Source organism: Streptomyces sp. ITFR-6, from assembly GCF_031844725.1.
Classification (GTDB): Bacteria; Actinomycetota; Actinomycetes; order Streptomycetales; family Streptomycetaceae; genus Streptomyces.
Genome location: NZ_CP134614.1, coordinates 1 through 115,343 on the forward strand (window position 1 = coordinate 1; position 115,343 = coordinate 115,343).

The 115,343-nt window shown below is 70.9% G+C and carries 64 protein-coding genes and 10 pseudogenes (1 of these 74 running past the window's edge); 35 read left to right on the plus strand and 39 right to left on the minus strand.

Translation table 11 applies throughout. The features are described 5' to 3' along the window. Positions 1–673 precede the first annotated feature (673 nt). The 3 genes from RLT59_RS38320 (at position 674) to RLT59_RS38330 (ending at position 4,271) form a co-directional block, all read left to right on the plus strand. Positions 674–3,055, plus strand: coding sequence for a DEAD/DEAH box helicase (locus RLT59_RS38320; RefSeq protein ID WP_311308110.1), 2,382 nt, complete (start codon positions 674–676; stop codon positions 3,053–3,055). A gap of 136 nt (positions 3,056–3,191) precedes the next feature. Then, complete coding sequence (locus RLT59_RS38325; protein ID WP_311308111.1) at positions 3,192–3,635, plus strand: DUF5677 domain-containing protein; 444 nt, start codon at positions 3,192–3,194, stop codon at positions 3,633–3,635. An 87-nt stretch (positions 3,636–3,722) separates the two neighbouring features. Further along, positions 3,723–4,271 (plus strand): hypothetical protein, encoded by a 549-nt coding sequence (locus tag RLT59_RS38330; protein WP_311304304.1) that lies wholly within the window; start codon positions 3,723–3,725, stop codon positions 4,269–4,271. Here RLT59_RS38330 and RLT59_RS38335 read toward each other — a convergent pair. Together RLT59_RS38335 and RLT59_RS38340 are read right to left on the minus strand one after the other, a co-directional pair. Then, complete coding sequence (locus RLT59_RS38335; RefSeq protein ID WP_311308209.1) at positions 4,228–4,746, minus strand: transposase; 519 nt, start codon at positions 4,744–4,746, stop codon at positions 4,228–4,230. The two genes, RLT59_RS38330 and RLT59_RS38335, sit on opposite strands and share 44 nt — an antisense overlap. 103 nt (positions 4,747–4,849) lie before the next feature. After that, positions 4,850–5,020: pseudogene (locus RLT59_RS38340) on the minus strand (transposase); the annotation flags it as partial. A gap of 311 nt (positions 5,021–5,331) precedes the next feature. Between RLT59_RS38340 and RLT59_RS38345 the strand changes: the two are divergent. Next, positions 5,332–5,694, plus strand: coding sequence for a LysR family transcriptional regulator (locus RLT59_RS38345; RefSeq protein WP_311308112.1), 363 nt, complete (start codon positions 5,332–5,334; stop codon positions 5,692–5,694). Positions 5,695–5,811: 117 nt separating this feature from the next. Here the strand turns inward: RLT59_RS38345 and RLT59_RS38350 are convergent, their stop codons facing one another. Beyond that, positions 5,812–6,465: an NADPH-dependent F420 reductase gene (locus tag RLT59_RS38350; RefSeq protein ID WP_311308113.1), complete on the minus strand. Its 654-nt coding sequence runs from the start codon at positions 6,463–6,465 to the stop codon at positions 5,812–5,814. A 99-nt stretch (positions 6,466–6,564) separates the two neighbouring features. Here RLT59_RS38350 and RLT59_RS38355 point away from each other — a divergent pair, with 99 nt between their 5' ends. Together RLT59_RS38355 and RLT59_RS38360 are read left to right on the plus strand one after the other, a co-directional pair. Then, positions 6,565–6,936 (plus strand): winged helix-turn-helix transcriptional regulator, encoded by a 372-nt coding sequence (locus RLT59_RS38355; protein ID WP_311308210.1) that lies wholly within the window; start codon positions 6,565–6,567, stop codon positions 6,934–6,936. A 34-nt stretch (positions 6,937–6,970) separates the two neighbouring features. Continuing rightward, positions 6,971–7,684 carry a DUF4037 domain-containing protein gene (locus RLT59_RS38360; RefSeq protein ID WP_311308114.1) on the plus strand — a complete coding sequence of 238 codons (714 nt, stop codon included), beginning with the start codon at positions 6,971–6,973 and terminating at the stop codon, positions 7,682–7,684. Here RLT59_RS38360 and RLT59_RS38365 read toward each other — a convergent pair whose 3' ends face one another. From RLT59_RS38365 to RLT59_RS38375, 3 genes are read right to left on the minus strand one after another with little or no spacing between them, the layout of a single operon-like run. Beyond that, the gene (locus tag RLT59_RS38365; RefSeq protein WP_311308211.1) at positions 7,685–8,332 is read right to left on the minus strand and encodes an IS3 family transposase; all 648 of its coding nucleotides are present in this window, start codon (positions 8,330–8,332) and stop codon (positions 7,685–7,687) included. 1 nt (position 8,333) lies between these two features. Continuing rightward, positions 8,334–8,606: an IS3 family transposase gene (locus RLT59_RS38370; protein WP_311308115.1), complete on the minus strand. Its 273-nt coding sequence runs from the start codon at positions 8,604–8,606 to the stop codon at positions 8,334–8,336. After that, entirely contained in the window at positions 8,603–8,965 is a 363-nt protein-coding gene (locus RLT59_RS38375) for a transposase (RefSeq protein ID WP_311301868.1), read from the minus strand. Before RLT59_RS38375 ends, RLT59_RS38370 begins: the two co-directional genes overlap by 4 nt. Before the next feature lie 281 nt (positions 8,966–9,246). Here RLT59_RS38375 and RLT59_RS38380 point away from each other — a divergent pair, with 281 nt between their 5' ends. Then, positions 9,247–10,038, plus strand: a complete 792-nt coding sequence (locus RLT59_RS38380; RefSeq protein WP_311304303.1) for an IS5 family transposase — start codon at positions 9,247–9,249, stop codon at positions 10,036–10,038. Here RLT59_RS38380 and RLT59_RS38385 read toward each other — a convergent pair. Together RLT59_RS38385 and RLT59_RS38390 are read right to left on the minus strand one after the other, a co-directional pair. Further along, a complete protein-coding gene (locus RLT59_RS38385; RefSeq protein WP_311304304.1) occupies positions 9,995–10,543 on the minus strand; it encodes a hypothetical protein in 549 nt (182 codons plus the stop codon). The two genes, RLT59_RS38380 and RLT59_RS38385, sit on opposite strands and share 44 nt — an antisense overlap. Before the next feature lie 59 nt (positions 10,544–10,602). Next, the gene (locus tag RLT59_RS38390; RefSeq protein ID WP_311308116.1) at positions 10,603–10,902 is read right to left on the minus strand and encodes a hypothetical protein; all 300 of its coding nucleotides are present in this window, start codon (positions 10,900–10,902) and stop codon (positions 10,603–10,605) included. Positions 10,903–11,387: 485 nt separating this feature from the next. Here RLT59_RS38390 and RLT59_RS38400 point away from each other — a divergent pair. The 3 genes and pseudogenes from RLT59_RS38400 (at position 11,388) to RLT59_RS38410 (ending at position 14,707) form a co-directional block, all read left to right on the plus strand. Further along, positions 11,388–12,910: pseudogene (locus tag RLT59_RS38400) on the plus strand (DDE-type integrase/transposase/recombinase). Then, a complete protein-coding gene (locus RLT59_RS38405) occupies positions 12,900–13,676 on the plus strand; it encodes an AAA family ATPase (RefSeq protein ID WP_311308119.1) in 777 nt (258 codons plus the stop codon). The pseudogene RLT59_RS38400 and the gene RLT59_RS38405 overlap by 11 nt, the downstream one beginning before the upstream one ends. After that, the gene (locus RLT59_RS38410; RefSeq protein ID WP_311308120.1) at positions 13,676–14,707 is read left to right on the plus strand and encodes a hypothetical protein; all 1,032 of its coding nucleotides are present in this window, start codon (positions 13,676–13,678) and stop codon (positions 14,705–14,707) included. Before RLT59_RS38405 ends, RLT59_RS38410 begins: the two co-directional genes overlap by 1 nt. Before the next feature lie 257 nt (positions 14,708–14,964). On the opposite strand, the pseudogene RLT59_RS38415 reads toward RLT59_RS38410, so the two are convergent. Further along, positions 14,965–15,198, minus strand: a pseudogene (locus RLT59_RS38415) (transposase); the annotation flags it as partial. A gap of 170 nt (positions 15,199–15,368) precedes the next feature. Here RLT59_RS38415 and RLT59_RS38420 point away from each other — a divergent pair. From RLT59_RS38420 to RLT59_RS38435, 4 genes are all read left to right on the plus strand, one after another. Then, positions 15,369–15,575, plus strand: coding sequence for a transposase (locus tag RLT59_RS38420; RefSeq protein ID WP_399127112.1), 207 nt, complete (start codon positions 15,369–15,371; stop codon positions 15,573–15,575). A gap of 298 nt (positions 15,576–15,873) precedes the next feature. Then, positions 15,874–16,278 (plus strand): GlcG/HbpS family heme-binding protein, encoded by a 405-nt coding sequence (locus RLT59_RS38425; protein ID WP_311308121.1) that lies wholly within the window; start codon positions 15,874–15,876, stop codon positions 16,276–16,278. After that, entirely contained in the window at positions 16,232–17,077 is an 846-nt protein-coding gene (locus RLT59_RS38430) for an SDR family oxidoreductase (RefSeq protein ID WP_311308122.1), read from the plus strand. Before RLT59_RS38425 ends, RLT59_RS38430 begins: the two co-directional genes overlap by 47 nt. Before the next feature lie 1,234 nt (positions 17,078–18,311). Then, on the plus strand, positions 18,312–20,057 hold the full coding sequence (locus RLT59_RS38435) for a transposase (RefSeq protein WP_311308123.1): 1,746 nt from the start codon (positions 18,312–18,314) through the stop codon (positions 20,055–20,057). Between the two features lie 23 nt (positions 20,058–20,080). On the opposite strand, the pseudogene RLT59_RS38440 reads toward RLT59_RS38435, so the two are convergent. Next, positions 20,081–20,620, minus strand: a pseudogene (locus tag RLT59_RS38440) (patatin-like phospholipase family protein); the annotation flags it as partial. A 46-nt stretch (positions 20,621–20,666) separates the two neighbouring features. After that, positions 20,667–21,611, minus strand: coding sequence for an amidohydrolase family protein (locus RLT59_RS38445; protein ID WP_399127159.1), 945 nt, complete (start codon positions 21,609–21,611; stop codon positions 20,667–20,669). On the opposite strand from RLT59_RS38445, the gene RLT59_RS38450 reads away from it, so the two are divergent. The 5 genes from RLT59_RS38450 (at position 21,504) to RLT59_RS38470 (ending at position 25,386) form a co-directional block, all read left to right on the plus strand. Beyond that, positions 21,504–21,812, plus strand: coding sequence for a transposase (locus RLT59_RS38450; protein ID WP_311308124.1), 309 nt, complete (start codon positions 21,504–21,506; stop codon positions 21,810–21,812). The two genes, RLT59_RS38445 and RLT59_RS38450, sit on opposite strands and share 108 nt — an antisense overlap. Further along, positions 21,809–22,072, plus strand: coding sequence for an IS3 family transposase (locus RLT59_RS38455; RefSeq protein ID WP_311302304.1), 264 nt, complete (start codon positions 21,809–21,811; stop codon positions 22,070–22,072). The genes RLT59_RS38450 and RLT59_RS38455 overlap by 4 nt, the downstream gene beginning before the upstream one ends. Further along, positions 22,072–22,677 carry an IS3 family transposase gene (locus RLT59_RS38460; RefSeq protein WP_311308125.1) on the plus strand — a complete coding sequence of 202 codons (606 nt, stop codon included), beginning with the start codon at positions 22,072–22,074 and terminating at the stop codon, positions 22,675–22,677. Before RLT59_RS38455 ends, RLT59_RS38460 begins: the two co-directional genes overlap by 1 nt. 256 nt (positions 22,678–22,933) lie before the next feature. Then, positions 22,934–24,094 carry a carbohydrate ABC transporter substrate-binding protein gene (locus RLT59_RS38465; protein WP_311308126.1) on the plus strand — a complete coding sequence of 387 codons (1,161 nt, stop codon included), beginning with the start codon at positions 22,934–22,936 and terminating at the stop codon, positions 24,092–24,094. 89 nt (positions 24,095–24,183) lie between these two features. Continuing rightward, positions 24,184–25,386, plus strand: a complete 1,203-nt coding sequence (locus RLT59_RS38470) for a fumarylacetoacetate hydrolase family protein (RefSeq protein WP_311308127.1) — start codon at positions 24,184–24,186, stop codon at positions 25,384–25,386. Between the two features lie 41 nt (positions 25,387–25,427). Here RLT59_RS38470 and RLT59_RS38475 read toward each other — a convergent pair whose 3' ends face one another. Then, positions 25,428–26,483, minus strand: a complete 1,056-nt coding sequence (locus RLT59_RS38475; protein ID WP_311308128.1) for a LacI family DNA-binding transcriptional regulator — start codon at positions 26,481–26,483, stop codon at positions 25,428–25,430. A gap of 254 nt (positions 26,484–26,737) precedes the next feature. Between RLT59_RS38475 and RLT59_RS38480 the strand changes: the two genes are divergently transcribed. From RLT59_RS38480 to RLT59_RS38490, 3 genes are all read left to right on the plus strand, one after another. Further along, positions 26,738–27,940: a CaiB/BaiF CoA transferase family protein gene (locus tag RLT59_RS38480; RefSeq protein ID WP_311308129.1), complete on the plus strand. Its 1,203-nt coding sequence runs from the start codon at positions 26,738–26,740 to the stop codon at positions 27,938–27,940. Between the two features lie 151 nt (positions 27,941–28,091). Then, positions 28,092–29,495 carry an MFS transporter gene (locus tag RLT59_RS38485; RefSeq protein ID WP_311308130.1) on the plus strand — a complete coding sequence of 468 codons (1,404 nt, stop codon included), beginning with the start codon at positions 28,092–28,094 and terminating at the stop codon, positions 29,493–29,495. Next, on the plus strand, positions 29,492–29,932 hold the full coding sequence (locus RLT59_RS38490; RefSeq protein WP_311308131.1) for a MaoC family dehydratase: 441 nt from the start codon (positions 29,492–29,494) through the stop codon (positions 29,930–29,932). The genes RLT59_RS38485 and RLT59_RS38490 overlap by 4 nt, the downstream gene beginning before the upstream one ends. 105 nt (positions 29,933–30,037) lie before the next feature. On the opposite strand, the pseudogene RLT59_RS38495 reads toward RLT59_RS38490, so the two are convergent. Continuing rightward, a pseudogene (locus RLT59_RS38495) lies at positions 30,038–31,171 on the minus strand (IS110 family transposase). A gap of 228 nt (positions 31,172–31,399) precedes the next feature. On the opposite strand from RLT59_RS38495, the gene RLT59_RS38500 reads away from it, so the two are divergent. Beyond that, a complete protein-coding gene (locus RLT59_RS38500; protein WP_311308132.1) occupies positions 31,400–32,980 on the plus strand; it encodes an aldehyde dehydrogenase (NADP(+)) in 1,581 nt (526 codons plus the stop codon). A gap of 100 nt (positions 32,981–33,080) precedes the next feature. On the opposite strand, the pseudogene RLT59_RS38505 reads toward RLT59_RS38500, so the two are convergent. From RLT59_RS38505 to RLT59_RS38520, 3 genes and pseudogenes are all read right to left on the minus strand, one after another. Continuing rightward, positions 33,081–34,676 (minus strand): annotated as a pseudogene (locus tag RLT59_RS38505) (IS4 family transposase). A gap of 128 nt (positions 34,677–34,804) precedes the next feature. Next, positions 34,805–35,323: an HAD-IA family hydrolase gene (locus tag RLT59_RS38515; protein WP_311308212.1), complete on the minus strand. Its 519-nt coding sequence runs from the start codon at positions 35,321–35,323 to the stop codon at positions 34,805–34,807. Between the two features lie 381 nt (positions 35,324–35,704). Then, entirely contained in the window at positions 35,705–37,174 is a 1,470-nt protein-coding gene (locus RLT59_RS38520; protein WP_311308134.1) for an MFS transporter, read from the minus strand. 145 nt (positions 37,175–37,319) lie between these two features. Here RLT59_RS38520 and RLT59_RS38525 point away from each other — a divergent pair, with 145 nt between their 5' ends. Further along, positions 37,320–37,892 (plus strand): TetR/AcrR family transcriptional regulator, encoded by a 573-nt coding sequence (locus RLT59_RS38525; RefSeq protein WP_311308135.1) that lies wholly within the window; start codon positions 37,320–37,322, stop codon positions 37,890–37,892. Positions 37,893–37,931: 39 nt separating this feature from the next. Here the strand turns inward: RLT59_RS38525 and RLT59_RS38530 are convergent, their stop codons facing one another. The 3 genes from RLT59_RS38530 to RLT59_RS38540 form a co-directional block, all read right to left on the minus strand. Continuing rightward, entirely contained in the window at positions 37,932–39,959 is a 2,028-nt protein-coding gene (locus RLT59_RS38530) for a HelD family protein (protein ID WP_311308136.1), read from the minus strand. Positions 39,960–40,223: 264 nt separating this feature from the next. After that, entirely contained in the window at positions 40,224–41,873 is a 1,650-nt protein-coding gene (locus RLT59_RS38535; protein ID WP_311308213.1) for a TlrC/CarA/OleB/SrmB family ABC-F type ribosomal protection protein, read from the minus strand. Positions 41,874–42,282: 409 nt separating this feature from the next. Further along, positions 42,283–42,900 carry a TetR-like C-terminal domain-containing protein gene (locus RLT59_RS38540; protein WP_311308137.1) on the minus strand — a complete coding sequence of 206 codons (618 nt, stop codon included), beginning with the start codon at positions 42,898–42,900 and terminating at the stop codon, positions 42,283–42,285. Positions 42,901–42,916: 16 nt separating this feature from the next. Between RLT59_RS38540 and RLT59_RS38545 the strand changes: the two genes are divergently transcribed. Then, positions 42,917–44,302, plus strand: coding sequence for an alpha/beta hydrolase (locus RLT59_RS38545; protein WP_399127119.1), 1,386 nt, complete (start codon positions 42,917–42,919; stop codon positions 44,300–44,302). Positions 44,303–44,348: 46 nt separating this feature from the next. On the opposite strand, the gene RLT59_RS38550 is transcribed toward RLT59_RS38545, so the two are convergent. Next, positions 44,349–44,708 carry an ArsR/SmtB family transcription factor gene (locus RLT59_RS38550; RefSeq protein ID WP_311308139.1) on the minus strand — a complete coding sequence of 120 codons (360 nt, stop codon included), beginning with the start codon at positions 44,706–44,708 and terminating at the stop codon, positions 44,349–44,351. 188 nt (positions 44,709–44,896) lie between these two features. On the opposite strand from RLT59_RS38550, the pseudogene RLT59_RS38555 reads away from it, so the two are divergent. Continuing rightward, positions 44,897–46,085, plus strand: a pseudogene (locus RLT59_RS38555) (MFS transporter). Here RLT59_RS38555 and RLT59_RS38560 read toward each other — a convergent pair. Further along, positions 46,082–46,864, minus strand: coding sequence for a phytanoyl-CoA dioxygenase family protein (locus RLT59_RS38560; RefSeq protein WP_311308140.1), 783 nt, complete (start codon positions 46,862–46,864; stop codon positions 46,082–46,084). The pseudogene RLT59_RS38555 and the gene RLT59_RS38560 overlap by 4 nt on opposite strands. A 119-nt stretch (positions 46,865–46,983) precedes the next feature. On the opposite strand from RLT59_RS38560, the gene RLT59_RS38565 reads away from it, so the two are divergent. Next, positions 46,984–47,847, plus strand: coding sequence for an AraC family transcriptional regulator (locus tag RLT59_RS38565; RefSeq protein WP_311308214.1), 864 nt, complete (start codon positions 46,984–46,986; stop codon positions 47,845–47,847). A 52-nt stretch (positions 47,848–47,899) separates the two neighbouring features. Here RLT59_RS38565 and tpg read toward each other — a convergent pair whose 3' ends face one another. The 3 genes from tpg to RLT59_RS38580 all read right to left on the minus strand — a co-directional run bounded on the left by tpg (position 47,900) and on the right by RLT59_RS38580 (position 52,007). Next, complete coding sequence (gene tpg / locus RLT59_RS38570) at positions 47,900–48,454, minus strand: telomere-protecting terminal protein Tpg (RefSeq protein ID WP_073737806.1); 555 nt, start codon at positions 48,452–48,454, stop codon at positions 47,900–47,902. Between the two features lie 4 nt (positions 48,455–48,458). Further along, positions 48,459–50,588, minus strand: coding sequence for a telomere-associated protein Tap (tap, locus tag RLT59_RS38575; protein ID WP_311308141.1), 2,130 nt, complete (start codon positions 50,586–50,588; stop codon positions 48,459–48,461). A gap of 249 nt (positions 50,589–50,837) precedes the next feature. Then, a complete protein-coding gene (locus tag RLT59_RS38580) occupies positions 50,838–52,007 on the minus strand; it encodes an alpha/beta hydrolase (RefSeq protein ID WP_311308142.1) in 1,170 nt (389 codons plus the stop codon). Positions 52,008–52,109: 102 nt separating this feature from the next. Between RLT59_RS38580 and RLT59_RS38585 the strand changes: the two genes are divergently transcribed. Next, positions 52,110–53,072 carry an ACP S-malonyltransferase gene (locus RLT59_RS38585; protein WP_242436820.1) on the plus strand — a complete coding sequence of 321 codons (963 nt, stop codon included), beginning with the start codon at positions 52,110–52,112 and terminating at the stop codon, positions 53,070–53,072. A 22-nt stretch (positions 53,073–53,094) separates the two neighbouring features. Here the strand turns inward: RLT59_RS38585 and RLT59_RS38590 are convergent, their stop codons facing one another. The 3 genes from RLT59_RS38590 to RLT59_RS38600 form a co-directional block, all read right to left on the minus strand. Next, positions 53,095–53,223, minus strand: a complete 129-nt coding sequence (locus RLT59_RS38590) for a 3-oxoacyl-[acyl-carrier-protein] synthase III C-terminal domain-containing protein (protein ID WP_311308143.1) — start codon at positions 53,221–53,223, stop codon at positions 53,095–53,097. A 109-nt stretch (positions 53,224–53,332) separates the two neighbouring features. Further along, positions 53,333–61,357, minus strand: coding sequence for a type I polyketide synthase (locus RLT59_RS38595; protein ID WP_311308144.1), 8,025 nt, complete (start codon positions 61,355–61,357; stop codon positions 53,333–53,335). A 46-nt stretch (positions 61,358–61,403) separates the two neighbouring features. Then, entirely contained in the window at positions 61,404–62,489 is a 1,086-nt protein-coding gene (locus tag RLT59_RS38600) for an arylcarboxylate reductase (protein WP_311308145.1), read from the minus strand. A gap of 283 nt (positions 62,490–62,772) precedes the next feature. Here RLT59_RS38600 and RLT59_RS38605 point away from each other — a divergent pair, with 283 nt between their 5' ends. From RLT59_RS38605 to RLT59_RS38620, 4 genes are all read left to right on the plus strand, one after another. Beyond that, positions 62,773–64,371 carry an FAD-dependent monooxygenase gene (locus tag RLT59_RS38605; protein WP_311308146.1) on the plus strand — a complete coding sequence of 533 codons (1,599 nt, stop codon included), beginning with the start codon at positions 62,773–62,775 and terminating at the stop codon, positions 64,369–64,371. A 137-nt stretch (positions 64,372–64,508) separates the two neighbouring features. Further along, on the plus strand, positions 64,509–65,447 hold the full coding sequence (locus RLT59_RS38610; RefSeq protein ID WP_311308147.1) for a glycoside hydrolase family 113 protein: 939 nt from the start codon (positions 64,509–64,511) through the stop codon (positions 65,445–65,447). 127 nt (positions 65,448–65,574) lie between these two features. Further along, complete coding sequence (locus RLT59_RS38615; protein ID WP_311308148.1) at positions 65,575–67,155, plus strand: bifunctional 3-(3-hydroxy-phenyl)propionate/3-hydroxycinnamic acid hydroxylase; 1,581 nt, start codon at positions 65,575–65,577, stop codon at positions 67,153–67,155. Positions 67,156–67,320: 165 nt separating this feature from the next. Further along, positions 67,321–68,142 (plus strand): helix-turn-helix transcriptional regulator, encoded by an 822-nt coding sequence (locus RLT59_RS38620; protein WP_311308149.1) that lies wholly within the window; start codon positions 67,321–67,323, stop codon positions 68,140–68,142. A 75-nt stretch (positions 68,143–68,217) separates the two neighbouring features. Here the strand turns inward: RLT59_RS38620 and RLT59_RS38625 are convergent, their stop codons facing one another. Continuing rightward, positions 68,218–69,429, minus strand: coding sequence for a macrolide family glycosyltransferase (locus RLT59_RS38625; RefSeq protein ID WP_311308150.1), 1,212 nt, complete (start codon positions 69,427–69,429; stop codon positions 68,218–68,220). Positions 69,430–69,623: 194 nt separating this feature from the next. Between RLT59_RS38625 and RLT59_RS38630 the strand changes: the two genes are divergently transcribed. Together RLT59_RS38630 and RLT59_RS38635 are read left to right on the plus strand one after the other, a co-directional pair. Continuing rightward, entirely contained in the window at positions 69,624–70,268 is a 645-nt protein-coding gene (locus RLT59_RS38630; protein WP_311308151.1) for a class I SAM-dependent methyltransferase, read from the plus strand. Between the two features lie 28 nt (positions 70,269–70,296). After that, a complete protein-coding gene (locus tag RLT59_RS38635; protein ID WP_311308152.1) occupies positions 70,297–71,169 on the plus strand; it encodes a 1,4-dihydroxy-6-naphtoate synthase in 873 nt (290 codons plus the stop codon). 54 nt (positions 71,170–71,223) lie between these two features. On the opposite strand, the gene RLT59_RS38640 is transcribed toward RLT59_RS38635, so the two are convergent. From RLT59_RS38640 to RLT59_RS38655, 4 genes are all read right to left on the minus strand, one after another. Continuing rightward, complete coding sequence (locus RLT59_RS38640; RefSeq protein WP_311308153.1) at positions 71,224–72,483, minus strand: macrolide family glycosyltransferase; 1,260 nt, start codon at positions 72,481–72,483, stop codon at positions 71,224–71,226. Next, the gene (locus RLT59_RS38645) at positions 72,470–73,510 is read right to left on the minus strand and encodes a Gfo/Idh/MocA family protein (protein ID WP_311308154.1); all 1,041 of its coding nucleotides are present in this window, start codon (positions 73,508–73,510) and stop codon (positions 72,470–72,472) included. Before RLT59_RS38645 ends, RLT59_RS38640 begins: the two co-directional genes overlap by 14 nt. A 171-nt stretch (positions 73,511–73,681) precedes the next feature. After that, the gene (rfbH, locus tag RLT59_RS38650; RefSeq protein WP_311308155.1) at positions 73,682–74,992 is read right to left on the minus strand and encodes a lipopolysaccharide biosynthesis protein RfbH; all 1,311 of its coding nucleotides are present in this window, start codon (positions 74,990–74,992) and stop codon (positions 73,682–73,684) included. A 27-nt stretch (positions 74,993–75,019) separates the two neighbouring features. Next, positions 75,020–75,988 (minus strand): NAD-dependent epimerase/dehydratase family protein, encoded by a 969-nt coding sequence (locus RLT59_RS38655; protein ID WP_311308156.1) that lies wholly within the window; start codon positions 75,986–75,988, stop codon positions 75,020–75,022. A 224-nt stretch (positions 75,989–76,212) separates the two neighbouring features. Between RLT59_RS38655 and RLT59_RS38660 the strand changes: the two genes are divergently transcribed. Next, on the plus strand, positions 76,213–77,481 hold the full coding sequence (locus RLT59_RS38660) for an activator-dependent family glycosyltransferase (RefSeq protein WP_024494586.1): 1,269 nt from the start codon (positions 76,213–76,215) through the stop codon (positions 77,479–77,481). Between the two features lie 156 nt (positions 77,482–77,637). Here RLT59_RS38660 and RLT59_RS38665 read toward each other — a convergent pair whose 3' ends face one another. From RLT59_RS38665 to RLT59_RS38680, 7 genes and pseudogenes are all read right to left on the minus strand, one after another. After that, a complete protein-coding gene (locus RLT59_RS38665; RefSeq protein WP_399127162.1) occupies positions 77,638–89,028 on the minus strand; it encodes an SDR family NAD(P)-dependent oxidoreductase in 11,391 nt (3,796 codons plus the stop codon). A gap of 2 nt (positions 89,029–89,030) precedes the next feature. Then, positions 89,031–90,638 (minus strand): type I polyketide synthase, encoded by a 1,608-nt coding sequence (locus tag RLT59_RS38670; RefSeq protein WP_311308158.1) that lies wholly within the window; start codon positions 90,636–90,638, stop codon positions 89,031–89,033. Beyond that, positions 90,613–98,181, minus strand: coding sequence for a type I polyketide synthase (locus RLT59_RS38675; protein ID WP_399127164.1), 7,569 nt, complete (start codon positions 98,179–98,181; stop codon positions 90,613–90,615). The genes RLT59_RS38670 and RLT59_RS38675 overlap by 26 nt, the downstream gene beginning before the upstream one ends. A gap of 14 nt (positions 98,182–98,195) precedes the next feature. Then, complete coding sequence (locus RLT59_RS39565; RefSeq protein WP_399127166.1) at positions 98,196–99,017, minus strand: phosphopantetheine-binding protein; 822 nt, start codon at positions 99,015–99,017, stop codon at positions 98,196–98,198. 75 nt (positions 99,018–99,092) lie between these two features. Continuing rightward, positions 99,093–99,659, minus strand: a pseudogene (locus RLT59_RS39570) (SDR family NAD(P)-dependent oxidoreductase); the annotation flags it as partial. After that, positions 99,654–100,364 (minus strand): annotated as a pseudogene (locus tag RLT59_RS39575) (zinc-binding dehydrogenase); the annotation flags it as partial. The pseudogenes RLT59_RS39570 and RLT59_RS39575, both read right to left, overlap by 6 nt. Beyond that, positions 100,347–115,343, minus strand: a pseudogene (locus RLT59_RS38680) (type I polyketide synthase); its annotated part runs 3,885 nt beyond the window's last position; the annotation flags it as partial. The pseudogenes RLT59_RS38680 and RLT59_RS39575, both read right to left, overlap by 18 nt.

Here is a 115,343-nt window from a genome sequence, read left to right on the forward strand (position 1 = left end):
CGGCAAGCCGCAGCAGAGCGCACGAATTGCGCAAGCGCAATTCGAATTCCGGCGCAAGCGCCGGAATGGAATTCCGCAAGCGGAATTCCCGAAGGGAGTCCAATTCGCGCAAGCGCGAATTGGAGGTGGCCGCGCAAGCGCGGTCACCGGGGCTGGCTACAGGGCGGGGTGCGTCACGCTGGGGCCTGTGTAGGGCTTGGGGTTCCTGACCACTGCCCCTGCAAGGGATGTGACGGGCCGTCGGCCCGATCGAGTGCCGGCCCCACCGCAGTGACGGGCTCCGCTGCGCTCCACCCTGCCCCCTCCACCCTCGAAACCGGCCGCTCACGTTCATCAATGCCCCGCCAGCATACCGCATGAACTGCGCGTGTGGGGTGAGATTCGGCCAAGAATCAGTCTATGGGGGCAAACCTGTCGCGCGGGTGATGCATCACGGACCTTGCCTGTGTAGAGTCTGGAATCAGACACCCTATCCCGGCCCCGACATGCTGCGCCGGACTTTCTTTCTCACTGTGCGAATTGAGGAGAGTGTAAAAGAATGGCGAGCGTGAGTTTCTACGGGTCCGGATATTGCGGCGACTGCGACACCACATGGGACTTCGGTCCGGTAGACGACGGAACGATTCTTGAATCTGATCATGAGTGTGCAACCGAGCAGGACGGCGAGTAGACAATGGCCGTGAAACTGCGTGACCACCAGATCGAGGCCGTTGCTGCCATTGTGCGGGGTCTCGATATCCCGCCGGGCGGTATTCCCGTCAACGGCCTGCGCGGACAGGTACACGCCGCGTGCGGAACGGGGAAGACCATCATCGCGGCGGCGTCGGCCAAGCGGCTCGTACCCAAGGGCCGCATTCTCGTTCTGGTGCCGACGCTGGATCTTCTGACGCAGACCGTCCAGGCGTGGCGAGAGGTCGGGCACACGGGGCCGGCGGTCGCGGTGTGCGGCCTCACCGACGACCCGGAGCTGTGGAACCTGAAGGTGCGCTCCACCACCAACCCGGTGCAGTTGGCGCTGTGGCACGGCGAGGGGCCCGTCACCATCTTCGGGACGTACGCGTCGCTGGGGGTGCTGGCGGAGGCGTTCGAGGGTGTCTACGGGCAGCAGCTCGCCCCGCTGGACCTGGCCGTGGTCGATGAGGCGCACCGGACGTCGGGCTCGATGGGTAAGGCGTGGGCCGACATTCACAACCAGCACGTCATCCCGGCGCACCGTCGGCTGTACCTGACGGCGACGCCGCGGATCTGGCAGGAGCGGCCGAACCGCGAGGCGGAGGGAGTGCGCGACCCGCTGCCGCGTGAGATGGCGGCCTCCATGGACGACGAGCGCGTCTTCGGGCCGGTCCTGTACAAGCTCTCGCTGGCGTCGGCGGTGTCACGCGGTCTTCTTGCGCGGTACCAGATCATCGTGCTGGAGCTCCAGGACCCGGTCGTCACCCCGGAACGGCTGATGGGCGAAGAGCGGCACAGCGAGAAGGTGCGTGGTGAGCGGCTCGGGGCACTCCAGGCCGCGCTGCTGCACACCATGGAGCAGCACAACCTCCAGACCTGCATCACCTTCCACCACCGGACGATAGAGGCACAGGCTTGCTCGGAGGGGCTTCAGCGGGTGGCGGCGAAGCTGCACGCGGACCGGCCCGAGAAGTACCCCGCGCGGATCTGGGCGGACTGGCTGTGTGGTGAGCACGTCCCGGAACGCCGGCGCGACGTCCTGCGCGGCTTCGGGTCCACGGCGCTGCGGGCCGTCCTGTCGAACTGCCGGGTCCTGGGTGAGGGCGTCGACATCCGCGCGGTGGACTCGGTGGCGCTCCTGGACCCGAAGGGTGCGCCGCACGACATCGTCCAGGCCATCGGCCGGGCGCTCCGGCAGAAGCCCGGACAAGGGAAACTTGCCTCTCTGATCGTGCCGGTTTTTCTCCAGCCCGGTGAAAAGCCGGAGGATATGTTCACCTCGGGTTCGTATCGGCCTCTGGTGAAGGTGCTGGAAGGTCTGCGCGCTCACGATGAAGAGACAATCGAATTGCTCGCGATTCCGCAAGAGCCTCAGAAGGACGTCGCGCGGCCGTCCGAGTACATCGGTCCGCCGCCCGAGGAAGGTGAGGAAGAATCCCGTCTCCTGTTGCGTTTTGCGGCTCCACGTGACCCGGTGATGGTCGCGGACTGGGTGAGCTTCAACGTGATCGACACGGAGAAGCAGGACTGGGCACGCGGCTGGGCGTCGCTCAAGAAGTTCACCGAGCGTGAGCTGCACGCCCGGGTTCCGTACGGGCACAAGGAAGGTGCGTACCCGCTGGGGCAGTGGGTCGCTGAACAGCGACGGGCGTACGGGGCCGGGCAGATGACCGGCCGGCGCGCCCAGCGGCTGGAGAAGCTCGGCATGGTCTGGAACCCCGCCGATGAGCGGTTCCAGGAGAACCTTCAGGCTGCGAAGGCGTACTACGACCAGCACTGGACCCTCTGCGCGCCCCGGTCCGCGACGATGCTGGATCGGCCGGTGGGGCAGTGGCTGTCCAACCTCCGCCGCCCCGGCGCGCTGGACGGGCACTCCGAGTGGAAGACGGCGCTGGAGGCCGTGGACGAGGACTGGAACCCGTCCTGGCCACCGGAATGGCAGCGGCACTACGCCGTGGTCCGCGAGATGCTCGCGGAGGAGAGCATCCTTGCGTACATCGAACCCGGGGTCACCGTCCACGGCATGGACATCGGAAAGTGGCTCGACAAGCAGCGGATCCCGGCGGTCTGGGAAGCCCTGACCAGCGGGCAGCGCGAGCGCCTGGAGACTATCGGCGTCGTACCGATGGCGGCGGAGCTCGAAGCGCCGGCCAAGCCGTCCACGGCGCCGGTGAGCGCCTTCGAGAAGGGCATTGCGGCCCTGGCGCAGTACAAGGCCCGCACGGGCTCTGTGAAGGTCCCCAGGGCCCACGTGGAGCAGTTGGAGGACGGGAGCGAGGTGAAGCTCGGGGTGTTCCTCAGCAACAGCAAGAGCCGCCGGGCCAAGCTGACCCCCGACAAGCTCGCCGCGCTCGCCGGCCTCGGGCTGGAGTGGGCAGCTTGAGAACCGTTGTCCAGGCCGCCGACGGCGCAGTAATACTTTCCGAGCGCTGCGTAGCGATCGAACGGCACCGCAGGACAACACTGCGGAAGGCCCGTGTCGCGACGCGCAGGCAAACGGCAGAATAAGCTTGCTCGTTGTGGTCTACAAGTTCGGGTCTAACGAGCAGTGCTTGCGGCGCTGTCGGGCAGTAGTGCCGGTGATCCTGCGTGCGGCAGATCAGGTGACTAGCCAGGGCGTACGCGTGCTCTACGAGCATCAGAATGTCGTCCGGCCGCTCATGGGCTGGTGGCAGTTCACCAATCGAACAGCCCAGGCCTTGATGTCGCTGTACGAGCAGGGGTACACCGTGGAGGCGGCCCCCCTCATGCGAAATCTGCTGGGGCACGCCTACGCAATGAACTGGTTGGCCGACAGCGGTGAGCCAGCCGTCGTGGCACTCACCGACTACTGGAACGATCACCGACGGAAGCTCGCCCGGAACGTGAACGAGACCTGGAACCTTCCGAAGCCGGCTGCCTTGCCCCCAGCGAAACCGATCCCGTTCGCCAACCCTGAGACGCTGTTGTCTTTCCGAGTCTGACGACTGTGTTTTCGCTGGTCAGGGGTAGGGGCGGCGTCGGTGTGGGAGTGATGGGGTGTCGTTTCGTCGCTCTCGTGGAGGCCGTGGATGCCGTCGGTTGTCGGACTGCTGGAACAGCACGAGCTTGCCGCTCGTCGTCGTGTGGACGGGCTGCGTGAGGAAGCGGACCGCATCCAGGCCGAGCTCGCGGTGGCCGAGCAGGAGTGGTCGGAGTGGACGATCGCCCGCGAGCGTGTCGGTGCGGTGCTGTCCGCGCCGGGCGGTGACTCAGCCGGCGTGGGCGCCATTGACGTGCCGGAGGGTGTTGTGACGGGAACCGAGGTGGAGGCGTCTGCACCTCTGGTGGTGAAGGCGAGGTCGCAGGTTCCGATGTGGCGCGAGGGGCTGGCCGGGACGGCACTGTCGGTGGACTACCAGCGCATCCTGGCCGCGATCGAGGATCGGGGCCGTCTCGGTCAAGGGCCGCTGACCTGTCAGGAGATGGCCACTGCGTTCGGCCTGGACGTGGTGCCTGCCAAGGTGGAGGGGCTGCGGTCGAAGGCGAAACGCCTGGTCGCGCGGGGCTGGCTGGCCGAGTCGGCACCGGGCCGGTTCACCCTCGCGCGGAGCGTGAGCGGGCCAGGCGGCGGGTCATGATCATGGTCATCGACCAGTAGATCATCGCCTCGGCGCTGCTAATGGATCGTTCGAAGTCACGCACCAGACGGCGGCTTCGCATCAGGTGGGCGAAGAGCCGCTCGACGATCCACCGCTTGGGCAGCACCACGAAGCCGCGCATGTCGTCGCTCCGCTTGACGATCGCCAGGACCAGCGCGAGCGCGGCCAGGCAGTGCTTGACGAGGCTGCCGGTGTAGCCGCCGTCGGCCCAGACGAGTTCCAGCCGGTGGTGAGCGTCGGTCACCCGCTCAAGCAGCACCTTCGCGGCGGCGCGGTCGCCGATGTCCGCCGCGGTGACCATCACGCCCAGCAGCAGGCCGAGGGTGTCGACCACCACGTGCCGTTTGCGGCCGTTGATCAGCTTGCCGCCGTCGAAGCCGCGGCTGTCGGCGCCGACGACGGCGTCCGCCTTGACGGACTGCGAGTCGATCACGCTCGGCCGTCGGTTCCGCATCTCGCCCCGACTCCTCGCGGACCCGGCCGCGCAGCCGGTCGTGGAACTCTCTGACCAGCGCGTGGTCGCGCCAGCGGCGGAAGAACGCATAGACCCGGTCCCACGGCGGGAAGTCGGCCGGCATGGCCCGCCACTTGATCCCGTTGTCGACCAGATAGCGGATCGCGTCCAGCATCGCCCGGTGGCAGTACGCCTCCGGCTGCCCGCCCCGACCTCGCAGCCAGCCCGGCACCGGCAGCAGCGGCCGGACCACGGCCCACTCCGCGTCCGTCATGTCCGAGGGATACCGCCGAACACGCTCCGGATGGTCGGCCGCATTCCCGAACCGGTGAGCGACACAATCACACGACAGAGCAGCCGAGTTGAACTCCACCGGCGCGAGCACGTACAACTGCGGCAACAGGGTCTCCTGGATCTCGGTTGGCTTCGCAACCCCGAGCTACCAAGAGGCCCTGCCTTCATGCCCGCAGCCGGCCACGGTCACCCGATCGAGACTCCCGTTCGACGCCCACCCCGCACGATCGGAACGACAACAGCTACTCACCCGACATCGCCCGCGCACTGGGCGTTCGCAAAGACGACGTGATGCGACTCGTGAGCAAATGGGGCATCCCTCGACACCCCACAAGTCAGTTCAACAACCCCTTTGCGTCACTCGACACCGATCTGTCCCCCGCGATGCGCGCTGTCAGCCGGACCAAGAACTCCGTCCAGCGCCTACATCACCTGACCGTGGCCTCCAGACACCGCACTCTTCAAGACGCCGCTGCCGAGCTCGGAGTTACCTGGGGAACCCTCAACTACCAACTGAAACGGATCGAGGAGACCGTGGGCGTCACCATCATCGGCGTCGGACGGTCCCGGCCCCTCGCCATCACGGAAGACGGACAACGCTTTCTCGACGAAGCCACTCGCCTCCTCTCCCTGCTCGATGACCGCGCACCCTGACCGCTGCACAAGGCCAGAAGCAGGCGGATACTCAATCCCGGACGACTCGATCAGTGCGCGCTGACCTCGGTCCACGAAGGTCTGGACTGGTTCTCCCTGTCGGATGCGGACAACGGGTCAGTCCGTCACCGGCGATGAGGGCACGCGAGGCACTGCGGAGTTGGGGTCGAAGCCTGCGAACGCCAGTCCGATGACGAAACCCGCCACCTCCTCCAGCTGGCGGGCGCGATCCAGGCCCCCAAGAATCGCCGGCGTCCCGCCGACGTCACGCACCAACTCGCCGACGACATGCAGTGCCGCAGAATCGTCGCCGCACATCGCCACGGTCACGTCGGACTGGCCACCGCCGGGAGAGCTCGTCCACTGACCAGCGGGAAAGAGATGGAACGCCTTGACGACATGAGCTCCCGGAGCAAGCCCGGCGATCCGCCTCGCCATCGACTCGCCGTGCTCGGTGAGCAGAACGCCGACACCATGCGCGACAGCGTTCGTGGGATCGATCAACGGCGTCCCCTCAAGCAAGCCGTCGGACGCGCCCACCAGTCCCAGCATGTCCTCGACACCGTCCCAGGACACGGCAAGCAGCACCGCATCGCGCCCGACGACCGCCTCACGCGGCGCGACGGCGAGCACTCCGTGGCGCAGCCGCTCAGCAAGCTTCTCCGCCTTGACCTGCGACCGCCCGCCGATCACCACCTCATGCCCTGCGCGTGACCAGCCCTCGCCCAAGGCCGCCGCCAGCGTCCCTGTTCCCAGGATCCCGATGCGCATCGATGCTTCCTCTCAAGTGACAGTCAGATGGGCAGTCACATTAAGGAAGGCGTTGCGCACCGATCGGTGCGCAACGACCGCGCGAAGATGGGTGACGAGATGACTGATCACGAAGGCCACTGCTACGAGTTCGTCGCTGACTGCCGTCTGCGCGCGGCCACCGATCTCTTCGCCCACACCTGGGATCCCGTTGTGCTGGCGGCTCTTCGCGCGGGCCCGCGCCGACGCCGAGAGCTGCGCGCCGCGATCGGCGGCATGAGCGACAAGGTCCTGACCGACACCTTGCATCGTTTGCTCTCCAGCGGCCTGGTCGACCGCCACGCACATGCCGAAGCGCCACCTCGCGTCGAGTACAGTCTGACCAGGCTGGGGCAGAGCCTCGTCGAGGGTCCCATGGTGGCGCTCGGACGCTGGGCAGTCGAGCACAGTGACGAGCTTCTCGAAGCCCAGGACAACGCGACAATTGGTTAGCCACTGGCCGCACCATTCTGTCAGGGTGGCGGCCATGACACGTGCCTTCCTGCCCGGTCTTGAACTGGCGCGGCTGTTTCACGCAGAGGTCGTCGCCCCCATCCTGAACACGGCTTTGGACAGGGTGCCGTATTCGGCAGCACTGATCGGCTGGGGATCTGAAGTACAGGGTTTCGACACCGCACGCTCAACCGACCACGCCTGGGGCCCCAGGATGCAGGTGTTCCTCAGCAGTGGCGACTTCCGCGCCCACGCGGACGAACTGGATGCCCTGCTGGACCGCGAGCTGCCGCAGACGTTCCATGGCTACCCGGTCCGCTTCCCCTTTCCCGACAACGCACCAGCCCGGCACTGGGTTCACGTCAATGACCTCCAGGGGTTCTTCACCGAGCACCTCGGCGAGGACCCAGCCGCCGGCCTGTCGGTGTCCGGCTGGCTGACGACCCCGACGCAGGTACTGCGCGAGCTGACCGGAGGCACCGTATTCCACGACGGGCTCGGCCTGCTGGATTCTTACCGCCAGGAACTGACCTGGTATCCGGACGACGTCTGGCGCTACATCCTGGCCTGCCAGTGGATGCGCCTGTCCCAGGAGGAACCGTTCGTCGGTCGCTGCGGAGAAGTCGGTGACGACCTGGGTTCCGCAGTAGTGGCCGCCCGACAGGTTCGCGACCTGATGAAACTGTGTCTGCTGATGAACCGGGTCTATCCGCCCTATGAGGTTCCCCCGCTGCGCGGGAGTGGCTGACTAGCTGGTCAGGGCGGGTTGACGTGGTTTCAGGTTCACTGGCTCGGTTGCTGCCTGGTTGGCGTAGTGCTTCTCTTCGAACTCGATGGGGCTGAGGTATCCGAGTCGTTTCTGGATGCGGCGGGGGTTGTAGAAGCCGTCGATGTATTCGAAGAGTGCGAGGTTGGCCTCGGCTCTGGTGTTGAAGGTCCCGCCGCGGATGCACTCGGTCTTGATCAGCATCCAAAGGTTCTCCGCGAGGGCGTTGTCGTAGGAGTCGCCGACCGAGCCCATGGACGCCTGGATTCCCGCTCTGACCAGGCGTGTTGTGAGCTTGATGGAGGTATATTGCGTGCCGTGGTCGGCGTGGTGGACGAGTTCGCCGGGAGCGACTTCGCGGCTGGCCAGCGCGTACTCCAGCGAGGTGAGGACCAGGTCGGCGTCCGCGCGGGCGGAGGTCTCCCAGGCGACGATTCTGCGGGAGAAGGCATCTCGGATCGCCGACAGCCAGAGTGGTCCCTCCAGGGTGGAGATCATGGTCAGGTCGGTGACCCACAATCGGTTCGGTGCGGACGCCGTGAAGTCGCGTTGTACCAGGTCAGGAGCAAGGTCTGCGTCCGGGTCCCGGCGAGTGAAGCCCTTGTTCCTGCGGGGGCTGATCCCGGCCAGGCTAGGCCTGACGCATGAGCCGTTCGACCCGTTTGCGGCCGACGTGGACGCCCTCTCGTTTGAGGGCGGCGTGGATCCTGGGCGATCCGTAGATGCCGCCCGAGTCCTGGTGGATCTGCCGGATCTGGCCGGTCAGCTCGGTGTCCTGGCGGCTCCGTTCGCAGGGCTCCTTTTCGGCCTGGCGCCAGCGGTAGTAGGTGGAGGAGGGGATGTGCAGTTCCCGGAGCACGGGCTCGACCCCCAGGTGCGGGTGCTCGTCGAGGAGCGCGGTCACCTGGGCCGGGTCGGGTCGAGCTGTGCGGCGAAAAAAGCCGAGGCCGTCCGCAGGACCTCGTTCGCCCGGCGTAGTTCCCGCACCTCGCGCCGCAGCTGGGCGAGCTCTTCCCTCTCCTCGGTGGTGGGCAGATCATCGCGCTCGCCGGTGTCGGCCTCGGCCTGCCGGATCCAGTTACGCAGGGCCTCGTGATGGACCCCGAGATCCTCGGCCATACGACGGATCACAGGCTTCGGCTCTGCAGTCCGGTACATCCGTACCGCACGCTCTCGCAACTCCAGCGGGTACTTCCTCGGCGCAGGCATCGTCTGGGCTCCTCTCATGAGACCCATCTGACCTGCTGTCACCATTCCCCGCATCTCGGGGGAACCTCAGTAGCTGTTGTCGTTCCGATCGTGCGGGGTGGGCGTCGAACGGGAGTCTCGATCGGGTGACCGTGGCCGGCTGCGGGCATGAAGGCAGGGCCTCTTGGTAGCTCGGGGTTGCGAAGCCAACCGAGATCCAGGAGACCCTGTTGCCGCAGTTGTACGTGCTCGCGCCGGTGGAGTTCAACTCGGCTGCTCTGTCGTGTGATTGTGTCGCTCACCGGTTCGGGAATGCGGCCGACCATCCGGAGCGTGTTCGGCGGTATCCCTCGGACATGACGGACGCGGAGTGGGCCGTGGTCCGGCCGCTGCTGCCGGTGCCGGGCTGGCTGCGAGGTCGGGGCGGGCAGCCGGAGGCGTACTGCCACCGGGCGATGCTGGACGCGATCCGCTATCTGGTCGACAACGGGATCAAGTGGCGGGCCATGCCGGCCGACTTCCCGCCGTGGGACCGGGTCTATGCGTTCTTCCGCCGCTGGCGCGACCACGCGCTGGTCAGAGAGTTCCACGACCGGCTGCGCGGCCGGGTCCGCGAGGAGTCGGGGCGAGATGCGGAACCGACGGCCGGCGTGATCGACTCGCAGTCCGTCAAGGCGGACGCCGTCGTCGGCGCCGACAGCCGCGGCTTCGACGGCGGCAAGCTGATCAACGGCCGCAAACGGCACGTGGTGGTCGACACCCTCGGCCTGCTGCTGGGCGTGATGGTCACCGCGGCGGACATCGGCGACCGCGCCGCCGCGAAGGTGCTGCTTGAGCGGGTGACCGACGCTCACCACCGGCTGGAACTCGTCTGGGCCGACGGCGGCTACACCGGCAGCCTCGTCAAGCACTGCCTGGCCGCGCTCGCGCTGGTCCTGGCGATCGTCAAGCGGAGCGACGACATGCGCGGCTTCGTGGTGCTGCCCAAGCGGTGGATCGTCGAGCGGCTCTTCGCCCACCTGATGCGAAGCCGCCGTCTGGTGCGTGACTTCGAACGATCCATTAGCAGCGCCGAGGCGATGATCTACTGGTCGATGACCATGATCATGACCCGCCGCCTGGCCCGCTCACGCTCCGCGCGAGGGTGAACCGGCCCGGTGCCGACTCGGCCAGCCAGCCCCGCGCGACCAGGCGTTTCGCCTTCGACCGCAGCCCCTCCACCTTGGCAGGCACCACGTCCAGGCCGAACGCAGTGGCCATCTCCTGACAGGTCAGCGGCCCTTGACCGAGACGGCCCCGATCCTCGATCGCGGCCAGGATGCGCTGGTAGTCCACCGACAGTGCCGTCCCGGCCAGCCCCTCGCGCCACATCGGAACCTGCGACCTCGCCTTCACCACCAGAGGTGCAGACGCCTCCACCTCGGTTCCCGTCACAACACCCTCCGGCACGTCAATGGCGCCCACGCCGGCTGAGTCACCGCCCGGCGCGGACAGCACCGCACCGACACGCTCGCGGGCGATCGTCCACTCCGACCACTCCTGCTCGGCCACCGCGAGCTCGGCCTGGATGCGGTCCGCTTCCTCACGCAGCCCGTCCACACGACGACGAGCGGCAAGCTCGTGCTGTTCCAGCAGTCCGACAACCGACGGCATCCACGGCCTCCACGAGAGCGACGAAACGACACCCCATCACTCCCACACCGACGCCGCCCCTACCCCTGACCAGCGAAAACACAGTCGTCAGACTCGGAAAGACAACAGCGTCTCAGGTCCGCATGCTTGCAGAACAGCCAGGCAGGCTGCCCTTCCTCGAACCGGGCTGCGGCTCCGCCATCCGGCAACGCAGTCGCCATCGCGATCATCGTCGCGCGCTGCTCGCGCTCCGCGCGGGCCTGGAGATATGCCTTGAGGCACATCTGCATCCCACTCTTGGTACGACGGAGCGCGTAGTACGCCAGGCACACCAGCGGGATCGAGATCCCGCCCGCTCCCGTCCACTCAAGCCAGGTCACCAGACCGGCCTCCCATCATCGACTCGTTGATGAGGGCTCATGCACCCTCACTCTCTACACGCGCCACGGGGCAGGAATCCGGATGCTGCAGGCGAACTTTTTCTCCACATGCTCCAGTTAGGGCCTTCAGCATGCTCCGACCAGCGGAAACACGAACCTCGGGCAGCAACGGCATCGAAGCCATGATGGCGTGGCATCCCAGTGCCTCGGCCGGCCCGTCGAACGCGAAGTGGTCTGCCTGACGGCTTCAAGTCGGACTGGCTCCGGAAAGGCGCGCAGCCGTAACGGATGGCAACGGTTGCTGTCAGCCGTATGCCGATTCCGGTCAGCCCGGTACCGAGGAGCTGGGATACCTGGGTCCAGGACGGCGGGGGTGCCGTCTCGGACTCGGCAGAGAGGGGTGGCGCATGCGGGGAAGCCGTGGTGATATTCCTGCGGACGTCTCGATGGCCGTGTTCCCGCCCGCCTTGGGGCGTGCTGCGGCCATGCCCCGGCTGCTGGACCTCGACGGGCGTGGAGAGCTGACGGCCGCGCATGTGCGCCTGGTGGCGCAGGCGTTGGGGAAGTCGGAGCGGACGGTGTGGCGGTGGCTGGCCGCTGCCCGGAAGGATCACCGTCTCGCTCGGGTGGAGTCGTCCCGTTTCACGGTCACCACGGAGGTCCGGCGACTGCTGGCGCTATGGGGCGGCAACGCCTCCCGGGTCCATGCCGAGCTGGCACAGCGGGCAGCCGAGGATCCGGACGCGCCCCAGCGCCGTCGCTGTCCACGTTGCACCGGGCGATCCGGCGGGACCTGACCCGCGGGGAGCGGGCCGGACTCAGGAGCGGGGAAGCCGCCCGGCGTGCGCATGACGTGTTCGGACAGCGGCCGGCCACGCACCGCAACGCGGTGTGGGAGGGCGACCACAAGCACGTACCCGTCGAGGTGGACGTCGAGGGTGAGCTGGCCACTTTGTGGGTGACCTGGTTCATCGACTGCGCCACCAGGGCCATCACCGGGGTGGCCGTCACCGCCCACCCTCCGAGCCGGGACGCGGTGCTGGCCTCCCTGCGCATCGCGATCACCCGCAGCGCACCGTTCGGCCCCCTCGGCGGACTGCCGGGACAGATCCGGGTCGACCGCGGCAAGGAGTTCCTGTGCCGGGCGGTCACCGCGGCGATGGGCGCGCTCGCTGTCCCCGTCACCGACCTCCCCGCCTACACCCCACATCTGAAAGGGACGATCGAGGCACTGAACGACGCGGTGGAGGAGATGTTCCTCGTCTCCCTCCCCCGCTACACCGGCCGGCAGAAACTCACCGGCGGCCGGACCGCCGACCCCGAAGCCCCGCCCCTGACGTACGAGGCGTTCGTGGGACTGCTGCTGGACTGGGTGACCTGGTGGAACACCCGCCACCAGCCGTCCGCGCTGCACGGGCAGACCCCCCTCCAGGCGTGGCAGGCCGACGCGACTCCGCTCATGGATGTGTCCGCGGGGCAGCTGGCGACGTTCGCTCTGGAGGACAACGGGCGCACGTACACGATCAGCACGTCCGGGGTGCGGTGGCGCCGGCGCGACTACCTCGCCCCGTGGATGAACGGCCGCACAGGCACCAGAGTCTCGGTACGGCACCTGCCCCATCACGACGACACCATCGAAGTCTTCGACGCCGGTACCGGCCGCCATCTCGGTTCGGCGTTCCTGGCCGCCGCGGCGAGCCGTGAGCAGATCCGCTCCGTCCAGGCCGCACCCACCGCAGCAGCCCGGCGGCTCAAGGCTGATCTGAAAGCCGCGGAAAAGCTGCGCCGCCGGCGCTTCGAAGCCTCCACCACCGCAGCCCCACCCAGGGCGCTCACCTCTTCGACCGCTGCGCAGGCCGAAGAAGAGCTCGGCGCGGCGGCACAGACGGACCGCCGTGCGCTGGCTCGTCCCGATCTCGTACCGCACGGCCCAGCGCCCGACACCTGGTCCCGTCCCAGGCCGCCACGCACACCCACTCCTGACAAGGACCGAGCCGATGATCACTGAGCTGGACTACGGGCTGCTGCCCGACGAGAGCGACGACCACTTCCTGGGCCTGGATCAGGCGCAGCTGGTGGGCACCGACACGCTCCTGACCACCCGGGACAACATCGAAGCCGTCATCGAGGCCAAGGCCATGATGTGCGTCTACGGGCCGGCCGGATCCGGCAAGACGATGTCGGTGAACTCCGCGCTGCGCCACCTCGCCCCGGACATCACCCACCGCCTGGAACTGCGGGCTGGACCGACCCCCAGAGACATCTGGCACGGTCTCTTCCAGGCGCTGGGACTGCCCGGTGAGCCGCCGGCCCGCCCGATCGAGTTCGACACCCTCCTCAAAGAGGCACTCGCCGAGGAATTCAGGGTCCTGGTCTGTGACGAGGCGCAGTGGATGAAGAAGACCGGGTTCGAGTTCTGGCGCCACCTGTGGGACGACAAGCGCACCAACATCGCAGTGATCTTCGCCGGGGGCGACGGCTGCTACAAGGTCCTGCGCCGCGAGCCGATGCTGGCCTCCCGGATCTTCATCTGGCAGGAGTTCACCCGCATGTCCAAGGACGAAGTGAGGGAGACGATTCCCGCCTTCCATCCCGTCTGGGCCAATGTGGACACCGCGCTGATCGACGCGATCGACAAGCAGGCCGCCCACGGCAGCTTCCGCAACTGGGCCAACATCACCACCCACATCCTGGCCGGCATGAAGAAACTGCACCTCAAAAAGGTCGACGAAGACCTCGTGCGCTGGGTCTACAGCAAAATCGGCGGCATGTGATGACAGCCGGCAGTCTCCCAGCCGTCACCGTCATCATCGACAAGCACGACCACCCCGACTGGACGACCGCCGCTCACCACGCGCATCACCCGGGCCTCGGACGCCTGACCGTCGACCCCAGCCCCGCCAACGGCGCACCCGCCGCCCTCGCCCACGACCTTCTCTATGCCCTGGGCAAACGACTCCCCCAAGGCGGAGAAACGTACGGGACGTGGGCCGACTCCCAGCGCCCCGCCTGGGACGCCGTCACCACCTGGATCCTCACCCACCACATCGGACACCTCATCGTCTGCCGCACCGACCGCCTCACACACGCCCGCCAGCAACAACTCCTCGCCCTGCGGGAACGATGCGGCATCCGCCTCACCCTCCTGTGGCACCGCCCCGCCACCCCCGCCCTGACAACACTCCTCCAAGCCACCCCGCACCGCCTCATCGACGCCCTCCCCCAGGCCCGGAACGCGCTGACCCAGACACAGCATTCAGCCTCCAGCACCAGAAACACGGGGCACTGGCACCACCGGCACATCAAGGACGACGGACAATGGATCGCCCCACCCGCACCGTCCAACGGCACGGTGACAGGCCGCCCGAAACGGGCCCAGTGCCAGGGCGCCCCCGCACTCGCCCCGACAACGAGCGGTACACCGTCCGCGCGAGAGCGTGATCACACATCAGAAGACGTCCTCGCCTCACGGCTGGCCACGGTGGCACACCCGCTGCACGCGACAGCACTGACCATCCACGCGGTCACCGGAGCAGACCTCACCCGGCTCGCTCTCATCCGCGGCATCGACATCAACGAAACAGCGACCGCTGTCAAAGTCCACGACAGCACCGCCCACCGCAGGTGCCAGGTCCACCCGCTCCCCACCTGGACGTGCCGCCTCATACGCGCAGCAGGCATTCACGGACACCTCAAGGACCGTACCCCCGACAGCCCGCTCTTCCCACTCATCACAGTCCAGGACGGCGAACAACTCACCCGCGCCGCAACAGGAATCCGCTACCACCTGAAACCCCTGCCGTAAAGGCCATGCCTTCCACCTTCGACCAGCAACGCCCCGGCACAGCCGCCCGGCCGCGACCAGCAACAACGCCCACCCATCCGTACCAACCGGCAGCGAACTGACCCGCACCATCACCAAAAACGTCAGCACCAGATCGGCATTCCTGACAGCAACCGAGCCACCCACAACAACCCAGAGAACAGCACAGAGAGTCCGCTACTCACCCACTGACATCAGAACGCCGAACCACCACCGACAAAAACTGGCAGATCATCAACGTCCCGGGGGACCTTCACCTCGACCGGACCGACGTCGGTCAGCACCGTCTTCGCCCGGCTCCCGTTCCTGCTGTTACCACTGCCCCGGCCTTCGGCATCGTGCTTCTCGTAACCGAGGTGATCGGTGATCTCGCCCTCCAGCGCGGACTCCAGGACCCGCTTGGTCAGCTGCTGAAGCAGCCCGCCCTCCCCAGTCAGCTGCAGCCCTTCCGAACGGGCCCGGCTCACGAGCATCGCGACCAACTGCTCATCGCTCGCCGACGCGGCCTCCGCAACCCCCGGCTCGCCGCCCGCTCTCTGCTCGATGGTGGTATCGCTCATCTGGCGTCTCCTTGATCATCGGATCCGCCGTTCATTGAACACTCCCGAGCGCCGCGGTGACGATCTCGACAAGTGGCTCGCCGGTGCCGAGAACACGGGACTCAAAACCGCTGCGAAGTCTGGCCCGCGGTCTGCGGCAGGACTTCGATGCCGTCACCGCCGGGCTCACCCTGGAATGGAGCTCCGGCAGAGTCGAGGGCAACGTCAACAGGGTGAAGCGGATCAAAAGGGACGGGTACGGCCGGGCCGGATTCGACCTCCTCCGACGGCAAATCCTCCTCGCGGACTGAACATCGCTACCCTCTGCCACCGGCCCACAAGAAGTGGATCAGAACCGCTTGCCCATGGCCGCCGTCACTCCCCCGAGGTGATCTCGGAGCTGACCAGTCTGCTCGCCCCGGCGACGCGCGGCGCCGAGCCACCTGCCTGGTAACGCGCGAACCGGCTCGGAGGCCGCTTTGTCCACGGAGACGGCGTTGTGCCAGACGAGGAGACAGCGACAGTCCTGCACATCTGTTCGAATGTCGAGGAGAACGAGATGGTTGCGCCGAAAGGCGTCCTGACGTTCGAGGACCTACCGTCTCTCTTATGCGCAGCACACACACTGTGGGTCTCAGCGATGCCCGCCGGATCATCGACGCGGGCATCGCCGAGGCGGACCGTATCGGCTCTCCGAGCGACATCGCTGTCGCGGACTCGGGCGGCAGTCTGGTCACTCACGTGCGGATGGACGGAGCCCAGCTCGGCAGTATCGAGCACTCCATCGACAAGGCGCACACCAGCGTTCTGTTCCGGTCGGCCACCGGCGATCCGGCCCGGGACTCCGAGCCGGGTGGACAGTTCTGGGGTATGGCCCTGTCCGGGCAGGGGCAGGGCCAGGGGCAGGGGCATCCGAAAATCGGTGTCTGGAACAAGCCGGACACCAGCACAGGAAGGCTCAACCATCATGGCGGGACCGATTCTTATCACCGGAGCGGGCAGCGGCTTCGGTAAGGAGGTCGCGCTGCGGCTCGCGGCGGCCGGGCACCAGGTGATTGCGGGCGTGGAGATCATCGCCCAGGTGACTGCGGTCCGTGCCGAGGCGCGGGAGCGGGGCGTCGACCTGCGCGTCGAGAAACTCGACGTCACCGATCCCGGCGACCGCGAGAACGCCTGCTCCTGGGAGGTCGAGGTCCTCCTCAACAACGCGGGCGTCTCCGAAGGTGGTGCCACCGCTGACATCCCCGAGGAGCGGCTGCGCCGCCAGTTCGAGGTGAACGTCTTCGGGCCTGTCCTGCTCACTCAGGGCATCGCCCGTCAGATGGCGGCGCGCCGCAGTGGGCGGATCGTCTTCATGTCCTCGGTCGCCGGACTCACCGTCGACCCGTTCACCGGTGCCTACGCCGGATCGAAGCACGCGGTGGAGGCGTTCGCCGACGCGCTGGACCAGGAGCTGGCCGAGTTCGGCGTCACGGTCGCCACGATCAACCCCGGCCCTTTCCTGACCGGTTTCAACGACACGATGTTCGAGACGTGGAAGGAATGGCGCGACGACCCCGCCGACCGCCTCTACGACTACGCCGAGCTGGCCTTCCCGCATGAGCAGTACGACCCCGAACCGGTCTACGAGCGCACGGTACGGGTCCTGCTCGGCGAGGAACGGCGCTACCGCAACCTGCTGCCCGAAGAGATGGAGCCGCAGGCCCGCGAACAAGTTGACGCCCTGTGGGGCCGGCAGCTCAACGACGGCAGCCGCCCCGCCCTCGTGCAGAAGGCGTACGACATCAGTCCGGGCACGCCGGTCCAGGACTGACTTCCCGCAGTCCCGAACAGCCCGTCACCTAGCTCGCTGGTGCCGAGGGCGCGGTCGCACCGGCTCGTTCGGCGCGGGCCCGACGCAGAGCGGCCGGCTCGGTCGCCGCGGCCTGGTGGCGCCGCTGCGCGCGGGCCTGTTCGATCGGAGCCGGCGCACCGTCCTGGATGACGCCTCCCCCACACGGCCGACGACTGACACCACCCCGCACAACGGCTGGCGGCCGCCCTTACCGACCTGGACAATCGCCAGCCCACGCTCCGGCCCCCCGGGCGGTCCCCGGCGGGCGGCGGCGAGGAGGGCGGTGACAGCTGCCGGTTCGGTGCCTGTCACGGTAGCGATCTGCTCTACGGTCGGTAACAGCTGATCGTAGAGCAGCGAGGCGTCCTCGGCGGCGGTGAGCGTGTGGCCGCTGCGGCGGGCGACCGTGTGTAGGAGCGTTGGATGTTCATCCGCTGGGCGAGGGCGTGCCGCGAGAGGCCGGACTGCTCCCATTAGGACGCTGGCCGCCCGGCACCCGAAGGACCCTCCGCCCGGCTGGCCGGCCGGCCCTTCGGGGTGGGGCTCAGCCGAGGCGGAACTGCTGGTTGGGCTTGTCCTTGTTCGTCCGCTGGACGACCTCGGTACCGTCCTGGGTTCCCTAAGCTAAGCGGTCACCGGGACAAGCTTGCCGCTGTGACGGGCCACCAGAGCAGCGGGGAAAGGATCAAGGGCACCCACAAGCACTGCCCCTCCCCCACCGCGCTCCTTCACCTGGACGGCGCGGAGGCGTATGGCCCGCTGCTCCGCGTGGTCCTGCCCAGATCCCGGCCAGGGTGCAAGGAGAGGCATCCACCGGCGTCACCAGCAGGACTGCTGGTGACGCCGGTTCGGGGAAGGCTCCCGGTGCGGGGGTGATCGGTGGTATCCGCCGCTGCACGGAGCGCATGGTTTTCATGGATGACGACCACTGCGCGGTCACAGGTTTCTGACAGTTTTCTGACATGGCTCAGCGACTCTCTTCTTCCGGCTCCGCGCCGCAAGATCCCGCCTTGCCCTCAGCTTGACTCTGTCGGGGATCTTGGAGTTTCCCCGTGCGACAGCATGGTCAACGGGCACGCTCGGGTAGTTCTGCCGACTGACGAAGCTGTCGAGGTGCCCGTTGTCTCTCCGCCCCCGTTTTGGTGAGCACGTTCCGCCTCTGACCGCGCAGGTCGCGCGGGCGAGCAACCCGGGTGGCACGACGGCGATATGGGTGCGTGACCGGCTGGACGGGCTGTGGTGCGACGAGGATTTCGCCGACTGGTACCCGAGGGACGGGCGTCCGGGGCTTTCGCCTGCTCAGCTGGCCACTGTCTGCGTACTGCAGTTCCTGCTCGGCCTGTCGGACCGGCAGACCGCCGAGGCAGTTCGCTGCCGCATCGACTTCACATACGCCATGGCCATGGAGTTGGACGACGCCGGATTCCACCACAGCGTGCTGGCGGACTTCCGTGATCGCCTCGCCGAAGACGACCGCCCCGACCGTCTTCTCGACCTTGCGCTGGACCGTCTCAAGGAGGCCGGACTGGTGCGCGAGCGCACCACGCAGCGCACCGACTCCACCCACGTCCTGGCCTTGGTGCGGGACCTGACCCGTCTGAAGCTGATCACCGAGACGGTCCGTGCCGCACTCGAAGAAGTCGCCGGCACCTCCCCTCACCTGCTCGACGAGCTGGTCGACGAGGACTGGGGGCTCCGCTACGGCCGACCGGTCCGCCTGGGCAAGAATCCCACCAAGCCCAGGACCAGAATCCTCGCCACCGGAAACGACGCCGTCCGGCTCCTGGAGCACCTCTACCGGCACGGAACAGACCACAGGACCGGCCCGCGCGTCCAGGCCCTGCGCCAGATCGTGGTGCAGAACTACCACCGTGATGCCGCAGGACACCTGCGCTGGCGCACCGCCGAGAAGGAAGACGGGCCCGGACTGCCGCCCTCGTCCCGGGCGACCGTCTCGCCCTGCGACACCTCGGCCCGCTTCGCACGCCACGGGCACATCATCAGCTGGAAGGGGTTCTCCGCCCATCTGACCGAGACCTGTGCTCCTGACGGACCGAATGTGATCACGGATGTGGCCACCACCCACGACAGCCAGGCCCTGCCCGGCATCCACGCCCGCCTGGCGCGTCGCGGGCTGCTGCCCGCCGAGCACTTGGTCGACGGCGGCTACACCTCCCTGCCTCACCTGGCACAAGCCGCCCGTGAACACCAGGTCACCGTCACCGGACCACTGCCAGGCAACCCCACCCGCCGGCACCGCCGGAACGAGGGCTTCGCCCGGGACGACTTCCACATCGACTACGACCGCCAGCAGGTCACCTGCCCCCAGGGGCAGATCAGCGCAGGCTGGCACGGCCCTTACCCGACGTCCTCGCCCACCGCGGCCCCGCTGATCGTGGCCAGGTTCACCAAAAGCCAGTGCCGCCCCTGCCCGGCCCGCGCGCAGTCCACCAGCACCGCAGACAGCGCGCGCACTGTGGGCTTTCCCTCGCGAGAACTACGCGACCTGCAACTTCGCGTCCGTAGCGAGCAGCAGACGCCCGAGTGGAAGGCCCGCTATGCGGTCCGCTCCGGAGTGGAGGGCACGGTCAACGAGTTCGCCCACGGCCACGGCATGCGGCGCTGCCGCTACCGTCACTCACCCCAGAGCGCCCGCACGGCGGCGATTTCTCGTTCAACCTGCTGCTGTCCAATCCCGATCGCCGTGCCAGCGATGCGCGGGTCCATCATCTGCTCCGGGCCAATCTTAAGGTCTCCGAAGTCGAGGTCGATCGCCACGACCCGGCTGGTGGTACGCAGTTCAGCGACCTGGGCGATGGCTGTCTTCAGGGACATGCCGCGCGCGTCGTGGTCGGTGGCGTCTGCGTTGCTGAGAGCGTGGCACGAGAGCACCATGACGGCATCACTCGGCCTGATAGAGGCCGCGTTCAGGTGGCTGAGGATGCCCCCGTCCATGTAGCGGGCCCCGTTGATCAGCACGGTGGGGAAGATCGCCGGCACGACGCAGCTGGACGCGACTGCGTCTCGGAGGGGGACGCCGGAGTGCTGGTCGAAGACCACCAGCTCTCCGGTGTCGGCGTCGATGGCGGTGCAGCGGAACTGAGCCGGCCAGGCGACTTCGTCGAGGATGCCGAACAGGTGCAGGTACTGGTCGATGTCCATCGTCTTGGCTGCCAGGGCGGTCCGACCGATCTCGAGCACCAGGGCTTGCGCGTCGCCGCTGGCGCTGGCCTTGCGCATGGCATCCAGGAAGGCGTCGTTGCCGGCCGCCATCGTGGCGGGGTCGATAGCCGCATCCAGGCCGGCGAGCGCGGAGAAGGCGTCGTTGACGTCTCGTCCGCTGGCGAGCAGCGCGCCAACCAGGGCGCCAGCCGAGGTGCCGAGGACCTCATCGGCGTCGCTCAATGGGACGCCCGCGTCGAGGAGGCCACGGAGCATGCCTACCTCCCATCCGATGCCGACGGCACCTCCTCCGCCGAGTACGAGGGCGCGAGTAGGGAAAGCAGCGTTGTGCGGGGTCATGGTCGATCCGTTTCTGTTGCCGAGTTGCGGGTTGTGGGGTTGCGCTTTAGGAGGGAATGCTCGGGAGTGCCTCGTCGATGCGGAACAGGGTTCGAGCGTTCCCGGACATGAACGCCTCGCGTGCAGCGTCGGAGGGGAACGCGGTCAGGAACTTGCCGATCTGCGCGCCGGTCGGGCGCTGGAACGGGAAGTCAGTGGAAAGCAACAGCCGGTCCGGCGTGGTGACCTCGAGCACGTGGCGCAGCTTAGTCGGGTCGAGCATCCCGGAGCTGGCGATGTGGACGTTCGACCGCACGTACTCGGACACGGTTCGCTCGAGACCGGCGACGCGTGCGAGACCGTCGGCGCGGTCCAGCCAGAACAGCAGGAGTTCGCCCCAGTGCCCGAGCACGAGCTGGAGGTCGGGGTGGCGGTCGAACACTCCGCTGGCGATGAGGCGAAGGACGGAGCGTGCTGCTTCAAGGTGCCATCCCCAGCCGAAGGTGGCCAGCGCGAGGCCGGTCCGCGGGTCGAAGCCGGAGTAGGCGGCATCGCGGAGTGCCGCGGAGGGGATCTGCGGGTGGATGAACAGCGGCTGGCGGAGTGCGGCGGCGGCGAGCAGGTCGTCGTAGCGGCGGTCATCGAGTGGGACGTCGCCCGTTCGCCCATAGACCATGGCGCCGACGAAGCCGAGCGCCGCGGCTCGTTCGAGTTCCGCAGCCGCCGCGTCCGGGTCCGCAGTGGGGAGTGTCGCGAGTGCACGGAACCGCGTCGGGTAGCGGTTCACCGCCGAGGCCGCGGTGTCGTTCGCCAGGACGCTCAAGGAAACCGCGTCAGCAGGTGGGCTTGATCCGCTTTGACGGACATTCGAGATCAGGGGTTCTGCCCCGGGAGGATGTCCATCATGGAGAGCATGGGGAAGAAGAAGCCTCGGTCTCGTCGTTCGTTCACGCCGGAGTTCAAGGCCGAGATCGTCGAGCTGTGCCGACGCGGTGACCGCTCGGTCGGTCAGATCGCCAAGGACTTCGATCTGACCGAGACCGCGGTGCGGCTGTGGGTCAGCCAGGCAGAGGTCGAAGCGGGCGAACGCGACGGCCTGACCAGCAGCGAACGGGAAGAACTGGCCGCACCGCGGCGGGAGAACCGCCGACTGCGTGAGGACGTCGAGGTCCTCAAGCGTGCGACGGCTTTCTTCGCGAAGGAGACCCGGTGACGGTGCACCCGTTCATCGAGCCGGAGAAGCGTGCAGGTCACAGCGGAAAACGAGCGTGTGAGCTGCTGAAAACATCCCGGACCGCCTTCTATGCCCGCCTCGTCGCCAAGCCTGGCCCCCGCGCGGTACGTGACGCCGAACTGGCGGAACAGATCGCCGACGTCCACACGAGATCGCGGGGAACCTACGGCGCCCCGCGCGTCCATGCCGTGCTCAAGCACGCGGACGCCGGATGCGGCCGCCGACGCGTCCGCGGCTGATGCGCGCTGCCGGCCTGCGGGGCCGACACCGCGGGCGACGCCGGACGACGATCCCTGATCCACGGGCTGCCCTGCGGCCCGATCTCGTCCCCCGCAACCTCCAGCCCGATCCTGCCGGCCTGGACGCCCACTGGTGCGGCGACATCACCTACATCGCCACAGACGAGGACTGGCTCTGCCTGGCCACCGTCATCGACATCGCCTCCCGCCGCGTGGTCGGCTGGGTGACGGCCGACCACCTGCGGACCGATCTGGCCGCCGATGCCCTCACGGCCGCCTGCCGAAAGCACCGCCCCAGCGGTCCGGTGAACTTTCACTCGGATCGCGACTGCCAATACACCAGCCATCAACTCGCGACGCCCGCACACCGGTTGGGAGCACGCCTGTCGGTCGGCCGCACCGGACAGTGCTGGCACAACGCACTCGCCGAGTCGTTCTTTGCCACCATCAAAAGAAAGCTGCTCGGCACCAGCTCCTGGCCCAGCCGGGCTGCCGTCCGCACCGCGATCTTCGATTTCATCGAGGGCTGGTACAACTTGCACCGTCTGCGCGGCAGCCTCGGCTACCGCAGTCCCGCCGCATACGAGACCGCACGCGCAGCCTGACCACCACACACATGGTGTCCGCCAAAGCGGAACAAGCTCAGTTCGACTTCAGCCTGACCAGCGAACACATCACTGTCCGCTGCTCCCTGTCGTGATGGGGTCGCGGTCGTCATGGGGTCGCGCCCCGGCGCGGTGTCGCTGCGCGAACCCTTCCGCCTCTGGCGACACTCCGTTATGTTAGCGGTATCGGTAGCGCTAACCCATCGCGTCGTGAGCGCCGCCGAACGGGACGAGAACCACAAAGGAACGGTGCGCGATGACCACATACCTAGGACTCACCTGGGACCACCCCCGGGGTACTGCGGCACTGCGCCGGGCCGCCGAGGACTTCTCCTCGAACGCCGACGGCGACGGGCTCGTCTGGGAGAGCCAACCGCTGGAGGGCTTCGAGTCGCATCCGATCGAGGAGCTGTGCGCCGCCTACGACCTGGTGGTCCTGGACCACCCGCACCTCGGTGACGCGCTGGCGGCGGGGTGCCTGCGTCCGCTGGAGGAGGTCTTCCCCGAGGGGCTGGTGCGGGCCTGGGCCGGGGGGGCCGTGGGTGCCTCCGGCGGCTCCTACCGCTTCGCGGGTCGCCACTGGGCCGCGCCGCTGGACGCCGCCACCCAGGTCGCCGCCGGGCACCGGGCCGCCCTCCCGGAGCTGCCCGGCACCTGGGCGGAGGTCATAGAGCTGGCAGGCCGCGCCCCAGTGGCGCTGTCGCTGGGCGGGCCGCACGCGCTGCTGACCTTCCTGTCGCTCTGCAACGCCCTGGGCGAGGCCCCCGCGACCGAGCCGGGACGTCCCCTGGTCTCCGAGGAGACGGGGCGGCGTGCCGTGGAGGCGATGGAGGAGCTGTTCGCCCGGACCGACCCGGCCACCGCCGCGCTGAACCCGATCGCCCTGCTGGGCCGCATCGCCGAAGGGCGCCTGGTCTACTGCCCCCTGGTCTACGGCTACGTCAACTACTCCCGGCGCGACGCGGGCGCCCCCGTCCGCTTCGCCGACGTACCGCGTCTGCTGCCCGGCGGGCCGCTCGGCAGCGTGCTGGGCGGTACCGGGCTGGCGGTGACCCGCAGGGCCCGGCTCTCCCCGGAGCTGGTGGAGCATCTCGCCGGTCTGCTGTCCCCCCAGGCGCAGACCTCCTTCCTGCCCGCACACGAGGGGCAGCCCGGCAGCCGCCAGGCATGGACCGATCCGGCAGCAGACGCCGACGCCTGCGGCTTCTACCAGGACACGCTGGCCACCACCGAGGCCGCCTGGGTCCGGCCGCGGCTGCCCGGCTGGCCCGTGCTCCAGACAGCGCTGTCCGCGCGGTTGCGGGACGGGCTGCTCGCCGGTGAGCAGCCGTCCGGCATCGTCACCGCGCTGCTCGACGCCTGGGAGCGGCACGCCCGGCCGATGCCCTCGGCCGCCGCCTTCGACCCCGCCCCCTGACACCCCACGCCCCGCACCGGGTACCCGCCACGGCCGCCCCGGCCTGGCCCCACCGCGCGCCCGCGCCCGTACAGAAGCAGGAAGCACCCATGACCACCGATCTGGACACGACATACGCCGGGCTGCGGCTGACCGCGGCCGATGTGCTGCCCGAGGACGGCTACGCCGGCACCCTACTGGCCCGGATCTGGAACCCGGCCGTGAACGGGCCGTCCCCCGCAGCGATCCGGGGCGGGGGCGTGTACGACGTCTCCGGAGACTTCCCGACCGTCGCCGACCTGTGTGAACGGCCCGATCCGGCAGCCGCGCTGGCGGCGGCCGAGGGTCGGCGGGTCGGCGATGTCGACCAGTTCCTGGCGGGCGGCTGCGCCCGGCCGGAGGACCCGTCGGCGTCGCGCTTCCTGGCACCGGTGGACCTCCAGCCGGTCAAGGCGGCCGGGGTGACGTTCGTCGTCTCCATGCTGGAGCGGCTCATCGAGGAGCGTGCGGCCGGTGACCCCGGGGCCGCGGCGGAGGCCAGGGCGGAGCTGACCGCGCTGGTCGGCGGTGACCTCAAGGGGCTGCGGCCCGGCTCAGCGCAGGCGGCGGAGGTCAAGCGGCTGCTGGTCGAGCGCGGCCGGTGGAGCCAGTACCTCGAAGTCGGGCTCGGGCCGGACGCGGAGATCTTCACCAAGGCGCTGCCACTCTCGGCGGTGGGCGTCGGCAGCCGGGCCGGTGTGCTGCGCTCCTCGCGCTGGAACAACCCGGAGCCGGAGATCGCGCTGATCGTCTCCTCCGCAGGCGCGGTGGTGGGCGCCACCCTCGGCAACGACATCAACCTCAGGGACGTGGAGGGGCGGTCGGCGCTGCTGCTGCCCCGCGCCAAGGACAACAACGCCTCCTGCGTGCTGGGCCCCTTCATCCGGCTCTTCGATGCCACCTGCGGCCTGGACGACGTACGCGCGGCCACCGTCGGGCTGTCGATCACCGGGCGCGACGGCTACACGCTCACCGGGTCCTCCCCGCACAGCGAGATCAGCCGTGATCCGGCTGACCTGGTGGGCCAGTTGTTCGGGGACGCCCACCAGTACCCGGACGGGGCCGTCCTGATGCTGGGCACCATGTTCGCGCCGACCGAGGACCGCGACGAGGCGGGCGGCGGCTTCACTCACCGCCCGGGGGACGTGGTGCGGATCTCCACCGCCGCCCTGGGCAGCCTGGTGCATGAGGTGGACCACAGTGAGGCGTGCCCTCGCTGGGACTTCGGACTGCGCAAGCTGATGACCGGGCTCGCCCGCCGCGGCCTGCTCTGATCCGGGGAGCCGGCCCTTCCGGCGCGCGCCGTGCCGGAGGGTCAGGCGCTGCCCCGGCTGCGGATCGTGAACCCGAGGTCGACCACGGAGCGTTCGGGCTGGTTGCCGCGCATCTTGTCGAGCAGCAGGTGCGCGGCCTCGCGCCCTATCGTGGCGTTCGGCAGGGTCACGGTGGTCAGCCCGGGGCGCAGCATCCCGGAGAGCTCGAAGTCCCCGAATCCGGTGATGGCGATGTCCTCCGGGACCCGCAGCCCCTGCGCCGAGGCGGCCAGCAGTGCCCCTCCGGCATAGACATCGGTGGAGAAGACCAGGACGTCGGCCTCCGGGAACGACTGCCGTGCTACGTCGAGGAGTTCCGCCCCCGAGGACAAGGTGAGGGGGTGCGGTGCCGCGTCCACCACCCGGGGCTCGGTGCCGGGCCACAGCTCGGCGACGGCCCGGCGGTAGCCGCTGAGGCGGCGCAGCGAGCGGTGGTCGCCCGGCAGCAGCGAGCCCACGAAGCACGGGGTCCGGTATCCGGCGGCGTACAAGTGGGCGACCATCGCGTGCATGGCGTCCTCGTTGGAGAAGCCGACCAGCAGATCGACGGGGTCCGCGGTCCAGTCCCAGGTCTCGACCACGGGGACACCGGAGGCGCGCAGCATACGTACCACGCTCTCGCGGTGCACCGCGCCCGTCATCACGAAGCCGTCCGGCCGCCGCCCGAGGAGGGAACGGATGACGTCCTCCTCCATCTGGTCGTCGTAGTCCGTGTAGCCGAGCAGGAGTTGGTAGCCCGCAGGGGAGAAGACGGAGGACAGGCCGGTGAGGGTCTCGGAGAAGATCGAGGCGGACAGCGACGGGATGACCGTGGCCACGATCTTGCTGCGGTTGGAGGCCAGATTGCGGGCCGCCAGGTTGGGGACGTAACCGCATTCCTGGATCGCCCGCTCCACCCGGGCCCGGGTCACGGCCGTGACCTCTTCAGGCACCCGCAGCACTCGCGAGACCGTCTGCGCGGAGACCCCCGCCTGCTCGGCGACGTCCCGCAGAGTGACCGACCGGGTGGCCGACCGTCGCCGGACCGGTTCTCGCGGACGGTCCGTAGCGCTGGTCATCGCTTGTTCGCTCCCGCCTGGTACGCCGGGTTGTCGGCCCCGGGTCGCTACCACCCTACGCAACGGGCCGGCCGCGCGATGACGCCCCGCGGTCACCCTGCGCGATGTTGCCTTTTCGTGTCGTAGAAGTTTCGCGCAAGGGGTTTTGTTAGCGCTATCGGTAGCGCTAACGTATTGCGCATCGCCTGGAAGGTTTCCCTGTATTTAGGCGCAAAGCGGACCATATATGTCCATAAAATGACAGAGGTGATCTCATGAAGGTGCTCGAAGGGATCCGGGTCCTCGACCTGTCGATTGCGATGTCGGGACCGTTCGCCGCCATGAAGCTGGCGGACCTCGGTGCGGACGTCGTGAAGGTCGAGCCCCTCGCGGGCGAATGGCAGCGCCACGCGTCCGCCGGAGGCGCCCAGGGCAACGAGGTCAACGCGTCTTTCCTGTCCCTCAACCGCAACAAACGCAGCATCTCGGTCGACCTCAAGAACGACGAGGGGATCGCCGCGGTGCACCGCCTGGTGGAGACCGCCGATGTCTTCCTCCAGAACTACCGCCCCGGCGTCGCCGCACGGCTCGGGGTCGACTACGAGACCCTGCGCGCGATCAAACCCGACCTCGTCTACGTCTCCGTGTCCGGCTACGGCGAGACGGGACCCTACGCCCAGCGCCCCGGCCAGGACGTGCTGCTCCAGGCCATGAGTGGCGCCCTGTTCAGCGCCGGCCGGCCCGGGGAGGCGCCCTCCCCCGCGCCCTTCTTCCTGGTCGACGCCTTCGCCGCGTACTCCGCCTTCGAAGGGGCCATGGCCGCCCTCTTCCACCGGCTGCGCACCGGTGAGGGCCAGCTCGTCCAAGTCAACATGCTGGACGCGATCATCGCCGCCCAGATGCAGGAGATCAGCGTCCACACCGTCGGCGGCGTCCCACAGACACGCAGTGAGCACATCCACGCCCACAGCTACATCCGGGCGCCGTACGGTGTCTTCCCCACCTCCGACGGCTATCTGGCCCTCTCCTTCGCCGAGCCCGCCGTCCTCGCCGAAGCACTGGACGAACCCCGGCTGGCCGGTCTGGACGCCGAGCGCGACGGCTTCACCCGGCGCGACCTGATCTCCGGCCTCGTCGAGGAGCACCTGCGCCGGGGCACCACCGACCACTGGCTGGAGAAGCTCGCCGCCGCCGGGATCTGGTGCGGCCCCGTCTACGACTACGACGCGCTGCTGCGGGACCCGCAGGTCGAGCACAACCAGTCATTCGTCAGCTACGACCACCCCACCGAGGGGCGGGTGACCACGCCGGGCTTCCCCTTCCGGCTGACCGCCACCCCCCAGAGCGTCGAGCGACCCGCCCCGCGCAACGGTGAGCACACCCGCGAGGTGCTGCGCGACCTCGGCTTCACCCGCGACGACATCCGCCGTCTGGAGAAGGAAGGCGTGGTCCACGCCGCGCCCGCCGGCGACGCCTGAGCCCCCACCCGCGACCTCGGTCGCACCCTCCCACGGCCCCCGTCCCCACGGCCCCCGTCCCCACGGGACCGCATCCCACCGGACAGCACAGCAGCGGAAAGGGCTGAGCACTCCGAAACGTGAGATGGTCCATCACAGCAATGGAGCAATCATGGATACATCCCCATACCTCGCCGCCGAGCGGGAGCAGGCAGTCCGCGCCCGGCGGGCCGCCTCCGCCTCCGCGGTGGGCAGCCTCGTCGAGTGGTACGACTTCGGTCTGTACGGCGCGGCCGCCACACTGATCTTCAAGGAGTACTTCTTCGGCACCGACGACGCGTTCGTCGGTCTGATGGCGGCCTTCGCCACCTTCGCCGTGGGCTACTTCGCACGGCCCTTCGGCGGCATGGTCTTCGGACACCTCGGCGACAAGATAGGCCGCAAGCCGGTCATGATGGTCACCCTGGCCCTCATGGGCATCAGCACCACCCTCATCGGCCTGCTGCCCGGCTACGACACCGTCGGCTGGCTCGCGCCGCTCCTGCTCGTCCTGCTCCGTGTGCTCCAAGGCCTCGGCGCCGGAGCCGAGTACGCGGGCGCCGTCGTCCTCTCATCGGAGTCCGCCCCGGCGCGCCACCGCGGTTTCTACGCCTCCTGGTCGGGCGCCGGAGTGTGGATCGGCTCGGCCCTGGGCCTCGCGGTCTTCCAGCTCATGCTGACCCTGACCGGGGACTCCTTCTACACCTGGGGCTGGCGGGTGCCCTTCCTGTTCAGCGTCGCCCTGCTGGGTATCTCGCTCTACATTCGCCGCCGGGTGGAGGAGACCGAGCCGTTCACCGCCACCAAGGAAGCCGCCGCGGCCGAGAGCGTGCCGCTCGCCCGGCTCCTGCGCACCGAGAAGCGGCGCCTGGCCGCCGCCCTGGGCAGCAACGTGATCCTCAGCGGCTACTCCTACATCCCCCAGGTCTGGATTCTGAGCTACCTCACCCAGGACGTGGGGCTGTCCGCCGGACTGGCGCTCGGCATCAACGCGACGGTCCTGCTCTCCGGGGCGGCGCTCATGCCCTACTTCGGGGCGCTGGGCGACCGCATCGGCCGCCGTCGACTGTTCCTGTACGGCACCGGCTTCGGCATCATCTGGCCGTTCCCGATGTTCCTGCTGATCGACACCGGGAACACCGCGCTGATCATCGCGGCCATCGTGATCTGCTTCGTCGGCGCCGTCGCGGTCTGCTATGCCGCCCAGGCTGCCTTCCTCACCGAGATGTTCCCGCCCGCGATCCGCTACTCCGGAATCGCCTTCGCCCGCGAGACCAGCGGCGCCCTGCTGGCCGGCACGACTCCCCTGGTGGCCACGGGGCTGCTCGCTGCCGCCGGCCACTGGTGGCCGATCGCCGTCTGCATGGTCGTCTACGCCACGATCGCGCTGCTCTCCGTCCACTACTCGCGCCACTTCCGCTCCGACGCGCTCCAGCTCGACCCGGACAGCTACATATCCGACGAGTCCTGGACCGCGCCGGACACCAGGCGGGCGACTCGGACGACGGACGCCGAGCGAACGGCGGTGCGGCCGTGACGCGTCTGACCGAGCGGTTTTGGGAGGACTACGCGCTCGGTGAGCAGGGCGGCGGCGGCTCGCGGACCCTGGACCAGTCCGACGTCAACACCTTCGCCGGGCTCACCCAGGACTTCCACCCCGCCCATATGGACCGGGCCTTCGCCGAGGAGCGCTTCGGCGGGCGGCTCGTGCATGGAGCCCTCACCTTCGGGCTGGTCGTCGGGCTCACCGTCGAGTACAACCCGCGCGCGGTCGCCTACGGGTACGAGCGCATCCGATTCCCCAAGCCGGTGATGGCGGGCGACACCGTGACCGCCACCAGCGTGGTGGTGGACATCGCCGAGCACCGCAGCCCGAAGATCGGGCTGGTCACCAAGGAGTACACGGGCGTCAACCAGCGCGGCGAGACCGTGCTCTTCTGCCGCCACATCCTCGCGGTGGACCGCCGGGCCTGAACCCGCCCCTTCGGCCACCGGTCCCCGGTCCCCACCCCTCCACTCGAACGCCCGGCCCGGCCCCGGTCCCGGCGGCGCACCAGAAGGAACTTCCCAATGACGTTGTCAAGCAGCTGCCGTGACTGGTGGTGTGGCTTGGTAGCACGCTCCGTCGCGGATCATGGCCCACAGGACGTTGGCCCGGCGTCGGGCGAGCGCCAGCAGCGCCTGCTTGTGCCCCTTGCCCTCGGCCCGCTTGCGTTCGTGGAAGCGTTTCGAGGCGGGGCAGCTCCGGAGACTGGCGAAGGCGGAGAGGTAGAAGGCGCGGAGCAGGCCGCGGTGGTAGCGGCGCGGGCGGTGGAGGTTGCCGCTGACGCGTCCGGAGTCGCGGGGGACGGGGGCGAGACCGGCGTAGCCGGCCAAGCGGTCGGCGTTGCCGAAGGCGACCATGTCACCGCCGGTCGCGGCGGGGAACTCCGCGCTCAGCAGGGTGTCCATGCCGGGCAGGCTCTGGATCACCTCGGCGTGCGGATGCTCGCGAGACCGGCCCTCGATGAGAGCGTCGAGCTCGGCGATCTCCTCATCGGGGGCCATCACCCCCTTCGCGAGCCGGGCCACCATCGCGGCCGCGAGCTATTCGCCTGGCAGTGCGGTGAACTGTGCCTCGGCCGCCTCCACGACGCTCCGGGCCAGGGCCCCGCTGCTGCGGACCTTGCGGTTCTTCAGCCACGTCGTGATGCGGGCAGCTCCTGCGCGGCGGATCGCAGCCGGGGTCTGGTAGCCGGTCAGCAGCAGGACCGGGCCCTTCTTCGTCAGGTCCAGCGAGCGTTCCAGCGCAGGGAAGATCTCCAGGAGTTGGGCACGCGGTCGGTTGGTCTGCCGGGTCCGGTCGCAGACCAGATCGGTGCGGCGGGTTACCAAGGTGCGCAGATCGACCGCTATCTCGTCGCCGGGTCGCAGAACGCCGAGGTCGGTGCGCATGCGGGCCTGGTCAGCGATGACGACGGCGTCTTTCGCGTCGGTCCTGGCCTGGCCCCGGTAGCCCGCCGAAGCACGGTGGACGGCCAGACCGGTGATGTAGGTGACGTGCTGGTCGTGACTGACAAGCAGGCCGAGCAGGAGCGCGGCCCCACCGTGGTTGATATCCACCGCCCACAGCACGTTCCGCGACAACAGCCGCGTGCCCTGGGCGTCGATCACCACGCAGTGGTGATGCTCCTTGCCGATGTCCACTCCGGCCCAGATCTCGGGCACGGCCACCTCCGTCAGCTCGTCGTACACAACCCGGCAGACGACCTCGCCGACGTTGTCCTGCATAGCGATCGCGTCGCGTCTCCCAATTAGCGGTCGAGTCGTCGCGGGGCCCCGGGCGGCCAAGTTCCTTGAGCCATCCAACGGCGGCACCATGCCAGCCATACCCAGGACCCCTGGGCCCGCCGATCCTACGAATGACCAGCTCAGACCCACAACTAAGAAGGTAGGACCACCATGTCCCTCACCGGCTCGCTCTACCTCGGCTCCATACCCGTCACCGGCCACGGCACCCCACTCGACCCGGTGGACGCCACCACCGGCACCACGCTCACCCCCGCCTACCGGTCGGCCACCCTGGAGGACGTCGGACGGGCCTGCGCCCTGGCCGCCGAGGCCGCACCCGCCTTCCGGGCCGCCGACCCCGAGGTACGCGCCGTCCTGCTGGAGCGCATCGCGGACCAGGTGGAAGCCCTGGGCCCGGCCCTGATCGAGCGGGCGGTCGCCGAATCCGGCCTGCCCGAGGCGCGGATCACCGGCGAGGTGGCCCGTACCACCGGACAGCTGAGGCTCTTCGCCACCGAGGTCCGCCAGGGCGCCTGGGCCGGGGTCCGCATCGACCCGGCGCTGCCCGACCGCGTCCCCGCCCCCCGCTCCGATCTGCGCCAGCGCCGTATCGCCCTGGGGCCGGTCGCCGTCTTCTGCGCCAGCAACTTCCCGCTCGCCTTCTCCGTGGCGGGCGGTGACACGGCCGCGGCACTCGCCGCAGGCTGCCCGGTCGTGGTCAAGGGCCACCACGCCCACCTGGGTACGGCCGAACTGGTCGCCTCCGCCATCGCCGCCGCCGTCCGGGACAGCGGTCTGCACCGCGGCGTCTTCTCCCTGGTCTTCGGCAGGGACGAGGCGCTCGGGCAGGCACTGGTCACCGATCCCCGAATCCGCGCGGTGGGCTTCACCGGTTCCCGCGCGGGCGGCCTCGCCCTGACCCGGGCCGCGGCGGGACGCCCCGTCCCCGTACCGGTGTACGCCGAGATGAGCAGCGTCAACCCCGTCTTCCTGCTCCCCGGGGCGCTGGAGGAGGACGCCGAAGGGCTGGGCCGGGGCTTCGCCGCCTCCCTCACCCTCGGCGCCGGGCAATTCTGCACCAATCCCGGCCTGCTCGTCGCCGTCGATGGCCCCGGCCTGGACGCCTTCACCCAGGCCGCCGACCCGGCCGTCGCCGGAGCGCCCGCGCAAACCATGCTCACGGACACGGTGCGCTGCGCCTACGAGAAGGCCACCGCCCGGACCGCCGCCGCCCCCGGGGTCCGCGAGCGGGCCACCGGAGCCCAGGCCGCGCACCCCCGGCAGGCGCGGGCCCATCTCTACGAAATTGACGCCGCGGACTTCCTGCACCGCCCGGAGCTCGCCGAGGAGATGTTCGGGGCCGCCGCGCTGCTGGTGCGCTGCACGGACCTCGCGGAGCTGCACGCCGTCGCCGTGGTCCTGGAAGGCCAGCTCACCGTCACACTGCGGCACGGCGGGGGCGACCAGGACACCCTTCGCGCCCTGCTGCCCGTACTGGAGGACCGGGCGGGCCGGCTGCTGTTCACGGGCTGGCCCACCGGGGTCGAGGTCGGCCACGCCATAGTGCACGGCGGACCCTACCCGGCCACCTCGGACGGCCGCAGCACCTCCGTCGGCACGGCCGCGATCGAGCGCTTCCTGCGCCCGGTCTGCTACCAGGACGCCCCGCCCGGACTGCTGCCCCTTGAGCTGGTCGACGCCAACCCCCTCGGCTTCCCCCGCCGCGTGGACGGCGTCGCCGACCGGAGCTGACCGTCTGCTGACCCTCAGTAGACGCAGAATTCGTTGCCTCGGGGTCTTCCAACACTCAGGTGAAGTCTCCCCAAGGCCGGGTAGTTAACGTTTTCGCGGGTTACGCAAGGGGTGTTGCTTTGGGTGGAGCTGCCGCGTAGCGGCCGGTACGGACTCTCTCGATCAGTCCTCTCTCTGTCCAGCGGGCGAGTTGCCGGTAGGTGGCAACGAGGGTGACATCGCCGAGGAGCTCGGCGATCTCCCGTGCCCGCCAGTGTCGTTCGGGTTCTGCCTGAAGGATGGCCAGGACGCGTGCCATGCGGCTGCTGGTCTTGCCTGGGGCGACGTACTGCGGAATGGTCACCGCGGGCAGTGCAGGCTCCGGGACCGGCGGCGGCAGGAGTGTGACTGTCATGGATGTCACGGTCCGACTGCCGTCGGGGCGGCCGTCCATCTTCCGCTCCGTGTAACGGGAGATGGGGGACTTCACCTTGCGGGTGCTGATCCGGGTTCACCGCGGGTGAGAGAGCCGACAAGAGCCGGCGGCCGATCTCCCCGATGCCTTGCTCGAGGACCCCCTGAGCGCGTACCAGGAGGTCACGGGCCGTTTGAAGAGCGATGGTGAAGCCGCATCGGTCGGGATCGGCACCCAGCTGAGACTCCGCCGTCTCGACCATGGGGCGGCGCAGGAGTTGGTAGAGGGTGAGCAGGGACCACATCTCCTGCTCGGCGTTCGAGCGCAGGACCCGCCCGTGCAGGATGGTGTGGCGCAAGGCGTCATAGGCGCTCTCGTGTTCCCAGCGCTCATGATAGAGACGCACGAGGTGGTCGGCGGGATAACGGCGGGCGTCAAGGAGCGTGGTCACCAGACGGTAGGAGCCGTCGAAGGTGCTGTCGTCCGTGCAGGTGATGCTCACCTGGGCTTCGATGATGCGCACCCGGACGCCACCGATGACCGAGAGGTAGGAAAAGTCCGGGAGCGGTTTCAGGACCGGCGGGCGACGACGCTTGTTGATACGGCTCAGGACCTGTGCGCCGGTGGCGTGCACCGCGGCGAGGAAGCCGTTGCCGTCGAAGCCCCGGTCCCACAGCACCAGCGTCCCGGGGCTCAGATGCTGCAACAGCCGGGTGGCGTAAGAGGTTTCGCCCTCCCGAGTGGGGCCGAAGACCGCACCGATCACGGCCCGGGTGCCGGTCTCGACCAGCGTCATCAACTCAACCTGGGGATACCCGCCGTGCGTGCACTTTCCCAGCCAGCCCCGGTTGCGCTCGCTGTCCGGCACCTTGGTCGAACTGCAGCCGCCGAACGACACCGTCCGGTACGGACCGAATCGCACCCCGGCGTCCTGGGCTGGGCCGGCGGCCCGGCCAGCACCTCGAACAACGACCGAACCGGGGCGCTGCCGAGCCTGCGCCGCAGATCACGTAACGCCTTCGGGCTCGGGCAGGCGACCGGCATCCCCGACAGGCCGGCGGTCATCTTGTCCCGGACCAGCCGGTATCCGACCTCGGAGAACAGGCACATGGCCAGGAGGAAGTAGACACCGACCCGCGAGGGCAGATCACGCAGCCGCCGCTGCACGGTCCTGGTCTCGGACAAGACCGCGTCGACCAGCTCGAACGGCACGATCGACGTCAATTCTCCCAGGTGACCAGGCGCAAAACGGCCCGCGGCCACAGTGGCCGTACGGGTGATGGCCACCACCGGGGCAGGCAGGACATGAGGAGACGGCAACGGAGCTCCTTCGGAACAAGCTGTCTTGGACGACTGCCTGTACTAACGAGCTCCGTTGCTCCACGTCAGAATCCCGCCAACACCCCTTGCGTGACCTGCGGAAACGTTAACTACCCGGCCTTGGGGCAAGGCCCGTGTGCTTGTCGGAGCGATTCTTCCGGGTGGGTTGTGGTCAGGCCGACAACGGTGCAGCCGGCTGCCGCCGCAGCTCGTATGCCCGCGGGTGCATCCTCCACGACCAGACACTCCGATGCCGCGATGCCGAGTCGGGACGCGGCCAGTGCGAAGCAGTCCGGCGCGGGCTTCGCGTGTTCCACGTCGCTGCCATAGACCTGTACGGCCGGGAGGGGGAGCCCCTCCGCGGTGAAGCGGGCTTCGACGAAGGCTCGGTCGCCGGAGGTCACGATCGCCCACGGGCTGCCGGACAGCGCCTTCAGCAGGGCAGTAGCTCCCTCGACGGGTATGACCGTGTCCTTCTCCTGGGTCAGCAGCTCGTCGAGTACCTTCCGCTCAACTGCTGGGTCGAGATGGGCGGCCGCTTCCTTGACGGTGTCCTCAGGGCGCCGCCCGAAGGTGAGCTCCCATACCTTTCGGGGTTCAGGCGCTTTCCCAGGGACCAGGAGTTCCAGACTTTCCGGTGAGCGCCCGCTGAATCCAGCAGGACTCCGTCCACATCAAAGAGCACAGCGGAGATTTTCATACCGGCATGCTCTCAGGAGGGTGCACCCCCAGGTCGAGGAGGTTCGGCAGAGGAGCGACTTCATTTCTCGGCTTCTGGCTCACTTTCCGTGAAGCGCATACGTTGAGTGGCGGCTGACGTCTGCGGTGCCGCCGGATCCGGGTGTGGCGGTGAGTGGTGGCCCGGTCCGAGACCACGAACGGAACGAATAACGGATCGCCTGGGCGAAGCCCACTCCATGAACGCGCCCCGCCCCGCCCCACCGGGGCGGGGCGGAGCGCGTTCATGGCGGCCCGGCGTGCTCTCTTCCGGCCGTGGCCGGGGGGCAACGTCAGTGGCTGGTCGCGGGGACCTCGTTCAGGGTGGGGGCCGTCTCCGGATCAGTGGAACGCCGCGGTGCTGCGGGGCTCTCCGCAGGCTTGGGCTCTGTCAGCCACAGTCCGGTGAACACGGCGGTGACCAGGGTGACGATGCCGACCGCGAGGAAGGCGCTGTTGAGGCCGGTCTCGAAGGTGGCGCCGCCGGACTGCCGGGAGCGGACGATGGCTCCGAGTACCGCGACGCCGAAGACGGCACCGATCTGCCGGGTGGTGCTGCTGACGCCGGAGGCCAGGCCGCCTTCCTGCGGGCTGACCGCCTGGATGGCGGCTCCCGTGAGCGGGGACATGGCCAGGGCGAATCCGGTGCCGGCGACGGCCAGGCGCCACCACACGTTGCCGTATCCGGTGTCGGCGTGGACGGTGCCGAGTGCCATCAGGCCCAGGCCGGCCAGGGCGAGGCCGGTGGTGACCACGACCCGGAAGCCGTAGCGGGCGGCGAGCCGCCCCGCGTACGGGCTGACGACGACCATGGCGAGGGACAGGGGCAGGGTCTGCAGGCCGGCGCGCAGGATCGAGCTGCCTTGGACGTAGACGAAGAACTGGGAGAAGAAGAACGAGGAGCCCATGAGGGCGAACCCGACCACGACCATGGCGGTGTTGGACACGGTGAACAGGCGCTGCTTGAACAGCCGTAGGGACAGCATGGGCGCGATGCGGCGGGCTTCGACGGCGATGAAGGCGGCGAGGAAGACCACCGCGGCAGCGAAGCAGGCAAGGATCTCCGGTGATGTCCAGCCGCGGGCACCGCCCTCGATCAGGCCGTAGGTCAGCACGCCCACGGCGAGGACGGACAGTGCCGTGCCGGGGATGTCGATCGCGGGGGCCTTCGGGTTGCGAGACTCGTCGAGATGGCGCAGGCCGACCAGGAGCAGGCCCACGCCGAAGGGCAGGTTGACGAGGAAGATGGCGGGCCAGCCGAAGGCCTGTGTCAGTACGCCGCCGGCCACGGGGCCTGCGGCGAGGCCGATTCCGCTGAGTCCGGCCCACAGTCCGATCGCCTTCATGCGCTCTTGCGGTACGGGGTAGGCGGCGGCGAGGAGGGCGAGCGAGGCGGGGGCGAGGGCCGCGGCTCCGATGCCCTGCAGTACCCGGCCGGTGATGAGCCAGCTGACCGAGGGCGCGAGGGCGCAGACCAGTGACGCGGCGGTGAACACCGCCACGCCGGTCAGGTAGATCCGCTTGCGGCCGAACCGGTCGGCGAAGACGCCGCCGGTCAGGAGCAGCATGGCGACCAGGAGTACGTAGGCATCGACGATCCACTGAAGGCCGGTCAGTTCCGTGTGGAGCCGGTGCTGCATGTCGGGCAGCGCAGCTCCGACGATCGTGTTGTCGAGCAGGACCATGAACTGGCCCAGGCAGGTCACCGCGAGCAGCACGGCCCGGTTAGGTCGGCTGCCTACTGTCGCAGGCGATGCAGCCATGGGGATTCCTCTCAATCGTCGATTGCGCCCGGCCACGACCGGCGTGGTCAGCCTCTGGACGCTTTAAGGCAGTCAGTAGCTGCGTTAGCAGACAATACGGAGAGGTACCCTTAAACGCAAGTCTCGACTGCGTTAAGGTGGAAGCATGGACGACCGACAGCGAACCCGACGGCCCGGCGGGCGCAGCGCCCGCGTCGGCGCACAGGTGCACCAGGCGGTGACCGCTCTGATCAGTGAGCGGGGCTACGGCCACTTCACCGTCGGAGAGGTCGCAGCCCGCGCGGGTGTGGCCGACAGCAGCATCTACCGCCGGTGGGGAAGCCTGGAGGACCTCCTCTCCGAGGTGGCGCTCACCCGCCTCAACGCGCAGTCACCCATGCCGGACACCGGGAGCCTCGCTGGTGACCTGCACGCCTACGCGGCCAACGTCGCCCGGGAGATCACCGGACCCGACGGTCTGGCGCTCGTGCGCCTCGCCGTCGCCCTGACCGGCACCGGCCAGCAGGACCGGCTGGGCCGGCAGGCGCGTGACAGCCTGCGCGACGAACGCACCCGGCAGATGCAGTCCATGCTCGACCGCGCCGTCGAGCGCGGCGAGAGGACCCCCGCCGCGCTCGACGTGCTGGACCACGTCCTCGCCCCGATGTACATCCGCGTCCTGTTCGGCATGGAGCTCACCCCTGACTACGTCGACGGGCTCGTCGACCGGCTGCTGTGACCGTCGGACGCGTCCTCGTGGCACCGGGGCGAGGAGTCGTCAGGCGGGCTGGGCTGTAATGGTGCAGAGCCTTTTGGTGGCCCGGGTCAGGGCTACGTACAGGTCTCTCTCCCCGCCGGGGCGGGCCGTGATGATTTCCTCGGGGTTCAGGACGACGACCCCGTCGAATTCCAGGCCGCGCGCCTCGGACGCCGGCACGACGCGTGCCTGGTGCACGACGCCCCGGGCCGTCAGCTCGCTCACCCTGGCGTCCGCGCAGATCACCCCCAGGAGCTCGTCCGGGTGTGCGGCGCTCTGGGCGCGGAGTTCCTGGACGACGGCGGTGACCGACTCGTCCTGAGGTGTGGTCACGGAGCGAGGGCTCTCACCGCTTCGCAGTGACCGTGTGGGCTTCTGGTCCGGAGCGATCCGCGTGAGCAGGTCGCGGACGCTCTCCAGGATCTCCTGCGTGGTGCGGTAACTGACGGTCAGGTTGTGCAGTTTGAACCGCGGTCCGACGTGGGGGCTCAGCGCTTCCGTCCAGTCGCGTGCTGTCGCGACCGGGCCTGCCTGGGCGAAGTCGCCCACCAGCGTCATCGCTCTGGCCGGGCAGCGGCGGACGATCATCCGCCATTGCATGGCGGTCAGTTCCTGCGCCTCGTCGACGACGACGTGCCCGTACGTCCGCTCGGGGGGTCCCTCGACCAGGCTCGCCGCCTCGTCCAGCAGCGGGACATCGGCACCGGTCCACGGGCCGTCCGGACCGCGCAGCAGCAGGGACCGCTCCTGCTCGGTCAGGCCGGGCAGGTGCTCGGCGAGGGCGTCGGCGTTCGTCAGGAGCTCCTCCACGAGGCCGCCCGGCTGGAGCCGCGGCCACAGTGCCTCGACCTCCCGGTCGACGCCGGCGTCGTCGAGGAGGTCGGCCCGGATGGCGTCCAGGTCGAGCTCGTGGGCCGGATCCGGGTCGGCCGCGCCTTCGGTACGGCGCTGGGCGGCTCCGGTGAACCGGTCGAGGTTCAGGCCCGTCATCTTCTCGGTATCGGCGTCGATCTGCTCCAGGATGTCGCCCATATCCCGCTGCATCGCCTCGGTGACGGCGTCGGCCAGGAGCTCCTTGAACACCTGGCGCGCGGGGTTGTGCCCCGGTACTGCCGCCACGGCGGCGTCGCGTGCCGTGGCTACTTCCTTCTCGGTCAGGTGGACCACTTCCTGACCGACCCGCACGGTGAAGTCACCGGCGGGGGCCTGGTGGGCGCGCAGCAGGCCGGTCAGGGCGTCGGCGAGGCCGGAGCCGCCCTTGAGGCGTGCCGTGTCGAAGGGGTCCGCCGCCTCCGTGAACACTCCGGCCAGTTCCTGGCAGGTCGCCAGAACCACGTCGTTCTCTCCCAGTGAGGGCAGGACCTGGGAGATGTAGTCGAGGAACCGGGCGTTCGGGCCCACCACCAGGACTCCCTCTTCCGCGGCGCGCGGAAACGCGTACAGGACGTAGGCCGCCCGGTGCAGGGCGACGACCGTCTTGCCGGTGCCGGGACCACCCTGCACCACGGTCACCCCCCGGTGGCGGGAGCGGACGATCTCGTCCTGCTCGGCCTGGAGTGTCGCGACGGCGGCGTGCATCTTGCCCGTGCGCCTGGCCGACAGTGCTTCGGTCAGCGGGCCGTCTCCGACGACGTCCTCGTGGGTCGGGTCGGTCCCGTCCAGCAGTTCGTCGCTCACCGAGACGACGGTGCGGTCGTCGAGGCGCAGATGCCTGCGGCGCCGCAGGTCCATCGGGTGGACCGGTGTCGCCTCGTAGAAGGGCCGCGCCGCGTTCGCGCGCCAGTCCACGAGCAGCGGCAGGTCGTCCTCCTCCGTGTGGATTCCGATCCGTCCGATGCGCAGGGCGGTGCCGTCCGTCCAGTCGATGCGCCCGAAGACCAGCCCCTTTTCGGCGCCTTCCAGCCGGCCGATTTCCTTGGCCAGACGTTCGGCGGCGATTTCCCTCTCGTACGCCTCACCGGCGCTGTCGGCCGGGGCCTTCAGCACACTCGCTCTGTTTGCTCGTGCCTCGGAAAGCCGCTCGGTGAGCAGTTCGTACAACGAGGACACATAATCCTGCTCCAATTCAACCGCACGCACAGCAGAATCTTTTCTCTTCGGCAACAAGAAGCTCCTTTTATTCGAGCCACACCATACGGACGAAGCCCTCCAAAGGTAAGTCTTGACTAACTTGTTGGGGTTATGCCCCTATGACCGGGTCCATGACGGCCAAGAACATTCACGTGTCACGCATTTGACTGCTCGACATATCGGAATGCTGGATGGAATGGCCCTTGTCGAACAGCACCGTGCCGGACTCCCGGTGGTGGGGCTTCAGACCGCTCCGGTCGCCTGAAACTGTGCGACGTGGCCCGCGTTCAGTTGCACGTGCCTGCCGGTGAACCGGGTTCGCATGCGGCGGTCGTGGGTGACGACGACGACCGCGCCTCGGTAGCGGGCCAGCGCTCCTTCCAGTTCTTCGACCAGGACGGGGGAGAGATGGTTGGTGGGCTCGTCCAGCAGCAACAGGCCGACGGGTTCGCTGACGAGACGGGCCAGTTCGATCCGGCGCCTTTGTCCATAGGACAGTTCGCCCACTTTCAGGCGCAGCTCGGCAGGGCTGAACAGACCGAGGGACAGAAGATGGTCGATGCGCTCATCCAGTTCGCCCCCGCAGCCGTGGGCGAACGCCTGTGGGACTGTCAGGCCGGGTGGCCACGGTGTCTCTTCCTGTCTCAGGTGCCCGACTCGGCCCCGCGTGCGCACCGTCCCCTCATCGGGCCGCAGCTCACCCGCCAGCACCCGCATGAGCGTTGTCTTGCCGGCCCCGTTGGGTCCGGTGACCAACAGCCGCTCCTCGCCGCCGATCCGCAGCGAAGGTACGTGCAGCCGGCCTTCGACACGGATGCCGGTGAGTTCCGCTGCGGCCTGCGACGTCCGACCATCGGCGGTGGACATCCGAGCGGCGAGGACCAGCGGTTCGGGCGGCGGCGCGACAGGCCTGTCCGTCAGCCGTTCGACACGCTCCTTCGCATTGCGGATACGGACCATCGCCCCGTGGCCACGGCCGCGGGCACGGAAGCCGCCGTGGCCGAACACGGCGAACGGCACCTTGCGAGGGATCGCCTCCAGCCGTGCCACGTTCGTGGCGGCCAGCTTCTGACTGCGGGCCAGCTCCGCGCACCAGTGCGCGTACTCCTGCAGACGGCGCCGCTGCTCAGCGGCCTTGGCGGCAAGGTAGCCGTTGTAGCCGTCGCCGTGACGCGTCACCTTGCCCTCGCCGACCTCCAGGATCGTGGTGGTGACCCGTTCCAGGAACACCCGGTCGTGGGTGACCGTGAGCACCGTGCCGCGATGCGCCCGCAGGTGTTCCTCCAGCCAGCCCACCGCCTGGTCGTCCAGATCGTTGGTCGGCTCGTCCAGCAGTAGCAGCTCCGGCTGGGACGCCAAGGTCGCGGCCAGCGCCAGCCGTGATCGCTCACCGCCCGAAAGCGTGCCCAGGGTCCGATCCCGAGCCAGATCCGGCAGGCCGAGCCCGTGCAGGGCGATGTCCACCCGGGCATCGGCTTCGTAGCCGGCGCGCGCCTCGTACTGGGCGAGCATGTGGGCGTAGGCGTCCAGCGCGGCGGTGAGCTCCGCCCCCGCCAAGCCCCTGAGCCCGGCTTCGGCGTGGTGCATACGCGCTTCGAGTTCACGCAGGTCGGCAAGAGCCATATCCACTGCGGCCTGGACGGTGGCCTCGGGGGGCAGGGCCAACGACTGGGCCAGATAGCCCGAGCCGCCTGGTGCGATCACGGTCAGTTCGCCGCTGTCGGGCCGGTCCTGGCCGGCGATCAGTCGCAGCAGGGTGGATTTTCCGGCTCCGTTGTCGCCGATGATGCCGGCCTTCTCGCCCGGCTTGACGCTGAAGGACACGTCGTCCAGCACGACGTGGTCGTCGTAGCGGCGGGTGACGTTCTGAAGAGATAGCTGTGCAGTAAGCATGGAGTCCCCTGTTCTCGGCCGGGCCGATCGGCACGGGTGAACGGACGCGTCCGCGCACGCCGGAAACACTCCGCGGTACGCCAAACAGGCGGCATTACCGGGAGGAGCGGAAGCACGGACGAGAACGTGCGACGGCGGAGCCAAGCTCAACGCGGCCGCACGGGGAGTATCACAGAGAACCCATGCGCAGCACCGTAGGCGGGGAGCCGGGTGGCTGCAAGCTCTTTCTTCGGTGAGGTGGCAGAAAGGTGCAACAGAGGCGGGTGAATCCCCTCGGTCGACCGGCGCCGACGAATACGAGTACGGCACCGGCAGCGACGCGGAATGCGCAGCAGGCGCGATCATTTCGCTGCGGAGCACCGCCGACGTCGCCGAACTCGTCGCCCAGGAGCGCCTGGAGGTGGCCGATTCACTGCGCCGGGTCCGGGCGTCGAAGGCCAGGGAAGGCGGCGGGGGTTGCCCAGCCGCGCAGTACGGCATCAATCGTTGACCGGAACGCGGTCTCGGCCGCGGTGCCGTCGAGGCCGCCGGCGAGTTCGAGGGTCACGAGCCCGTGCAGGGCGACCCACAACGAGACGGCGATCAGTGTGGTGTCGCCCGCGAGGATCTGATCCGCCACGGCACGGTCGATCGCCGCGACAAGCGGTCGCACCGGGTCTCGGTCGCCGACCCGGGCCGACGGCACGAAGGACTGTGCGCCACCGAACAACACCGCGTACAGGTGACGGTGTTCACGTCCCCAGTGGCGATACGCCACGGCCAGCGCGTACAGATCCTCCAGGGCGGCCTCCGAGCCGGGAACGGCCGTCAGGTCCTGGAACAGGCCGGCGACCGCCCGGTCGCGCACCTCGCGGATCACACCGTCCTTCCCCTGGAACAACGTATACACCGCCGCCGTCGACGTTCCGGCGGCGGCGGCCAGCGCGCGGACCGTGACCGACTCCTGCGGGCGGGTGGCGAACATCTCGGTCGCGCATGCGATGAGCCGTTCTCCGACGTCGGCGTCGTTTGTTCTCGGCCTTCCCATGAAAAGCAGTTTACCCATGCTGATAACGTCGTTTCAAAACGTCGTTCCAAAACTCGGGGAGCCCACCGTGCCACCGTCCGTCATACGTTGCTTGCGCCTTGTCGGCCGCCTGCTGGCGGCCACCGCCGCGGTAGTGGGGCTGGTCGCCGTCTTCGTGGCGCTGATCGCCGCCACCGACGGTGCGGGATCGGGGTTGGCCGCATGGTCAGCGACTGTCGGGATCGCGGCTGCCGCGGCGACATGGCGAGGCCGCCGCCGCTCCTGGCGGGGACGGATGGTGCCCTTCCTGCCGGTCCTCGTAGCAGCGGCCCTGACCCTGTCGGTGTGCGTCCCCACCGTCTCCACGACGCGCCACCACCCGCCCGCCCTGTCGTTCGTGACCACCGAGCACTGGCGCCTGTCCACCGGCAGCCGGGTCGCGGTCTACCACTACCCGCCCGCCGACAACAGCCCCCGGCAACGCGTCCCGCTCGTCTACCTCAACGGCGGCCCGGTGCGCGGCATCTCAGTGCTCGACCACCGCTTCCTGCAGCGGCTCGCGGGACAGGGCTACGACGTGTACGCCTACGAACAGGCCGGCGGTGGACGCAGTGACCTGCTGCCCATGGACCAGTACTCGATCACCCGGTCCGTCCATGACCTCGGCGCCTTCGTCAGCGAACTCGGCAAGGGCCGCGCCGACGTACTGGGTTTCTCCTCGGGCGCGGTCGTGCTCACCCGCGCGCTGGCCGACCCGGCCGTCGCCGACCACCTGCGCCGGGCGGTCATCGCCGAGCCTGGCCCGATGGACGGCCCCACCGCCCGGATGGCCGGACAGAAGGGCCGGCCATCGGCCCGCGGCATCGCACCGGCCATGACCGGACCACGCTCCACACGCGTTCCGCGGTACGCGGTCGCCTTCGGCCTCATGCGGCTCGGACTGCTCAGCCCGGACAACGGGCTGGTAGGACAGGCAGAAGGCGACAACGCCTTCACCGCCGCCGATCTCGGCAGCGACACCGCGTCCGCCTACTGCGCGCGGGACGCGCACCGCATCCCGGTCGAGGACACGGAGCAGAACTTCTCCTTCAGCGCCGCCGCCAGCCTCCGCATCCAGCAGACGATCAAGGACTCCCCCTCCATCGCCCCCCGGTTTAGGCGTTCCCGGACACCCGCGATGCTGATGATGGCCGAGTGCTCCTCCCAGGTCCGGCAGTGGCAGACAACCGTCCTCGCGGACAACCCCGCCATCCGGCGCACCCAGTACATGCCCGGTGTCGGCCACCACATGTGGAACGGCCTGGGTGACAACGACCGACGAGCAGCAGCCGTCATCACCGCATTCCTCCAGGACAAGCCCGCACCGCTGCCCGACTACCCGACCCGGGCCGACATCCCGGCCTTCCTCCGTGACCACAAGTAGGGGTGTGCAGCGGGGTCCCGTGCCACGACCGCAGGCTGGCCGGTGGTTACGCCGAGGGGGTCCAGTCTGCGACCAGGCCGAGGAGGCCGGGGAAGCGGGTGTTGAGGTCGTCTGCGCGTACGTGGCTGCGGCGTTCGAGTCCGTACTGCCGCTGACGGGTGATCCCTGCCTCCCGTAGCGCTTTGAAGTGGTGCGTGAGGGAGGACTTGGGCCGTTCGAGGCCGAACCAGCCGCAGGGGTGGTCGAACTGCTCCGATTCCAGGAGGAGTTTGCGGACGATCGTCAGCCTCAAGGGGTCGCTGAGTGCGCCGAGGACCGTTTCCAGGCGCAGGTCTTCGACCGCCGGCTCCGGCAGCGGTGACGGCAGGCCGGGTGGCTCCGGGAACACCGTTTCGGTCGGAGGCATGAGTGACTCCTCGTGGCTCGATTCCTCTGTACGAGTTCCATCGCACTGCCTGCTAAGTTCGACTAAAATCGTACTGTAGCGGGGCCAGGAGGAACAGCCATGTCCGAGATCCGTAACGCACCCGTCCGTCTGCCGTCGGGGTGGGGCAAGGTGACCCGGTGCGGCTCGGCGGGCGGGCCGGCGCTCCGCTGTGGTGGGTGTGGCTGGCCGCGTGGCCGGTCACGGCCGTCTTCGTCCTCTCGAACGCGGCCACGCCGCTGTACGTGCTGTGGCAGCGCGATATCGGGTTCTCCAAGGGCACCCTGACGGTCGTTTTCGCGTTCTACATCGTCGGGCTGCTCGGCTCGCTCCTCGTATCCGGTGTCGTCTCGGACCGGATCGGGCGCAAGCCCGTACTGCTGCCCGCCCTCGGGCTCGCCCTGGTCGCGTGTCTGATCTTCGCGACGGCCACCGGTGTGGCCGCGCTGATCGTGGCCCGGCTGTTCACCGGCATCGCTGTCGGCGCCGTGGTCTCCGCCGGTATGGCGGCCGTGACCGACGTTGGCCGGTCACGAACGCAGGCGGACCGGCGCCCTGCTCGCCTCCTGCGCGATGGTCTTCGGCGCAGGTCTCGGCCCGTTCCTGGCCGGTGTCCTGTCCGAGACGCTGCCCGCGCCGACCGTCACCGTCTTCGCCGTCGAGGCCGCACTGCTCCTCACCGCGGTGTCCGCCGTGCTCCGCATGCCGCTCCGGCGCCCCGCGGCGCCCGCGAAAGGCGCCTGGGTGCGGGTGCCGTCGGTCCCGCGCGGCCACGGCCGGCAGCTCATCCACGGCATCGCCGTGTTCGCACCCGGCATCACCGCCACCTCCTTCGTCCTCTCGCTGGGCCCCTCGCTCCTTTCGGGGCTGCTGGGCACCACCAGCCGGATCACCGCCGGCGCCAAGGCCTTCGCCATGTTCCTCGCCGCCACCGCCGTGCAGTTCGCCGTCCGGCGGCTGCGCCGGCGCACCATCCTCACGGCCGGCGCGAGCAGCACCGCGCTCGGCATGATCATGCTGGTGGTCGCCGTGCACGCCTCGTCGGCGCCGGTCCTCCTCGCCTCTGCGCTGCTCGCCGGGGCCGGCCAGGGGCTGGGGCAGCTCGGCGGCCTGTCGCTGCTCAGTTCCGGCGTCCCTCCTCAGCGCCTCGCGGAGGCCAATGCCGCGCTCAACGTGGGGGGTTACGTTCTGGCCGGTGTGCTGCCCGTGTCCGCCGGCTACCTGAGTGACGCGGTGGGCCTGACTGCTGGTGCCACGGTGTTCGGTGTGGTCCTGATGAGCCTCGCGGTCATCGGGGGCCTGGTGGTTCTTGCCGCCCGGCGGCAGGCGAATGTGCCTGGCGGTGACGGGGCGCGCTAGTTGCCGGAGGTGTCCCGTCCCAGGCCCCGACGAATCGCGATCTCCACCGGTGAGTACGCGCCGTCGGCCCGCTCCGGTTCGTACGGCGCGGCCGGCATCAGCGGCGGCTGGGCCATGAAGCGCGGCCGCGTCCCGTGGTGCGGCTGTGCCGCGTGCACCAGGAACGGATGGCACAGGAAGACGTCACCCGGGGAGCCGGTGGCGAGGGCGAGCGGCCGGTGGGCGGAGGCCGCTACGAGGTCCGGCGCGATGGCCAGGCCGTTCGCGCCCTCCTCCCCGTACGGCTCCAGCACCTTCGGCACGTCGAGGTGGGAGCCGGCCCGGATCCGGGTCGGGGCGTCCTCTTCTCCCATCTCGCTGAAGAGGAACAGCATCAGCAGGGCCCGGCCGCGTGAGCGGAGATTGGTGAAGGGCCAGGTCTCGCCCTCCACCGCATAGCTGCCCTCGATGTGCCAGCCCGCGTCGTCGGGCTCCTCCTCGTGCGGGAAGCGCAGCGGGAAAGTCCCGAGCGAGTAACGCGGCTCCCAGCGCCCCGCCCCGGCCAGCAGGTCGTACGCCCGGTGCAGGGCCGGGGAGTTGGGGGCGGCGGCGAACGGCCCCTGGGCCATCCCGCCGACCCAGTGCACGGGCTGTGTCCACGTCTGCGGGTCGTCCGGGTCGCAGCCCGTCTCCCGCCACAGCAGCCGTGCGCAGCTCGCGGCCACGCGGGGTGCGACGGCGCCCTCCAGCTTGACGAAGCCGTCGCGGAGGAAGCGGGATACCAAGGTCGTGTCGTCCATGCCGCCAGCGTGCCGCACCGTCCGCCCCGGTCACCCGACACTTGCCGCACCGCTTTTCTCGGGTGTGGTGTGCCGGGCAGCGCCTGGTTGAATCATTGTCCGGGATCTTGGAGGCAAGCGTGCTGGAGCGGCTCAATCAGGCCATGGAGCACATCGAGCGGCAGCTCGACGGGTCCATCGACGTCGGTGAGCTGGCGCGGGTCGCGGCCACGTCGCAGTACCACCTGCGGCGGATGTTCTCGGCGCTCGCGGGGATGCCGCTGTCGGAATACATCAGGCGCCGGAGGCTGACCGTCGCGGGTGCGGAGGTGCTGGCCGGTGAGCGGACGCTGCTGGAAATCGCGGTGCGGTACGGATACGGCTCGGGAGAGGCGTTCGCGCGGGCGTTCCGTACGGTGCACGGCGTCGGCCCCGGCGAGGCACGGCACACCGGCGCGGCGCTCAGCTCCCAGCCCCGGATGACGTTCCGCCTCATCGTCAAGGGGAGCAGCAGCATGCGCTACCGCGTGGTGCACAAGCCGGAGTTCACCGTCGTCGGGGCGAAGGCCCGGGTGCCGCTCGTGCACTCGGGGCCCAACCGGGCGATCATCGATTTCGTCCGCGGGACCGGCGACCGGGCGAGGGAGCTGCTGGAGAAGCTGTCCGACCAGGAGCCGCACGGCATCCTCGCGGTCTGCGACGGCCTCGATCCCGGCCGGGCGGAGGGTACCGGCCTCGACTACTACTACGGGGTCGTCACCCTGGCGTCCGCGCCGGAGGGCATGGCCACACTGCCGGTGCCGGCCGGTACCTGGGCGGTCTTCACCACCTCGGGGCCGGCGCCGGAGGCGATCCAGGCGCTGTGGCGGGATGTGTTCACCGAGTGGTTCCCGTCGAACCCGTACCGGAGCCGCCCCGGGCCGGAGATCCTTCGTACGCGGATGTCGGCGGACGGCAGCGAGGCGGATGCCGAGTTGTGGCTGCCGGTGGAACGGGAGGCCTGACTGATCAAGGGACAATCCCTTGGGGACGTCGAGATCGTGTGCTGGTCTCCGTTCAGTAATCCAGGTCCAGGTAATCGATGTCGTTGATCTCCACGTCCGACAGTCCCTGGGCGCGGACACCGCCGTCCTGGAAATAGATGTTCCGGAATCCGTCGGCGATGATTCCGCGCATCTCCTGGTCGTCGGCTCCCGCGCCGCGGGCGTCGAACAGGCGTTGCGCGTAGCTGCCGGGCAGACGGACCGTGAGGCGGCGGAAGCGGCCGTCGTCGGTGGTGCCGATGGGGGCGGTGTAGCCGAACCGGGCCCGGGTCTCCACGGTGATTCCCGTGGTGGCGGCCTGCTGGTGCCGGCGTTTGCGGACCTGGGGCTGCCAGCGGGACAGGACGGCTTCCTCGATCTTCAGGGCGATGTTCCTCGGCGGGTTCTTACGGGCGCCGCGCCGGTAGCGGTTGACGGAGTCGGCCGTGATGCCGAGCTCAGCCGCGACGGCCCTGGCGGTGCCCAACTGCCGCAGCAGGTAGTTGATGCGGCCCTTGAGGGTCTTGGGCGGTTCCCGGGTGAAGGCTTCCCGGTCGGCGCGTTCGATGGCGTCGTCGATCTCCCTCACGGCGCTACTCCCCTTCGTCCAGGACGGCGTCGCCGCCCTTGATGTGGCGGGCCGGGTTGAGGTCCTTCTCCATCAGGTCGACCGCCCACAGCATCGACTGGACGCCCTCCAGCTTCGCCAGGCCCGGGGTGGGGCCGAGGCGGAAGCCGCCGGGCTGCGGCTTGCCGGACGCCGCGTAGGGGAGGAAGTCGAGCGGGTTGTCGCCCGGTGAGGGGTAGACGACGCAGTCGGAGAGCACGGCGAGCGGATACAGGCCCGTCATGCGGGCCATGTTCTGCAGTTTGCGGTGCATGTTGACCCGGGCCTTGCTGATGACGGCGGCCCGGATGTCGGGGCGCCAGGTCGGCCGCTCCAGGGAGGGCCACCGGTCGCCCTCCTTGTAGGACTTGCCCTGCGGGCGCTCCCTGAGCTTGCCGACGCCGCCCTTCACCGTGGCCTTGATCGCGGACAGGACGGCGGCCAGGGCCGGGTCGAGCTGCTTGTGCCGCTCCATCGCGGCGAGGAACTGGCGGTCGTCCAGGTCCCGGGTGACGCCCAGGTCCGCCAGGGTGTCGACGTACGCCGTCTTGAGGCGGTCGTGCCACGGGTCGAGGTACGCGCCGGTCTCGCGGCGCAGGTACGCCTCGATCGGGTGCACGTCGTGCCCGATCTCCTGGGCGTAGGCGACCGTGTGGGTCTGGTACCAGGCCGGCCCTGTGGGGCGGGTTCCGTCCGGGGTGAACGGGCTGGGCAGGCGCGGGTCGGGTTCGATGTGGGAGAGGTCGACCAGCCAGCTCCCGGGGATCTTCGGGTTGAACTTCGGGGCGTTGAAGTGGTCGGGGGCGGAGAGGCCGACAACGAGGCGGGCCGCGGCGGCGAGGAACGCCGTGTTGAGGTCGAGGCCGACCGCGTACGGCAGTGTGCACTCCTCGTCGGTGAGGGAGTCCACCGGCCGCACCCATTGGTATGCCTCCTCGTTCAGGAAGCCGCCGGTCCAGCCGCTGTTCACGACGACGGGGTGTTCCGGGGTGGCTTCCGGCGGGGCCGGGTCCATCGGCTCCGTCCCCAGTGAACCGGCGTTGTGGCCGGATACCCAGTTCCCGGTGCCCGGGTCCTGTACGGCCTTCGTCGGCGGGCGCAGCGCCGTCATCAGTTCCAGTCCGGAGACCGCGGTGGAGCCGCGCGGCGTGATGACGCGCTGGGCGTAGATACCGAGGACGCGGGCGATGTCGGCCGGTTCCATGTCCGTGACGCCGGGCCAGGACCGCTCGTCGAGGGCGTCCCAGGACAGGAGCGCGAACTGCACGCACTGCCGGTCGCGGCCCTGGGCCTTGCGGTAGATCCGCGCCCACGGGCCGAATCCGCGGCGGGTGAGCTGCCATCTGGCCTTCGCGATCTGCTTGACCACGGGGTGGTCCTCGGGCAGGCGCAGGGAGCGGCGCTGTTCGTGGCCTTCCAGGTGTTCGGGGAGTCCCAGTTTCACGGCGGCTGACGCGGTGAGCGCGATCAGGGGGTCGGAGTCCTTGCCGTAGCGGTTCAGCCTGGCCGCGCCGAGGCCGGATTCGTTGAGCGTCCACTCCACGAGTTCCGGAACCGTGCGGGCGGGGCAGTCGAGCACGATGCCGTCGGCGCCGTACGCGGAGCCGTCGCCGTCCAGTACGGCGAGCGGGCCGTGCGGGAAGCGCGGGTCCTGGGCGGGCTGCGTCTTCTTCGCCGTCGGGCGCCGCGGGGCTGTGACGGGGGCCGTGGCGGGGGCCGTGGCGGGGGCCGTGGCGGTACGGGTCGGCCGGTGCGGTGCAGCCGGCTGCGGCGCGGGGGCGGCGGGCTCCGGTACGGGGGGCTGTGGCGCGGACGGCTTCGGCTGCGGTGGGGCGGCCGGGGTCGGCTGGGGGGCGGGGGTGCCGTGGGCGGGGTACTTCGACGCCCAGCCGTTCAGCAGCCGCTGGTAGGCCTCCAGTCGCGGCGACCGCGGCTCGGAGCGGCCGTTCTCGTAGTTCTTGACCGACTGCGTCGTGGTCTTCAGCGCTGTCGCGAGGCGGGCCTGGGTGATGCCGGCGGCCTCCCGGAGGCGGGCCCGCTCCGCGGGAGGCGGGAGCTGCGGCTCTTCGTCCAGCAATGCGTCGATGTTCGCGAACAGCTCTTCCTCGGATGCCACTGCCTACCTCCAGCCCGGACGCTACAGCCCTTATCCTAATCTTTAACCCGCTCCTTTAACTCATTCGGGGACGCTGCCGCCGATCGGCGCACACTCGGTCGCGGCGTGCGCACCGGTTGCGCACGCGGACATTGCGGACCGGCGGCGCAGCACGGGTCGTCCGCCACGCTCGCCATCGCGCTCCCGCCCACGGTCCTCAGCCGGGCATTGCGCCGTTGATCAAGGCCGCCGTGTCAGCGGCGCTCGTGATCAGTACACCTCGCGGGCTGGGTCAGGAGTGTGCTGCGGAGTAGTCAGGACCCAGGCGGCAAAGGCTTCGACGCCGTCCACGACGGCCTCGAAGCGCGGGGAGTGGAAGACGTCGAAAGCATGCTGCCCGCCGGGGAGTTCGGCGTAGACCACGGTGCTGTCCGAACCGTGGCGCAGTTGGGCGACGAAGTTCCGGGCGCCCTCGACAGTCCCCAGCGAGTCCCTGGTGCCGTGAGCGACGAAGAAGGGCGGCGCACCGGGGTGGATGTAGCCCTGTGGCTGGAGCGGGGGCGGCGGCTCGTCCGGCGGGGCGCCGAAGTAGTGGCCGTAGAAGCCGTAGAAGCAGATCGCCGCGGTGACCGAGGTGTCGGCCGACTCGAATCCGGGCTGGAACATCGGATCGTTCGGCGTGAGCGCGCACAGGCCCGCGATGTTGGATCCGGCGGAGCTGCCCGCCACGAACAGTCTCGACGCATCGGCGCCGTACTCGGAACCGTGCTCGCGGGCCCAGGCGATGACCTTCTTGGCGTCGATCTGGTGGCCCGGGAACGTGGTCTGGGGCCGCAGACGGTAGTTGGCGCTGATGCACACCCACCCCTGGCCGGCCAGCCGGTTCAACAGGGGCCGTGCCTCGCGGCTCTTCGCACCGCTGGTGTAGTGGCCGCCGTGGAAGTAGATCAGGACCGGCGCGTTCGCCGGCGCGTCGCGGCGACGGTAGACGTCGAGGAGATTCCGGCGCCCGGCGTCCCCGTAGCTGATGTTGCGGATCCGTTCCACGTCACGCCGTCGCATGGAGCCCGGCAGCAGCAGGATGAGGGCCCAGGGCCGGTGGCGGCGCAGCGGTATCCTCACGCGATTCCGCCAACTGGTCCCGAGCCCGTCCTCAAGGGCCTTTTCGACCACTTGGTCCGAGCGCACCCCCCGCCAGGCGGAGACGGCCAGGCCGATGGCGGCAAGGGCGGCCACCGCGGCTGTCACCTTGGCGCCCGTCGATCCCAGATCGCCCTGGGCGGCGGCCAGGGCCGTGGATGCCACCAGGACGTAGATGCCCAGGAACGGCACCTCGTTGAGGATCAGGCCGAACCAGAAACTCATGCTCGCCAGAGGCTGGGGGCGGCGCGGTGCGACAACGGCGAAGAACGTGCACCAGGCGACGATCACAGTCGTCACTAAGTATCCCATTGGCATGGTGATCACCGTACCCTTCTCAACTCTGGGAAAGCCCCTGGTACTTCCTCGCTTAGCGTTGCCCTCGTCATGGAGGTGACACACGTGGCTCTAGCGTCGATATTTGGTACGAATCTGTTCCGCTACGAACCGGGCGGGGTCGTCGATTTCTACGACCAGTACGCGGCGGTGCGCAAGTCCTTCGCACAGGCTTCGGCGTGGACAGGCCTCGATGTCGAGGCCCTTGTGCGACAGAACGGGGACTTCGACGACGGGGTTCAGCGGCGCGCCGTGTCCGTCGGGCTGGCGGCCGCTCAGCTCGGCATTCAGGACGTGCTGGCCGAGAAGGGGCTGCGTCCGCACATGGTCGGCGGTATGAGCCTGGGCGGCATGGTCGGCTCCTGCATCGCCGGGGCGTGCGGGCGGGAGGAGCTCATGGGGCTCCTGATGCGCGGTGAGCTCCGGCCGAAGCAGACGCCGAGCGTGCCGGAGCCGGAGCGGGAGGAGGGCATCGCCTCCGCCTATCTGGGTCCGGACGACGATCCGGCGGAGCTCTGCGCCGGCTACGAGGGCGTGTTCGTGGCCTGCGACTTCGGCTGGGACACGGACCGCCGGGTGCGGATCGTCATGCTCAGCGGCTACCGGGACGCGCTGGAGAAGCTCAGCGCCGAGACCGGCGGCATGGTCACCGTCACCGAGGGCGCCGACGTGGCGGAGCACAGCCCGCTGCGCGCGGGGGCCCGGGAGGTGACCCGGGGGTACATCTCGGGGATGCCGTTCACCGACCCCTCGCTGGCGCTCTGCTCGTCCCTGGAGCAGAAGACCCTCACCCGCGCCGAGGAGGTGTGCGACATGTTCACCAACAACGTCGTCGCGCCCATCAGCGTGGTGCACCTGACGCGGGAGATGGAGCGTCACGGGGCCAGGCTGGGGCTGATCGTGGGCCCCTCGCCCATCCTGAACGCGCTTCACTACCCCTTTCCGGTCGTGTTCGTCGACAGTCCGGAGGATGTCCCGCGGGCGGTCGCGGCGGTTTTCGAGCACGGGGTCCCGCTGCGCCGGCGGTAGGGCGAGGGGCCCGGGACATCGGCTATCGGGCCTCGGCCCCGGTGATCTGCACGACGGCGGTGGTCCAGGTGAACCCGCTGCCCACGCCGAACAGCAACACGTGGTCGCCGGGCGCGACCGCACCGGTTTCGACCAGTCGGTGCAGGCCCACGAACTGGCTTGACAGCCTCGCGCATGCCCGCCGCAGTGGCGCTGGAGGCCCTGCTGTAACGCCACGGCGGGCGCGGCCCGGGGGCGGGCTGGGGGCGGTGGGTGGGGGCCTACCCCGCCACCGCCTCCAGCCACTCCCGTACCGCCCCGGCCGTGCTCTGTGCGTGGGTCTCCATCAGGGTGAAGTGGTTGCCCGGCACGTCGAGCGTGGTGTGCGCCGTCTTCCACACCGTCTGCCAGTCCTCTCCCGCGAGTGCGGGCGAGAGCGGTTCCGAGGCCCGTACCAGCAGCACGGGCGCCGTCAGCGGCTCGGCGCTCCACTGCGCGAACAGCTCGCCGTACCAGCTCATCGCCGTCAGCCGGGTGAAGTCGAGCCGTGCGAACGCGCTCTGCCGTTCGTGGAGCCCGTCGGCCAGCACGTCGCGGAAGGCGCTCCCGGTGGGCGAGGAGTCCAGGACCGCGCCCTCGTAGCTGTCGAGCAGGACGACCGCGGTCGGCGGTGTGCCGGCCGACTCCAGCAGGGCGGCCACGGCGTGCGCGATCACTCCGCCGGAGGACGACCCGAGCAGTACGAACGGGCCTCCGTCCGCGCACTCCAGGACGTACCGCGCGTGCGCCTCGATCAGCGCCTGCCTGGTCGGCGGCAGCGCCTCGGACGTGCCGAACCCGGGGTTGGGCAGGGCCCATACGGGGTGCCGGTCCCGGAACGGTGCGGCGAAGCGGGCGTACTCGTGCGCCCCGCCCAGCGCCACGTGGGAGCTCACGCAGATCAGCGCGGGCCCGGAGCCGCTGGCGCCGAGCCGGACGGGTTCGACCGGAGCGATGCCCCGGGGGCGGAGCCGGGCTGCGCTGTTGAGGAAGGCGAAGCCCTCGTCGGTGCGGCCGTCCGCGCAGGCCTCCCGGAACAGCGCCCCGAAGACATCCGGGCCCTCGTCCGCGCCGTCCGTGACGGCAGCTGCGGCCCTGGCCGCGTCGCTGGTGTCGCCGTCGTCGGTGAGCCGCTCGGCCAGGTACCCGGCGAGCGCGACGGCCGTGGGGTGTTCGAAGACCAGGGTGGTGGGCAGCCGCAACGCGGTGGTCTCGCCCAGCCGGTTGCGCAGCTCCACGGCGGTCAGGGAGTCGAATCCGGCCTCGGCCAGGGTCTGGGAGGGGGTGACCGAGTGCGGGCCGGGGAAGCCCAGCACGGCGGCGACCTCTCGGCGCACCAGCTCCACCAGGGCCTCCTGCCGTTCGGCCGGGGACCGGCCGGCCAGCCGCCGCCGCAGCGACGCCCCGTCCGAACCGGTCGCGGCGGCGCGCCGGGCCGGCCCGCGCACCAGGCCCCGCAGCAGAGCGGTCCGGGTGGCGCGCAGCCGGCCGGAGTCGAAGCGGGCGGCCACCAGTACGGCGTCGCCGTGTGTGCCGGCCAGGCCGAGTGCGGCGTCGAACAGCGCCGCGCCCTGCGCCGGTGTGAGCGGGCGAGCGCTGTCGGCGGCGAGCCGGCGGCGGTCGGCCGCGGCCAGGTCGGCGGCCAGCCCCGGGCCGTTGTCCGGCTGCTCCCACAGGCCCCACGCCACCGACACACCCGGCAGTCCCCGCTCGCGGCGCTGCTGCATCAGGGCGTCCAGGAACGCGTTGGCCGCGGCGTAGTTGGCCTGTCCGGCCCCGCCGAGGACCCCGGCCAGGGAGGAGAACGTGACGAACGCGGCCGGCTCGTCGCCCCGGGCGAGAACCAGCTCGGCCAGGTGCACGGCGGCGTCGGCCTTGGGCGCGAGTGCCGTGGCCAGTTGCTGCGGGGTGAGCGACATGATCACACCGTCGTCCAGCACGCCCGCGGCGTGGATCACCGCCGTCAGGGGCCGTTCCAGGTTCTCCAGCAGTGCGGTGAGGGCGGCGCGGTCGGTCACGTCACAGGCGACGGCCGTCACCTCGGCGCCCCGGGCGGCCAGTTCCTCCGGCAGCTCGCCCGCGTCGCCGCGGCGGCCGGCCAGCAGCACGTGCCGGACGCCGTGTTCCTCGACCAGATGCCGGGTGATGACCTGGCCGATCATCCCCGTGCCGCCGGTGATCAGCACCACGCCCTCGGGGTCGAGCGCCGGCGGTGGCGGGGTGGAGGCCCCCGCCACGGCCCGGGTCAGCCGGGGGACGAGCACCGTGCCCGCCCGCACGGCGAACTGTTCCTCGTCGGGCCCGGCCGATTCCATGGCCGCCGCCAGCATCCGCAGGGCCTCCCGCGACTCCTGCGACTCCTGGGCGGGGTCGGTGTCGAAGTCGGCCAGCACGATCCGGCCCGGGTGCTCCGACTGGGCCGAGCGGGCCAGCCCCCACACGGCCGCGTGCACCGCGTCGGTCACCTGACCGACGCCCGTGCCGACCGCCGCGCCCCGGGTGGCGAGTACCAGCCGCGCCGAGGACAGGCTCTCCCGCGCCAGCCAGTCCTGGATCAGCCGCAGGGCCTCACCGGTCGCGCGGTGCACGGCCTCGGCCGTCGGCAGCCCCCACGTGTCCGTGTACGGCACCAGCACGTGGTCCGGTACGGCGTCGCCCACGGCGACCGCCGCGGCGAGCGCCGCCACGTCCGGATGCGTTCCGGCACGGTCCCCGTGCCTCAGCACGGCCCAGCGGTGACGGCCCGCGCCCGGGTCCGGGATCGGCAGGGGGGTCCACGCGACCCGCAGCAGGGCCTCGCGGGCGATGCCCGCCCGTGCGGTGCGCGGTTCGGCCGGGCGGGTTTCTAGCGCCCCGATCGTCACCACGGGCCGCCCGGACTCGTCGGTCGCCCGCAGGGCCACCTCGCCGTCGGCGCCACGGCTCAGCCGTACCCGGAGCACGGAGGCGCCTGCCGTGTGCAGCCGCACTCCGCTCCAGCTGAACGGCAGCCGCAGCTGCCCGGTGCTCGCCTCGATGACATCCGGGTGGAGGCAGGCGTCCAGCAGGGCGGGATGGATTCCGAAGCCCTTGTCGGCGCCGGTTCCGGCCGGCAGCCCGACCTCGGCGAACACCTCGGTCCCCCGCCGCCACATGGCGCGCAGCCCCTGGAACGCCGGGCCGTAGCCGAGACCGCCGTCCGCCAGCCGCTCGTAGGCACCGTCCAGTTCGACGGGTTCGGCGCCGGCGGGCGGCCAGGCTGCCGCGTCCAGGGGGCCGGACGGGTCGGTGGCGGTCGAGGCGTCCACGGTGAGGAATCCCGTGGCGTGCCGGCTCCACACCTGGTGTTCCCCGTCGTCGGTGGGGCCGGCCTCGCAGGAGTGGATGGTGACCGGCCTGCGTCCTGTCGTGTCCGGTTCTCCCACCCGGGCCTGGACCCGCACCTCGGCGGAGTCGGACTCCGGCAGGACGAGCGGTGTCTCGATGACGAGTTCGTCCAGCACGTCCATGCCGGTCTCGTCGCCGGAGCGCAGCGCCAGCTCCACGAAGCCGGTGCCGGGGAAGAGGACGGCGCCGCCCACCACGTGGTCGGCGAGCCACGGCTGGGACCTCGGCGAGAGCACACCGGTCAGGAGCACGGCGTCGCTGTCCGCGAGCCGCACGACGGCGCCGAGCAGCGGGTGGGCGGCCGCCTGCTGGCCCCACGCGGCCGGGTCGCCCGAGGAGGGGCCGGCGTGCAGCCAGTGCCGCCTGCGCTGGAAGGGGTAGGTGGGAAGGTCAACGGTCCGGGGCCGGAGCCCCTGGAACGCGGCTGTCCAGTCGACGGCGACGCCCCGGACCCAGGCTTCCCCGACGCTGGTCAGGAAGCGGTCCCAGCCGCCGGCGTCCCGCCGCAGCGAGCCGGTCACCACGGCCGCGTCCTGTGCCACGTCGGCGACGGCGGCCGTCAGCACCGGATGCGAGGAGACCTCGACGAACGCGGTGTGACCCTGGCCGGCCAGGGTCCGGACCGCGTCGGAGAACCGCACCGGCTGCCGCAGGTTCCGCAGCCAGTACGCGGAGTCCATCGTCAGTGGCTCTGCCGGCCGGCCGGTCACCGACGAGACCAGCGGGACCCGGCCCGCGCCGGGCACGATCCCGGCGAGGTCGGCCGTCAGCCGTTCCGCCAGTACGTCCATCGCCGGGGAGTGGGAGGCGTAGTCGACCGCGATCCGCCGCGCCCGCACGCCCCGCTCTTCGCACCGCGCGAGCAGCGCTTCCACAGCGGCCACCTCGCCGGAGACGACCACCTGGGACGGTCCGTTGACCGCGGCCACCGACACGCCCTCCACCAGCAGCTCTTCCACCCGTTCGACGGGCAGCGTCACCGAGGCCATGGCTCCCGGCCCGGCCAGTTCCGCTATCGCCCGGCTGCGCAGGCACACCACCCGGGCCGCGTCACGCAGCGACAGCACTCCGGCGACGCAGGCGGCGGCGATCTCTCCCTGGGAGTGGCCCGCGACCGCGGCCGGCTCCACTCCGAAGGAACGCCACAGCGCGGCGAGCGACACCATCACGGCGAACGAAGCCGGCTGGACCACGTCGACCCGCTCCAGCGGCGGCGCACCGTGGGCGCCGTGCAGGACGTCGCTCAGCGACCAGTCCACGAACTCCGACAGCGCGCTCTCGCACTCGGCCAGCCGGGCCGCGAACACCGTTGAGGCCCGGGCCAGTTCCACGCCCATGCCCGCCCATTGCGCGCCCTGGCCCGGGAAGAGGAACACCGGCTTGGCGTTCCTGAGGGTTTCCGCCACCGCTCCGGTGACCACCCGGTCCGCCCGTTCACCGGCGTCCAGCGCCTTGAGGCCGGCACCGAAATCCCCGACCAGCACGGCCCGGTGCTCGAAGCGCGCCCGGCCGGTCACCAACGACCAGCCCACGTCCGCCGCGTCGCTCCCGCCGGTGGCGGCCTGCGGCGAGAGCGCCGCCGCCTGGTCGCGCAGTGCCGCGGCGGTGCGGCCCGACAGCACCCACGGCACCAGGGGCGCCGACGGCACCGGGCCGGTCTCCTCGGCTGTCGGATCCGCGACGGGCTCCTCGGGCGGGGCCTGCTCCAGGATCAGGTGCGCGTTGGTGCCGCTCGCGCCGAAAGCCGAGACGCCGGCCCGGCGGGGCCGTCCGTCCGTCGTGGGCCACGTGCGGGCGTGCGTCAGCAGTTCGACGGTGCCCTCCGACCAGTCCACGAGCGGCGATGCCTCGTCCGCGTACAGAGTCCTCGGCAGCACGCCCTCGCGCATGGCCATCACCGTCTTGATGACGCCCGCGACTCCGGCCGCGGCCTGTGCGTGCCCGATGTTCGACTTGACGGTGCCGAGCCACAGGGGCCGGTGCCCGGGGCGGTCCTGCCCGTAGGTGGCGATGATCGCCTGCGCCTCGATCGGGTCGCCCAGGGCGGTTCCCGTGCCATGCGCCTCCACCATGTCGACGTCCGCCGCCGAGAGGCGGGCGTCGGCCAGGGCCTGCCGGATCACGCGCTGCTGTGCGGGGCCGCTCGGCGCGGTCAGGCCGTTGGAGGCGCCGTCCTGGTTGACGGCGGAGCCCTTCAGCACGGCCCACACCCGGTGGCCGTTGCGCCGCGCGTCCGACAGCCGCTCCAGCAGCAGCAGTCCGACACCCTCACCGAACGTGGTCCCGTCGGCCGTGGCGGAGAACGGGCGGCACCGGCCGCTGACGGACAGCGCCTGCTGGCGGCCGAACTCGATGAACGGCGACGGGGTGGACATCACCGTCGCCCCGCCGGCCAGGGCCATGGAGCACTCGCCCTCCCGCAGCGACCGTGCCGCGAGATGCAGCGCCACCAGCGACGACGAGCACGCCGTGTCCACCGATATCGCCGGGCCCTCCAGCCCGAGCGTGTACGCGAGGCGTCCGGAGGCGACGCTGCCCGCGCTGCCGTTGCCGAGATAGCCCTCCAGGCCCTCCGGGGCCGGGCGGCCCAGCAGCCGGGCACCGTACTCGCCCGCCATGAGGCCGGCGAACACCCCGGTGCGGCTGCCCTTCAGGGAGGTCGGGTCGATGCCCGCGCGTTCGCACGCCTCCCAGGCGCACTCCAGCAGCAGCCGCTGCTGCGGGTCCATGGCCAGGGCCTCGCGCGGGCTGATGCCGAAGAACGCGGCGTCGAAAAGGTCGGCGCCGTCGAGGAAGCCCCCGGTGCGGGCGTAGCCGGCGCCCTCCCGCCCGGGGTCGCCGTCAAGGGGCCGGTCCAGGTCCCAGCCCCGGTCGTCGGGGTAGTCGCCCACGACGTCCGACTCCTCGGCCACCAGCTTCCACAGCCCCTCGGGCGAGGTGACATCGCCGGGGAAGCGGCAGGCGATCGAGACGATGGCGATGGCGTCGTCCGCGCCCGTACCCGTACCCGCGTCTGGTGTCGCCGACGGGACGGTGCCGCCGGAGAGTTCCGCCCCCAGGTACGCCGCGACGGCCTCGGGGGTCGGGTGGTCGTAGACCAGCGTCGCCGGAAGCCGCAAACCGGTGGCGGCGACGAACCTGTCGCGCAGCCGCACGGCCATCATCGAGTCGAAGCCCAGCTCCCGGAAGGCGGTGTCCGCCGCGGCCGGTACCGGCTGCCCGAGCACGGCGCCGATCTCACGCCGGACCAGGCCGAGCAGCACCTCGTCGCGGCTGTCCTGCGGCGTCTCTCCGAGCAGTCGCGCCCACTGCCCGGCGTCGCCCTCCCCCGCGTCGTCGCTCTCCGCCGCACGCGACAGCACCAGCCGCGCCGGGGTGTTCGCCAGGGCCGGCCGCATGACCTTGCCGAGAGGGGTGCGCGGGAGCCGCTCCACCTCCCACACCTCGTGGGGCACCTTGTAGTACGACAGCCGCGCACGGCAGGCTTCGATGAGCTGCCCGGCGTCGAAGCCCCCGGGGCCGGGGACCACGTACGCGGCCGGGATCTCGCCCAGCAGCGGGTGCGGACGGCCCGCCACGGCGACCTCCGCGATCCCGGGCAGCGGGGCGATGGCCGCCTCGACCTCGCCGGGGTGGATGTTCTCCCCGCCTCGGATGATGAGTTCCTTGACCCGGCCGGTGATGGTGACGAAGCCCTGCTCGTCGATCCGGGCCAGGTCGCCGGTGCGGTACCAGCCGTCGCGCAGCACCGCCGCGGTGGCCTCGGGATGGCCGTGGTATCCGAGCATCACGGCCGGGCTTCTGACCCAGGCCTCGCCCTCGGCGCCGGGCAGTGCCTCCTCACCGGTGGACGGGTCCAGGAGCCGGAGCGCGAGACCGGGGACGGGCGGCCCGCAGGAGCCGGCGACGCGTGGTCCGGCGGGGGCGTTGGACGCGATGGGGCCGCCCGTCTCGGTACTGCCGTAACTGTCCAGGAGCCTCAGGCCGAAGGCCTCTTCGAAGCCGTCGTGCAGTCCGGCCGGGCAGGCGGCGCCCGCGACCATGCAGACCCGCAGCTCGTGCGTGCCCAGCCCGGTGTCGCGGGCCGCCCCGAGCAACTGCTGGTAGACCGTGGGAACGGCGCAGAAGAAGGTGGTCCGGTCCTCCTCCAGCGCGGCGACGATCTCGTCGGCGGCCAGGCCGTCCACGATGTGCGCGCTGGCGCCGACGGCGACGACACCGAGGACGCACAGGTTGTGCGCCACGGTGTGGGCCAGCGGCAGCGGCCACAGCACCCGGTCCGCCTCTTCGAGGCCGAGGGTGGGCGCGTAGGAGGCGGCCACGCCCCACATGGCCTTCCGGTGCGTGGACAGCACGCCCTTGGGCCTGCCGGTGGTGCCGGAGGTGTACAGCATCCAGGCGACGTCATCCAGAGCGGCGTCGTCCCGGGCCGGTACCGGCGGCTCGCCGCCCACCAGGGTGTCGAACAGCGCCACGTCCCGCGGCGCCGCCCCGCTCCCGGTCACCACCACCCGGAGCCCCGGGTGGCCGGCACCGAGCCGGAGCACCTGCTCCAGGTGCGTGCGGTCGGTGATCAGCACCACCGCGCCGCTGTCCCCCAGCAGGTGTGCCAGCTCGTCGTCGGTGGCGTGCGGGTTGAGCGGCGCGCCCACCGCGGCCGCCCGCGCGATGGCCAGGTAACTCTCCACCATCTCCAGGCAGTTGCCGAGCAGCAGGGCGGCGGTCTCACCGCGGCCCAGGCCCAGGTGGGCCAGCTGGCCGGCGAGACGGCGGGTGCGCAGGTCGAGTTCGGCGTAGCTGACGGTCCGCCGCGCGTCGCGGAACGCGATCTTGTCGCCGAGGCGTTCGGCATGGGCCGGCAGCAGCTCGTGAAGGGGCCTGATGAGCTCGGTGCGCAGCATCCGCCGCCCCCGTCTTTCTGGTCGCTTTTCCATCGGTCGGGCCGGGTCAGTACAGGCCCTCGGGCATCTCCGAGCTGATCTGGAGCGGCTGTACGTTGGCCACGCCGTCGCACGGCCACTGCTCGGAGGTCCGGAACCGGACGGCCTGGTCCCGTTCGAGGATGTTGGGCAGGAACAGGTCCTCGTGCAGCACGGTCAGGCGGACCCGGCCCACCTCGCCGTACTCCACGACACGGCCGGGCTCGGTCCTGTCGACCACGGACATGGTGATCTGGGGGAAGTTCGGCACGTAGGGGAGCGTCGCGCCCCCGTCGGGCGAGGGGATGCCGTTGGCGCAGCCGAGGGTGTTGCCGTAGGTGGTGGCGATGATCCCGCCGGGCATGGCCTCGGAGAACCTGCGGTAGGCGTCGGCGGTGAGCTGGGTGCCGCCGAGGTAGACCCCGGAGAGGCGGGCCATCAGTTCGGGGCGGCGGTTGATGAGGGCGTGCACCGTGGCGGGGGTGCTGCGCAGGTAGTCGACGGAGCAGGTCTCCAGGATGTCGGTGATCTGCTCGACGACGTGATCGACGTACTCCTCCATCTCGATCAGCCGCCCGCTGCGGATGAGCTGCTTGATCCACCGGGTGTCGAGGTCGATGGAGTACACGGTGGACCTGCACATGTCGGCGAGGTAGTCGGCCTCCTCACCGACGATGTGCGGTCCGGAGGGGCAGGCGTCGATCCAGGTGGTGCCGGGGCGGAACCCGGCGGTCCGCCAGCCGTGGAGGCGCCAGGCGGCCCAGTGTGCCGACATGTCCGGGGTGTAGAAGACGCGGCTGGGCCTGCCGGTGGTGCCGCCGGACTCCCAGACGCGGCCGCCGAGGGGGCGCGGCACTGCGGTCGGGACGAGGCCGGCCGGGTCGAGGTCCCTGAGGGCGGTGATGTCGAAGTGGCCGAAGGCGGCCAGATCATCGTAGCCGGTGAGTCCCAGCGGGTCGAAGTCCAGCTCGGTGCGGCGCTTGAGCCAGTAGGGCGATCCGTGTTCGGGATCGAACTGGCGCCGCAGCACGCGCCGCGTCCACTCGTCGAGGTCCTGTGCCAACCAGCCGTCGGTCAGCGACCTCGGCTCTTCCGCGCTCATCGTCACCGACATGACGGCAGTATCGACGGGGAGCTGATAGGGGATTCCCTAGTGCGCCGGAGCCGTGGGAACAGGCCTTGAACGGCGTGTCTAGTGTGGGCGCGCAAGGACGTTGCGGTGGGACGCGGGTCCGGTCCCCGGACCTTCCGTCGTGTCTCACCTCCCGTCACTTCTCGTCCGTCCGGCGGAGATTCGGAGTCAGCTCCATGGCCGAGACCGCGGTTGTCGTCCACGGCCCACTTGCCGTGTACACCTGTGCGTGCCCCCAGGAGCGCCACCTTCGAGGAGATCTGTGATGGCTGTCGAGACAGAGACCGCCGATGTCGTCGTCGTCGGAGGCGGCCCCGTCGGGCTGCTGCTGGCATGTGAGCTGGCCATGGCCGGGGTGCGGCCGGTCGTCCTCGAACGGCTGCCAGACCCCAGCCCACAGATCAAGGCCAACGGCCTGGCCGGCCAGGTGGTCCGGTTCCTCGACCAGCGTGGTCTGTACGAGCGGTTCGGCGGTGTGGCCGGCGTACCCCAGCAGGTCTCGGGCTACCTCTTCGGCGCGCTCCCGCTGGACCTGGGCGTGCTGGAAGCCAACCCGATGACCGTCCTGCCGGTGACGCAGCAGCGCATGGAACAGGTGCTGGCGGAACGGGCCCGCGAGCTCGGGGTGGAAATCCGCCGCCGGCATGAACTGACAGGCCTTTACCAGTCCGAGGAGCAGGTGACCGCCCAGGTCCGGTGCGGCGACGACAGCTACGAGTTGCGCGCCCGCCACCTCGTCGGCTGCGACGGCGGGAAGAGCACCGTCCGCAAGCTGGCCGGTATCTCCTTTCCGGGAGCTACCGGTTGCGACCTGGTCTCCCGGGCCGCGTACGCCACTCTGCCCGCTTCGGCGCTGGTGCCGGACACCGGTGAGCTCGACGTCCCCGGTCACGGCCGGATGAGCCCGGTGTTCACGTTCAACCGCACCCAGCACGGCATCTTCGCCTTCGCGGCGCTGCCTGACGGCAACCACCGCCTCCTGACCCTCGAATGGGGCTCCCCGCCGGAGGGCGAGGACACGGCGATGACGCTCGATGACATGCGCGACAGCGTCCGCCGCGTACTCGGCATCGATCTGCCCCTCGCCCCGCCGTCCGGGCCCGGCCCGCACATGCTGCGCCGCCTCGTCGGCCGCAGCACCCGGCTGGCCGAGCACTACCGCAGCGGCCGGGTTCTCCTCGCGGGGGACGCCGCGCACGTCCACTCGGCCGTCGGCGGCCCCGGGCTCAACCTGGGCCTCCAGGACGCCGCCAACCTCGGCTGGAAACTGGCCGCGCAGATCCTCGGCTGGGCACCGCCCGGCCTCCTCGACAGCTACCACACCGAGCGGCACGCGGCCGGGCGCCGCGTCTTCATGCACACCCAGGCCCAGACGGCGCTCATGGCCCCCGGCCCCGAGGTCACCGCGCTGCGCGAGCTCTTCGGGGAGCTCCTGCACTCCAAGGACAACATCCAGCGCGTCGCCGACCTGCTGGCCGGCGACGACCTCCGCTACGGGACGACATCGGCGCACCCGCTCGCGGGACACTTCGCCCCGGACCTCGCCCTGGAGACCGGCGGCGGCCCCGCACGGCTCGCCGAACTCATGCGCGCAGGCCGGCCGGTCCTGCTCGACCTGGCCGGGGAACCGTATCCGGCACAAGCCGCGGCGGAATGGAAGGACCGGGTCGACATCGTCGCCGCCCGCTGCGCGCAGCCGCCCGCTGCCGCGCTGCTCATCCGGCCCGACGGCTACGTCGCCTGGGCGGCCGCCCCCGGTGAGCCGTCCGACCGGGCCTCTGAAGGGCTCCGCGACGCGCTGGCCGGCTGGTTCGGCAGCGCCTGCGGTGCGGCTCCGGCCGGCCGTACACGTCCGGAACGCTGAGCGACCACGGCAAGCAAGGCACCTCCTCCACCGCGAGGTCGGCAGTGTGCCGGCGGCGGACGACGGGCCCGCCTCCGAACCCGGCCCGCCTCCGAACCCGGCACACTGACTCGTTCGGAGACAAGGGGAGCAGTGACGTGCGCGCACGCGGCATCAACTACGACACCGGGTTCCTTCCCGGGGAGCAGTTCACCCGGAAGACCTTCGACCCGGAGGCGGTCCGGCGCGACATGGCGGTGCTCGCCGGTGAACTGCGCTGCGACGCGGTACGCGTCTCGGGGCGCGACCCGGAACGGCTGAGCACGGCGGCTCGGAGCGCCGCCGAGGCCGGCCTGGAGGTCTGGTTCGCGCCCTTCCCCGTCGACCTCCCCGCCGAGTGTCTGCTGCCCTTCTTCGCGGACTGCGCCCGGCGCGCCGAAACCGTACGGCGGACCGGGGCCGAGGTGGTGTTCGTGACCGGGTGCGAGATCAGTGTCTTCTGCGGCGGCTTCTTCCCCGGTGACACCTTCGGCCGCCGCATCTACTCCATGGGGTCCGACGCGCAGTGGTGGTCCGCCCTGGGCCGGGCGACCGAGCGTGTCAACAGCTTCCTCGCCGAGGCCGTCGCCACCGTGCGCGCACACTTCGGTGGCCGGGTCACCTACGCGTCCGGCCCCTGGGAGTCCATCGACTGGGCCCCGTTCGACCTCGTCGGCATCAACGCCTACCGCGGCGCCCACAACGCGGACACCTTCCGCACCCACCTGCGCGAGTTCCGCCGTCACGGCAAGCCGGTCGCCGTCACCGAGTACGGCACCTGCGCCTACCTCGGGGCGGGTGAACTCGGCGGCATGGCCTGGGATCCGCCGCCGGGGTCGGTGTCGGACGAGGACGAGCAGGTCCGCTACCTCACCGAGCTGCTGACGGTCTTCGAGGAAGAGGGGGTGGACACCGCGCTGTGGTTCTCCTTCGCCGGCTTCGACAAGCCCGGGGCGCGTGACATCGCCTCCTACGGCGTGGTCCGCATGCTCGACGAAACCCGCTGGGAACCCAAGAAGATCTTTCACGCGATGGCGGACAGGTACGACCGCCGCTGACTCCCCGCACACCACCGGTGAAGGCCGCATCCCGGTCCGGTCAAGCCACGGCTGCTCATTCTGGTGCTTGTCCCTGACCCGTGCGGGAGCCGGCCTGCAACGCCTCCCGCTGAACTACGGTCGGGCCGTGATTGAAGACGCAGCGGACGCGGATGTCCTGGTAGTCGGCTACGGCCCTGTGGGACAGGTGCTGTCGATCATGCTTGCCCAGCGCGGCTGGCGTGTGACCGTGGTGGAAAAGTACGTGGAGCCCTACAACCTGCCCCGGGCGGTCTCCTTCGACCGTCATGTCGGCCGCATCCTCGGCACGATAGGCGTCGCCGACGCGCTCGCCCCGGTCAGTGAGCTGACCAAGGACTACGTCGTGGTCAACGGCGAGGGCCGGACGCTGATGCACTTCGAGCTGAACCACGACGACCGCTACCGCTGGCCGGAAGCGACCTCCTTCTACCAACCGGGCCTGGAGTCGGCTCTGGTCGGGCGCGGCGAGCAGCTGCCCGACCTGCGGGTGCTGCGCGGTTTCGAGGCTGTCGGTCTGACCGAGGAGGACGACTCGGTAAGGCTCACGGTCCGCTCGAAGGACGGCGAGCGCGTCCTGGCCGCCCGCTGGCTGGTCGGCTGCGACGGAGCCAACAGCTTCGTACGCAAGCGGCTGGGCGTCTCGGTCTCGGCTTCCGACTACGCCGCCGACTGGATGGCCTGCGACGTCATGCCGCACGACACCGCGCAGTTCCCTTCGCAGAATGTGCAGGTCGCCGACCCTGCGCAGCCCCGCGTCGACCTGTCGGCCGGGCCGTCCCACAGCCGCTGGGAGTTCATGCGGCTTCCCGGTCAGTCCTTCGAGGACTTCGACACCGTGGAGAACGCCTGGCGGCTGCTGACCCACTTCGGGGTCAACCCCGACAACGCGACGCTCCAGCGGTACGTCGCCTACACGTGCCTGGGCCGCAACGCCGACCGCTGGCGCTCGCGGGGTCCCGGCCGGGTCTTCATCGCGGGCGATGCCGCCCATGTGATGCCCCCGCACGCCGGCCAGGGCATGTGCACCGGAATCAGGGACGTGACCAACCTGGCCTGGAAGCTCCACCTGGTCCTCACCGGTTCGGCCGGTGAGGAACTGCTCGACAGCTACGAGGCCGAGCGCCGCCCCGACGCCCAGCGGACCATCGACATGTCGGTGAACCTGGCCGAGCTGATCGGCACGGTCGACCCGGCTGTCGCCGGCTACCGGGACAGTGCCCTGCTGGCCGTGCGCGGGGCGGACGACGCTCCTTCCCGCGATCCGGAGGCGTTCGCCCGCCCGGGGGAGGAGGCCTTGAAGGCGGGGCTGTTCCAGCAGTCCGCCGACGGCCTGTTCGCCGGACCGGACAGCAGGATCGTTCCCCAGGCGCGCACCGGCCGTGCGGACGCCGGTGAGCTGTGCGGTGGCACCTTCGTCCTGCTCAGTCTGGACGACCCGGAGACCCTGGTGGAGCCGGTCCTGGCCGGCCGGCTCGGCGCGCTGGGCTGCTCGATCGTCCATCTGACGCCCGATGTCGACATCGACGGCACGTATACCGCCTGGCTGAAGGAAGCCGTGCTGGCACCGGCCGCGCTGATCCGCCCCGACTTCCACGTCTACGGCGCCGCCGGCACCCGCGCCGAGATGACCGAGATGCTGAACGGCCTGGTGAACGACCTGGCGCAGGACGTGTCGACTCTTCCCTGACGATCGGGTCGACGGTCCCCCGAGTGATCCGGAGGTCCATGATCCACGCCTTCCTGAGCGTTGCGCTAGTCGCGCACTACCAGGACTGCAGCGAGATCCGGCCATGAACTCCTAGGCTGCTGAGCGCCCGCCGATACACACAAAATCGGGGAAGGTGTGGCGCACATGTTCCATGCAGAAACCAGCACCAGGAGCGAATTTCCGCAGCCGGCCGGGGTGGTTTCCACCACTGCGCGAAGACCGTCTCAGGCAGTCGACGAACCACGCGACGCCGAATCGTCCTTGTTCACCGCGGAGATCCGGAGCGACGAGTACAGCGCCGTGGTCCTCTCCATGTTCGAACGTTCGGGAGTCGGCCTGGCGATCCTTGATCCGACCCTGCGCGTACGGTCGGTCAACAACGCGTTCAGTACGCAGTGCGGCCGCTATCCCGACGAGATCCGTGAGCGCAGTTTCGCCGAGTTCCTGCACCCGAGCGTGCGCCAGTACGTACTGCGCCAGTTCGGCCGGCTGGTCCAGGAGCACCACGCCCCCGTCGTCAGCCGGTCCATCGCCATGTGGTTCCACGACACCGCGGTCTCCGGGAAGCTCACCGCGTTCCCGGTGAAGGACGACAGCGGCCGGGTCAAGATGATCATGGCGCAGTTCACGCCGCATGAGACGGCCGACGACCGGCAGGAACTCGTCGGCTCGCAGCGGAAGCTGACGGCCCTCACCGCGAAGGTCCTGGAGGGCGTCGCGGCGGGCGACCCGACCGTGCGCCTGGCGGCCAAGCTCTTCCTCAGCCGCCAGGGCGTCGAGTACCACGTGAGCATCCTGCTGCGGCAGTTCAAGGTGCCCAACCGCACGGCGCTCGCGGCGAAGGCCTACTCGATGGGCATGTTCAGCATCGGGTGCTGGCCGCCCCGGATCCTGCCCGAGTACATCCGCCCCGACCGCCAGGGGGCAGAACGCACCCGGGGCCTGCGGCCGGACTGCAGCGCCTGACCCGACCACCCCTGGCCCCGGGGCGCCGCCCCGCACGCGGGCCGGCGCCCCGGGGCCAGGGGTGGTCCGCGCCGGTCAGCACCCGCGCGCGGCCACCTTCTCGACGTAGTCCGCGGCGAGCACCGGGCCGTCGGCCGAACGCATCGCACCACTCAGCGCATCGACCCGGGCGCGTGTCCGCCCGTCCTTGACGATGCGGTCCACCTCGGCACGCACCCGCTCGCCGCTCGCCTCGGCCTGCGGCACGTGCACGCCGAGACCGAGCTCCTGGAGCCGGTCCGCGACGAGCCGCTGCTCGGGCATGTGCGGCACCGCGACCACGGGCGTCCCGAAGTACATCGCCTCCATCACGCTGTTCATCCCGGCGTGCGACACGAACGCGTCCGCGTGCTCCAGTACCGCCAGCTGCGGCACCCAGCGGTGCAGCTGGACGTTGTCCGGCACCGTCGGCAGGTCCTCGCTGTCGGCCAGCGCGCCCGCCGAGACGATCACCTGCCACTCGCTGTCCGCGAAGGCGTCCACCCAGGTACGCAGCGAGTCCTTCTGGTGGTCGAAGCTGAAGCTGCCCATCGACACCAGCAGCAGCGGGCGGCCGTCGCCCGGCGGCTTCCAGAGGGTGTCCTCGGGCCGGTCGCCCAGGCACGCGCCGACGAAGGCGAACCGCTCGTCGAACGTCTCCTCGGCCGGCTGGAACGGCCTCGGCAGGAACACCAGGTTCGCGTCGTCGGCCGCCGCGTTGAACTCCTCCAGCGTGACGTCGGCGAGGCCGTGGTCGCTCAGCAGCTTTCCCTGCTTCACGAAGAAGTCGATGAGCGCGGGGTGCTCCCGGTCGATCTCGTCCGCGTACAGCGCACCGATCTGCTGCGTCAGTGAGTAGTGCTCGTTGGAGGCGAACGTCGCGAACAGCTCGATCGCGGGCCGCTGCCATTTGCGGGCCAGCACCCGGCCGGCGGCGAAGGTGCTGACGTCGTACAGCAGCACATCCGGTATGTCGTCGCCGAATCCGGCCTCGTAGACCGGAACGGTGGCGATGGCCTCGTCGATCGAGCGGACCGGCTCGCGCACCATGTAGTCCGCGTCCACCCGGTCGGGCAGCTTGCGCGAGGCGAGCCAGGACTCGTACTCCACCACCGTCGCGCCGGCCTCGGCCGCCAGGGGGGCGAAGCGTGCGTTGGTCGCGAAGGTCACCCGGTGGCCACGGCGTACGAGCTCCGTGACGACGGGCAGCGTCGTGTTGATGTGTCCGAACGCGGGAAACGGCAGAAACGCCACGTGGTACGCCGACATGAGCAGCAGCTTGCCAGCGACGGCGCCAATGGCTCACCGCACCGGCCCAACACTGGTCGATTCACCAGTCCGTTGCTGCAGCTCGCCACGGAGTTCGGGAGAACACCTGGTGTCCGGCGCTCGGTGTGGTTCGGCGCACGGGACCCGTGCTCCCGTGGGGGCCGACGACCCGTTCCCGAAGAGAGCGAGATGCCGTGATCAACCAACTAGGTCGCGCTGATGCACGGGAGCCCCACCAGTACAACCCCAGTCTGAACGTCTTCTCACGAGGATGGCCGGACCAGGCCCCCGACACGGTCTGCGGGTGGGGCTCCAGTGAGCCGCACACCCAGCTGGTCCGCAAGGGGCTGATGAACATCATCGAGACGTACGACGTGAAGACGCTCAACGACGCCGGCTGCGGTGATCTGGCCTGGATGAGCACGATGGACCTCGACGGCGTCGACTACCGGGGCTACGACGTCCACGAGCGGGCCACCTGGCCCGAGCTGAGGGAGCGCGGCTACCGGCTGGAGGTCGTCGACATCACGGCCACCGTGCTGCGGACGGCCGATCTGCTGGTCTGCCGCGACGTGTTCATCCATCTGCCGAACAGCATGGTCCTGCCCGCCCTGGAGCGGTTCCGCAGCTCCTGCCGGTACCTGCTCACCACGAGCTACACCAGCGATCCCACGATGGGGCAGGACGCGTTCACCAACTCCGAGCGGATCGCGGAGCCGAGTCTGCGGCACGCGAAACTCGATCTGTCGCTGCCGCCCTTCGGCCTCGGGCAGCCGCTGGACCTCATCCCCGAGAACTCGCCCAACAAGTACCTCGGGCTCTGGGACCTGACCCGATAGCCGCTCCGCGGAAAGAGACAGGAGTGTCATGGCAAGCTCCCTGGACCTCGCCTATTCGCCGTGCCCCAACGACACGTTCGTCTTCCACGCATGGACGGCCGGGCTGTTGCCGGGGGTGCCGTCCCCCTCGGTCACCATCGCGGACATCGACGTCACCAACACGATGGCCGCGCGCGGCGAGCTGGACGTGCTGAAGATCTCGTACGGGGCGCTGCCGTACGTCCTGGACCGGTACGCGCTGCTGCCCTGCGGCGGCGCGCTCGGCCGCGGCTGCGGACCGCTGCTGCTCACACGTACCGCCTGCGAGCCCGCAGATCTGGGCGGACGGGTCGTGGCGATCCCCACCGAACGCTCCACGGCCTACCTGCTGTTCCGGCTGTGGGCCCGGCAGGCCCTGCCGGGCCAGGAGATCCGCACGGTGGTGATGCCGTTCGACCGGATCATGCCGGCCGTCAGGGACGGCGAGGTGGACGCGGGCCTGGTGATCCACGAGGCCCGGTTCACCTTCCACGAGTACGGTCTGCACCGCTTGGTCGACCTGGGCGAGGCCTGGGAGGAACGGACCGGGCTCCCCATCCCGCTCGGTGCGATCGTCGCCCGGCGCGATCTGGGCCCCGAGCGGCTCGCGGGCATCACCGAGGCCGTCCGCGCCTCCGTGCGGTACGCGTGGGCCGATCCCGAGGCGTCGCGGGACCATGTGCGGGCGCACGCGCAGGAGCTCGCGCCCGAAGTGCAGAAGCAGCACATCGAGTTGTACGTCAACGAGTACACCGAGGATCTCGGCGCGGACGGTCTCGCGGCGGTCCGTACCCTGCTGGACCACGCCGTGCGGGCGGGGGCCGTGCCCGCGTTCCCGCCGGACGCGCTGGACCCGGCGGGCTCGGTGGGCTCGGCGCGGTGACGGCGGGAGCGGCCCCGGGGCTCCAGTGCCTGCGGGGCCGCTCCCGCCGCGGCGTCAGCTCAGTGCGGCGGCGCGGTCCGCCATGACGGCTTCCAGGCGGTCGGCGGCCGCGGTGGCCCCGGGGGCGGTGCGCACCCGCCGGCTCAGCTCTCTCACCCGGTGCCGCATCCCGGCGTCGTCCGCGATGGCCTCGACGGCGGTGCGCAGGGTCTCGGCATCGAGGTCGCCGGGGCTGATGGACCGGCCCAGGCCCAGGTCGACGACCTGTCGCGCGGTCGCCCACTGGTCCTGCTGCTGCGGTACGACCACCACCGGGACGCCCTGGTGGAACGCCTCCATCAGGCTGCCGGCGCCGCCCTGGCAGACGAACGCGGCGGCATGCCCGAGCACGGTCAGGTGCGGGAGCCACGACCGGACCTCGACATTGGGCGGCAGCGTCCCGAGCTCCGCCGGGTCGGCGTCACGGCCGAGGGTCATCACGATGTGCCAGGGGGTGCCGGTGAAGGCCTCGGCGCAGCGCCGGAAGAATCCGGGGTGGCGGTTGGCGGAGGTACCGAGCGAGACCAGCAGCACGGGTGGGTCGCCGGGCGGGGGCTCCCACGCTCCCGCGAAGTCCACCGCGCGCAGGCAGGGTCCGGCGAACAGGTAGTCGTCGCCGAAGGTCTCCCCCTTGGTCTGGAACTCCCGCACGACGAAGGACAGGCTGACGGCGGGCTCGTCACCGCCCGTCCGCCCGTCGGCGAACAGGGCGGCGACGCCGGCCGCCTCGACCCGGGCGGTCAGTGCGGCGGCCAGGTCGCGCAGCCGGGGATCGTCCGGGTCCACCGGGGTGTGCGCGGGATCCGCCTCGGTGCCGTTCTGCGGGACGTGCTCGTTGGTGCCGAAGCCGGCGTAGACCCGCACGGTGGGTGTCCGGTACAGCCTGCTCACGGCGGTGGCGGTGTCGGAGGCGAGCACGTCGTGCACGACCAGCTGCGGCGGGTCGGCGGCGACCGCCGCCAGGGTCGCCTCCAGGGGCGCGAAGCTCTCCTCCAGGAAGGCCAGCAGCATCGCCGTCGCGGTCTCGTCGCCCGTGATCGTCTCCGGGAACGTTGAGGCGTAGGACACGACGCGCGCGCCGGTGGTCCCGACGGCGGCGGCGAACCGGTCGGCTATCACGTAGGTGACGCGGTGGCCGCGCCGCAGCAGCTCCTCGACGACGCCGAGGCTCGCCTTGATGTGCCCGTAGGAGGGAAACCCCAGCCACAGCACGTGCTTTCCGGGCTGCGCCGGGGTGTCGGCGGCAGCCGGGGCGGGGAGGTCAGCCGGGGACATGCGCGCTCCTTGCTCCGGCCCGTCCGAGCCGGTCGCGGGCGGGGTCTTCGGGGGTGCCGGACAGTTCGAGGACCGACTCGATCAGCGAGGCCTGGCGGACGGCGTCGTCGGCGTGCGAGGTGTGGGCGGCCGGGTCGGCGCAGGCCCGCGCGAAGGCGGAGACCGCGCGGAGGAACTGGTCGGCGGCCGGCAGGGTCCACTCCTCGGCGTGGTCCCCCCGGCGCAGCCGCAGCAGCGGCCGGGTGTCGGGGGGCGGGGTGAACGCCCAGTCCACCTCGATGCGGCCCTCGCTGCCCCACAGCGCGTACGTGTTGCGGTAGGCGTGGTCCAGGCCGAAGTCGCACTGGGCGGTGACGCCCGCGCCGTCGGCGAGCAGTACCGATCCGGCCATGTCGCAGCCGCCGTCCTCCTCGTACCGGAGCCGGGCGCCGACGACCTCGATGTCGGTGCCGAGGAAGAGCCGGGCGGCACGGATCGGGTAGCAGCCGGTCTCCCGGAGCGCTCCGCCAGCCAGTTCCCTGCTGTAGCGGATGAGCTCCCCGTCGGTGCGCGGGATACCGAAGGAGGCGGTGAGGACCCGGGGCGTGCCGATGGCTCCCTCCGCGACCAGCTCGCGGACCCGGTCGTGCTGGGTGTGGTGGAGGAAGGCGAAGTTCTCCATGAAGGCCAGGCCGCGCTCACGGGCCGTCCGGGCCAGGCCGGCGGCGGCCGCCGTGCTCGCGGTGAGCGACTTCTCCACCAGGACGTGCTTGCCGGCCCGCAGGGCCGCGTCCGCCCACTGCTCGTGCAGGGCGTTCGGCAGCGGGATGTAGACGGCCTGGATGTCCTCGCGTTCGAGGAGCCGCTGGTAGCCGGTCACGGCCTCGATGCCGAAGCGGTCGGCAAAGGTGCGCGCCTTGTCGGGGGTACGGCTGGCCACGGCCACCACGCGCAGAGCGGGGCAGCGCAGCAGGGCCGGGGCGGTGCGGCGCCAGGCGATGTCGGCGGCGCCCAGGATCGCGATGCCCGTCCGTTCGGTGTCAGACACGGCGTCCCCCGCGTTCTGTGCCCGGTGCGGGGGCGGTCGGAGAGGTGGGTGGCATTGGCTGCATGGTGTCCCTCGCCGCTGAAGTCCAGGGGCCGGCCGCGGCAGCCGGCCCCACCAGATCCCGTGTCTGTCAGATCGCGCCGGGCCCGGGGCGGGCCCGGCCGGCGGCGCTCAGCGGTGCTTGGCGACGAACTCCCGGATGGAGGCGACCATGTAGTCGGTCATCTCGGCGGTGATGCCCGGGTAGACGCCGATCCAGAACGTCCGCTCCATAATGATGTCGCTGTTGGCCAGACCACCGCTGACCCGGTGCTCCACGTCCAGGTAGGCGGGGTGCCGTACGAGGTTGCCGGCGAAGAGCAGCCGGGTGCCGATGCGGCGGGCGTTGAGGAAGTCGACCAGTTCGGCGCGGCGGAACGGGGCGTCCTCGGTCAGGGTCAGGACGAAGGCGAACCAGCTCGGGTCGCTGCCGGGGGTGGCCTCGGGCAGCAGCAGGCCGGGCACGCCCTCAAGGCCGTCGCGCAGCCGCTGCCAGTTGCGCTTACGGGCGGCGGTGAAGTCGTCGAGCTTGCCGAGCTGACTCAGGCCCAGGGCGGCCTGGAGGTCGGTCGACTTCAGGTTGTAGCCGATGTGGGAGAAAATGTACTTGTGGTCGTAGCCGAGCGGCAGATCACCCATCTGGTAGGTGAAGCGCTTGAGGCACTTGTTGTCCTCGCCCGGCTCGCACCAGCAGTCGCGTCCCCAGTCCCGCATCGACTCGGTGATCCGGGCCAGCTCCACACTGTTGGAGAGCACGCAGCCGCCCTCGCCCATGGCGAGGTGGTGGGCCGGGTAGAAGCTGACGGTCGAGTAGTCCCCGAACGTGCCGGTGGTACGGCCCTGGTACGTCGACATGAGGGCGTCGCAGTTGTCCTCGACGAGGAACAGCCCGCGATCCTTGGCCAGTTGCGCTATCTCGGTGGCCTGGAAGGGGTTGCCGAGCGTGTGGGCCATCATGATGGCCTTGGTGCGCGGCCCTATCGCCGCCTCGACCCGTTCCACGGTCGTGTTGTACGTGGCGAGGTCCACGTCGACGAAGACCGGCACCAGACCGCACTGGACGATGGGGTTGACGGTGGTGGGCCAGCCCGCGGCGACGGTGATCACCTCGTCGCCGGGGCGCAGCCGGTGGTCCTCCAGCTCCGGCACGGTGAGCGAGGCGAGCGCCAGCAGGTTGGCGGACGAGCCGGAGTTGGTCAGGTGAGCCTTGCGGACACCGATCGTCTTGGCGAACTTCCGCTCGAAGCGCAGCGCGGTGGCGCCGGAGGCGATGCGCAGCTGCAGCGCGTGTTCCACCAGCGCGGCGCGGTCGTCCTCGTCGAGGACCGCGCCGGCCGGCAGGATCGGGGTGACTCCTGGGACGAACTCCGTCCCGGAAGCCTCCTGTTCCCGGTGGTACTTGCGGGTCAGTTCGATGATGGACTGCACATAGGTGTCAGTCATGGAAGCCCTCTTCGTCCGCTGCGGTGGTCAGGTGTGGTGCTGTGAGGTCTGGGGGACGCGGGTGCTGCCCCACAGGGCGTGCAGCGCGTCCGTCACGGTGCGGGCGGGGGCCCAGCCGAACTCCCGCCGTGCCAGGCCGATGTCCAGGGGCCGGTCCCCGGCGCCGGCGTCGCGGCGCCCGGCGGGTGCCGGGCCGCGCACGATCGCCGGTGCGTTCGCGCCCGTTCCGGCGATCCGGATCAGCGCGTCCACCGTGTCGGCCAGCGGGACGAGACGGCCCGAGCCGATGTTGACGACGGGGGGCAGCCGGGGAGCCCGTGCCGCACACAGAACGGCGTCGGCGACGTCCCGGACATCGATGAGGTCCCGCCGTACGCCGTCCAGCGGCGGCAGCCGCAACTCGGTGGGGTGCGCGGCGAGCTGCCGGGCGAGCCCGCCGAGCAGGCTCTCCGCCGGGATGAACGGGCCGAGCGCGACGGGGATGCGCAGCACGGTCGCGCTCACCCGTCCCTCGGCGGCGGCCCGGGTGACGATCCGGGTGGCGGCGAGCTTGGTCTGCGCGTACCGGCCCACGGGACGGGCCGGCAGCGTCTCCGCCAGCGTGTCGTCGGGGTGCACCCCGTATTCGTAGGCCGTTCCGATGTGCACGAGCCGCACCGGGTCCGCCAGAGCCTCGACGGCTCGCACGAGCCTCTCGACGAGGGTCACGTTGCCGGCGGTCAGCTCGTCGTCGGTGACGTTCCACACCGCGCCCGCCGCGTTCACCACCAGGCCGGGCCGTAGCGGGGCGAGGGCGGCGGCGAGGTCGGCGGGGTCACCGCGGGCGACGTCGAAGGGCACGGGGCGGCAGCCGTCGGGCAGGCCGGCGGGGCGGCGGGCGACGGCGGCCACCGGCCGGCCGGTGGCCCGCAGCGCGGCGCATACGTTGCGGCCGACGAAGCCGCCGGCGCCGAGCACCACGGCGGTCGGCCGGTCCGCGGAACCCACTGAAGCCATCGACGAGTCTCCCGGATCAACTGGTCCGTTGGGGCGACGGCCCGGCCGGGCCGTCGCCGCTGCCGCAACTATCCACGCGCTCCCGGGATGCGCACACCGGCAGCCGGGCCATGCATCCAAACTCTGGGTGTTTCCCCCGATGCCCGGCCGCGGCCCGCCGCTCGACCGGCGGCCGGACGACGCTGGGGAGGCTTCGGACCACTTGTCGCTCCCAGGAGTCCACCGTGCGTGTGCTGTTCGTGACGATTCCCGAGAAGTCCCACCTGTTCTGCATGACGCCGATCGCGTGGGCGATGCGTGCCGCGGGACACGAGGTCCGTGTCGCCAGTTGCGAGGAACTCGTCGACGTCATCGCCCGCACCGGCATGACCGCCGTGGCGACCGGCCGGAACGACGGAATCAGCGCGGCGATGACCTCGAACCGCCAGTCGCAGGAGGAGTGGGAGTCGGCGAGCTGGAACGAGCTGGATCCGGCGAAGCTGACCTACGAGAACGAGCTCGAACGGGCCCAGCTGGCCGCGTACGGCAGCGCGATGTACAACGAGCCGATGATCGACGAGATGGTGGAGTTCGCCCGCTCCTGGCGGCCCGACCTCGTGGTCTGGGATCCGCTCACCTACGCCGGTCCCCTCGTCGCGGGCGTCGTCGGGGCCGCACATGTGCGGTCGCTGTGCTTCGCCGACGTGTGGGTGATGAAACGCCGGCTCTTCCAGGGCCTGGCGGCGGACGTGCCCGCGGACCGGCGCAAGGATCCGCTGGCCGAATGGCTGGGCGGCCGCGCCGCCGAATTCGGGGGGACCTTCACCGAGGAATTCGCCACCGGGCAGCTCACGCTGGACCCGCTGCCCGAGAGCCTGGGCCTGGACACCGGCGCGCTGCGGACGCCGGTACGGTTCGTGCCGTACAACGGCCCGGCCGTCGTCCCGGACTGGCTGCGGACCCCGCCGGAGCGGGTCCGGATCTGCATGAGCCTCGGCGCCTCCAACACCGAGCGCTACGGCGGGGACTACGTCTCCAAGGGCAAGATCCTCGACATGCTCGCGGAGCTCGACGCCGAGGTGGTCGCCGCGCTGCTGCCCGCGCAGGTCAAGGAACTGGGCCCGCTGCCGGGCAACGTACGTGTCGTGGAGTCGGTGCCGTTGCACGCGCTCCTGCCGAGCTGCTCCCTGCTGATCCACCACGGTGGTTTCGGCAGCTACGCGAACGCGCTGGTGCACGGCGTACCGCAGCTCACCGTCACCACACCGGTGGCCGACCAGCTCTACCGCGGTGCCGGTCTGGAGCAGCAGGGGGCCGGACTGCTCCTCCCGCACGACCAGGCCGCGCCGGACGCGGTACAGGACCGGGTCGCGCGGATCCTGGCGGACCCGGACTTCCTGGACAACGCCGCCCGGCTGCGCGACGAGGCACTCTCCCGGCCGGCCCCGTCCGAGGTGGTTCCGGTCCTGGAGCAGCTGGCCGAGGAGCGCCGCACCGCACCGTGGCGGGCCTGAGGCGCGGTGCCCGGCCCGGCCTCATGACGCGGCGGGGCGGCCCCCCGGGGCAGACCCGGCGAACGGCCGGGCTGTTCCCCGCCGTCGACGACATCGCGTGGCCCGGCCGCTGAACGCCGCCGGGCCGCACGTCCGTGTCCCCTTCAACGGCCTTTGTCACAACAACTGTTCGCGGATCCAGCTCTCGACCGCGGCCGCGGTTGCGTCGGCCAGGTTCTCCATCATGGTGAAGTGGTTGCCCGGCACGTCCACGACGCGGTCCGCCTCGCTCCAGCCCGTCTGCCACCGCTCGGGGGCCAGTTCCTCGCCGCCGGGCATCGGTTCGCCGGCCCGCACGAGCAGCACGGGCGAGTCGAGCTTCCCGGGCCGCCAGCCGCCCAGCAGGTTGAAGTACCAGCTCATCGCGGACAGCCTGGCGGCGTCCATGCGCGCGAAGCCGGCCTCGCGTTCGAACATGCCGCCGAGCAGCTGGTCCTCGAACTGGCCGAGCGAGTCGTCGCCCGGCACATAGGTGTCCAGGAGCACGACTCCCGCCGGAGGCCGGCCCTCCTGTTCCATCCGGGCGGCCGTCGCGTAGGCGAGTACACCGCCGGAGGACGAGCCCAGCAGCGCGAAGGGCGCGTCCCCGACCTGTTCGCGCACCGTCCGCGCCAGCAGGTCGAGCAGGGCGTCCTCGGTGGCCGGCAGCGGCTCACCGGTCGCGAATCCGGGCACCGCGAGCGCGATCACCTCCCGCACCTCACGGAACCCGGAGGCGAACCGTGCGTACTGGTGGACGCCGCCGAGGGCCACCTGCGAGGCGAAGCAGACGAGCCGGACCGGTTCGCCGCCCTTGGCCAGCCGGACGGAGGTGGGGGACTCGGCCTCCTCGCCGCCGTCGCCGAAGGTCGGCCGCAGCCGGGCGACGCTCTGCAGGAGTCCGAAGCCCTCCGCCAGCCTGCGCTCCTCGCAGGCCCGGCGGAACAGCCGGCCGATGGTCTCGTCGGTGTCGGGCCCGCCGACGGCGGCCGCGGTGTCCGTGCGGTCCTCCGCGCCGTCCTGTGCCGTGCCGAGCAGTGCGTGCAGGTGCTCGGCCAGATCGAGCGGTGAGGCGTGGTCGAAGGCGACGGTGGCCGGCAGCCGCAGCCCGGTCTCGGCAGCCAGCGCGTTGCGCAGCTCCACCGAGGTCAGTGAGTCCAGGCCGAGTTCGAGGAACGCCTGGTCGGACTCGACCGCGTCGGCCGAGGCGTGCCCGAGGACGGCGGCGGTCGCACCGCGCACCAGGTCGAGTACCGCGTCCCGGCGGGCCGTGCCGGTCAGCCCGCGCAGCCGGTCTCCCGTACGGGGGCCGGTGTCGTGGCCCGCGGCGGTGCGCCGGGCCGCCGGGCGGGCGAGGCCGCGCAGGAGCGGGGCCGGTTCGGGGCCGAACGCCGCGGTGTCGAGGCGGACGGGCACGAACTGGGCGGCGTCGACCCGCAGGGCGGCATCGAGGAGCGCGAGCCCTTCCCCGTCGCCCAGCGCCAGCACGCCGCCCCGGGTCATGCGGTCGCGGTCCACTTCGCCGAGCCGGCCGGCCATGCCGTGCTCCCAGGCGCCCCAGGCGAGCGATCTGGCGGGCAGGCCGTCGGCGCGCCGCTGCTCGGCCAGGGCGTCCAGGAAGGCGTTGGCCGCGGCGTAGTTGGCCTGGCCCGGGGTGCCGAAGGTGGCCGCCGACGAGGAGAACAGCACGAACTCGGCGAGCTTCGCGTCGAGGGTCAGTTCGTGCAGGTGCAGCGCGGCCTCTGCCTTTGCGCGCAGTACGGTCTCGAACCGTTCCGGGGTGAGCGAGGTGATCACTCCGTCGTCCAGGACCCCGGCGAGGTGGACCACCGCGGTGAGCGGATGCGCCGGGTCGATCCGGTCCAGGACCCCGGCCAGGGCGGTCCGGTCGGCCGCGTCGCACGCGGTCAGGGTGACTTCGGCGTCCAGCTCCGCGAGTTCGGCCAGCAACTCCCCGGCGCCGGGGGCGGCGGAGCCGCTGCGGCTCACCAGCAGCAGCTGCCGCACGCCGTGGGCCGCGACGAGGTGGCGGACGACCAGTCCGCCGAGGGCGCCGGTGGCACCGGTGACCAGCACGGTGCCCTCCGGGGCCCAGGCGGCGCCGGGCTCCTCGGGTACGGCGACACGGGCCAGCCGGGCCGCACGCAACTGACCTGCTCTGATCGCGAGTTGTGGTTCTCCGGTGTCGAAGGCGGCGGGCAGGGCGAGGACCGAGGCCTCCGTCCCGTCGAGGTCCATGAGGAGGAAGCGGCCCGGGTTCTCCGACTGGGCGGTCCGCACCAGGCCCCAGAGCGGAGCACAGGCCAGGTCATCCGGGCGTCCGGTGCCGTCACCGAGCGCGGAGCGCGTCACGAAGGCCAGGCTCGTTCCGGCGAACCGCTCGTCCGCGAGCCACGACCGTACGGTCCGCAGCGCCTCGCCGGTGATGTCCCGCAGGCCGCGGACCGGGTCGGTTCCGGGACCGGAGGCGAAGGAGACCAGGACGAGTTCGGGCAAGGTCATGCCCGCCGACGCCGCGTCCGACAGGGCCTCCAGGTCGGCGAAGGACTCGGTCCACACACCCGCCCCGGAGAGGGTGTCCATGATCCTCAGCGGGTCCGCGCCGACCAGTGCGCAGCGCCGGAACTCCGGCTCCGTCCCCTTCTCCGTCTCCGTCTTCCGCGCTGTCACCGGCACGGGTTGCCAGTCGACGCGGAACAGCGCGTCCGGGTGGCGCGCTTCGCGAGGGCCGTCCGTGGCGAGGGGGCGCAGTGTGAGCGCGGCGATCGAGGCGACCGCCCGCCCGGCGGGGTCCACGGCGCTGAGCGCCACCTGCTCTGGCCCGGTCGCCGTCAGCCGGACGCGAAGGGCGGTGGCGCCCTGGGCGTGCAGGGCGGCGCCGCCGAAGGAGAACGGCACGAGCCGGCCGGCGGCGCCGGGCAGCAGGTGGGCGAGGGAGTGCAGGGACGCGTCGAGAAGGGCGGGGTGCAGTCCGTAGCGCCCGGTGTCCGCACGGACCGTTTCGGGCAGCACCACTTCGGCGTAGACCTCTCCGTCGCGCCGCCAGAGCGCACTGAGTCCCTGGAAGGCCGGGCCGTAGGCGACTCCGTTCCCCGCCGGGTCCTGCTCGTCCTCGTAGAGCCCGTCGAGCGGCACTTCGACGGCGCCACGCGGCGGCCACTCAGAGGTGTCGAACGGCTCGTCGCCTGCCACGGCCGGGGTGAGGGTTCCGGTCGCGTGCAGGGTCCAGGGCTCCTCTGCGGGCGCGGCGGCCGGCCGGGAGGAGATCCGCACGGTGTGGTTTCCGGCAGCGTCGGCGGGCTCGGTCAGGACCTGGATCTGCTGCTCGCCCGCGTCGAGGGACAGCGGGGAGGACAGCACCAGTTCGTCCACGAGACCGCAGCCGACGTGGTCACCCGCGTGCACGGCCAGGTCGAGGAGCGCGGTGCCGGGAAGCACCGGCCGCCCGGCGACGAGATGGCCGGCGAGCCACGGGTGGGCGGCGGTGGAGAGCCGTCCGGTGCAGACGGACCCCCCGCCGGACAGCGGGACGCAGGCGCCGAGCAGCGGGTGTGCGGCGCCGGTCAGTCCGGCTCCCGCCAGGTCGGCCGGGACGACGGCGTTCTCGGCCCAGTACCGCTGCCGGTGGAACGCGTAGGTCGGCAGGTCCACCCGGCGCGCACCGGTGCCGGAGTAGAGCTCCCTCCTTCGAGTGCCGGTGCCGTGCACGAGGAGCGGGGCGAGCCCCGCGGCGAACGTGCCGGTCTCGGAGCAGCCGCGGCGCAGGGCCGCGCGGACGACCGGTTCCGGCGCCTCGCCGGTGTCGTCGTCCGCGAGGCAGTCCTGGACGGCGGCCGTGAGGACGGGGTCCGGGCCGAGTTCGAGGAAGGTACCGACTCCGGCCGTGCGCAACCGGGTGACCGCGTCGTGGAACCGCACGCTCTCGCGTACCTGCCGCACCCAGTACTCCGGGGACCCGAAGCTGTCGGGACCGGCGTGCGCACCGCCGGTCGGCACGACCGGGATCCTCGCCGGGTGGTAGGTGACGGCCTCGGCGATCCGGCGGAACTCCGCCAGCATCGGTTCCATCCGGGCCGAGTGGAAGGCGTGGCTCACCCGCAGCCGCTTCTTCGAACGGTCCGCGAACCGTCCGGCCACCGCGAGGACGGCTTCCTCCTCGCCCGACAGCACCACTGCTGTGGGCCCGTTGACCGCGGCGAGGTCCACCCCGTCGCCCAGCAGCGGGGCGACCTCCGCCTCGGTCGCCCGCAGTGCCAGCATCGCGCCGCCCGCCGGGAGTGCCTGCATCAGCCGGCCCCGGGCCGCGACCAGCCGGCAGGCGTCCTCCAGTGTCAGTACGCCCGCCACATGGGCGGCGGCCAGCTCACCGACCGAGTGCCCCACCAGATGGTCGGGCTCGACTCCGAAGGACTCGAACAGCCGGTACAGCGCCACTTCGAGGGCGAACAGCGCGGGCTGCGCGTATCCCGTGTCAGCGAGGGCCTGTGCGTGTCCCGCGTCGGCCAGGGCCTGCGCGTCGGTGAACATCACCTCGCGCAGGGACGTGCCGAGTTCGGCATCGAGGTGCTCGCACACCTCGTCCAGGGCGGCGGCGAACGCCGGCTCGGCCGCGTACAGCTCGCGTCCCATGCCGGGCCGCTGGCTGCCCTGCCCGGTGAACAGCATCGCGACCCGGCGGGGCGCGGCCCGGCCGTGCGCGACGCCCGGTGCGGTGGTGCCGGCCGCGATCGCGTCCAGTCCGGCCAGCAGCTCCTCCCGGCCGGTGGCGACCGTGAGCGCCCGGTGGTCGAAGAGGGGGCGGGTGGTAGCGAGCGAGAAGCCGACGTCGAGCGGGGTGAGTCCGGGCTGCCGAGCCAGGTGGTCGCGCAGGGCCGCGGCCTGGCCGCGTACGGCCGCCTCGGTGCGGGCCGACACCAGGATCGGCAGCACGGCGGGCGCGGGCCGGGTGTCGGGGGCCGGGACGGTTACCGGCTGCTCGGCCGGGGCCTCCAGGATGACGTGCGCGTTGGTGCCGCTGATGCCGAAGGACGAGACGCCGGCGCGCCGGGGGTGTGCGGTCGCGGGCCACGAGACGCTCTCGGTGAGCAGCTCGACCTGTCCGTCCGACCAGTCGACCTGCTCGCTCGGCCGGTCCACGTGCAGCGTCGCCGGAAGCACGCCGTGCCGCATGGCCTGCACCATCTTGATGATGCCGCCGACGCCCGCGGCGGCCTGGGCGTGCCCGATGTTCGACTTGAGCGAGCCGAGCCGCAGCGGCAGCCCCTCGGGCCGGTCCTGTCCGTAGGTGGCCAGCAGCGCCTGCGCCTCGATGGGGTCGCCCAGGACCGTTCCGGTGCCGTGGCCCTCTACGGCGTCCACCTCGGCGGGCCGCAGTCCGGCACGGTGCAGGGCCTCCTGGATGACGCGCTGCTGGGCGGGTCCGTTGGGTGCGGTCAGGCCGTTGGACGCACCGTCCTGGTTGACGGCCGAGCCCCGCACGACCGCCAGCACCGGGTGTCCGTGGCGACGCGCGTCGGAGAGGCGTTCCAGCAGCAGCATGCCGACGCCCTCGGCCCATCCGGTGCCGTCGGCGGTGGACGAGAAGGACTTGCACCGGCCGTCGGGGGCGAGGCCGCGCTGCCGGCTGAAGTCGATGAACGTACCCGGGGTCGCCATCACGGTGACCCCGCCGGCCAGCGCCGTGTCGCACTCGCCCGAGCGCAGCGCCTGGGCAGCCAGGTGCAGCGCCACCAGCGAGGAGGAGCAGGCGGTGTCGATCGTCACGGCAGGACCTTCGAGTCCCAGCAGGTAGGCGACGCGACCGGTGACGACGCTGCCCGCCGAACCGGTGCCCAGGAACCCTTCGGCGCCCTTGGGGACGGTGTGCAGCCTGGCCAGGTAGTCGTGGTACATGACGCCCGCGAAGACTCCGGTGCGCCCGCCGCGCAGCGCGGTGGGGTCGATGCCCGCGGACTCGACGGCCTCCCAGGACGTCTCCAGGAGGAGCCGCTGCTGCGGGTCCATGACCAGCGCCTCACGCGGTGAGATACCGAAGAAGGCCGCGTCGAACTCGGCGGCGTCGTGCAGGAATCCGCCCTCCCGCACATAGCTCGCACCACCGGTGTCCGGGTCGGCGTCGTAGAGCCGTTCCAGGTCCCAGCCGCGGTCGACGGGGAACGGGGTGACGCCGTCGGCGCCGGTGCTCACCAGATCCCACAGGTCGTCGGCGCTGCGGACACCGCCGGGGTAGCGGCAGGCCATGCCGACGATGACGACGGGGTCGTCGGAGTCCGGGCCCCGGGTCCGTGCGGGCGCGGCCGGGACGCGTTCGGGGCGCTGCGCCCCGAACAGCCGCTCCAGCACATGGCGGGCGACGGCGTCGGCGGTCGGGTGGTCGAACACGAGGGTCGCGGAGAGCCGCAGCCCGGTCGCGGCGTTGAGGTGGTTGCGCAGTTCGACCGCGGTGAGCGAGTCGAAACCCAGCTCGTAGAACTGCTGGTCGGGTGCGACGTCGTGCGCCGAGCCGTGGCCGAGCACGGTGGCGGCCCGGTCCTGGACCAGTTCGCGCAGGGCGGCGAGCCGTTCCTCGGCCGGCAGCGGGGTGAGCCGGTCGGACAGCGCGTCCGCGGTGACCGTATCCGCGGCGGCCGCGCGCCGCCGCGGCGGGCGGACCAGGCCTCGGAAGACCGGTGGCAGGTGCTCTGCGGACTCGCGCAGCACGGCGAGGTCGAGGCGGACGGGCAGCACCGCCGCGTGCCCGGTGGCGGCGGCCAGGTCGAACAGGGCGGTGCCGTCGGCCATGGACAGCGGCACCACACCGCCGCGGGCCATGCGCCGCCGGTCGGTGTCGCCCAGCTCGCCGGTCATCTCGCCCGAGCCGTCCCACAGGCCCCAGCCCAGGGAGAGCCCGGGAAGCCCCTCGGCACGGCGGCGCTGGGCGAGCGCGTCCAGGAAAGCGTTGGCGGCGGCGTAGTTGCCCTGCCCGGGTGCGCCGAGCGCGGCCGAGACCGAGGAGAACAGGACGAACGCCGACAGGGGTGCGTCGCGGGTCAGTTCGTGCAGCTGGAGCGCGGCGTCCACCTTGGGGCGCAGCACTCGCGCCACCTGCTCCGGGGTCAGGGACGTCACCGTCGCGTCCGCAAGCACACCGGCGGTGTGCACGACGCCGGTCAGCGGGTGCCCGGCGGGGACGGTGCCGAGAGCGGCGGCGAGGGCGTCCCGGTCCGCCACATCGCAGGCGAGGAGGGTGACTTCGGCGCCGTGTGCGGTCAGTTCCGCGGTCAGCTCGGCGGCCCCGGGTGCGTCCGGGCCGCGACGGCTGAGGAGCAGGAGACGGCGTACCCCGTGGGTGGTGACCAGGTGACGGGAGATCACGCCGCCGAGTTCGCCGGTGGCGCCGGTGACGAGCACGGTGCCGTCGGGGTCCCAGTCAGGGGCCTGGGCCGTCGGCGGTGCGACGGCGAGGCGGCAGGCGAACAGCTCGCCGTCGCGGACGGCGAGCTGCGGCTCGGACGAGCCGTACGCGGCCTCGGCGTCGGCGGTCGGCCCGCCCTGTACGTCGATGAGCTGGAACCGTTCCGGGTGCTCGGACTGGGCCGACCGGACGAGGCCCCAGACGGCCGCGCCCGGCAGGTCCCGCACGTTCTCCCCGGGCCGGACCGCGACCGCCCCCTCGCAGACCAGGACCAGCCGGCTCGTCTCGAAGCGCTCGTCCGCGAGCCAGTCCTGGAGGAGGGCGAGGGCGTGCAGGACGGCCTCGTGGGTGCTGTCGGCCAGCCCGGCGGCGGAGGCCGTGGCCGAGCCGGCTGTGGCGGCCGCTCTGGCCGCTCTGGCCATGACCACGTCGGGTACGGGGTGTCCGGCGTCGATCGCCGTACGCAGTGCCGCCAGGTCGCGGTACGCGGCTGAGCCCGCGTCCTCGCCCAGGAGCACCGGTCCGGGTCCCGCCGGCGCGTCCGGTGCCGCGATCCGCGTCCAGTCCAGCCGGAACAGGGCGTCCTTCGGGGCGTCGTCCGCAGAGCCGGCTCCCTCGGAGTCCCGGGCGTCCACGGCCATCGGCCGGAGCGTCAGGGAGGCCACCTCCGCGACGGGCCGGCCCAGGACGTCGGCCACCTGGACGGCGATGCTGTCCGGTCCGCTGTGCGTCAGGCGCGCCCGCAGCGCACCGGCTCCCTCGGCGTGCAGGGCCACCCCGCTCCACGAGAACGGCAACCGCCCGGGGGTCCCGCTCCCGGCCGCGTCGGCGCCGCTGGATGCGGTGGCGCCGAGCGCCATCGCGTGGAGTACCGAGTCCAGGACGGCGGGGTGCAGCGGGTAGGCGCCGGCGCCCGAAGGCTGAGCGGGGTCGGAGAGCAGGGTCTCGACGAAGAGCTCGTCCGCCCGCCGCCACGCCCGGCGCAGCCCGCGGAAGACAGGACCGTACTGGAGCCCCAGCGCCGCCAGGGCCTCGTAGAGCCCGGCCGTGTCCACTTCCTGCGCACCGTCCGGGGGCCACTGGGCGAGGTCGTACGACGGTTCCTCGTCCTGGGCGGCGGAGAGCAGGCCGGTGGCGTGACGGGTCCACCGGTCGGCCGGTTCGCTGTCCTGCCGCGACGACACCTGTACGGAGCGGCAGCCGGCGGCGTCCCGCGCACCGACCAGCAGCTGCACGTGGACGATGCCGCTCTCCGGGATCACCAGGGGAGCCGTCAGGGTCAGCTCCTCGACCTTTTCGCAGCCCACCCGCGACCCGGCGCACAGGGCGAGGTCGAGCAGCCCGGTTCCGGGGAACACGATCCGGCCGGCCACCTGATGGTCCGCGAGCCAAGGGTGCGACTGCGCTGACAGCCCGCCCAGGAACAGCACGTCCCCCGAGTCCGCCAGACCGATCATGGCCTGGAGCAGCGGGTGCCCGGCCCCGGCGGAGCCGAGCGGTCGCGGTCCTGCGGTGAGACGGGCGGTCGGCCAGTAGCGCTGGTGCTGGAAGGCGTAGGTGGGCAGGTCGACGGTGCGGGCGCCGGTCGGCGCGTAGAAGGCTGCCCAGTCGACGTCGGCGCCGTCGGCCCAGAGGCGGGCCAGGGCCTCGACGGCGGTGGTGGGCTCGGACCGCTTACGGTTCAGCGCCGCCACCACGAGCGAATCGCCGTCGTACGTCTCGTCGACGGCACCGATCAGCGTGGCGTCCGGGCCCAGCTCCAGGAACCTGGTGACACCGGAGGACTTCAGGTGAGTGATCGCGTCCGCGAAGCGGACCGTCCCCCGCACCTGGTCCACCCAGTACGACGCGGTGAACTGGGCTATCGGCTCACCCGTCAGCGTCGATACGACGGGTATCCCGGGGCTGCGCATCTCCAGCGCGTCGGCCGCCGCACGGAACTCGTCCAGCATCGGGTCCATCAGCACCGAGTGGAACGCGTGACTGACCTCCAGCCACCGCCCCTGACGATCAGCAAGACCACTCGCTACCGCCTCAACCGCCTCCCGGGCACCCGACAGCACCACCTGACCGGGAGCGTTCACCGCAGCCACGGAGACACCGTCCACCAGCAGCGGGGTGACCTCGTCGAGCGTGGCCCGGACCGCCCACATCGCACCACCGGCAGGCAACGCCTGCATCAACGCGGCACGCGCGGCCACCAGCTTGCAGGCGTCCGCCAGCGAGAACACCCCGGCCACGTGCGCGGCAGCCAGCTCACCGACCGAGTGGCCCACCAGGTAGTCCGGGCGCACCCCCCACGACTCAAGAAGCCGGAACAGCGCCACCTCGACCGCGAACAGCGCGGGCTGCGCCCAGCCCGTTCGTCCGAGAGCCTCAGCGTCGGTGAACATCACCTCACGCAGACCATCGAAGTGCGCACACACCTCATCCAGAGCGGCTGCGAACACCGGGAAGGACTCGGCCAGCTCCCGGCCCATACCGACCCGCTGACCACCCTGACCCGAGAACACGAACCCGGTCAGACCGTCCCGGGCCACCACCGGCACCAACGGCTCACCCAACCGCGCCCGCAGCTCACCGGTGTCCGCGCCGAGGACCACTGCACGGTGCTCCAGCGCTGCCCGGGTCGTCCCCAGCGACAGACCGACGTCACACGCGTCCAGGCCGTCCACACCGGAAGCCAGTCGACGCGCCTGATCCGCAACCCCCGCCGCCGACTTCGACGACACCACCCATGGCACCACCGGAAGCTCCAGCAGCTCCTGCGGTACCTGGGCCAGCTGAGAGGGCGGCGCCTCCTCGACGAGAACGTGCGCGTTCGTCCCGCTGATCCCGAAGGACGACACTCCAGCCCGGCGTACCCGCTCGGAGTGCGGCCACGCGCGTGGCTCGGCCAGCAGTTCCAACGCGCCGGCGGACCAGTCGACGTGCGAGGACGGGGTACCGACGTGGAGGGACCGGGGCAGTACACCGTGCCGCATCGCCAGAATCATCTTCATGACGCCCGCGACACCGGCGGCCGCCTGCGTGTGCCCGATGTTCGACTTGATCGAGCCCAGCCACAGCGGCTGGTCCGCGGGCCGGTCCTGGCCGTAGGTGGCCAGCAGGGCCTGGGCCTCGATCGGGTCACCCAGCTTGGTACCCGTACCGTGCGCCTCCACCACGTCCACATCCGCCGACGAGAGACGCGCACTGGCCAGCGCCTGCCGAATCACCCGCTGCTGCGAAGGACCGTTCGGCGCCGTCAGACCATTGGACGCACCATCCTGGTTCACGGCCGAACCGCGCAACACCGCCAAAACCTGGTGCCCGCTGCGTCGGGCGTCCGACAACCGCTCCAGGACCAGAACGCCCGCGCCCTCGCCCCAGCCCGTACCGTCCGCATCGTCCGAGAACGCCTTGCACCGGCCGTCCCCGGCCAGACCACCCTGCCGCTCGAACTCCACGAACGCACCCGGCGTCGACATCACCGTCACACCACCGGCCAGCGCAAGATCACACTCACCCGACCGCAACGCCTGCGCCGCAAGATGAAGAGCCACCAACGACGACGAGCACGCCGTATCAATAGTCACGGCCGGACCCTCAAGCCCGAGTGCGTACGAGACCCGCCCGGACAGGACGCTGCCCGAGCTTCCAGTCCCGCCGTAACCCTCGGCCGACTCCCCCGCCAGCGCCAGTGCCGCCGGGTAGTCCTGGCCGTTCGTCCCCGCGAAGACCCCGACCGGCAGACCACGCAACGAGAACGGCGCGATACCCGACCGCTCCAGCGACTCCCACACCACCTCAAGCAGCAGCCGCTGCTGCGGATCCATCGCCAGTGCCTCACGCGGCGAGATCCCGAACAGACCGGCATCGAAATCCGCCACACCCTCGACGAACCCACCGACGCCCTGGAGGGCGTCCCAGCCCCGGTCCGGGGGGAACGCGCCGAGCGCGTCGACACCGTCCGCCACCAGCCGCCAGAGGTCGTCCGGCGAGTTCACCCCACCGGGGAAGCGGCAGCCCATGCCGACGACGACCACGGGTTCGGTTCCTGCGGATTCCATGCTGTGAAGGCGCTGCTTGGTCTCATGAAGCTCAAGCGTGACCTTCTTCAAGTATCCGAGAAGCTTGTCCTCGTTACTCATCAAGCTCACCGCGTCCCGATCTCGTGATCAATAAGAGCGAAGATGTCGTTGGATGTAGCGGCCTCGATCTTTGCCGAGATGTCCACGGCATTCGCGTCAGATGGCGCACCGTCCAGTCGTTTCATCAGTTGTTGCAGGCGCGAGGCGATCCTCAGCCGCGCGTATTCGGGAGCGGGCAGAGCCAGCAGGGCGGTTTCGAGCCGGTCCAGTTCGGCTGCCACGTCCGGGGCATCGTCGGCCGAATCCTCGGACAGCTCACCGAGCAGGAACTCGGCGAGGGCGAGGGTGGTCGGGTGGTCGAAGGCGAGCGTCGAGGGGAGTTTGAGGCCGGTCTCGGCGGTGAGTGCGTTGCGCAGTTCGACGGCCGTCAGGGAGTCGAAGCCCAGATCCCGGAACGCCTTCGACACCTCCACCGCAGCCCCGTCCGCGAAACCCAGAACCGCCGCGACCTGCCCGCGCACCACATCCGTAACCAACGAACGCCGAGCCACCCCCGACACCCCGGCCAACCGCTCCCTCAGCCCACCAACACCCACCACCGGAGCCACCGCCCCACGTGGCGCGACCTCGTCCCACAGACGGTTCGCCCGCAACGCGGTCATCCCGGGAACGAAACGCTCCCACTCCACATCAACAACCGTCACACAACCCGAAGCAGACCCCAGCACGCCCAAGGCGGAGTCGGGGTCGAGCGGCCTTACCCCACCACGCTCCATCCGGGCCAACACCGTGACGTCATCAGCCATACCACCCTCGGCCCACGGACCCCACGCAATGGACGAACCCACCAGACCCTGACCCCGGCGGAAGTCCACCAACCCGTCCAGCGCAGCATTCGCCGCCGCATACGCACCCTGACCCGCACCACCCCACACACCCGCAGCCGACGAAAACACCACAAACGCATCCAGCTCCCGACCGAGCGAAGCATGATGCAGATTCCACGCACCCCCCGCCTTCGCCCCCCACACCCCGGACACCCGCTCAGCCGTCAGACCATCCACCACACCGTCGTCCAACACCCCCGCCGTATGCACCACCGCCGAAAACTCGAACCGGGCGAAAAGCTCCTCCACCTCCTCCCGCACACCCACATCACACGCCACCACATCCACCACAGCACCCAACGCCTGCAACTCACCCACCAGCTCCGCCGCACCAACGGACTCCGTCCCACGACGGCCCACCAACACCACACGCTCAGCACCCCGGCCCACCACCCACCGCGCGACCCGGGCACCCAACGCACCCAAACCACCCGTCACCAACACCGTCCCCGACGGCGACCACACCACACCCCCAGGCCGGCCAGGACCGAGCCGACGCCCCAGCACCGTCCCACCACGCACCGCAACCTCATCCTCATCACCGAAACCACCGGCCAGCACCTCCACCAGCCGCCCCACCGCACCCCCCACCAGCACCTCCGGCACATCGACCAACCCACCCCAACGCCCCGGCTCCTCCAAAGCCACCACCCGACCCAGACCCCACACACCAGCCCGCACCGGACGCGCAACCACATCACCCGCACCCACCGAAACCGCACCCGACGTCACCGACCACACCGGAACGTCAACACCGGCATCACCCAACGCCTGCACCAACACCACAGACCCCACAACACCCCCGGCCCCCGACTCCACCTGACCCAGGAACGACACCACCCGCCCAACACCCGCAAACTCCCCAAGACGGCTTAGCCAGAACCGCCCGCTCCAAACCCTCCGCATCCAAAACCAACCGGGACACCTCCGCACCCCGACCCGTCAGCTCATCCGCCAACGCAGCCGCCCACACATCCTCAACACCACCCGGCTCAACAATCAGCCACCCACCCGACACCCCAACACCAGCACCAACACCAGCACCCAACGGCGCCCACGACACCTCATAACGCAGCCTGTCCGCTACCTCACGCTCACGTTGCCGACGCTGCCACGCCGAGAACGCCGGCAACGTCTCCCGCAACGGCGCCCCGACATCCACACCGAACTCCGCCGCGAACAACTCACCATCACCACGCTCCACCGCATCCCAGAACACCGCATCAACAGCAGCCGACGCCACCACCGGCTCCCGCCGCACACTCGGCCAGAAACGCTGACGCTGAAACGCATACGTAGGCAGGTCGACGGTGCGGGCGCCGGTGGGCCCGTAGAACGACGCCCAGTCGACATCCGCGCCGTCCGCCCACAGCCCGGCCAACGCGGTCACCGCCGTATGCGCCTCGGGCCTGTCCCTACGCAGCATCGAGACAGCGAACACCGCATCGTCAGCCGCCTCACCGATCGCACCGACCAAGGACGCATCCGGCCCAACCTCCACCAGACGCGCCACCCCCAGTGCCCTCAGCCGGGAAACGGCATCCGAGAAACGAACCGTCCCCCGCACCTGATCCACCCAGTACGACGCGGTGAACTCGGAGACCAGCTCACCCGTCAGCGTCGATACGACGGGTATCTCGGGGCTGCGCATCTCCAGCGCATCGGCCGCCGCACGGAACGCGTCCAGCATCGGGTCCATCAACACCGAGTGGAACGCGTGACTGACCTCCAGCCACCGCCCCTGCCGGTCAGACAGAGCGCCCGCTACCGCCTCAACCGCTTCACGAGCACCCGACAGCACCACCTGACCGGGAGCGTTCACCGCAGCCACGGACACACCATCGCCCTCGACCAGCAGCGGAGTGACCTCCTCCACCGTCGCCCGAACCGCCCACATCGCACCACCAGCAGGCAACGCCTGCATCAACCCGGCACGCGCCGACACCAGCTTGCAGGCATCCGCCAGCGAGAACACCCCGGACACATGCGCAGCCGCCAGCTCACCCACCGAATGACCGACCAGATAATCCGGCCTGACACCCCACGACTCAAGAAGCCGGAACAACGCCACCTCGACCGCGAACAACGCCGGCTGCGCCCAACCCGTCGACTTCAACGCCTCCGCATCGGTGAACATCACCTCACGCAGACCATCAAAATGCGCGCACACCTCATCCAACGCAGCCGCGAACACCGGGAAAGCCTCCGCCAACTCCCGGCCCATACCGACCCGCTGACCACCCTGACCCGAGAACACGAACCCTGTAGGCCCTGTGCGGGTCTGGCCGGTGACGATGCTCGGTGTGGAGTCACCGGCCGCCAGAGCCGTCAGTGCCGCCCGCAGCTCATCGGCGTCCGCACCGAGAACGACGGCTCGGTGCTCCAGCGCTGCCCGGGTCTGCGCCAGCGACAGGCCGACATCGACGGCGTCCAGGCCGTCCACACCGGAAGCCAGCCGCGCAGCTTGTGCGGACAGCGCGGTGCCCACGTTCGTGGATACCACCCACGGCACCACGGGAAGTTCCAGCAGCCCCTGCGGGTCCGGCGCTGTCTGAGAAGTCGGCGCCTCTTCGATGATCACGTGTGCGTTTGTCCCGCTGACGCCGAAAGCGGACACACCCGCCCGCCTCGGCCGGTCACCGGGCGCCCAGTCCCGTGCCTCGGCCAGCAACTCCACCGCACCGTCCGACCAGTCCACGTGCGAGGACGGGGTACCGACGTGCAACGACTGCGGCAACACACCGTGCCGCATCGCCAGAATCATCTTCATCACACCCGCGACGCCTGCGGCCGCCTGCGTGTGACCGATGTTCGACTTGATCGAGCCGAGCCACAACGGCTGCTGGTCCTGGGGCCGGTCCTGGCCATACGTGGCCAGCAGCGCCTGCGCCTCGATCGGGTCACCCAACGAGGTGCCCGTGCCGTGCGCCTCGACCGCGTCCACCTCAGCGGCCGACAACCCCGCATTCGCCAGCGCCTGCCGAATCACCCGCTGCTGCGAAGGACCGTTCGGCGCCGTCAGACCATTGGACGCACCATCCTGGTTCACGGCCGAACCGCGCAACACCGCCAAAACCTGGTGCCCGCTGCGTCGGGCGTCCGACAACCGCTCCAGGACCAGAACGCCCGCGCCCTCGCCCCAGCCCGTACCGTCCGCATCGTCCGAGAACGCCTTGCACCGGCCGTCCCCGGCCAGACCACCCTGCCGCTCGAACTCCACGAACGCACCCGGCGTCGACATCACCGTCACACCACCGGCCAGCGCAAGATCACACTCACCCGACCGCAACGCCTGCGCCGCAAGATGAAGAGCCACCAACGACGACGAACACGCCGTATCAATAGTCACGGCCGGACCCTCAAGCCCGAGTGCGTACGAGACCCGCCCGGACAGGACACTGCCCGAGCTTCCCGTCCCGCCGTAACCATCAGTGGGCTCCCCCGCCAGCGCCAGTGCCGCCGGGTAGTCCTGGCCGTTCGTCCCCGCGAAGACCCCGACCGGCAGACCACGCAACGAGAACGGCGCGATACCCGACCGCTCCAGCGACTCCCACACCACCTCAAGCAGCAACCGCTGCTGCGGATCCATCGCCAGTGCCTCACGCGGCGAGATCCCGAACAGACCGGCATCGAAATCCGCCACACCCTCGACGAACCCACCGACCCGGGCATAGTCACCACCGACGCCGCTGATCAGCTCCCAGCCACGATCCGCGGGGAACCCACCCATCGCATCCGTGCCCTCAGCCAGCAGCCGCCACAACTCCTCCGGCGAATCCACCGCACCCGGGAACCGGCAACCCATCCCCACCACAACCACCGGATCATCACCATCAACCTGACGCGCCGCCACCACACCCAGCGCCGCACCCTCCTCCTCCACACCGAACAGCTCGGTCACCACGAAGGCGGCCAGAGCCTCGACCGAGGGGTGGTCGAAGGCCAGCGTCGAGGGGAGTTTGAGGCCGGTCTCGGCGGTGAGTGCGTTGCGCAGTTCGACGGCCGTCAGGGAGTCGAAGCCCAGATCCCGGAACGCCTTCGACACCTCCACCGCAGCCCCGTCCGCGAAACCCAGAACCGCCGCGACCTGCCCGCGCACCACATCCGTAACCAACGAACGCCGAGCCACCCCCGACACCCCGGCCAACCGCTCCCTCAGCCCACCAACACCCACCACCGGAGCCACCGCCCCACGTGGCGCGACCTCGTCCCACAGACGGTTCGCCCGCAACGCGGTCATCCCGGGAACGAAACGCTCCCACTCCACATCAACAACCGTCACACAACCCGAAGCAGACCCCAGCACGCCCAAGGCGGAGTCGGGGTCGAGCGGCCTTACCCCACCACGCTCCATCCGGGCCAACACCGTGACGTCATCAGCCATACCACCCTCGGCCCACGGACCCCACGCAATGGACGAACCCACCAGACCCTGACCCCGGCGGAAGTCCACCAACCCGTCCAGCGCAGCATTCGCCGCCGCATACGCACCCTGACCCGCACCACCCCACACACCCGCAGCCGACGAAAACACCACAAACGCATCCAGCTCCCGACCGAGCGAAGCATGATGCAGATTCCACGCACCCCCCGCCTTCGCCCCCCACACCCCGGACACCCGCTCAGCCGTCAGACCATCCACCACACCGTCGTCCAACACCCCCGCCGTATGCACCACCGCCGAAAACTCGAACCGGGCGAAAAGCTCCTCCACCTCCTCCCGCACACCCACATCACACGCCACCACATCCACCACAGCACCCAACGCCTGCAACTCACCCACCAGCTCCGCCGCACCAACGGACTCCGTCCCACGACGGCCCACCAACACCACACGCTCAGCACCCCGGCCCACCACCCACCGCGCGACCCGGGCACCCAACGCACCCAAACCACCCGTCACCAACACCGTCCCCGACGGCGACCACACCACACCCCCAGGCCGGCCAGGACCGAGCCGACGCCCCAGCACCGTCCCACCACGCACCGCAACCTCATCCTCATCACCGAAACCACCGGCCAGCACCTCCACCAGCCGCCCCACCGCACCCCCCACCAGCACCTCCGGCACATCGACCAACCCACCCCAACGCCCCGGCTCCTCCAAAGCCACCACCCGACCCAGACCCCACACACCAGCCCGCACCGGACGCGCAACCACATCACCCGCACCCACCGAAACCGCACCCGACGTCACCGACCACACCGGAACGTCAACACCGGCATCACCCAACGCCTGCACCAACACCACAGACCCCACAACACCCCCGGCCCCCGACTCCACCTGACCCAGGAACGACACCACCCGCCCAACACCCGCAAACTCCCCAAGACGGCCGGCCAGAACCGCCCGCTCCAAACCCTCCGCATCCAAAACCAACCGGGACACCTCCGCACCCCGACCCGTCAGCTCATCCGCCAACGCAGCCGCCCACACATCCTCAACACCACCCGGCTCAACAAGCAGCCACCCACCCGACACCCCAACACCAGCACCAACACCAGCACCAGCACCAGCACCAGCACCCAACGGCGCCCACGACACCTCATAACGCAGGCCGTCGCCGGAGCCCCGTTCCCGTCGCTGAACCACAGCGCCTTCGGGGTTCTGCATCCAGTAGCGGTCCCGGGCGAAGGGGTAGGTCGGCAAGTCGGTGAACCGTGCGTCCGTAGCACCGTAGAAGTTCTGCCAGTCGACGGGGTGTCCGTCGACCCAAAGTCGGGCCAGGGCCTCGACGGCGGTGGCGGGCTCGGACTGCTTACGGTTCAGCGCCGCCACCGCGAGCGAATCGCCGTCGTACGTCTCGTCGACGGCACCGATCAGCGTGGCGTCCGGGCCCAGCTCCAGGAACCTGGTGACACCGGAGGACTTCAGGTGAGTGATCGCGTCCGCGAACCGCACCGTCCCCCGCACCTGGTCCACCCAGTACGACGCGGTGAACCAGGAGACCGGCTCACCCGTCAGCGTGGAGACGATCGGGATGCGTGGAGCCTCGTACGTAACCGAGTTCGCCGCCGCACGGAACGCGTCCAGCATCGGGTCCATCAACACCGAGTGGAACGCGTGACTGACCTCCAGCCACCGCCCCTGCCGGTCAGACAGAGCGCCCGCTACCGCCTCAACCGCTTCACGAGCACCCGACAGCACCACCTGACCGGGAGCGTTCACCGCAGCCACGGACACACCATCGCCCTCGACCAGCAGCGGAGTGACCTCCTCCACCGTCGCCCGGACCGCCCACATCGCACCACCGGCAGGCAACGCCTGCATCAACCCGGCACGCGCCGACACCAGCTTGCAGGCATCCGCCAGCGAGAACACCCCGGACACATGCGCAGCCGCCAGCTCACCCACCGAATGACCCACCAGGTAGTCCGGGCGCACCCCCCACGACTCAAGAAGCCGGAACAACGCCACCTCAACCGCGAACAACGCCGGCTGCGCCCAACCCGTTCGTCCGAGAGCCTCCGCGTCGGTGAACATCACCTCACGCAGACCATCAAAATGCGCGCACACCTCATCCAACGCAGCCGCGAACACCGGGAAAGCCTCCGCCAACTCCCGCCCCATACCGACCCGCTGACCACCCTGACCCGAGAACACGAACGCCAGCCGCCTGCGGCCCCGCGCGCCGCCCCGTGCCGCAGCCGTGCCCTGGACCACGCGGGCGGCAGTGCCGGTGCCGCTGGCGAGGGCTTCCAGGCCGGTCAGGGCCGATTCCGTGTCGTGGGCCAGGACCACAGCCCGGTGTTCGAACGCGGCACGGCCCGTGGCCAGGGTGTGGCCGATGTCCTGGGTGCGGGCGTCCGGGTGCGCGGTCAGGGATGCGCGGAGCCGGGAAGCGAGTTCGGGGAGGGCCTCCGGCTGCCGGGTGGACAGCGGCAAGGGCATCACCGGTGGCCGCACGGTGTCTGCGGTCCGGGGCTCCGCCGGGGCGGGCGCCTCCTCCAGGATGATGTGAGCGTTCGTCCCGCTGATGCCGAAGGACGAGACCCCCGCCCGGCGTGCGTGTTCACCGCGCGGCCAGGCGCGGGCCTCGGAGAGCAGCTCCACCGCGCCCGTCGACCAGTCCACGTGGGTCGAGGGCTTGTCCGCGTACAGCGTCTTGGGCAGCGCCTCGTTCCGCATCGCCAGGACCATCTTCATGACGCCCGCGACACCCGCCGCGGCCTGCGTGTGGCCGATGTTCGACTTCACCGAGCCCAGCCACAGCGGCTGGTCCGCGGACCGGTCCTTGCCATAGGTGGCGAGCAGGGCCTGCGCCTCGATCGGGTCACCGAGCGAGGTGCCCGTGCCGTGGGCCTCGACCACGTCCACGTCCGGTGCGGACAGCTGGGCGTTCTCCAGTGCCGCCCGGATGACCTGCTGCTGGGACGGGCCGTTGGGCACGGTCAGGCCGTTGGACGCGCCGTCCTGGTTGACGGCCGTGCCGCGCACCACCGCCAGGACCCGGTGTCCGTCGCGTACGGCGTCGGAGAGGCGGCCGAGGACCAGCAGGCCGGCGCCCTCGGACCAGCCGGTGCCGTCCGCGTCGTCGGAGAACGCCTTGCACCGGCCGTCGGTCGCCAGGCCCTGCTGACGGCTGAATTCGAGGAACATTCCGGGCGTCGACATCACGGTGACGCCGCCGACGAGGGCGAGGGAGCATTCGCCGGAGCGCAGCGACTGGACGGCCATGTGGAGCGCCACCAAGGAGGAGGAGCAGGCCGTGTCGACGGTGACGGCGGGGCCCTTGAGGCCGAGGGTGTAGGCGATTCGGCCGGAGGCGACGGCCATGGAGTTGCCGGTGAGGAGGTAGCCCTCGACGCCCTGCGGGAGTTCGGTCAGCTGGGAACCGTAGCCGGTGGAGGCGGCGCCGACGAAGACACCGGTGTCGGTGTTCTTCAGGGTGGTGGGGTCGATGCCCGCGTGTTCGAGGGCCTCCCAGGACGTCTGGAGCAGCATGCGCTGCTGCGGGTCCATGGCGAGGGCTTCGCGTGGGCTCAGGCCGAAGAAGACGGGGTCGAACTCGGTGGCGTCGTAGGTGAAGCCGCCCTCGCGGGCGTGGCTCGTGCCGGGCAGGGTCGAGTCGGGGCCGAAGAGGCACTCCAGGTCCCAGCCCCGGTCGCGGGGGAAGGCGGACATGCCGTCGCCGGCCCGGTCGAGGAGCTGCCACAGCTCCTGAGGTGAGCGGACTCCGCCGGGCAGCCGGCAGCCCATGCCGACGATGGCGATCGGCTCGGTGTTCGCGGCCTCGATCTCCCTCAGCTTGCGGTGGGCCTGGCGGAGGTCGCCGGTGACCTTCTTCAGATAGCCGAGCAGTTTCTGCTGCTCGCCGTCAGCGCTCACAACCGGGTTCTCACTCAAGACGCCCCACCAAATTCGCCGTCGATCATTCTGAAGAGTTCGTCGGCTGTTGCCGACTCAAGCGCGTCGGCCTCGCCGTCGCCCGAGGGTTCGTCGGTGTCGCTCGCGGCAGCCCATTTCTCTGCCAGTGCCCGCAGGCGCCGTTGCACGGTGTCGTCCGCGGCCGGGCCGGAGCCGGCCAGTCTGTCGAGGGTCCGCTCCAGTTGTTCGATCTCGTCGAGGGCCGTGTGGGCGTCCGGTTCCGGGTTCGACGGACCGGAGGTGGCGGTGTCGTCCGGTGCGGTGTCCGGGACGAATTCGGCCAGCAGGTACTCCACGAGCGCTGCCGGTGTCGGGTAGTCGAAGATGAGCGTCGCGGGCAGCCGGGTGCCGATCATGGTGCCCATCCGGTTGCGCAGTTCGATGGCGGTGAGGGAGTCGAAGCCCTGGAAGGCCTGTTCCGGTTCGATGTCCTGGGCCGACTCGTGTCCGAGGACGGCGGCCGCCTGTTCGCAGACCAGGTCGATCAGGTGGTCGACGCGGTCGGCGGCGGGCATGGTGCTCAGCCGGTCCGCGAGTGCGGCGGCCGGTTCCGTGGTGGCCGCGGTTGCGGCCTGGGGGCGCCGTGGTGCGGCGTTGCCCGCGAGGTGGCGCAGCATCGGGGGTACGGGTCCGGCGGTGAACGCCTGCGGAGAGGTGTCCAGGCGCATCGGGAGCAGGGCGGCCTCGCCGGCGGTCAGGGCGAAGTCGAGCAGGCTGAGGCCCGCTTGCGCGTCGAGCGGCCGGAGCCCGGCCTGCTCCATGCGGGAGAGGTCGGTTTCGGTGAGGTGTCCGGTCATGCCCCGGTCGGCCACCCACGGCCCCCAGGCCAGCGAAACGGCGGGGACGCCCCGGTGGCGTGCCCAGCGGGCGAACTCGTCGAGGAAGGCGTTCGCGGCCGCGTAGTTGGCCTGGCCGGCGCCGCCCAGGGTGCCGGCCGCGCCCGAGAAGAGGACGAGGGCCGCGAGGTCGGCGTCCTTCGTCAGCTCGTACAGGTTGAGGGCCGCGTCCGCCTTGGGCCGCAGGGTGGTGTCCAGGCGTTCGGGGGTGAGGAAGGGGATGACCCCGTCGTCGACCACCCCGGCGACGTGCACGACCGCGGTGAGCGGGTGTGCCGCCTCGACGGTGGCGAGGGTGCGGGCCAGTGCGGCCCGGTCGGCCGCGTCGCACGCCTCGATCCGTACGTGTGCGCCGAGCTCTTCGAGTTCGGTGACAAGGTCGGCCGCGCCCTCGGCCTCCGGTCCCCTGCGGCTGGTGAGCAGCAGGTGGCGGGCGCCGTACTGTTCGACGAGGTGGCGGGCCACGTAGTGGCCGAGGCCTCCGGTGCCGCCGGTGACCAGGACGGTGCCGTCCGGGTCGGGGCGCCGGGGCAGGGTGAGTACCACCTTGCCGATGTGCCGGGCCTGGCTGATCTGCCGGTACGCCTCCGGTGCCCGGCGCACGTCCCAGGTGGTCAGCGGCAGCGGGCTGAGTGCTCCCGCTTCGATGAGGTCCAGTACCTCGGTGAGCATCTCTCCGATGCGTTCGGGTCCGGCCTCGATGAGGTCGAAGGCCGCGTAGGTCACGCCCGGGTGTGCCCCGGTGATGCTTTCCGGGGTGCGGATGTCGGTCTTGCCCATTTCGAGGAACCGGCCGCCGCAGCTGAGCAGCCGCAGTGAGGCGTCCACGTATTCACGGGCCAGCGAGTTGAGTACGACGTCGATGCCGCCGGTTCCGGCCGTTTTACGGAAGCGCTCCTCGAAGTCCAGGTCACGGGAGGAGGCGAGGTGGGCGTCGTCGATGCCGAGGGAGCGCAGGGTGTCGTGTTTGCCCTGGCTCGCGGTGCCGAACACCTCGGCTCCGAGGTGCCGGGCGAGCTGGGCGGCGGCCATGCCCACGCCGCCCGCGGCGGCGTGCACGAGGACCGACTCGCCGGGCTTGAGCCCCGCCAGGTCCACCAGTGCGTAGTAGGCGGTCAGGAAGACCACCGGGACGGACGCGGCCCGGTCGAAGGACCAGCCTTCGGGTATCGGGGCGATCATTCTCCGGTCCGCGACCGCGACCGGTCCGAACGCCTTGCCGAACATGCCGAGTACGCGGTCGCCCGGTGCGTATCCGGTGACCTCCGGGCCCACCTCGGTGATGACTCCGGCGCCTTCGACGCCCATCGGGCCGGGTTCGCCGGGGTACATGTCGAGTGCGTTCAGTACGTCCCTGAAGTTGAGTCCGGCGGCCCGTACCGCCACCCGGACCTGGCCCGGTCCGAGCGGTTCCAGCGGCTCGGGGTCGGCGGCGAGGGTGAGGTTCGCCAGGCTGCCCCGGCCGGTGCTGTCCAGCCGCCAGGCCTCGGCGCCCGCCGGGGGCAGCAGGGCGCCGTCCGGGGCGGGACGCACGAGCCGTGCGGCGCGTATCGCGCCGTCGCGGATGACGACCTGGGGTTCGTCCGACGCGAGGAGCGCGTCGAACAGGCCGGCCGACGCGTCGGCGGGCGGTTCGTTCTCGTCGAGGTCCACGAGCACGAACCGGCCGGGGTCCTCGGACTGGGCCGAGCGGACCAGGCCCCACACGGCGGCGGCCGCCGGATCGCCCGGTCCTGCGGGATCGCCGGCCGCGACGGCGCCCCGGGTCACCAGGACGAGCCGTGCGGAGGTGAACCTGCTGTCCGCGAGCCAGCGCTGGAGCAGGGCGAGAACGCGGACGGTGAGGGCCCTGGTGTCGGCCGCGATCGTGTCGGTGGTGGCCGCACCGGGGGTGTGCGCCGTCGCACCGGAGCACGGTACGAACAGCACATCGGGGAGCGGTCCTTCGGCGCCCAGCGCGTCCAGGTCGGGGACGAGGCGCGCTGTCAGCGCGTCCGCCAGCCCCGCTCCGTGGCGCCCGGTGTCCTCGTCGCCGAGGACCGCCCACGGCCTGCCCGCGGCCGGGCTGTCACCGGGGACCGGCATGGTCACGGGCAGCCAGTCGAGCCGGAACACGTCCTGCGGGTATGCCGTGGTGCGTGAGGAGGCGTGCAGTTGCCCAGCCGACACCTGGCGCATCGCCAGGGATTCCACGTGGGCGACCGGCTGTCCCGTACCGTCCGCGATGGCCAGGGACAGCGCGTCGGGCCCGGCCTGCGTCAGCCGTACGCGCAGGCTCGACGCGCCGGAGGCGTACAGGCAGACACCGGACCAGGAGAACGGCAGTCTGCTGCGGCCGCTGCCGTCGAGTGCGACGAACGTCAGCGCCTGCAGTGCCGCGTCGAGCAGCGGCGGGTGCAGCCCGTACGCGGCGGCATCGGCGGCGTGCGGCTCGGTCAGAGCGACCTCCGCGAACACCTCGTCCCCGGCGCGCCAGGCCCGCCGCAACCCCTGGAACGAGGGGCCGTAGGCGAATCCGCCCTGCCGGTACATCTCGTAGAAGTCGGATACGTCGATGGTCTCGGCGCCGGGCGGCGGCCAGGAGGCGAGGTCGAACGCCGGTTCCGGCCGGCCGCCGCCGAGGAGTCCCGTGGCGTGCAGGGTCCACGGGACTTCGGCCGACGCGTCGTCGGGGCGTGCGTGCAGCTTCAGCGGGCGCAGGCCGGACGCATCGGGAGCGCCCACCTGGAGCTGGAGCTGCACCGTGCCGTCGGCCGGCAGCACCAGCGGGGACGCCAGCGTCAGTTCCTCCACCCGGTCGCAACCGACCTCGTCGGCCGCCCGGATCGCCAGTTCGAGGAATCCGGTGCCGGGGAAGAGGATGGTGCCCATGACCTCGTGGTCGGCGAGCCACGGCAGATCCCCTACGCCGATCCGCGCGGTGAACAGCCGTCCGTCGTCCCCGGCCAGCGCCACGGCGGCGCCGAGCAGCGGGTGCCCGGCGTCAGCGAGCCCGGCCGCCGACACGTCACCGGGCCGCGCAACCGGGGCCTGCGGCCAGTAGCGCTGGTGCTGGAAGGCGTAGGTGGGCAGGTCAACGGTGCGGGCGCCGGTCGGCGCGTAGAAGGCTGCCCAGTCGACGTCGGCGCCATCAGCCCAGAGCCGGGCCAGTGCGGTGACGACGGTGGTGGGCTCGGACTGCTTACGGTTCAGCGCCGCCACCGCGAGCGAGTCGCCGTCGTACGTCTCGTCGACGGCACCGATCAGCGTGGCGTCCGGGCCCAGCTCCAGGAACCTGGTGACACCGGAGGACTTCAGGTGAGTGATCGCGTCCGCGAAGCGGACCGTCCCCCGCACCTGGTCGACCCAGTACGACGCGGTGAACCCGGAGACCGGCTCACCCGTCAGCGTCGAGACGATCGGGATGCGCGGAGCCTCGTACGTCACCGCGTCAGCCGCCGCACCGAACGCGTCCAGCATCGGGTCCATCAACACCGAGTGGAACGCATGGCTGACCTCCAGCCACCGTGCCTGGCGGCCATCGAAGGCAGCCGACGAAGCGACCGCCTCAACCGCTTCACGGGCACCCGACAGGACGACCTGGCCCGGAGCGTTCACCGCAGCCACGGAGACGCCCTCGACCAGGAACGGTGCGACCTCATCGGGCGTCGCCCGAACCGCCCACATCGCACCACCAGCAGGCAGCGCCTGCATCAACCCGGCACGCGCGGCGACCAGCTTGCACGCGTCGGCCAGCGAGAACACCCCGGACACGTGCGCGGCGGCCAGCTCACCCACCGAATGACCGACCAGATAATCCGGCCTGACACCCCACGACTCAAGAAGCCGGAACAACGCCACCTCGACCGCGAACAACGCCGGCTGCGCCCAACCCGTTCGTCCGAGAGCCTCCGCGTCGGTGAGCATCACCTCGCGCAGCGGCCGGTCCAGCAGACCGTCGAAGTGCGCGCACACCGCATCCAGCGCGGTCTCGAAGACCGGGAAGGCCTCCACCAGCTCGCGGCCCATGCCGAGCCGCTGGCCGCCCTGGCCCGAGAACACGAACCCGGTGGGGGCCGTGCGGGCCCGGCCGGTGGCGGTGCGCGGTGTGGGTTCACCGGCCGCCAGGGCCGTCAGTGCCGTCCGCAGCTCATCGGCGTCGGCACCGACAACGACGGCTCGGTGCTCCATTGCCGCGCGGGCCGTCGCCAGCGACAGGCCGACGTCGACCGCCTCCGGCCCGTCCACCCCGGAGGCCAGCCGCGCCGCCTGTGCGGTGAGCGCGGTGCCCGTCTTCGCGGACACCACCCACGGCACCGCCGGAAGCTCGGCGTCCGGGACCGTGGCCGGTGCCCGTGCGACGTCGGGCGCCTCCTCGATGATCACGTGGGCGTTCGTCCCGCTGATGCCGAACGACGACACGCCCGCGCGCCTCGGCCGGTCGCCGCGCGGCCACGGACGGGCCTCGGACAGCAGCTCCACGGCGCCGGACGACCAGTCGACGTGTGTCGACGGCTCGTTCACGTGCAGGGTGCCGGGCAGTACCTCGTGCCGCATCGCCAGCACCATCTTGATCAGACCGGCGACACCGGCGGCGGCCTGGGTGTGGCCGATGTTCGACTTCACCGAGCCCAGCCACAGCGGACGGTCCGCGGGCCGGTCCTGGCCGTACGTGGCGAGCAGGGCCTGCGCCTCGATCGGGTCGCCGAGCGAGGTGCCCGTGCCGTGCGCCTCGACCGCGTCCACGTCTGCCGACGACAGTCCGGCGGTGGCCAGTGCCTGCCGGATGACACGCTGCTGGGAGGGGCCGTTGGGGGCGGTGAGCCCGTTCGAGGCACCGTCCTGGTTTGTGGCGCTTCCGGTGACGAGGGCGAGCACCTCGTGGCCGTTGCGGCGGGCGTCCGAGAGCCGTTCGAGGACGAGGACGCCGACGCCCTCGGCCCAGCCGGTGCCGTCGGCCTCGTCGGAGAACGCCTTGCACCGGCCGTCGACGGCCAGTCCGTGCTGACGGCTGAAGCTCACGAACGGGGTGGGCGTGGAGATGAGCGTGACACCGCTGGCGAGGGCGAGGTCGCACTCGTCGCCGCGCAGCGCCTGTGACGCCAGGTGGAGGGCGACGAGCGAGGACGAGCAGGCCGTGTCGACGGTGACCGCCGGGCCTTCCAGTCCGAGGGTGTAGGCGACCCGGCCGGACAGGACGCTGGATGCGTTCCCGGTCATGAAGTAGCCGTCCGCACCCTGCGGGGACGCCATCAGCAGACCGCCGTAGTCGGAGCCGTTGCTGCCGGCGAACATGCCGGTCCGGCTGCCCGCCAGGGACAGCGGGTCGATGCCCGCCCGCTCGGTGGCCTCCCAGGCGGTCTCCAGGAGCAGCCGCTGCTGCGGGTCCATGGCGAGGGCCTCACGCGGGTTGATGCCGAAGAGCGCGGCGTCGAACTCACCGATGCCGTGGACGAATCCGCCGTGCCGGGTGTACGTCGTGCCCGCCTTGTCGGGGTCGGGATCGTAGACCGATTCGATGTCCCAGCCCCGGTCGTCCGGGAAGTCGGATATCGCGTCGACGCCCTCGGACAGCAGCTGCCAGAGGTCCTCCGGCGAGGAGACGCCGCCGGGCAGCCGGCAGCTCATGCCGACGATGGCGATCGGGTCGTGGTCCTGGCCGCCGTCGGACGGGAGCGGGCCGGCGGACGCCGGTTCGGCGGCGCCGGCGAGAGCGCCGACGAGTTCCTGGCGCAGCAGGCGTGTGAGCGCGCCCGGGGTGGGATGGTCGAAGATCAGCGTGGCGGGCAGGCGGAGCCCGGTGGCCGAGTTGAGCCGGTTGCGCAGTTCGATCGCCGTGAGCGAGTCGAAGCCGATGTCGGAGAACACGTGCGTGGGTTCCACGTCGGTCGGCGTGGCGAAGCCGAGGACCGCGGCGACGTGGCCGCGCACCAGGTCGAGCAGTTCGCGTTCCCGCTCGGCCTCGGTGAGCCCGGCCAGCCGGGCGGCGAGCGAGTCGGGGCCGGCCGCGGTGGCGTCGGTACTCGCCGTCTCCAGGGCCCTGCGGGCTTCCGGGATTCCGTCGAGGAGTGTGCTGCGGCGGCTCGCCGTGAAGGCGGGCGCGTAGATGTCCCAGTCGATGGAGGCGACGGTGAGCGTGGCGTCCCCGTCACCGACCGCCTGCCGCAGTACGGCGACGGCGGGGTCGGGGGCCAGCGAGTGGACGCCGCCCTTGCGCTGCCGGGCCTCGACGGCCGCGCTGTCCGCCATGCCGGCGTCGGACCAGGGGCCCCACGCGATCGAGGTGGCGGCGAGTCCGTCGGCCCGCCGGTGCTCGGCGAGGGCGTCGAGCACCGCGTTGGCGGCCGCGTAGTTCGCCTGCCCGGGGCCGCCCCAGATACCGGCGGTGGAGGCGAACAGGACGAACGCGTCGAGTTCCGGGACGAGTTCGCGGGTGAGCTCGTCCAAGAGCAGCGCGGCGCCCGCCTTGGGTGCCATGACCGCGGCGATGCGTTCGGGGCTGAGCGCGTCGAGGATGCCGTCCTCCAGGACACCGGCCGCGTGTACGACGGCCGTCAGTGGGGCCGTCGCGCCGTTGCATGTGCCGAGCAGCGCGGCGACCTGTTCGCGGTCGGCCAGGTCGCAGGCCGCGAGGGTGACCCTGGCGCCGAGGGCCTCCAGTTCGCGGGCGAGGTCCGGTGCGCCGGGCGCGTCCGCGCCTCTGCGACTGGTCAGCACCAGGTGCTCGGCGCCGTTCCCGGCCGCCCAGCGGGCCATCCGGGCGCCGATCGCGCCGGTGCCGCCGGTGATCAGGACGGTGCCCGAGGGCTCCCATGCCGCGTCCGCGTCGGCCGGGCGCGGGGCGCGCACGAGCCGGCGTCCGAAGAGGCCCGATGCGCGCAGGGCGATCTGGTCCTCGTCGGCCGCGACGATCGCGTTGAGCAGCCGCCGCGCGGAACGTGCGTCGGCCTCGTCCGGTACGTCGACCAGTCCGCCCCAGCGGTCCGGGTGTTCCAGCGCGGCGACTCGTCCGAGTCCCCACACCGCCGCCTGGCCGGGCCTGGTCACCGTGTCCCAGCGGGCGGCCGAGACCGCCCCGGAGGTCAGCGTCCACAGCGGTGCGGCGAAGCCGGCGTCACCCAGAGCCTGCAGAAGTACGGCGGTCATCCCCAGGCCGCGCGGCAGTCCGGGCAGTCCGTCGGTGGCGCGCTCGTCCCAGGCCAGCAGCGATACGACTCCGGCGAGCTCGTCGGCGCCGGTGAGGCCGGCGAGCCGGGCGGCGAGGGCCGTCCGGTCCAGCACGGTCCCGTCCAGCCGCAGCGGCCGGACGGTCGCGCCCCGCGCGGTCAGCTCCTGGGCGATGGTGTCGGCCCAGGCCCGTGCGGCGGTGTCGGTGCCCTCGGGGCCGTGGGCGCCCTCGGACGTCACCACCAGCCAGTCCCCGGTGAGCGGCTCGCCGTCCGCCGGGGTCAGCGGCTTCCAGTTGACCTGGTAGCGCCAGGAGTCGGTGGTGTCCTGCTCCCGCTGCTTGCGCCGCCAGTCGGCCAGCGCGGGCAGCAACGGATCGATGAGCGCACTGTCCGCACCCAGCGTGCCGGCCAGCGCATCCACATCGGCCCGCTCCACCGCCGCCCAGAACGCACGGTCAGCAGCAGTGCCCTCATCCCCGGACACCACCGCCTCGGTCTCGAACTCCGGCCAGTAGGACTGATGCTGGAACGCATACGTGGGCAGGTCCACGGTCACGGGCCGGGCGCCGTCGGGGAAGGCGGCCGACCAGTCGACGTCCACGCCGCGCACCCACAGCTCTGCCACCCCGGCCAGGAAACGGTCCAGACCGCCGTCATCCCGGCGCAGCGAACCGGTGACGACACTGCCGTCCACGATCTCCTCGACGGCGGCGGTCAGTACGGGGTGCGAGGAGGCCTCGACGAAGACTCCGTAACCCTCCCCGCTCAGCTTCTCGATCGCCTCGGAGAACCGAACCCGCGAGCGCAGATTCGTGAACCAGTACCCGCCATCCATCCCGGAACCGTCCACCAGTTCGCCGGTCACCGTCGACATCAACGGGATGTCACCCGCACGCGGGGAGACCCCGGCCAGCTCGACCGCCAGATCCGCCTCCAGCACATCCATCGCAGCCGAGTGCGAGGCGTAATCCACCGCGATCCGCCGCGCCCGCAACCCCTGCCCCCCGCACTCGGCAACCAGCTCGTCCAGAGCAACGGCCTCACCCGAGACCACCACCTGCGACGGACCATTCACCGCAGCCACCGACACCCGGCCCGCCCACGAACCAAGCAACTCCTCCACCCGCTCCACCGACGCCGCCACCGACGCCATACCGCCCGCACCCGCCACCGCCGCAATCGCCCGGCTCCGCAAGCACACCACCCGCGCCGCATCCTCCAACGACAACACCCCCGCCACACACGCGGCAGCGATCTCACCCTGCGAATGCCCCACCACCGCAGCCGGCACCACACCGAACGAACGCCACAACGCCGCCAACGACACCATCACCGCAAACGACACCGGCTGCACCACATCCACCGCATCCAACGACGGCGCACCCGGCGCCCCATTCAGTACCTCCGTCAACGACCAGTCCACATAAGCGGACAACGCCAACTCACACTCCGCCAGCCGCGCCGCGAACACCGGCGACGACTCCGCCAACTCGACCGCCATACCCGCCCACTGCGCCCCCTGACCAGGGAACACAAACACCGTCCGACCCACCGGACCCGCAACCCCGGACACCACCCGCCCCGAAGGCTCACCCACAGCCAACGCGGCCAGAGCGGACACCGGCTCCCCCACCACAACCGCCCGGTGCTCGAACCGCGCCCGGGACGACACCAACGACCACCCGACACCCACCGGATCAGTGCCGTCCGCCAGCGGACGCAGCGCCTCGGCCTGACCCCGCAGCGCGGCAGCACTCCGCCCCGACAGAATCCACGGCACCACCGACGGCGTCCCGGAAACCGTCCCCCCGGCCTCCGCCTCCTCCGGCACCTCTTCAAGGATCACGTGGGCGTTCGTCCCGCTCATCCCGAACGCCGACACAGCCGCACGCCTCGGCCGCTCACCACGCGGCCACTCCCGCGCCTCGGCCAGCAGCTCCACCGCACCCGCCGACCAGTCCACATGCGACGACGGCGTACCCAAATGCAGCGACTTCGGCATCAACCCGTGCCGCATCGCCTGCACCATCTTGATCACACCAGCCACACCGGCCGCAGCCTGCGCATGGCCGATATTCGACTTGATCGAGCCCAGCCACAGCGGAGCGTCGTCCGGCCGGTCCTGACCGTACGTGGCAAGCACCGCCTGCGCCTCGATCGGGTCACCCAGCGAGGTACCCGTACCATGCGCCTCGACCACATCCACGTCCGAGGAGGCCAGCCGCGCGTTGGCCAGCGCCTGCCGGATCACCCGCTGCTGCGACGGGCCGTTGGGGGCGGTGAGGCCGTTCGACGCACCGTCCTGGTTCACGGCGGAGCCGCGTACCACCGCCAGCACCTGGTGGCCGTTGGCGCGTGCGTCCGACAGCCGCTCCAGGAGCAGCATGCCCACGCCCTCGCCCCAGCTCGCTCCGTCGGCGTCGTCGGAGAACGGCTTGGAGCGGCCGTCCTCGGCGAGTGCGCGCTGACGGCTGAACTCGATCAGCGAGATCGGGGTGGACATGACCGTCACACCGCCGGCGAGCGCCATCGTGCAGTCGCCCTCCCGCAGTGCCTGGCATGCCGAGTGCAGCGCGACCAGGGAGGAGGAGCAGGCCGTGTCGATGGTGATCGCCGGGCCTTCGAGACCGAAGGAGTACGCGACCCGGCCGGACAGGACGCTGAGCGAGTTGCCGGTGCCGAGGAATCCCTCGGAACTCTCCTTGGCCGCCGCGAGCATGCCGCCGTAGTCCTGGTAGGTCACACCGGCGAAGACGCCGGTGCTGCTGCCACGCATGGTGTGGACGTCGAGGCCGGCCTGTTCCATCGCCTCCCAGGAGATCTCCAGGAGCAGCCGCTGCTGGGGGTCCATGGAGACGGCCTCACGCGGGCTGATGCCGAAGAACGTGGCGTCGAACTGGCTCGCGTCGTGCAGGAACCCGCCCTCGTGGACGTAGCAGGTGCCCGGATTGTCCGGGTCGGGGTCGTACAGCGCGTCCAGGTCCCAGCCCCGGTCGGTCGGGAAGCCGGAGATCGCGTCGGTGCCGTCGGCGACGAGCCGCCACAGGTCGTGGGCGGTGTGGATGCCCCCGGGGTACCGGCAGCTCATGCCGATGATGGCGATGGGGTCGTCGCGGCCCACGGTCGCACCGGACCGGGCCGGTGCGGTGGCGGGTTCGGGCCCGCCGAGCAGCTCGTCGCGGAGGTGGTCGACCAGGGCGCGGGGCGTCGGATAGTCGAAGACGAGCGTCGCGGGCAGCCGCAGGCCGGTCTCCTCCGCGAGCGCCTCGCGCAGTTCGACGGCGGTGAGGGAGGTGAAGCCGAGATCGCGGAACGGCAGCTCCGCGTTCATCGTCTGCGTACGGGGCTGGTCGAGCACGATCGAGGCGCGGCGGCGCACGATCTCCAGCAGGTCGTCGCGCTGCTCGTTCCGGGGCAGCGCGGCGAGCCGGTCGCGGAGTGCCTGGCCGCCTCCGGACACGGCGGCCGCGGCCTTGCGGCGGGCGACGGGGCGTGGCGACGAAGCGTCCGCCTCTGCCTCGGGGGCCTTGGCCGTCCCGTCCCCCGTCGGGGCGGAGAGCGGGGCGCCATCATAGGGGCGCAGGGTCAGCGCGTCGGTGGTCAGGACGAGTTCGCCGGAGGTGTCGGCGACGGTGACGGTGTACGCGCCCTCCGCCGTGCCCGGGGTGATCGCGACGCGCAGCAGGGACGCGCCGCTCGCGTGCAGGGTGATGCCGCTCCAGACGAACGGGAGCCGGCCCGCTCCTGCGGCGCTCTCGTCGTACGACAGGGCCTGGAGCGCCGCGTCGAGCACGGCGGGGTGCAGGCCGAACCGGTCTGCCTCGCCGCGGAACTCGTCACCGAGGACGACCTCGGCGAACAGTTCCCCGTCCCGCCGCCAGACGGCGGTCAGCCCCTGATAGACGTCTCCGTAGCCGAAGCCGCCGGCGGCGCGGGCCGCGTAGTGGCCGTCGATGTCGACGGCGGTGGCCCCGGCGGGCGGCCAGGCGGCGAGTCCGGTGTGCTGTCGTCCGGACGCGGTGCCGAGGACGCCGCTCGCGTGCCGAATCCACGGCATTTCATCGCTGCGGGAACCGACGCGGGAGCTGATGCGGAACGAACGGCTGCCGGCCGGGTCCGCGTTGTCGACGATGACCTGCAACTGGACCGCTTGCCGTTCCGGCAGGACCAGCGGGGCCTCCAGGACGAGTTCCTCGATCCGGTCGCAGGCCAGATGGTCACCGGCACGGACGGCGAGTTCCACGTATCCGGTGCCGGGGAAGATCGCCTCTCCCGCGACCTGGTGCTCGGCGATCCACGGGTGGGTGCGGGCGGAGATCCGGCCGGTGAACACGTGCCCGTCGCCGTCGGAGAGCTCCACCGCCGCGCTGAGCAGCGGGTGCTTGAGCGGCTCGGCCCCGAGAGCACCGGCGTCCGAGACACCGGGCGCGCCGTCGAGCCAGTAGCGCTGGTGCTGGAATGCGTAGGTGGGCAGGTCGACGGTGCGGGCGCCGGTGGGTGCGTAGAAGGCTGCCCAGTCGACGTCGGCGCCGTCGGCCCAGAGCCGGGCCAGTGCGGTGACGACGGTGGCGGGCTCGGACTGCTTACGGTTCAGCGCCGCCACCACGAGCGCGTCCTCATCCGCCTCACTGATCGCACCCACCAGACCCGCATCCGGGCCCAGCTCCAGGAACCGCCCAACACCCAGGGACTTCAGGTGGGTGATCGCGTCGGCGAACCGGACAGTCCCCCGGACCTGGTCGACCCAGTACGACGCGGTGAACCCGGAGACCGGCTCACCCGTCAGCGTCGAGACGATCGGGATGCGCGGAGCCTCGTACGTCACCGCGTCAGCCGCCGCACCGAACTCGTCCAGCATCGGGTCCATCAACACCGAGTGGAACGCGTGGCTGACCTCAAGCCACCGCCCCTGCCGGTCAGCAAGACCACTCGCTACCGCCTCGACCGCCTCACGAGCACCCGACAACACCACCTGTCCCGGAGCGTTCACCGCAGCCACGGAGACACCATCGGCCAGGAACGGTGCGACCTCATCGGGCGTCGCCCGCACCGCCCACATCGCACCACCAGCAGGCAACGCCTGCATCAACGCGGCACGCGCGGCCACCAGCTTGCACGCATCAGCCAGCGAGAACACCCCAGCAACGTGCGCGGCAGCCAGCTCACCCACCGAATGACCGACCAGATAATCCGGCCTGACACCCCACGACTCAAGAAGCCGGAACAACGCCACCTCAACCGCGAACAACGCGGGCTGCGCCCAACCCGTGGACTTCAACGCCTCAGCGTCGGTGAACATCACCTCACGCAGACCGTCGAAGTGCCCACACACCTCATCCAACGCAGCCGCGAACACCGGGAAAGCCTCGGCCAACTCCCGGCCCATACCGACCCGCTGACCACCCTGACCCGAGAACACGAACCCCGTGGGGGCCGTGCGGGAGACGCCCGACACCATTCCCGGCGTCGGTTCACCGGCGGCCAGTGCTTCCAGTCGCGTACGGAGTGCCCCGGCGTCGCTGCCGAGGACGACCGCGCGGTGTTCCAGGGACGAGCGGGTGGTGGCCAGAGAGAGGCCGACGTCGGTCGTGTCCAGGTCCGTCACGGCAGCGGCGAGTCGGCCGGCCTGTGCGGCCAGCCCCTCCGCCGAGCGTGCCGACACGGCCCAGGGCACCACCGGCAGGGTGGAGTCCGCAGCCGACACCGGCGACTGAGCGGCGGCGGGTGCTTCTTCGACGATCACGTGCGCGTTGGTGCCGCTGACTCCGAACGCGGACACACCCGCGCGGCGCGTGCGCTCGCCGCGGGGCCACTGCCTGGTCTCGGCCAGCAGCTCCACCGCGCCTGCCGACCAGTCCACGTGCGAGGACGGAGTGTCGGCGTACAGCGTTCTGGGCAGCTCGGCGTGGTGCAGCGCGAGCACCATCTTCATGATGCCCGCGACACCCGCCGCGGCCTGCGTGTGCCCGATGTTGGACTTGATCGAGCCGAGCCACAGCGGCTGCTGGTCCTCGGGCCGGTCCTGGCCGTACGTGGCGAGCAGGGCCTGCGCCTCGATCGGGTCACCGAGCGAGGTGCCCGTGCCGTGGGCCTCCACCACGTCCACGTCCGCAGGCTCCAGCCGCGCGTTCGCGAGGGCCTGCCGGATGACGCGCTGCTGGGAGGGACCGTTCGGCGCCGTCAGTCCGTTGGACGCGCCGTCCTGGTTGACCGCGCTGCCGCGCACGACCGCCAGCACCTGGTGGCCGTTGCGCTGCGCGTCCGAGAGGCGTTCCACCAGGAGCAGGCCGACGCCCTCGCTCCAGCCGGTGCCGTCGGCGTCGTCGGAGAACGCCTTGCAGCGGCCGTCGGTGGCGAGTCCGCCCTGGTGGGCGAAGTCGATGAAGGCGTCCGGGCCCGCGATGACGGTGACACCGCCGGCGAGGGCGAGTGAGCACTCCCCCGACCTGAGCGCCTGCACGGCGAGGTGGAGGGCGACGAGCGAGGAGGAGCAGGCCGTGTCGACGGTGACGGCCGGGCCTTCCAGCCCGAGCGCGTACGAGATCCGGCCGGACATCACGCTGCCCGAGTTGCCGGTGATCAGGTGGCCGCCGACCCCGTCGGGCACGTCGTTCACCCGGCTGAGGTAGCCGGAGCTGCCGGCGCCGACGAAGACGCCGACCTTGTCGCCCTTCAGGGACAGCGGGGCGATGCCCGCACGCTCCAGGGACTCCCAGGCGACTTCGAGGAGCAGCCGCTGCTGCGGGTCCATGGCGAGGGCCTCACGCGGCGAGATGCCGAAGAAGGCGGCGTCGAAGTCCGCGGCACCGGACAGGAAGCCGCCCTCACGGGTGAAGGCGGACCCTGCGGCGTCGAGGGCGTCCAGATCCCAGCCTCGGTCGGCGGGGAACGGGGTGATGGCGTCGGCCGCTCCGGAGATCACCTGCCACAGGCTCTGCGGGTCCGTGACGCCGCCGGGGAAGCGGCAGCCCATCGAGACGATCGCGACCGGTTCGTCGAGAGCCGCGTGGACGGCTTCGACCCGTTCGTGGCTCTGCTCGGTGCCCAGCAGCCGGTCGACGAGGAAGTCGGCGAGTACCGCGGCGGTGGGGTGGTCGAAGACCAGGGTGGCGGGCAGCGGCAGGCCGGTCGCCACGCGCAGCCGGTCACGGAACTCGACCGCGGTGAGCGAGTCGAACCCGAGGTCGCGGAAGGCGTTCTCCGGCTCGATGGCCGCGGCGCCCGCGTGACCGAGGACCGTGGCGGCCTCGCCGCGTACGAGTTCGAGGACACGGCGGCGCTGCTCCCGGTCGTCGAGGCCGCGCAGTCCCTCGCGCAGGACGGCGGTGGTGTCGTCCCCGTCGGTGGCGCCGCCGTCGCCTCGGTCATCGGCGGGGGCGGTGCCGAATGCGGCCAGCAGCGCGCTGGACCGGCGCAGGGTGAAGCTCGGCAGGAAGCGGTCCCAGTCGACGTCCGCGACCGACACGCAGGGCTCGTCGCCACAGAGCGCCGACTCCAGTGCGGCCATCGCGTCATCGGGCGACAGGACCGGCAGTCCGCGTCTGCGCAGATCGTCCTGGGCGCCCTCGGCGGCGGCCATGCCACCGCCGTCCCACGGCCCCCAGGCGACCGAGGTGGCGACCCTGCCCCGGCCCCGGCGCCGGATCGCGAGGGCGTCGAGGTAGGCGTTGGCTGCCGCGTATCCGCTCTGGCCGCCGCTGCCCCAGGTGGCCGCGATGGAGGAGTAGAGCACGAACGCGTCGAGGTCGCGGTCTCCGAGCAGCGCGTCGAGGTTCGCCGCCCCGGCCGCCTTCGCGCCCAGCATCGCGGCGAGGCAGTCGGCGTCGGTGCCGCCCAGGGCCATGGCCCGGGTCTGGCCGGCGGCGTGGAAGACGGACCGGATGGCGGGCCCTGCGGCCTCGATCAGGGCGACGGCCTCCGCGAGGGACGAACGGTCGGCGAGGTCGCAGCCGGCGAGGGTGACGGTCACCCCGCGCGCTTCCAGTTCCGCACGCAGTTCGGGGGCGCCCGGGGCGCCCTCACCGCGACGGCTGACGAGCGCGATGTGCTGTGCGCCCCGGTCCACCGCCCAGCGGGCCAGCCGGGCGCCGAGCGCGCCGGTGCCGCCGGTGATCAGGACCGTGCCGGAGGGCATCCATCCGGCGCCGGTGTTCTCCATCGACGCGGACACGAGCCGCCGTCCGAGCACGGCCCCGCCGCGCACGGCCAGCTGGTCCTCGTCCCCGGCGCTGCCCGCCAGTACTTCCACCAGCCGGGCGAGCGCACCGCCCGCCGGCCGTTCCGGGACGTCGACGAGACCGCCCCAGCGCTCAGGCTCCTCCAGGGCGACGACGCGGCCCAGGCCCCAGACGGCCGCCCGCAACGGATGCGAGAGTTCGTCACCCGCTGCGGTGGACACCGCCCCCGACGTCACGGACCACACCTGGGCATCCGTCCCGGCGTCAGTCAGGGCCTGCACCAGCGTGGTCGTGGCCGTCAGACCGTACGCGAGACCGGGGCGGCCCACGTGTTCCCGCTCGTCCTGACCGAGGAACGACACCACGCGCGTCCGGCCGGAGGACGCGGCGGCCCCGGTGAACTCCGCGAGGCGAGCGGCCAGTGCCGCCCGGTCCAGCTCCATGGGCTCCAGTCGGAGCCGGGTGACCCGGGCGCCGCGCGCCGCCAGGTCCTCGGCGAGGGCTCCCGCCCAGGGGTCGTCGCCGTCCGTCGGCTCCGACTCCACGATCAGCCAACTCCCGGACACATCAACGCTGTTGGCCGGTCCGGTCGGCGTCCAGCCGATCCGGTATCCGAGCCGTTCCAGGTCGGCGCGCTCGCTCCGGCGCCGCTGCCAGGTGCTGAGGGCCCTCAGCACCTGGTCCGGATCGGCATCGGGTGCGACGCCGAGCGACTGCGTGAACGCGCCCAGGTCACCGCCCTCGACGATCTCCCAGAACGCGGCGTCCGCACCGCTGGTGGCGGGGACGGGGGCGGGCTCGGACGGCCGGAGCTGGTGGCGCGGCCAGTAGCGCTGGTGCTGGAAGGCGTAGGTGGGCAGGTCGACGGTGCGGGCGCCGGTCGGCGCGTAGAAGGCTGCCCAGTCGACGTCGGCGCCGTCGGCCCAGAGGCGGGCCAGGGCCTCGACGGCGGTGGTGGGCTC

Bases quoted from the DNA above. Each gene is read 5' to 3' on its own strand.
- RLT59_RS38320 (WP_311308110.1), top strand. From the start codon at position 674: ATGGCCGTGAAACTGCGTGACCACCAGATCGAGGCCGTTGCTGCCATT.
- RLT59_RS38330 (WP_311304304.1), top strand. From the start codon at position 3,723: ATGCCGTCGGTTGTCGGACTGCTGGAACAGCACGAGCTTGCCGCTCGT.
- RLT59_RS38335 (WP_311308209.1), bottom strand. From the start codon at position 4,746: ATGCGGAACCGACGGCCGAGCGTGATCGACTCGCAGTCCGTCAAGGCG.
- RLT59_RS38345 (WP_311308112.1), top strand. From the start codon at position 5,332: ATGCGACTCGTGAGCAAATGGGGCATCCCTCGACACCCCACAAGTCAG.
- RLT59_RS38350 (WP_311308113.1), bottom strand. From the start codon at position 6,465: ATGCGCATCGGGATCCTGGGAACAGGGACGCTGGCGGCGGCCTTGGGC.
- RLT59_RS38355 (WP_311308210.1), top strand. From the start codon at position 6,565: ATGACTGATCACGAAGGCCACTGCTACGAGTTCGTCGCTGACTGCCGT.
- RLT59_RS38360 (WP_311308114.1), top strand. From the start codon at position 6,971: ATGACACGTGCCTTCCTGCCCGGTCTTGAACTGGCGCGGCTGTTTCAC.
- RLT59_RS38375 (WP_311301868.1), bottom strand. From the start codon at position 8,965: ATGCGGGGAATGGTGACAGCAGGTCAGATGGGTCTCATGAGAGGAGCC.
- RLT59_RS38380 (WP_311304303.1), top strand. From the start codon at position 9,247: ATGACGGACGCGGAGTGGGCCGTGGTCCGGCCGCTGCTGCCGGTGCCG.
- RLT59_RS38385 (WP_311304304.1), bottom strand. From the start codon at position 10,543: ATGCCGTCGGTTGTCGGACTGCTGGAACAGCACGAGCTTGCCGCTCGT.
- RLT59_RS38405 (WP_311308119.1), top strand. From the start codon at position 12,900: ATGATCACTGAGCTGGACTACGGGCTGCTGCCCGACGAGAGCGACGAC.
- RLT59_RS38410 (WP_311308120.1), top strand. From the start codon at position 13,676: ATGACAGCCGGCAGTCTCCCAGCCGTCACCGTCATCATCGACAAGCAC.
- RLT59_RS38425 (WP_311308121.1), top strand. From the start codon at position 15,874: ATGCGCAGCACACACACTGTGGGTCTCAGCGATGCCCGCCGGATCATC.
- RLT59_RS38430 (WP_311308122.1), top strand. From the start codon at position 16,232: ATGGCGGGACCGATTCTTATCACCGGAGCGGGCAGCGGCTTCGGTAAG.
- RLT59_RS38450 (WP_311308124.1), top strand. From the start codon at position 21,504: ATGGAGAGCATGGGGAAGAAGAAGCCTCGGTCTCGTCGTTCGTTCACG.
- RLT59_RS38460 (WP_311308125.1), top strand. From the start codon at position 22,072: ATGCGCGCTGCCGGCCTGCGGGGCCGACACCGCGGGCGACGCCGGACG.
- RLT59_RS38465 (WP_311308126.1), top strand. From the start codon at position 22,934: ATGACCACATACCTAGGACTCACCTGGGACCACCCCCGGGGTACTGCG.
- RLT59_RS38470 (WP_311308127.1), top strand. From the start codon at position 24,184: ATGACCACCGATCTGGACACGACATACGCCGGGCTGCGGCTGACCGCG.
- RLT59_RS38475 (WP_311308128.1), bottom strand. From the start codon at position 26,483: ATGACCAGCGCTACGGACCGTCCGCGAGAACCGGTCCGGCGACGGTCG.
- RLT59_RS38480 (WP_311308129.1), top strand. From the start codon at position 26,738: ATGAAGGTGCTCGAAGGGATCCGGGTCCTCGACCTGTCGATTGCGATG.
- RLT59_RS38485 (WP_311308130.1), top strand. From the start codon at position 28,092: ATGGATACATCCCCATACCTCGCCGCCGAGCGGGAGCAGGCAGTCCGC.
- RLT59_RS38500 (WP_311308132.1), top strand. From the start codon at position 31,400: ATGTCCCTCACCGGCTCGCTCTACCTCGGCTCCATACCCGTCACCGGC.
- RLT59_RS38520 (WP_311308134.1), bottom strand. From the start codon at position 37,174: ATGGCTGCATCGCCTGCGACAGTAGGCAGCCGACCTAACCGGGCCGTG.
- RLT59_RS38525 (WP_311308135.1), top strand. From the start codon at position 37,320: ATGGACGACCGACAGCGAACCCGACGGCCCGGCGGGCGCAGCGCCCGC.
- RLT59_RS38535 (WP_311308213.1), bottom strand. From the start codon at position 41,873: ATGCTTACTGCACAGCTATCTCTTCAGAACGTCACCCGCCGCTACGAC.
- RLT59_RS38540 (WP_311308137.1), bottom strand. From the start codon at position 42,900: ATGGGAAGGCCGAGAACAAACGACGCCGACGTCGGAGAACGGCTCATC.
- RLT59_RS38545 (WP_399127119.1), top strand. From the start codon at position 42,917: ATGCTGATAACGTCGTTTCAAAACGTCGTTCCAAAACTCGGGGAGCCC.
- RLT59_RS38550 (WP_311308139.1), bottom strand. From the start codon at position 44,708: ATGCCTCCGACCGAAACGGTGTTCCCGGAGCCACCCGGCCTGCCGTCA.
- RLT59_RS38560 (WP_311308140.1), bottom strand. From the start codon at position 46,864: ATGGACGACACGACCTTGGTATCCCGCTTCCTCCGCGACGGCTTCGTC.
- RLT59_RS38595 (WP_311308144.1), bottom strand. From the start codon at position 61,357: ATGCTGCGCACCGAGCTCATCAGGCCCCTTCACGAGCTGCTGCCGGCC.
- RLT59_RS38600 (WP_311308145.1), bottom strand. From the start codon at position 62,489: ATGTCGGTGACGATGAGCGCGGAAGAGCCGAGGTCGCTGACCGACGGC.
- RLT59_RS38605 (WP_311308146.1), top strand. From the start codon at position 62,773: ATGGCTGTCGAGACAGAGACCGCCGATGTCGTCGTCGTCGGAGGCGGC.
- RLT59_RS38620 (WP_311308149.1), top strand. From the start codon at position 67,321: ATGTTCCATGCAGAAACCAGCACCAGGAGCGAATTTCCGCAGCCGGCC.
- RLT59_RS38625 (WP_311308150.1), bottom strand. From the start codon at position 69,429: ATGTCGGCGTACCACGTGGCGTTTCTGCCGTTTCCCGCGTTCGGACAC.
- RLT59_RS38635 (WP_311308152.1), top strand. From the start codon at position 70,297: ATGGCAAGCTCCCTGGACCTCGCCTATTCGCCGTGCCCCAACGACACG.
- RLT59_RS38640 (WP_311308153.1), bottom strand. From the start codon at position 72,483: ATGTCCCCGGCTGACCTCCCCGCCCCGGCTGCCGCCGACACCCCGGCG.
- rfbH (WP_311308155.1), bottom strand. From the start codon at position 74,992: ATGACTGACACCTATGTGCAGTCCATCATCGAACTGACCCGCAAGTAC.
- RLT59_RS38655 (WP_311308156.1), bottom strand. From the start codon at position 75,988: ATGGCTTCAGTGGGTTCCGCGGACCGGCCGACCGCCGTGGTGCTCGGC.
- RLT59_RS39565 (WP_399127166.1), bottom strand. From the start codon at position 99,017: ATGACCGGACACCTCACCGAAACCGACCTCTCCCGCATGGAGCAGGCC.